The organism is Enterobacter sp. WP_7_1 (assembly GCF_003688535.1).
Lineage (GTDB): Bacteria > Pseudomonadota > Gammaproteobacteria > Enterobacterales > Enterobacteriaceae > Enterobacter > Enterobacter asburiae.
The window spans coordinates 114,357-195,578 of the sequence record NZ_REFK01000006.1 but is presented as its reverse complement, the minus strand read 5'-3'; the positions used below and the strand labels follow the sequence as shown (position 1 = coordinate 195,578).

The 81,222-nt window shown below is 54.6% G+C and carries 100 protein-coding genes; 27 read left to right on the top strand and 73 right to left on the bottom strand.

What is annotated here, in order from left to right:
• Positions 1 to 323 precede the first annotated feature (323 nt).
• Positions 324 to 878, top strand: a complete 555-nt coding sequence (locus BJ885_RS20995; protein ID WP_121932700.1) for a gamma carbonic anhydrase family protein — start codon at positions 324 to 326, stop codon at positions 876 to 878.
• On the opposite strand, the gene BJ885_RS20990 is transcribed toward BJ885_RS20995, so the two are convergent.
• From BJ885_RS20990 to dprA, 6 genes are read right to left on the bottom strand one after another with little or no spacing between them, the layout of a single operon-like run.
• On the bottom strand, positions 854 to 1,102 hold the full coding sequence (locus BJ885_RS20990) for a DUF1488 domain-containing protein (protein ID WP_029740646.1): 249 nt from the start codon (positions 1,100 to 1,102) through the stop codon (positions 854 to 856). The two genes, BJ885_RS20995 and BJ885_RS20990, sit on opposite strands and share 25 nt — an antisense overlap.
• Positions 1,099 to 1,917 carry a shikimate dehydrogenase gene (aroE, locus tag BJ885_RS20985; RefSeq protein WP_121932699.1) on the bottom strand — a complete coding sequence of 273 codons (819 nt, stop codon included), beginning with the start codon at positions 1,915 to 1,917 and terminating at the stop codon, positions 1,099 to 1,101. Before aroE ends, BJ885_RS20990 begins: the two co-directional genes overlap by 4 nt.
• Before the next feature lie 4 nt (positions 1,918 to 1,921).
• On the bottom strand, positions 1,922 to 2,494 hold the full coding sequence (gene tsaC, locus BJ885_RS20980; RefSeq protein ID WP_121932698.1) for an L-threonylcarbamoyladenylate synthase type 1 TsaC: 573 nt from the start codon (positions 2,492 to 2,494) through the stop codon (positions 1,922 to 1,924).
• On the bottom strand, positions 2,487 to 3,041 hold the full coding sequence (locus tag BJ885_RS20975; RefSeq protein WP_032662341.1) for a type I DNA topoisomerase: 555 nt from the start codon (positions 3,039 to 3,041) through the stop codon (positions 2,487 to 2,489). Before BJ885_RS20975 ends, tsaC begins: the two co-directional genes overlap by 8 nt.
• Positions 3,042 to 3,067: 26 nt before the next feature.
• Positions 3,068 to 3,541 carry a DUF494 family protein Smg gene (gene smg / locus BJ885_RS20970; RefSeq protein ID WP_008503477.1) on the bottom strand — a complete coding sequence of 158 codons (474 nt, stop codon included), beginning with the start codon at positions 3,539 to 3,541 and terminating at the stop codon, positions 3,068 to 3,070.
• Positions 3,513 to 4,637, bottom strand: a complete 1,125-nt coding sequence (dprA, locus tag BJ885_RS20965) for a DNA-protecting protein DprA (RefSeq protein ID WP_121932705.1) — start codon at positions 4,635 to 4,637, stop codon at positions 3,513 to 3,515. The genes smg and dprA overlap by 29 nt, the downstream gene beginning before the upstream one ends.
• Positions 4,638 to 4,764: 127 nt before the next feature.
• Between dprA and def the strand changes: the two genes are divergently transcribed.
• From def to mscL, 5 genes are all read left to right on the top strand, one after another.
• Positions 4,765 to 5,274: a peptide deformylase gene (def, locus tag BJ885_RS20960; protein ID WP_006812188.1), complete on the top strand. Its 510-nt coding sequence runs from the start codon at positions 4,765 to 4,767 to the stop codon at positions 5,272 to 5,274.
• Positions 5,275 to 5,299: 25 nt separating this feature from the next.
• Positions 5,300 to 6,247 (top strand): methionyl-tRNA formyltransferase, encoded by a 948-nt coding sequence (gene fmt, locus BJ885_RS20955; protein WP_029740641.1) that lies wholly within the window; start codon positions 5,300 to 5,302, stop codon positions 6,245 to 6,247.
• Between the two features lie 52 nt (positions 6,248 to 6,299).
• The gene (gene rsmB / locus BJ885_RS20950) at positions 6,300 to 7,586 is read left to right on the top strand and encodes a 16S rRNA (cytosine(967)-C(5))-methyltransferase RsmB (RefSeq protein ID WP_121932704.1); all 1,287 of its coding nucleotides are present in this window, start codon (positions 6,300 to 6,302) and stop codon (positions 7,584 to 7,586) included.
• Between the two features lie 22 nt (positions 7,587 to 7,608).
• Positions 7,609 to 8,985 (top strand): Trk system potassium transporter TrkA, encoded by a 1,377-nt coding sequence (gene trkA, locus BJ885_RS20945; RefSeq protein ID WP_008503482.1) that lies wholly within the window; start codon positions 7,609 to 7,611, stop codon positions 8,983 to 8,985.
• A gap of 146 nt (positions 8,986 to 9,131) precedes the next feature.
• Complete coding sequence (mscL, locus tag BJ885_RS20940; protein WP_023309449.1) at positions 9,132 to 9,542, top strand: large-conductance mechanosensitive channel protein MscL; 411 nt, start codon at positions 9,132 to 9,134, stop codon at positions 9,540 to 9,542.
• On the opposite strand, the gene BJ885_RS20935 is transcribed toward mscL, so the two are convergent.
• From BJ885_RS20935 to rpsJ, 31 genes are all read right to left on the bottom strand, one after another.
• Positions 9,543 to 9,758: an alternative ribosome-rescue factor A gene (locus tag BJ885_RS20935; protein WP_029740639.1), complete on the bottom strand. Its 216-nt coding sequence runs from the start codon at positions 9,756 to 9,758 to the stop codon at positions 9,543 to 9,545.
• Between the two features lie 57 nt (positions 9,759 to 9,815).
• Complete coding sequence (zntR, locus tag BJ885_RS20930) at positions 9,816 to 10,241, bottom strand: Zn(2+)-responsive transcriptional regulator (protein WP_121932697.1); 426 nt, start codon at positions 10,239 to 10,241, stop codon at positions 9,816 to 9,818.
• Between the two features lie 2 nt (positions 10,242 to 10,243).
• Positions 10,244 to 10,612 (bottom strand): DUF1992 domain-containing protein, encoded by a 369-nt coding sequence (locus BJ885_RS20925; protein WP_121932696.1) that lies wholly within the window; start codon positions 10,610 to 10,612, stop codon positions 10,244 to 10,246.
• 107 nt (positions 10,613 to 10,719) lie between these two features.
• A complete protein-coding gene (rplQ, locus tag BJ885_RS20920) occupies positions 10,720 to 11,103 on the bottom strand; it encodes a 50S ribosomal protein L17 (RefSeq protein WP_001216368.1) in 384 nt (127 codons plus the stop codon).
• Between the two features lie 40 nt (positions 11,104 to 11,143).
• Positions 11,144 to 12,133: a DNA-directed RNA polymerase subunit alpha gene (locus BJ885_RS20915; RefSeq protein WP_002919219.1), complete on the bottom strand. Its 990-nt coding sequence runs from the start codon at positions 12,131 to 12,133 to the stop codon at positions 11,144 to 11,146.
• Between the two features lie 25 nt (positions 12,134 to 12,158).
• Positions 12,159 to 12,779, bottom strand: coding sequence for a 30S ribosomal protein S4 (gene rpsD, locus BJ885_RS20910; RefSeq protein ID WP_004868345.1), 621 nt, complete (start codon positions 12,777 to 12,779; stop codon positions 12,159 to 12,161).
• Between the two features lie 33 nt (positions 12,780 to 12,812).
• Positions 12,813 to 13,202: a 30S ribosomal protein S11 gene (gene rpsK, locus BJ885_RS20905; protein ID WP_003863312.1), complete on the bottom strand. Its 390-nt coding sequence runs from the start codon at positions 13,200 to 13,202 to the stop codon at positions 12,813 to 12,815.
• Positions 13,203 to 13,218: 16 nt separating this feature from the next.
• Entirely contained in the window at positions 13,219 to 13,575 is a 357-nt protein-coding gene (gene rpsM, locus BJ885_RS20900; protein ID WP_003863308.1) for a 30S ribosomal protein S13, read from the bottom strand.
• Between the two features lie 146 nt (positions 13,576 to 13,721).
• Positions 13,722 to 13,838 (bottom strand): 50S ribosomal protein L36, encoded by a 117-nt coding sequence (rpmJ, locus tag BJ885_RS20895; protein WP_000868187.1) that lies wholly within the window; start codon positions 13,836 to 13,838, stop codon positions 13,722 to 13,724.
• A gap of 31 nt (positions 13,839 to 13,869) precedes the next feature.
• The gene (gene secY / locus BJ885_RS20890; protein ID WP_029740636.1) at positions 13,870 to 15,201 is read right to left on the bottom strand and encodes a preprotein translocase subunit SecY; all 1,332 of its coding nucleotides are present in this window, start codon (positions 15,199 to 15,201) and stop codon (positions 13,870 to 13,872) included.
• 7 nt (positions 15,202 to 15,208) lie between these two features.
• Positions 15,209 to 15,643 (bottom strand): 50S ribosomal protein L15, encoded by a 435-nt coding sequence (gene rplO / locus BJ885_RS20885; RefSeq protein WP_003863304.1) that lies wholly within the window; start codon positions 15,641 to 15,643, stop codon positions 15,209 to 15,211.
• A gap of 3 nt (positions 15,644 to 15,646) precedes the next feature.
• Positions 15,647 to 15,826: a 50S ribosomal protein L30 gene (gene rpmD, locus BJ885_RS20880; protein ID WP_003863301.1), complete on the bottom strand. Its 180-nt coding sequence runs from the start codon at positions 15,824 to 15,826 to the stop codon at positions 15,647 to 15,649.
• A 6-nt stretch (positions 15,827 to 15,832) separates the two neighbouring features.
• Positions 15,833 to 16,333, bottom strand: coding sequence for a 30S ribosomal protein S5 (rpsE, locus tag BJ885_RS20875; protein WP_003863299.1), 501 nt, complete (start codon positions 16,331 to 16,333; stop codon positions 15,833 to 15,835).
• Between the two features lie 14 nt (positions 16,334 to 16,347).
• Positions 16,348 to 16,701, bottom strand: a complete 354-nt coding sequence (gene rplR, locus BJ885_RS20870) for a 50S ribosomal protein L18 (protein WP_003863297.1) — start codon at positions 16,699 to 16,701, stop codon at positions 16,348 to 16,350.
• 9 nt (positions 16,702 to 16,710) lie between these two features.
• Complete coding sequence (gene rplF / locus BJ885_RS20865) at positions 16,711 to 17,244, bottom strand: 50S ribosomal protein L6 (RefSeq protein WP_003863296.1); 534 nt, start codon at positions 17,242 to 17,244, stop codon at positions 16,711 to 16,713.
• A 12-nt stretch (positions 17,245 to 17,256) separates the two neighbouring features.
• Positions 17,257 to 17,649 (bottom strand): 30S ribosomal protein S8, encoded by a 393-nt coding sequence (gene rpsH / locus BJ885_RS20860; RefSeq protein ID WP_006178918.1) that lies wholly within the window; start codon positions 17,647 to 17,649, stop codon positions 17,257 to 17,259.
• A gap of 30 nt (positions 17,650 to 17,679) precedes the next feature.
• The gene (gene rpsN, locus BJ885_RS20855) at positions 17,680 to 17,985 is read right to left on the bottom strand and encodes a 30S ribosomal protein S14 (RefSeq protein ID WP_003863291.1); all 306 of its coding nucleotides are present in this window, start codon (positions 17,983 to 17,985) and stop codon (positions 17,680 to 17,682) included.
• A gap of 14 nt (positions 17,986 to 17,999) precedes the next feature.
• Positions 18,000 to 18,539, bottom strand: coding sequence for a 50S ribosomal protein L5 (gene rplE, locus BJ885_RS20850; RefSeq protein WP_001096206.1), 540 nt, complete (start codon positions 18,537 to 18,539; stop codon positions 18,000 to 18,002).
• Between the two features lie 14 nt (positions 18,540 to 18,553).
• Positions 18,554 to 18,868: a 50S ribosomal protein L24 gene (gene rplX / locus BJ885_RS20845; protein WP_003863287.1), complete on the bottom strand. Its 315-nt coding sequence runs from the start codon at positions 18,866 to 18,868 to the stop codon at positions 18,554 to 18,556.
• A 10-nt stretch (positions 18,869 to 18,878) separates the two neighbouring features.
• A complete protein-coding gene (rplN, locus tag BJ885_RS20840) occupies positions 18,879 to 19,250 on the bottom strand; it encodes a 50S ribosomal protein L14 (protein ID WP_002919748.1) in 372 nt (123 codons plus the stop codon).
• Between the two features lie 166 nt (positions 19,251 to 19,416).
• Positions 19,417 to 19,671: a 30S ribosomal protein S17 gene (rpsQ, locus tag BJ885_RS20835; protein WP_008503489.1), complete on the bottom strand. Its 255-nt coding sequence runs from the start codon at positions 19,669 to 19,671 to the stop codon at positions 19,417 to 19,419.
• A complete protein-coding gene (gene rpmC, locus BJ885_RS20830; RefSeq protein ID WP_003863282.1) occupies positions 19,671 to 19,862 on the bottom strand; it encodes a 50S ribosomal protein L29 in 192 nt (63 codons plus the stop codon). The genes rpsQ and rpmC overlap by 1 nt, the downstream gene beginning before the upstream one ends.
• Positions 19,862 to 20,272, bottom strand: coding sequence for a 50S ribosomal protein L16 (gene rplP / locus BJ885_RS20825; RefSeq protein ID WP_002919759.1), 411 nt, complete (start codon positions 20,270 to 20,272; stop codon positions 19,862 to 19,864). Before rplP ends, rpmC begins: the two co-directional genes overlap by 1 nt.
• A gap of 12 nt (positions 20,273 to 20,284) precedes the next feature.
• The gene (rpsC, locus tag BJ885_RS20820; protein WP_000529945.1) at positions 20,285 to 20,986 is read right to left on the bottom strand and encodes a 30S ribosomal protein S3; all 702 of its coding nucleotides are present in this window, start codon (positions 20,984 to 20,986) and stop codon (positions 20,285 to 20,287) included.
• A gap of 17 nt (positions 20,987 to 21,003) precedes the next feature.
• A complete protein-coding gene (rplV, locus tag BJ885_RS20815) occupies positions 21,004 to 21,336 on the bottom strand; it encodes a 50S ribosomal protein L22 (protein ID WP_002919773.1) in 333 nt (110 codons plus the stop codon).
• Positions 21,337 to 21,350: 14 nt separating this feature from the next.
• Positions 21,351 to 21,629: a 30S ribosomal protein S19 gene (gene rpsS / locus BJ885_RS20810; RefSeq protein WP_001138117.1), complete on the bottom strand. Its 279-nt coding sequence runs from the start codon at positions 21,627 to 21,629 to the stop codon at positions 21,351 to 21,353.
• Between the two features lie 16 nt (positions 21,630 to 21,645).
• Positions 21,646 to 22,467, bottom strand: a complete 822-nt coding sequence (gene rplB, locus BJ885_RS20805) for a 50S ribosomal protein L2 (protein WP_000301859.1) — start codon at positions 22,465 to 22,467, stop codon at positions 21,646 to 21,648.
• Positions 22,468 to 22,484: 17 nt separating this feature from the next.
• Complete coding sequence (rplW, locus tag BJ885_RS20800) at positions 22,485 to 22,787, bottom strand: 50S ribosomal protein L23 (protein WP_000617546.1); 303 nt, start codon at positions 22,785 to 22,787, stop codon at positions 22,485 to 22,487.
• The gene (gene rplD / locus BJ885_RS20795; RefSeq protein WP_000424395.1) at positions 22,784 to 23,389 is read right to left on the bottom strand and encodes a 50S ribosomal protein L4; all 606 of its coding nucleotides are present in this window, start codon (positions 23,387 to 23,389) and stop codon (positions 22,784 to 22,786) included. Before rplD ends, rplW begins: the two co-directional genes overlap by 4 nt.
• Before the next feature lie 10 nt (positions 23,390 to 23,399).
• Positions 23,400 to 24,029 (bottom strand): 50S ribosomal protein L3, encoded by a 630-nt coding sequence (gene rplC / locus BJ885_RS20790; protein WP_006178923.1) that lies wholly within the window; start codon positions 24,027 to 24,029, stop codon positions 23,400 to 23,402.
• 32 nt (positions 24,030 to 24,061) lie between these two features.
• Positions 24,062 to 24,373 (bottom strand): 30S ribosomal protein S10, encoded by a 312-nt coding sequence (gene rpsJ / locus BJ885_RS20785; protein ID WP_001181005.1) that lies wholly within the window; start codon positions 24,371 to 24,373, stop codon positions 24,062 to 24,064.
• Positions 24,374 to 24,752: 379 nt separating this feature from the next.
• Here rpsJ and BJ885_RS20780 point away from each other — a divergent pair, with 379 nt between their 5' ends.
• Entirely contained in the window at positions 24,753 to 25,226 is a 474-nt protein-coding gene (locus BJ885_RS20780) for an A24 family peptidase (protein WP_121932703.1), read from the top strand.
• Here the strand turns inward: BJ885_RS20780 and bfr are convergent.
• The 11 genes from bfr to fkpA all read right to left on the bottom strand — a co-directional run bounded on the left by bfr (position 25,210) and on the right by fkpA (position 33,411).
• Positions 25,210 to 25,686 carry a bacterioferritin gene (gene bfr / locus BJ885_RS20775; RefSeq protein WP_029740634.1) on the bottom strand — a complete coding sequence of 159 codons (477 nt, stop codon included), beginning with the start codon at positions 25,684 to 25,686 and terminating at the stop codon, positions 25,210 to 25,212. The two genes, BJ885_RS20780 and bfr, sit on opposite strands and share 17 nt — an antisense overlap.
• A 72-nt stretch (positions 25,687 to 25,758) precedes the next feature.
• Positions 25,759 to 25,953, bottom strand: coding sequence for a bacterioferritin-associated ferredoxin (bfd, locus tag BJ885_RS20770; RefSeq protein WP_008503493.1), 195 nt, complete (start codon positions 25,951 to 25,953; stop codon positions 25,759 to 25,761).
• Positions 25,954 to 26,132: 179 nt separating this feature from the next.
• Positions 26,133 to 27,317 carry an elongation factor Tu gene (gene tuf, locus BJ885_RS20765; RefSeq protein WP_014068448.1) on the bottom strand — a complete coding sequence of 395 codons (1,185 nt, stop codon included), beginning with the start codon at positions 27,315 to 27,317 and terminating at the stop codon, positions 26,133 to 26,135.
• Positions 27,318 to 27,386: 69 nt separating this feature from the next.
• Complete coding sequence (gene fusA, locus BJ885_RS20760) at positions 27,387 to 29,501, bottom strand: elongation factor G (RefSeq protein ID WP_029741372.1); 2,115 nt, start codon at positions 29,499 to 29,501, stop codon at positions 27,387 to 27,389.
• A gap of 96 nt (positions 29,502 to 29,597) precedes the next feature.
• Positions 29,598 to 30,068, bottom strand: a complete 471-nt coding sequence (rpsG, locus tag BJ885_RS20755) for a 30S ribosomal protein S7 (RefSeq protein WP_004106370.1) — start codon at positions 30,066 to 30,068, stop codon at positions 29,598 to 29,600.
• Between the two features lie 96 nt (positions 30,069 to 30,164).
• Complete coding sequence (gene rpsL / locus BJ885_RS20750) at positions 30,165 to 30,539, bottom strand: 30S ribosomal protein S12 (RefSeq protein WP_000246815.1); 375 nt, start codon at positions 30,537 to 30,539, stop codon at positions 30,165 to 30,167.
• Positions 30,540 to 30,663: 124 nt separating this feature from the next.
• Positions 30,664 to 30,951, bottom strand: coding sequence for a sulfurtransferase complex subunit TusB (gene tusB, locus BJ885_RS20745; RefSeq protein WP_054830114.1), 288 nt, complete (start codon positions 30,949 to 30,951; stop codon positions 30,664 to 30,666).
• 7 nt (positions 30,952 to 30,958) lie between these two features.
• Positions 30,959 to 31,318 carry a sulfurtransferase complex subunit TusC gene (gene tusC / locus BJ885_RS20740; protein ID WP_121932695.1) on the bottom strand — a complete coding sequence of 120 codons (360 nt, stop codon included), beginning with the start codon at positions 31,316 to 31,318 and terminating at the stop codon, positions 30,959 to 30,961.
• Positions 31,318 to 31,704: a sulfurtransferase complex subunit TusD gene (gene tusD / locus BJ885_RS20735; RefSeq protein WP_033146792.1), complete on the bottom strand. Its 387-nt coding sequence runs from the start codon at positions 31,702 to 31,704 to the stop codon at positions 31,318 to 31,320. Before tusD ends, tusC begins: the two co-directional genes overlap by 1 nt.
• Positions 31,704 to 32,426: a transcriptional regulator gene (locus tag BJ885_RS20730; RefSeq protein ID WP_014171909.1), complete on the bottom strand. Its 723-nt coding sequence runs from the start codon at positions 32,424 to 32,426 to the stop codon at positions 31,704 to 31,706. Before BJ885_RS20730 ends, tusD begins: the two co-directional genes overlap by 1 nt.
• A gap of 166 nt (positions 32,427 to 32,592) precedes the next feature.
• Positions 32,593 to 33,411, bottom strand: a complete 819-nt coding sequence (fkpA, locus tag BJ885_RS20725) for an FKBP-type peptidyl-prolyl cis-trans isomerase (protein WP_023309460.1) — start codon at positions 33,409 to 33,411, stop codon at positions 32,593 to 32,595.
• Positions 33,412 to 33,649: 238 nt separating this feature from the next.
• On the opposite strand from fkpA, the gene BJ885_RS20720 reads away from it, so the two are divergent.
• Positions 33,650 to 33,868, top strand: a complete 219-nt coding sequence (locus BJ885_RS20720; RefSeq protein ID WP_047059786.1) for a protein SlyX — start codon at positions 33,650 to 33,652, stop codon at positions 33,866 to 33,868.
• Between the two features lie 51 nt (positions 33,869 to 33,919).
• Here BJ885_RS20720 and slyD read toward each other — a convergent pair whose 3' ends face one another.
• The 4 genes from slyD to kefG all read right to left on the bottom strand — a co-directional run bounded on the left by slyD (position 33,920) and on the right by kefG (position 37,178).
• A complete protein-coding gene (gene slyD, locus BJ885_RS20715) occupies positions 33,920 to 34,510 on the bottom strand; it encodes a peptidylprolyl isomerase (RefSeq protein WP_014833521.1) in 591 nt (196 codons plus the stop codon).
• 94 nt (positions 34,511 to 34,604) lie between these two features.
• Positions 34,605 to 34,805: a YheV family putative zinc ribbon protein gene (locus BJ885_RS20710; RefSeq protein WP_010436300.1), complete on the bottom strand. Its 201-nt coding sequence runs from the start codon at positions 34,803 to 34,805 to the stop codon at positions 34,605 to 34,607.
• Positions 34,806 to 34,818: 13 nt separating this feature from the next.
• The gene (kefB, locus tag BJ885_RS20705; protein WP_059347533.1) at positions 34,819 to 36,624 is read right to left on the bottom strand and encodes a glutathione-regulated potassium-efflux system protein KefB; all 1,806 of its coding nucleotides are present in this window, start codon (positions 36,622 to 36,624) and stop codon (positions 34,819 to 34,821) included.
• Positions 36,624 to 37,178, bottom strand: a complete 555-nt coding sequence (gene kefG / locus BJ885_RS20700) for a glutathione-regulated potassium-efflux system ancillary protein KefG (protein WP_021242220.1) — start codon at positions 37,176 to 37,178, stop codon at positions 36,624 to 36,626. The genes kefB and kefG overlap by 1 nt, the downstream gene beginning before the upstream one ends.
• Before the next feature lie 135 nt (positions 37,179 to 37,313).
• Here kefG and BJ885_RS20695 point away from each other — a divergent pair, with 135 nt between their 5' ends.
• The 4 genes from BJ885_RS20695 to BJ885_RS20680 all read left to right on the top strand — a co-directional run bounded on the left by BJ885_RS20695 (position 37,314) and on the right by BJ885_RS20680 (position 41,468).
• On the top strand, positions 37,314 to 39,218 hold the full coding sequence (locus BJ885_RS20695; protein ID WP_029741378.1) for an ABC transporter ATP-binding protein: 1,905 nt from the start codon (positions 37,314 to 37,316) through the stop codon (positions 39,216 to 39,218).
• Between the two features lie 112 nt (positions 39,219 to 39,330).
• Positions 39,331 to 40,353 (top strand): hydrolase, encoded by a 1,023-nt coding sequence (locus BJ885_RS20690; RefSeq protein WP_121932694.1) that lies wholly within the window; start codon positions 39,331 to 39,333, stop codon positions 40,351 to 40,353.
• Positions 40,350 to 40,568: a YheU family protein gene (locus BJ885_RS20685; protein WP_063144226.1), complete on the top strand. Its 219-nt coding sequence runs from the start codon at positions 40,350 to 40,352 to the stop codon at positions 40,566 to 40,568. Before BJ885_RS20690 ends, BJ885_RS20685 begins: the two co-directional genes overlap by 4 nt.
• 30 nt (positions 40,569 to 40,598) lie before the next feature.
• The gene (locus tag BJ885_RS20680) at positions 40,599 to 41,468 is read left to right on the top strand and encodes a phosphoribulokinase (RefSeq protein WP_047646845.1); all 870 of its coding nucleotides are present in this window, start codon (positions 40,599 to 40,601) and stop codon (positions 41,466 to 41,468) included.
• A 66-nt stretch (positions 41,469 to 41,534) separates the two neighbouring features.
• On the opposite strand, the gene BJ885_RS20675 is transcribed toward BJ885_RS20680, so the two are convergent.
• A complete protein-coding gene (locus tag BJ885_RS20675) occupies positions 41,535 to 41,939 on the bottom strand; it encodes an OsmC family protein (protein ID WP_008503018.1) in 405 nt (134 codons plus the stop codon).
• Positions 41,940 to 42,250: 311 nt separating this feature from the next.
• Between BJ885_RS20675 and crp the strand changes: the two genes are divergently transcribed.
• A complete protein-coding gene (crp, locus tag BJ885_RS20670) occupies positions 42,251 to 42,883 on the top strand; it encodes a cAMP-activated global transcriptional regulator CRP (protein WP_000242758.1) in 633 nt (210 codons plus the stop codon).
• A 57-nt stretch (positions 42,884 to 42,940) separates the two neighbouring features.
• Positions 42,941 to 45,028 carry a YccS/YhfK family putative transporter gene (locus tag BJ885_RS20665; RefSeq protein WP_121932693.1) on the top strand — a complete coding sequence of 696 codons (2,088 nt, stop codon included), beginning with the start codon at positions 42,941 to 42,943 and terminating at the stop codon, positions 45,026 to 45,028.
• On the opposite strand, the gene BJ885_RS20660 is transcribed toward BJ885_RS20665, so the two are convergent.
• From BJ885_RS20660 to ppiA, 4 genes are all read right to left on the bottom strand, one after another.
• Positions 45,025 to 46,245, bottom strand: coding sequence for an aspartate aminotransferase family protein (locus tag BJ885_RS20660; protein WP_183128643.1), 1,221 nt, complete (start codon positions 46,243 to 46,245; stop codon positions 45,025 to 45,027). The two genes, BJ885_RS20665 and BJ885_RS20660, sit on opposite strands and share 4 nt — an antisense overlap.
• An 86-nt stretch (positions 46,246 to 46,331) precedes the next feature.
• On the bottom strand, positions 46,332 to 46,895 hold the full coding sequence (gene pabA, locus BJ885_RS20655) for an aminodeoxychorismate synthase component 2 (protein WP_121932691.1): 564 nt from the start codon (positions 46,893 to 46,895) through the stop codon (positions 46,332 to 46,334).
• Positions 46,896 to 46,925: 30 nt separating this feature from the next.
• Positions 46,926 to 47,510 carry a putative adenosine monophosphate-protein transferase Fic gene (locus tag BJ885_RS20650; RefSeq protein WP_121932690.1) on the bottom strand — a complete coding sequence of 195 codons (585 nt, stop codon included), beginning with the start codon at positions 47,508 to 47,510 and terminating at the stop codon, positions 46,926 to 46,928.
• A gap of 106 nt (positions 47,511 to 47,616) precedes the next feature.
• On the bottom strand, positions 47,617 to 48,189 hold the full coding sequence (ppiA, locus tag BJ885_RS20645; RefSeq protein WP_023309471.1) for a peptidylprolyl isomerase A: 573 nt from the start codon (positions 48,187 to 48,189) through the stop codon (positions 47,617 to 47,619).
• Positions 48,190 to 48,467: 278 nt separating this feature from the next.
• On the opposite strand from ppiA, the gene tsgA reads away from it, so the two are divergent.
• A complete protein-coding gene (gene tsgA, locus BJ885_RS20640; protein WP_121932689.1) occupies positions 48,468 to 49,652 on the top strand; it encodes an MFS transporter TsgA in 1,185 nt (394 codons plus the stop codon).
• Between the two features lie 3 nt (positions 49,653 to 49,655).
• Here tsgA and BJ885_RS20635 read toward each other — a convergent pair whose 3' ends face one another.
• Positions 49,656 to 50,972 (bottom strand): cytosine deaminase, encoded by a 1,317-nt coding sequence (locus tag BJ885_RS20635; protein ID WP_121932688.1) that lies wholly within the window; start codon positions 50,970 to 50,972, stop codon positions 49,656 to 49,658.
• 239 nt (positions 50,973 to 51,211) lie between these two features.
• Between BJ885_RS20635 and nirB the strand changes: the two genes are divergently transcribed.
• The 4 genes from nirB to BJ885_RS20615 all read left to right on the top strand — a co-directional run bounded on the left by nirB (position 51,212) and on the right by BJ885_RS20615 (position 55,900).
• Positions 51,212 to 53,755, top strand: a complete 2,544-nt coding sequence (nirB, locus tag BJ885_RS20630; RefSeq protein WP_121932687.1) for a nitrite reductase large subunit NirB — start codon at positions 51,212 to 51,214, stop codon at positions 53,753 to 53,755.
• Complete coding sequence (nirD, locus tag BJ885_RS20625) at positions 53,752 to 54,078, top strand: nitrite reductase small subunit NirD (protein ID WP_029740471.1); 327 nt, start codon at positions 53,752 to 53,754, stop codon at positions 54,076 to 54,078. Before nirB ends, nirD begins: the two co-directional genes overlap by 4 nt.
• Before the next feature lie 134 nt (positions 54,079 to 54,212).
• The gene (gene cysG / locus BJ885_RS20620; protein WP_121932686.1) at positions 54,213 to 55,586 is read left to right on the top strand and encodes a siroheme synthase CysG; all 1,374 of its coding nucleotides are present in this window, start codon (positions 54,213 to 54,215) and stop codon (positions 55,584 to 55,586) included.
• Between the two features lie 143 nt (positions 55,587 to 55,729).
• Positions 55,730 to 55,900: a YhfL family protein gene (locus BJ885_RS20615; protein ID WP_008503029.1), complete on the top strand. Its 171-nt coding sequence runs from the start codon at positions 55,730 to 55,732 to the stop codon at positions 55,898 to 55,900.
• 144 nt (positions 55,901 to 56,044) lie between these two features.
• On the opposite strand, the gene trpS is transcribed toward BJ885_RS20615, so the two are convergent.
• The 12 genes from trpS to BJ885_RS20550 all read right to left on the bottom strand — a co-directional run bounded on the left by trpS (position 56,045) and on the right by BJ885_RS20550 (position 66,028).
• Positions 56,045 to 57,049 (bottom strand): tryptophan--tRNA ligase, encoded by a 1,005-nt coding sequence (gene trpS / locus BJ885_RS20610; protein ID WP_047646834.1) that lies wholly within the window; start codon positions 57,047 to 57,049, stop codon positions 56,045 to 56,047.
• Positions 57,042 to 57,803 (bottom strand): phosphoglycolate phosphatase, encoded by a 762-nt coding sequence (gph, locus tag BJ885_RS20605; protein WP_024907924.1) that lies wholly within the window; start codon positions 57,801 to 57,803, stop codon positions 57,042 to 57,044. The genes trpS and gph overlap by 8 nt, the downstream gene beginning before the upstream one ends.
• Complete coding sequence (gene rpe / locus BJ885_RS20600; protein ID WP_024907923.1) at positions 57,796 to 58,473, bottom strand: ribulose-phosphate 3-epimerase; 678 nt, start codon at positions 58,471 to 58,473, stop codon at positions 57,796 to 57,798. Before rpe ends, gph begins: the two co-directional genes overlap by 8 nt.
• A gap of 41 nt (positions 58,474 to 58,514) precedes the next feature.
• On the bottom strand, positions 58,515 to 59,327 hold the full coding sequence (gene dam, locus BJ885_RS20595) for an adenine-specific DNA-methyltransferase (protein WP_023309480.1): 813 nt from the start codon (positions 59,325 to 59,327) through the stop codon (positions 58,515 to 58,517).
• 67 nt (positions 59,328 to 59,394) lie between these two features.
• On the bottom strand, positions 59,395 to 60,711 hold the full coding sequence (gene damX, locus BJ885_RS20590; RefSeq protein ID WP_121932685.1) for a cell division protein DamX: 1,317 nt from the start codon (positions 60,709 to 60,711) through the stop codon (positions 59,395 to 59,397).
• 92 nt (positions 60,712 to 60,803) lie between these two features.
• Positions 60,804 to 61,892: a 3-dehydroquinate synthase gene (aroB, locus tag BJ885_RS20585; RefSeq protein ID WP_121932684.1), complete on the bottom strand. Its 1,089-nt coding sequence runs from the start codon at positions 61,890 to 61,892 to the stop codon at positions 60,804 to 60,806.
• 57 nt (positions 61,893 to 61,949) lie between these two features.
• Complete coding sequence (aroK, locus tag BJ885_RS20580; RefSeq protein ID WP_003861630.1) at positions 61,950 to 62,471, bottom strand: shikimate kinase AroK; 522 nt, start codon at positions 62,469 to 62,471, stop codon at positions 61,950 to 61,952.
• 286 nt (positions 62,472 to 62,757) lie between these two features.
• Entirely contained in the window at positions 62,758 to 63,981 is a 1,224-nt protein-coding gene (gene hofQ, locus BJ885_RS20570; RefSeq protein ID WP_259467241.1) for a DNA uptake porin HofQ, read from the bottom strand.
• Positions 63,908 to 64,312 (bottom strand): HofP DNA utilization family protein, encoded by a 405-nt coding sequence (locus BJ885_RS20565; protein ID WP_047646831.1) that lies wholly within the window; start codon positions 64,310 to 64,312, stop codon positions 63,908 to 63,910. Before BJ885_RS20565 ends, hofQ begins: the two co-directional genes overlap by 74 nt.
• Complete coding sequence (locus BJ885_RS20560) at positions 64,302 to 64,757, bottom strand: HofO (protein ID WP_121932682.1); 456 nt, start codon at positions 64,755 to 64,757, stop codon at positions 64,302 to 64,304. The genes BJ885_RS20565 and BJ885_RS20560 overlap by 11 nt, the downstream gene beginning before the upstream one ends.
• Positions 64,758 to 64,760: 3 nt before the next feature.
• Positions 64,761 to 65,255, bottom strand: coding sequence for a PilN domain-containing protein (locus tag BJ885_RS20555; RefSeq protein WP_121932681.1), 495 nt, complete (start codon positions 65,253 to 65,255; stop codon positions 64,761 to 64,763).
• The gene (locus BJ885_RS20550) at positions 65,252 to 66,028 is read right to left on the bottom strand and encodes a DNA utilization protein HofM (RefSeq protein ID WP_121932680.1); all 777 of its coding nucleotides are present in this window, start codon (positions 66,026 to 66,028) and stop codon (positions 65,252 to 65,254) included. Before BJ885_RS20550 ends, BJ885_RS20555 begins: the two co-directional genes overlap by 4 nt.
• Positions 66,029 to 66,148: 120 nt before the next feature.
• Here BJ885_RS20550 and mrcA point away from each other — a divergent pair, with 120 nt between their 5' ends.
• On the top strand, positions 66,149 to 68,701 hold the full coding sequence (gene mrcA, locus BJ885_RS20545) for a peptidoglycan glycosyltransferase/peptidoglycan DD-transpeptidase MrcA (RefSeq protein ID WP_039263080.1): 2,553 nt from the start codon (positions 66,149 to 66,151) through the stop codon (positions 68,699 to 68,701).
• Between the two features lie 88 nt (positions 68,702 to 68,789).
• Here mrcA and nudE read toward each other — a convergent pair whose 3' ends face one another.
• Positions 68,790 to 69,350 (bottom strand): ADP compounds hydrolase NudE, encoded by a 561-nt coding sequence (nudE, locus tag BJ885_RS20540; protein WP_008503041.1) that lies wholly within the window; start codon positions 69,348 to 69,350, stop codon positions 68,790 to 68,792.
• A 324-nt stretch (positions 69,351 to 69,674) separates the two neighbouring features.
• Here nudE and BJ885_RS20530 point away from each other — a divergent pair, with 324 nt between their 5' ends.
• The 5 genes from BJ885_RS20530 to pckA all read left to right on the top strand — a co-directional run bounded on the left by BJ885_RS20530 (position 69,675) and on the right by pckA (position 75,840).
• Entirely contained in the window at positions 69,675 to 71,810 is a 2,136-nt protein-coding gene (locus BJ885_RS20530) for an intracellular growth attenuator family protein (protein WP_121932679.1), read from the top strand.
• 67 nt (positions 71,811 to 71,877) lie between these two features.
• Positions 71,878 to 72,561 carry a GMP/IMP nucleotidase gene (gene yrfG / locus BJ885_RS20525; protein WP_032662264.1) on the top strand — a complete coding sequence of 228 codons (684 nt, stop codon included), beginning with the start codon at positions 71,878 to 71,880 and terminating at the stop codon, positions 72,559 to 72,561.
• Positions 72,558 to 72,959: a ribosome-associated heat shock protein Hsp15 gene (gene hslR / locus BJ885_RS20520; RefSeq protein ID WP_121932678.1), complete on the top strand. Its 402-nt coding sequence runs from the start codon at positions 72,558 to 72,560 to the stop codon at positions 72,957 to 72,959. The genes yrfG and hslR overlap by 4 nt, the downstream gene beginning before the upstream one ends.
• Before the next feature lie 17 nt (positions 72,960 to 72,976).
• Positions 72,977 to 73,861: an Hsp33 family molecular chaperone HslO gene (gene hslO, locus BJ885_RS20515; protein WP_162269339.1), complete on the top strand. Its 885-nt coding sequence runs from the start codon at positions 72,977 to 72,979 to the stop codon at positions 73,859 to 73,861.
• 359 nt (positions 73,862 to 74,220) lie between these two features.
• Entirely contained in the window at positions 74,221 to 75,840 is a 1,620-nt protein-coding gene (gene pckA / locus BJ885_RS20510; RefSeq protein ID WP_121932677.1) for a phosphoenolpyruvate carboxykinase (ATP), read from the top strand.
• Positions 75,841 to 75,966: 126 nt separating this feature from the next.
• On the opposite strand, the gene envZ is transcribed toward pckA, so the two are convergent.
• Both envZ and ompR read right to left on the bottom strand, forming a co-directional pair.
• Positions 75,967 to 77,313 carry a two-component system sensor histidine kinase EnvZ gene (envZ, locus tag BJ885_RS20505; RefSeq protein WP_010436407.1) on the bottom strand — a complete coding sequence of 449 codons (1,347 nt, stop codon included), beginning with the start codon at positions 77,311 to 77,313 and terminating at the stop codon, positions 75,967 to 75,969.
• Positions 77,310 to 78,029, bottom strand: a complete 720-nt coding sequence (gene ompR, locus BJ885_RS20500; protein WP_001157751.1) for a two-component system response regulator OmpR — start codon at positions 78,027 to 78,029, stop codon at positions 77,310 to 77,312. The genes envZ and ompR overlap by 4 nt, the downstream gene beginning before the upstream one ends.
• Positions 78,030 to 78,261: 232 nt before the next feature.
• Between ompR and greB the strand changes: the two genes are divergently transcribed.
• Together greB and BJ885_RS20490 are read left to right on the top strand one after the other, a co-directional pair.
• The gene (greB, locus tag BJ885_RS20495; RefSeq protein ID WP_014885539.1) at positions 78,262 to 78,735 is read left to right on the top strand and encodes a transcription elongation factor GreB; all 474 of its coding nucleotides are present in this window, start codon (positions 78,262 to 78,264) and stop codon (positions 78,733 to 78,735) included.
• A gap of 88 nt (positions 78,736 to 78,823) precedes the next feature.
• Positions 78,824 to 81,154, top strand: coding sequence for a Tex family protein (locus BJ885_RS20490; protein WP_029740485.1), 2,331 nt, complete (start codon positions 78,824 to 78,826; stop codon positions 81,152 to 81,154).
• Positions 81,155 to 81,222 lie beyond the last annotated feature (68 nt).

Sequence of the window (81,222 nt, the reverse complement as noted above, 5' to 3'; positions counted from 1 at the left end):
AACGCGGCTTTCGCTCACCGTTGCGAGGTGGCGTATATTACGCTTTCCTCTTTCAGAGTCAACCCGTTATTTCAGGATTTTTTCTCTTCAACCGACCGGGTTGTTTGTGAAGTGATTCACATCCGCCGTGTCGATGGAGGCGCATTATAGGGATCCCATTTTTTAGCACAAGTATTTTTTAGATCTTTTTTTCCGACTGCTGATTTTCCGCGCTTTTCGCTGAAATCCCGCCCGATCTGCTTAAATATTGACGTATTTTGCCTTGCCGCGATCCATTAATATGATCAAAGTCTTCTGTATAGCGCTCATTGTTAGAGGTAGATATGCCCGCAGTATTACGTCCTTATAAAGATCTGTTCCCCCAAAAAGGCAATCGCGTGATGATCGATGCCAGCAGCGTGGTGATTGGCGATGTCCGAATGGCCGATGATGTCAGCATCTGGCCCCTCGTCGCCATCAGGGGAGATGTTAACTATGTGTCGATTGGCGCCCGTACCAATATTCAGGACGGCAGCGTTCTGCATGTCACGCACAAATCCTCCTATAACCCGGACGGTAATCCCCTCATCATTGGAGAAGAGGTTACCGTCGGCCATAAAGTGATGCTTCACGGCTGCACTATCGGAAATCGCGTACTTGTTGGTATGGGGTCGATTTTGCTGGATGGCGTCATAGTAGAAGATGACGTAATGATTGGTGCCGGTAGCCTGGTCCCGCAGAACAAACGGCTGGAGAGTGGCTATCTCTATCTGGGAAGCCCGGTAAAACAGATCCGCCCCCTGAAGGAGGCAGAGATCGAAGGGTTAAAATACTCGGCGAACAACTACGTTAACTGGAAGAATGACTATTTGGATCAGGACAACCAAACCCAGCCCTGATCGTCTTCCTGCTGTTCGCGGATTAAATCGCTGGCTTCCTCTTCCAGATCCCAGCGATTTTCGCAAAATACCGCTATAGGGTCTGAACCGCCAAAACGACGTAACAGCGTTTCCCCAGGAATGGCACAGGTAAGTTGCATCCCCTGCACCAGCACCGGAAAACAGACCGCTTGTTTACTCTCATCCCAGTTTTCTCTGTCCGGGAAATGAATAGCCTGGTTCACGCCGAAAGCTCCTGCTTTAACTTTTCAATGACAGGTTCGACCGCAGGCAACACGCCATGCCAGAGCAGCACCGCATGCGCAGCCTGACCCACCAGCATTCCCAGTCCATCGGCTAACTGCTTCGCGCCGTGTTGTTCGCACCAGTTAAGGAAAGGCGTCTTCCCTTTCTGATAAAACATGTCATAGAAGTACATATGCGCGCTGACCAGAGAAGCGGGAATTGCCGGGATCTCACCATTGATGCCGCTGGACGTGGCGTTGATGACAAGATCGAACTCACGATCGGCAAGATCGTCAAGCGCTACCGCGCTCACGCTGCCGGTATGCGCAAACAACGCCGCCAGCGCTTCCGCGCGGGAAAAGGTTCTGTTGGTAATGGTCACCGCACAGTCCATTGAAAGCAGAGGCAACAGCACTCCCCGCGATGCGCCACCCGCACCAATCAGCAGGACCCGGAATCCGGGCTTAATAAACGACAATCGTTCCAGATCGCTAAGTAAACCAATTCCGTCGGTGTTGTCACCCAAAAGGCGTCCATCCTCAAGCCGTTTTAGGGTATTGACCGCACCAGCCAGTGAAGCGCGCTCGGTCAGCTCATCCGCACGTTCGAAGGCTTCCTCTTTAAAAGGAACCGTCACATTCGCGCCTTTACCGCCCGCGGCGAAAAAAGCCTCCAGCGTTGGGATAAATGCATCCACCGGTGCCAGTACGCGACCATAGGGATGATTTATCTGCAGCTGCTTCGCAAATTGCTGATGAATCAACGGTGACTTGCTGTGTGCAATCGGATTACCAAAAACAGCATAGGTTTCCATGAGATTACCCCTGGCGAAAACGTTCGCCGGTCAAAGCGTCGCGAATTTCAGACGGATTCAGGCGCCCTCCCGTTTCACCGACCGCAACAGGGAAGTCATTCCCGAACTGCGCCAGTACTTCTTCGGTTGACCGACAAGGTGGCAATCCGGTCAGGTTGGCGCTGGTTGAGACCAGCGGTTTACCAAATGCCAGACAAAGCTCAACCACCAGCGGATGGTCAGTTACGCGAACGGCGAGGGAATCAAAGCGTCCGGTTAACCAGCGCGGCGTTGTTGGCTGCGCCGGGAAGACGAAGGTCACAGGCCCAGGCCACGCGGAGAAGATAGTCTCGCGCTGCGCCAGCGTCAGCATGGAGTCATCGATATAGGGTTTAAGCTGCTCATAATTCGCAGCGATCAAAATCAGCCCTTTCTCGACAGGTCTTTGTTTTAAGGCAAGCAGACGGCTCACTGCCGTCTCGCTGTCAGGATCGCAACCGACCCCAAAAACAGCTTCAGTTGGATAGGCGATGACTTCTTCATTTTTCAGTACGTCCACTGCATGCGCAATGGAGCCTGATGGCAGGTTATTATTCACTATTTTGATCCGCCGTAACCGGCTTTCCACATTGTTTACTGGCACAGAAGCGTTTCATGCCTTGCGCAGTTTTCTTCTCTATAAGTAGCGGATAATTGCAATGAGGGCAGGTTCCCGCTACCGGTTTAAAATTGATAACGAACTGGCATTCAGGGTAGCGATCGCACGAATGGAACGTCTTACCATAACGGGAACGGCGCTGTACCAACTGACCGCGCTGACACTGAGGGCACGCAATTGCCGTTTCATCAGGCTTATCAATTTGTTCCGTATGTTCGCATTCCGGGTAGCGGCTACATCCAATAAACATGCCGAAACGCCCCTGACGCAGGGCTAATTCACCACCGCAGACTGGACAAAACTGACCCTCCAGAATTTTAACGATATGTCCATCCGCCTGGCTTTTCAGGGGACGGACATAATCACATTCCGGATAGTGTGAACAACCGAGAAACGGGCCGTGTTTCCCGGACCGAATAACAAGTTCAGCCCCGCACTGCGGGCAGGGCTCATTTTTATGCACCGTGAATAGTGCTGATTTGGCCATAACAACTCTTGGTGCTGCACATTGAATTAGTGCAGCATACCTTCATTCACTTCAAAGAGTAATTCTTCCATTTGCTGATAGGCGTTTTCACAGCCCGGGATATTAAACAGAACCATCAGGATCACCCACTTGAGATCTTCCAGTTCAAATTCTGCTGTATCCAGCGCCATGACGCGCTCTATCACCATTTCTCTCGTTTCGAGGTTCAGCACCTGAATCTGCTCAAGGAATAAGATGAACCCCCGGCAGCTGGCGTCCAGCCTTTCACACTCTTCTGCGGTATAAATGCGTACTGACAATGGGTCAGAAGCAAGCTGCATCGGTTCGGCGAGGCCTTCCTGATAATCAGCCAGTTTTTCCAGCCACATCAACGCATTATAGATATCTTCCCGCTCAAACCCCGCATCGGTAAGATCCTGTGTCAATTTGTCCTGATCCACTCGCATTTCTGCTTCGTTATGGATGTAAGTCTCAAACAAATACATCAGTACGTCGAACATGGCATGCCCTCCTTAATCGGACATAGCCGCCGGGTACAGCTGCGATCCACCCTGCTAACTCCAGTTCGAGTAGCTGTGCTACCGTTACTGGCACAGGTTGGCCGGCACGTTCAGCGACAACGTCAACAGGTGTTACCTCATCTCCTACGTTAGCCAGGAGCTTGGGAAATGGCAATGCCACCTTTCCCTGATCTGATGAATATTGTCGCTTTTCGGGATCTTCCTGCAGCCATTGCAACCCATATTGCAAATTTTCAAGAATATCTCCTACTTCCGTTACCGGCGTTGCCCCTTGCTTAATCAGCCAGTGGGGCCCCTCGCATCCGGGATTACCTATCGGACCAGGCAAGGCGAAGACTTCTCTCCCCTGCTCGAGCGCGCATCGCGCCGTGACCAGCGAACCGCTTCGGCGCGCCGCTTCAACCACCAGTACGCCTTTGCTAAGCCCGCTGATAATGCGATTACGACGCGGAAAGTTTGCTGGCCTCGGCTGTGCGGAAAGCGGGAACTCAGACACTATCGCGCCGTCAGATTCAATAAGCCGCATCGCCAGTGCCTGATGCCGGCGTGGATAAATGCTAAAAAGACCGTTCCCCAGCACCGCTACGCTTCGTCCCTTAACTGACAGCGCCGCGCTGTGGGCTACGCCGTCAATACCGCAGGCCAGTCCGCTGGTGATCGTGAAACCGCTTTGTGACAGTTGTTCGCACAGGATTTTCCCCCATCGCTCGCCGTACCATGACGGCGCACGACTGCCTACCACCGCCAGCTGAACCGTATTAAGCGTCTCAGGGTTACCTTTTACGAATAATGCCCCGGGATAATCAGGGATCGTGCGGAGCAAAGGGGGATAAAGGGGATGGTTGGCCGTTAATAAATGATGTCCCGGCTGCTCGAGCCACATAAGGCTACGTTCCAGCCCGCTCTCATCGAGTGCAAAGAAGCGTTCAGTCTGCTTTGCTGTCAGCCCGACGTTTCTGGCCACGGGCACGTTGAGGTGTTCCTGCTTCTGCAGTCGCGCAGCCACTTCCAGCATTACATCACCACACACAGACCCTGTGTGTATTAGCCGTAACCATATCTCGGTAGACGTCATCCTTTCCCCTGCCATAAGCGGCCTCCGCAATCATTGCGATTGGTCACTGATGCTGTCAATCGATGGGGGATTTGTCTAGAATAGAAAGAGTATTCTTATCAACTCCTGAACACGACTCTGGAAATTTATGGCAGTTTTGCAAGTGTTACATATTCCGGACGAGCGCCTTCGCATCGTCGCTGAACCGGTCAAAGAAGTGAATGCAGAAATCCAGCGTATCGTTGATGATATGTTCGATACCATGTACGCCGAAGAAGGCATTGGCCTGGCGGCCACGCAGGTGGACATTCACAAGCGAATTATCGTGATTGATGTTTCCGAAAATCGCGATGAGCGTCTGGTGCTGATCAACCCTGAGCTGCTCGAAAAGAGTGGCGAAACCGGTATTGAGGAAGGCTGTCTGTCCATTCCTGAACAGCGCGCTTTAGTGCCGCGTGCCGAAAAGGTGAAAATTCGCGCGCTGGATCGCGACGGTAATCCATTCGAACTGGAAGCAGACGACCTGCTGGCGATTTGTATTCAGCATGAGATGGACCACCTGGTCGGTAAACTGTTTATCGATTATCTCTCGCCGCTGAAGCAGCAGCGTATTCGTCAGAAAGTAGAGAAACTGGATCGTTTGCGTTCTCGCGCATAACGTCCCCCCGGATACAAGGATCATCGTGTCTAAAACACTACGTATTATCTTCGCGGGAACCCCTGATTTTGCAGCGCGTCATCTTGACGCGCTGTTATCGTCTGGTCACCAGGTTGTTGGCGTCTTTACCCAGCCGGACCGTCCGGCTGGTCGCGGCAAAAAATTGATGCCGAGCCCAGTAAAGGTGCTGGCAGAAGAGCAAGGGCTACCCGTTTTCCAGCCTGCATCGTTACGCCCGCAGGAAAATCAGCAGCTGGTTGCTGACCTGAATGCCGACGTAATGGTGGTAGTGGCTTACGGTTTAATTCTGCCAAAAGCTGTGCTTGATATGCCACGCCTGGGTTGCATCAACGTGCATGGATCTTTGCTCCCGCGCTGGCGTGGTGCTGCACCTATCCAGCGCTCGCTGTGGGCGGGTGATGCCGAAACGGGTGTTACCATCATGAAGATGGACGTAGGTTTAGACACCGGCGATATGCTGTATAAACTGGCGTGCCCCATAACGTCAGACGATACCAGCGCTACGCTGTATGACAAACTGGCAGACCTTGGTCCACAAGGGCTTATCGAGACGCTCCAGCAGCTTGCTGACAACACGGCGAAACCGGAAGTTCAGGATGACGCACTGGTGACGTATGCCGAAAAACTGAGCAAAGAAGAAGCGCGTATCGACTGGTCCCTGTCAGCCGCGCAACTTGAACGCTGCATCCGCGCTTTTAATCCGTGGCCGATGAGCTGGATGGAGATTGATGAGCAGCCGGTGAAAGTCTGGAAAGCCTCCGTCATTAGCGGTACTACCACGGCTGAACCCGGTACGATTGTTGACGCCAACAAGAACGGGATCCAGGTGGCGACTGCACAAGGGATCCTGAATCTTGAATCGCTACAACCGGCCGGCAAGAAGGCCATGAGCGCTCAGGATCTGTTAAATTCCCGCCGCGAATGGTTTATTCCGGGCAATCGTCTTGCCTGAGCAAATTTATCCTTAAGGCCCGGTGTTTCCGGGCATTTTTATTTTTACGGTTATGAAAAAACAAAATCTACGCAGTATGGCGGCTCAGGCCGTTGAGCAGGTTATCGAGCAGGGCCAGTCATTAAGTAACGTCCTGCCTCCCCTGCAACAAAAAGTCTCTGATAAAGACAAAGCCCTGCTTCAGGAGCTCTGCTTTGGCGTTCTGCGCACGCTTTCTCAGCTTGAGTGGTTGATTAACAAGCTGATGTCACGCCCAATGACAGGCAAGCAGCGCACCGTACACTATTTGATTATGGTGGGTTTTTATCAGCTTCTTCATACCCGCATCCCACCTCATGCCGCGCTGGCTGAGACGGTGGAAGGCGCCGTTGCGATTAAACGCCCTCAGTTGAAAGGGCTGATCAACGGCGTACTGCGTCAGTTTCAGAGACAGCAGGAAGAGCTTCTGGCTGAATTTGCCCAAAGCGAAGCACGTTTTCTGCACCCTGACTGGCTGTTGAAGCGCCTGAAAAAAGCTTATCCACAGCAGTGGCAGGAGATTGCCGATGCCAACAATCAGCGTCCGCCAATGTGGTTACGCGTGAATCGTAATCACCACAGCCGTGACGCATGGCTGAGCTTGCTCGAACAAGCTGGAATGAGTGGATTCCCACATGAAGCCTATCCGGATGCCGTACGCTTAGCCTCACCGACACCGGTACATGCATTACCCGGTTTTGATGAAGGCTGGGTAACCGTACAGGATGCCTCGGCTCAGGGTTGCATGACCTGGCTTGAACCCAAAAATGGTGAGCAGATCCTCGATCTGTGCGCCGCGCCTGGGGGCAAAACGACGCATATTCTTGAAGTGGCTCCGCAGGCCAGCGTGCTGGCAGTGGATGTCGATGAACAGCGTCTCTCACGCGTCTACGACAACCTCAAGCGTCTGGGCATGAAGGCTCAGGTTAAGCAGGGCGATGGACGCAAACCCGCAGAATGGTGTGGTGAAACGCAATTCGATCGCATTTTGCTGGATGCCCCCTGCTCTGCAACCGGTGTTATTCGTCGTCATCCGGACATCAAGTGGCTACGCCGCGATCGTGATATTCAGGAACTTGCCCAACTGCAATCCGACATTCTCGACGCCATTTGGCCGCATCTTAAATCTGGCGGAACGCTGGTCTATGCGACCTGCTCCGTACTGCCGGAAGAAAACAGCCAGCAAATCGCGGCCTTCCTTAAACGTACGCCGGACGCCGCGCTGCGCGATACGGGAACGCCTGAATCCCCGGGACTGCAGAACCTGCCGGGTGCTGAAGAGGGCGATGGCTTCTTTTACGCTAAGCTAATCAAAGAGTGATGTTGAGAACAGGTCACGAGATATGAAGATTATCATTCTGGGTGCAGGACAGGTGGGCGGAACGCTGGCGGAAAACCTGGTTGGCGAAAACAACGACATCACAATTGTTGATACCAACGGCGATCGTCTGCGTGTATTACAGGACAAGTTTGACCTGCGCGTGGTGCAGGGTCATGGTTCGCACCCACGTGTTCTTCGTGAGGCGGGCGCCGACGATGCCGACATGCTGGTTGCGGTAACCAGTTCTGACGAAACCAATATGGTGGCCTGTCAGGTGGCCTACTCGCTTTTCAACACGCCCAACCGAATTGCGCGTATTCGCTCTCCGGACTATGTTCGCGATGCTGAAAAACTGTTTAATTCCGAAGCGGTCCCCATTGACCACCTCATCGCACCAGAACAGCTGGTTATCGACAATATCTATCGCCTGATCGAATATCCGGGCGCCCTGCAGGTGGTGAACTTTGCCGAGGGCAAAGTGAGCCTGGCAGTGGTTAAGGCCTATTATGGCGGACCATTGATCGGCAATGCGCTTTCCACCATGCGCGAGCACATGCCGCATATCGATACGCGCGTTGCAGCGATTTTCCGTCACGACAGACCAATTCGCCCGCAAGGCTCCACGATTGTCGAAGCCGGTGATGAGGTCTTCTTTATTGCGGCCTCACAGCATATTCGTGCGGTGATGAGTGAACTTCAGCGTCTCGAAAAACCTTATAAACGCATTATGCTGGTCGGCGGCGGCAATATCGGCGCCGGTCTGGCACATCGTCTGGAAAAAGATTACAGCGTGAAGTTGATCGAGCGCGATCAACAGCGTGCTGCTGAACTGGCGGAGAAACTGCAAAATACGATCGTATTTTATGGTGATGCGTCTGATCAGGAGCTACTGGCTGAAGAGCATATTGATCAAGTTGATCTCTTTATTGCCGTCACCAACGACGACGAGGCGAATATAATGTCCGCCATGCTCGCAAAGCGCATGGGGGCTAAAAAAGTCATGGTGCTTATCCAGCGTAAGGCGTATGTCGATCTGGTTCAGGGCAGCGTTATTGATATTGCCATTTCCCCTCAGCAGGCGACAATTTCCGCGCTCCTGAGCCATGTTCGTAAAGCGGATATTGTCGGCGTGTCATCGCTGCGCCGTGGCGTAGCGGAGGCCATTGAAGCCGTTGCTCATGGAGATGAAACGACGTCACGAGTCGTCGGCCGTTCGATCGACGAAATTAAACTGCCGCCAGGCACGATTATCGGCGCCGTTGTGCGCGGGAACGACGTCATGATTGCCAATGATAATTTACGAATTGAGCAAGGCGATCACGTAATTATGTTCCTTACCGATAAAAAATTTATTACCGACGTCGAACGTTTATTCCAGCCAAGTCCATTCTTCCTTTAAAGAATTGGGTGCTCGAGTAAGAGCACCCTTACTTTATCCGTTTAATTTCTGTGCCTTTTATTTTTCATAATGTTTAATTATCCCGAATGGCAATTGGCTAATGATTTGTTAAACTTAAACTCGTCAGCTGGCACAAGGAGAGAACAATGAGTTTTATTAAAGAATTTCGCGAATTTGCGATGCGCGGGAACGTGGTGGATTTGGCAGTGGGTGTCATTATTGGTGCGGCATTCGGCAAGATTGTTTCATCATTAGTGGCCGACATTATCATGCCACCTTTAGGGTTGTTAATCGGCGGCATTGATTTCAAACAATTCGCTTTCACGCTGCGTGAAGCGCAGGGTGATGTTCCGGCAGTAGTAATGCACTATGGCGTATTTATTCAGAACGTATTTGATTTTGTGATTGTCGCGTTTGCCATATTTATGGCTATCAAGCTGATCAACAGACTCAACCGTAAAAAAGAAGAGCCGGCTGCAGCACCTGCGCCAACGAAAGAAGAAGTGCTGTTAAGTGAGATCCGCGATCTGTTAAAAGAGCAGAATAACCGCGTCTAATCAATAGATAAAAGCAGGAAGGCCAGTGGTAAATAAGCGATTCGCTTGCTTGCCACTGGCCTCCCAGTTACCCCGTTTTTCATGTTTGTCTTTACGCAGAAAACTTCCTTTCCCTTTTTTATTCTTCTCAACGCGCTGCCTGAATAACGGGTCGTGAAGTAACGCCTCAATGGCATTGTCCTTGATTTGTCCTTTCGTGTGCTGATAGCGGCTCATAATGTCTCCAGAACAAGGTTTATGACGACGGGAGTCTAGACCCGGTTGAACTAAAAATCAACAGCCCTGAGTTTCTCCACTCGCTCCCTGTTCAAGGGCTTCGAGGATTGAACAATAAAGGCTGCTGTGTGCCGTACCGCAGCAGGCATCATTCAGCCTTTGCAGAGAGCGCTGCATGGTTTGCAGTTCCTGTATACGCGCTTCAACTTCATCCAGCCGGGCCTGCACGATGCTTTTAGATTCCTGGCAGGTGTGATGTTCCGGATCGATGCGGATCGATAATAACTCGCGAATCGAATCCAGTGTGAAACCGAGCTGACGCGCATAACGAATAAACCGCAGGCGCTGCAGATCGTTATCGGTATAAAGGCGAAAGCCTCCTTCAGTACGTACTTCATGATCGATCATCTGCTGCTTTTCGTAATATCGGATGGTATCCGGCGTAACGTTCGCAAGCTTCGCAAGTTTACCGATGCGGTACATAACTACTCCTCGCTTATTTTCTGCATCAATCTTTCACCGTATTCACCGTGCAGAAAATCAGTGTTCATCCCAGCCTGGCGTAGCTTGAGTTCAAGCAGGGCGAGACGGCGGCTAAGTTCAGAATGTCGTGGATCGTCATGGCGGATCCCTTTGAGAAGATCGGCCAGTTCAACAGCCTCTCTACGCTGTTCGAGCTCCGGGGGGAGACAACCCGCATTTTTCAGCAAACGGTATCCAGCCCGTAATTCCGGTGCGATGTGCGAATCATCGTCAAGCACAAGGGGTTCGCCGCTTCCCGGAAGAGCGTCGAATTCGCCTTTTTTTTGGGCATCGCGAATATGGCGTTCTGCCCACTGGTCGAGCAACCACATTACCGGCTCCTGGGGATGAACAGAATTGATATAGACATTGTAGAGAAGTGGGGATATCGCGGATATAAAAAAACCCGCCGGAGCGGGTTTTTTTACGTTACTGCAGATTACTCTGCAGCAGCTTCTGCTTTCTCTGAACGATCAACCAGCTCGATGTAAGCCATCGGCGCGTTGTCGCCTGCACGGAAACCACACTTCAGAATGCGAGTGTAACCACCGGCACGGCTCGCGAAACGCGGGCCCAGTTCGTTAAACAGTTTTGCCACGATCTCGTTATCACGAGTACGGGCGAATGCCAGACGACGATTAGCAACGCTGTCAGTCTTGGCAAGAGTAATCAGCGGCTCAACTACGCGACGCAGCTCTTTCGCTTTAGGCAGGGTCGTCTTGATGATCTCATGACGAACCAGTGAACCTGCCATGTTGCGGAACATAGCCTGGCGATGGCTGCTGTTGCGGTTCAGTTGACGACCACTCTTACGATGGCGCATGACCTTATCCTTCTCAGTAAAACCTTAACCTGTGATCCGGTTACTCGTCAGCAATGCTTGCCGGTGGCCAGTTTTCCAGGCGCATGCCCAGAGACAGACCACGTGAAGCCAGCACGTCTTTAATCTCAGTAAGAGATTTTTTACCCAGGTTCGGCGTTTTCAGCAACTCAACCTCGGTACGCTGTACCAGATCACCGATATAGTGGATAGCTTCTGCCTTGAGGCAGTTAGCAGAGCGGACAGTCAATTCGAGATCGTCAACAGGGCGCAGCAGGATCGGATCGAATTCTGGTTTCTCTTCTTTCACTTCCGGCTGACGTACATCACGTAAGTCAACGAAAGCTTCCAGTTGTTCTGCCAGGATGGTCGCCGCACGACGAATCGCCTCTTCAGGATCGATTGTGCCATTGGTTTCCATTTCGATGACCAGCTTGTCCAGGTCGGTACGCTGTTCTACACGCGCTGCTTCAACATTGTAGGCAATACGCTCTACAGGGCTGTAGCATGCGTCGACCAGCAGACGGCCGATTGGGCGCTCATCTTCTTCCGAATGAATTCGGGCAGAAGCCGGCACATAACCACGACCGCGCTGAACTTTGATACGCATGCTAATAGCTGCGTTCTCATCGGTCAGGTGGCAGATCACGTGCTGCGGCTTGACGATTTCAACATCACCGTCGTGGGTGATGTCGGCTGCAGTCACAGGGCCAATGCCAGATTTATTCAGAGTAAGAATAACTTCATCTTTACCCTGAACTCTCACCGCCAGCCCTTTCAGGTTGAGCAGGATTTCAAGGATATCTTCCTGAACGCCTTCTTTGGTGCTGTACTCATGAAGTACACCATCAATCTCAACCTCGGTCACCGCGCAACCCGGCATCGATGAGAGCAGAATACGGCGCAGTGCGTTACCCAGAGTATGGCCAAAGCCACGCTCTAAAGGCTCAAGGGTCACCTTGGCGTGCGTCGAACTCACTTGCTCGATATCTACCAGGCGCGGTTTTAGAAACTCTGTCACAGAACCCTGCATTGTGTCCTCTCTTTGGTACTAAGCTTTACTTGGAGTAAAGCTCGACGATCAGGTGTTCGTTAATGTCCGCAGACAGATCAGAACGTTCTGGCTGACGCTTGAACGTACCTTCCATCTTGCCAGCATCAACTTCCAGCCAGGTTGGCTTTTCACGCTGCTCAGCCAGCTCCAGAGCGGCCTTCACGCGAGATTGCTTTTTCGCTTTCTCACGAATGCTAACAACGTCATTCGCTTTAACCTGATAAGAAGCGATGTTAACAACACGACCGTTTACCATGATTGCTTTGTGGCTAACCAGCTGACGTGATTCAGCACGAGTAGCGCCGAAGCCCATACGGTATACAACGTTGTCCAGACGACCTTCCAGCAGAGCCAGCAGGTTTTCACCTGTGTTGCCTTTCAGACGTGCTGCTTCTTTATAGTAGTTACGGAACTGACGCTCCAGCACACCGTACATACGGCGAACTTTTTGCTTTTCACGCAACTGCACACCATAGTCAGACAGACGCGGTTTACGCGCACCGTGCTGGCCAGGAGCTTGTTCAATTTTACACTTGGTATCGATCGCGCGAACGCCAGACTTAAGGAATAAGTCGGTGCCCTCACGACGGCTCAGCTTGAGCTTAGGACCCAAATATCTTGCCATTTTCTATCTCCAACTAACCTAAAAAACGGAGCGTTATACGCGACGTTTTTTCGGCGGACGACAACCGTTATGAGGGATCGGAGTCACATCAGTAATATTCGTGATGCGGAAACCAGCGGCGTTCAGAGCGCGAACAGTAGATTCACGACCCGGACCCGGACCTTTAACCATAACTTCCAGATTCTTGATGCCGTATTCTTTTACGGCTTCTGCGCAACGCTCTGCTGCAACCTGAGCTGCGAACGGAGTGGATTTGCGAGAACCACGGAAACCGGAACCACCGGCTGTTGCCCAACCCAATGCGTTACCCTGACGATCAGTAATAGTAACGATGGTGTTGTTGAAAGAAGCATGGATATGAGCCACGCCGTCAGAGACTTGTTTTCTTACACGTTTACGTGCACGAACTGGTGCCTTTGCCATTATTCAATCACCCCGATTATTTCTTGATCGGTTTGCGCGGACCCTTACGGGTACGTGCGTTGGTCTTAGTACGCTGACCGCGCACTGGCAGACCACGACGATGACGCAAACCGCGATAGCAACCAAGATCCATCAGGCGCTTGATGCTCATGCTGATTTCACGGCGCAGATCACCTTCAACGACAAATTTGGCAACTTCGTCACGCAGCGTGTCGATTTGTTCTTCAGACAGCTCACTGATCTTAACATCTTCAGCGATACCCGCTGCAGCCAGAATGGCTTTAGAACGGGTCTTGCCGACGCCGTAGATCGAAGTTAATGCGATCACAGCATGTTTCTGATCAGGAATGTTAATGCCTGCTATACGGGCCACTATGCACTCCTACTATTTAATATGTACGCACCATGCTGAAAAGCCCGTTTTCAGGATACTCAAATGGAAACGTACAGACATACAAAAGATTGGCTGGCTAATCTAGCCAGCTCAACCCAACTTTGCAAGAAAAATATGCGAAATAATCAGCCTTGGCGCTGTTTATGCTTCGGCTCGGCACTGCAAATCACACGGATGACACCATCACGCTTAACGATTTTGCAGTTACGGCATAATTTCTTGACGGAAGCACGAACTTTCATTTTTACTCTCCGTAACTTCTCAGGCGACCATTTAGCGGCCGTAGCCTTTCAGGTTCGCCTTCTTCAATGCAGACTCATACTGACTGGACATCATCAGAGTTTGCACTTGAGCCATAAAGTCCATAATCACGACAACAACGATAAGCAGTGAGGTCCCACCGAAGTAGAACGGTACTTTCATTGCATCACGCATGAACTCCGGGATCAGGCAGATAAAAGTAATATAAAGCGCACCAACCAAAGTCAGGCGAGTCATTACTTTATCGATATACTTCGCCGTTTGCTCTCCCGGACGAATTCCTGGTACAAATGCACCGGACTTCTTCAGGTTATCTGCTGTTTCACGCGGGTTGAAGACCAACGCCGTGTAGAAGAAACAGAAGAAGATGATCGCAGACGCATAGAGTAACACATAAAGTGGTTGCCCAGGCTGCAAATACAGCGAAATTGTTGTCAGCCAGTTCCAACCAGTACCGCCCCCGAACCATGACGCGATGGTCGCCGGGAACAGAATAATACTGGAAGCGAAGATAGCCGGGATAACCCCCGCCATGTTCACTTTCAGCGGTAAATGTGTGCTCTGTGCAGCATAGACACGACGACCTTGCTGACGTTTAGCGTAGTTCACCACAATGCGGCGTTGACCACGTTCAACGAAGACAACAAAGAACGTCACTGCAAATACTAATACTGCAACCAACAGCAACAGGAGGAAGTGCAGGTCGCCTTGACGCGCTTGCTCGATAGTATGGGCGATGGCTGGCGGGAGGCCCGCAACAATACCGGCGAAGATAATGATAGAGATACCGTTACCGATACCACGCTCAGTAATCTGTTCGCCGAGCCACATCAGGAACATAGTCCCTGTGACCAGACTTACAACAGCGGTGAAGTAGAATGCAAAGCCCGGGTTTAACACCAGGCCCTGCATACCAGGCATATTCGGCAGACCGGTAGCAATACCGATCGCCTGGAATATTGCCAGCACCAGAGTACCGTAACGGGTGTACTGACTAATCTTACGACGTCCAGACTCCCCTTCTTTCTTCAACTCTGCCAGGGCCGGATGAACGACCGTCAGCAGCTGGATAATAATAGATGCCGAAATGTACGGCATAATACCCAATGCAAAGATAGAAGCACGGCTGAGAGCACCACCAGAGAACATGTTGAACATTTCAATGATGGTGCCTCGCTGTTGCTCAAGCAGTTTGGCAAGTACAGCGGCATCGATACCAGGGATCGGAATAAAAGAGCCAATACGGAACACAATCAGCGCGCCGATAACAAACAGCAGTCTGCGTTTCAGCTCGCCAAATCCACCTTTGGCACTTTGAAAATCTAATCCCGGTTGCTTAGCCATCTGCTACTTATTCCTCAATTTTACCGCCAGCAGCTTCGATAGCAGCACGAGCACCTTTAGTAACACGCAGGCCACGAACAGTTACCGGAGTAGAAACTTCACCAGCCAGGATCACTTTCGCGAACTCGATCTGGATACCGATAATGTTTGCTGCTTTCAGCGTGTTCAGGTCTACAACGCCGCCTTCAACTTTCGCCAGGTCAGACAGACGGATTTCCGCTGTGATCGCTGCTTTGCGAGAGGTGAAGCCGAACTTCGGCAGACGACGGTACAGTGGCATCTGGCCACCCTCGAAACCGCGACGTACGCCACCGCCAGAACGAGAGTTCTGACCTTTGTGACCACGACCACCGGTTTTGCCGAGGCCAGAACCGATACCACGACCCAGGCGTTTACCCGCCTTTTTAGAGCCTTCGGCCGGAGACAGAGTATTTAAACGCATCTCTTACTCCTCAACTTTAACCATGAAGTAAACCGCGTTGACCATACCACGAACAGCAGGAGTATCCTCGCGCTCAACGGTATGACCAATACGACGCAGACCCAGGCCAAGCAGCGTTGCCTTGTGTTTCGGCAGACGACCGATTGCACTGCGGGTTTGAGTGATTTTAATAGTCTTTGCCATGGTCAATTACCCCAGAATTTCTTCAACGGATTTACCACGCTTGGCAGCGACCATTTCTGGAGAATTCATATTTTCCAGGCCATCAATAGTTGCACGAACCACGTTGATCGGGTTAGTGGAACCATATGCTTTGGCCAGAACGTTATGAACCCCAGCAACTTCCAGAACGGCGCGCATTGCACCACCGGCGATGATACCGGTACCTTCTGAAGCTGGCTGCATGAATACACGAGAACCCGTGTGAACACCTTTAACTGGGTGCTGCAGGGTGCCGTTGTTCAGCGCGACGTTAATCATATTGCGACGGGCTTTTTCCATCGCTTTCTGGATCGCTGCTGGAACTTCACGCGCTTTACCGTAACCAAAACCAACGCGACCGTTACCATCGCCTACTACAGTCAGAGCTGTGAAGGAGAAAATACGACCACCTTTAACGGTTTTAGATACGCGGTTTACCGCGATCAGCTTTTCCTGCAGTTCGCCAGCCTGTTTTTCGATGTGAGCCATCTTACACCTCTACCTTAGAACTGAAGGCCAGCTTCACGGGCAGCATCTGCCAGTGCCTGGACACGACCATGATATTGGAACCCGGAACGGTCAAAGGAAACATTGCTGATGCCTTTTTCCAGAGCGCGTTCAGCAACAGCTTTACCTACAGCTGCAGCGGCGTCTTTGTTACCGGTGTACTTCAATTGTTCTGAGATAGCTTTTTCTACAGTAGAAGCAGCTACCAGAACTTCAGAACCGTTCGGTGCAATTACCTGTGCGTAAATATGACGCGGGGTACGATGTACCACCAGGCGAGTTGCACCCAGCTCTTTGAGCTTGCGGCGTGCGCGGGTCGCACGACGGATACGAGCAGATTTCTTATCCATAGTGTTACCTTACTTCTTCTTAGCCTCTTTGGTACGCACGACTTCGTCGGCGTAACGAACACCCTTGCCTTTGTAAGGCTCAGGACGACGGTAGGCGCGCAGATCTGCTGCAACCTGACCGATCAGCTGTTTATCAGCGCCTTTCAGCACGATTTCAGTTTGAGTCGGACATTCTGCAGTGATACCGGCCGGCAGCGGATGCTCAACAGGGTGTGAGAAGCCCAGAGACAGGCCTACTGCATTCCCTTTGATAGCTGCACGATAACCTACACCAACCAGCTGAAGCTTTTTAGTGAAGCCTTCGGTAACACCAACAACCATTGAGTTCAGCAGGGCACGCGCGGTACCAGCCTGAGCCCATCCATCCACGAAACCATCACGTGGACCGAAGGTCAGAGCGTTATCTGCATGTTTAACTTCAACAGCTTTGTTGAGGGTACGAGTCAGCTCGCCGTTTTTACCTTTGATCGTAATAACCTGACCGTCGATTTTTACATCAACGCCGGCAGGAATAACGACCGGTGCTTTAGCAACACGAGACATTCTTTCCTCCGATTAGGCTACGTAGCAGATAATTTCGCCACCAAGACCAGCCTGGCGCGCTGCACGATCAGTCATAACACCTTTAGAGGTAGAAACAACTGCGATACCAAGACCAGCCATAACTTTCGGCAGCTCATCTTTTTTCTTATAGATGCGCAGACCTGGGCGGCTGACACGCTGAATGCTTTCTACAACAGCTTTACCCTGGAAATACTTGAGAGTAAGTTCCAGTTCCGGCTTGGTGTCGCCTTCAACTTTAAAATCTTCGATAAAACCTTCTTCCTTCAGCACGTTGGCAATTGCCACTTTCAGCTTGGCGGAAGGCATGGTGACCGCAACTTTGTTCGCGGCCTGACCGTTACGGATACGGGTCAGCATATCCGCGATCGGATCTTGCATGCTCATCTGTCTTTACTCCCGTGATTCAATTGGTAATTACCAGCTAGCCTTTTTCAAGCCTGGCACTTCACCGCGCATAGCGGCTTCACGCAGTTTGATACGGCTCAACCCAAACTTGCCCACATAACCATGTGGACGACCTGTTTGACGACAGCGGTTACGCTGACGAGACGGGCTGGAATCACGCGGCAGAGACTGCAGCTTGAGAACCGCATTCCAACGATCTTCGTCGGAAGCGTTCACATCAGAAATGATCGCTTTCAGTTCAGCGCGTTTAGCGAAGAATTTATCAGCTAAAGCTACGCGCTTTACTTCGCGTGCTTTCATTGATTGCTTAGCCATTCAGTAACCCTACCTTACTTGCGGAACGGGAAGTCAAAGGCAGCCAGCAGAGCACGGCCTTCTTCGTCAGATTTCGCAGTAGTGGTAATGGTAATATCCAAACCACGCACGCGGTCGACTTTATCGTAGTCGATTTCTGGGAAGATGATCTGCTCACGGACACCCATGCTGTAGTTACCACGACCGTCGAAAGACTTAGCGGACAAGCCACGGAAGTCACGGATACGTGGAACAGCAATAGTGATCAGGCGCTCAAAGAACTCCCACATGCGTTCGCCACGCAGAGTTACTTTACAGCCGATCGGATAGCCCTGACGGATTTTGAAGCCTGCAACAGATTTGCGTGCTTTGGTGATCAGCGGTTTTTGACCGGAGATTGCTGTCAGGTCAGCTGCTGCGTTATCCAGCAGTTTCTTGTCAGCGATCGCTTCACCAACACCCATGTTCAGGGTGATCTTCTCGACCCGAGGGACTTGCATGACAGAATTGTAGTTAAACTCAGTCATGAGTTTGTTAACTACTTCGTCTTTGTAGTAATCATGCAGTTTCGCCATCGTACTACTCCAAATTACTTGATAGTTTCGCTGTTAGACTTGAAGAAACGGACTTTTTTACCGTCTTCGAATCTAAAGCCTACACGGTCAGCCTTGCCGGTAGCCGCATTGAAGATTGCAACGTTAGAAACCTGAATAGCAGCTTCTTTTTCAACGATGCCACCTGGTTGGTTCAGGGCCGGAACCGGCTTCTGATGTTTCTTAACCAGGTTGATACCTTCAACGACAAGTTTGCCGGAAGACAGAACATTTTTTACTTTACCGCGTTTACCTTTATCTTTACCGGTTAACACGATAACTTCGTCATCACGACGGATTTTCGCTGCCATGATTCGCTCCTTAGAGTACTTCTGGTGCCAGAGAGATAATTTTCATGAACTTCTCAGTACGAAGTTCACGAGTTACCGGCCCAAAGATACGCGTGCCGATAGGCTGCTCGCTGTTATTGTTTAAAATAACGCATGCATTACCATCGAAGCGAATGACAGAACCGTCAGGGCGACGAACACCCTTCTTGGTGCGCACCACTACCGCCTTCAGCACATCACCTTTTTTGACCTTACCACGTGGAATTGCTTCCTTGATGGTGATCTTGATGATGTCGCCTACGCCTGCGTAGCGACGGTGCGAGCCACCCAGAACCTTGATACACATTACGCGACGTGCACCGGAGTTGTCGGCGACGTTCAGCATAGTCTGTTCTTGGATCATTTTAGTGCTCCGCTAATGTCAACTACTACCTGAGACTCTAAAATCAGAGCCGTTAAAAAGCCCCATATCGAGGGCGCGGCATTATAACACCGCTTCTGCAATATGGGTAGAAAAAATAAACGGCTCATCGCTGAGCCGTTTATTCGTATTGAGAAGGCGTACTGTATTACAGAACCGCTTTCTCTACAACGCGAACCAGCGTCCAGGACTTAGTCTTGGACAGTGGACGGCATTCACGGATTTCAACCTTGTCGCCGATACCACATTCGTTGTTCTCGTCATGTACGTGCAGTTTGGTCGTACGCTTGATGAATTTACCGTAGATCGGGTGTTTCACAATACGTTCGATAGCTACAACAATGGATTTCTCCATTTTGTCGCTAACAACACGACCTTGCAGAGTACGGATTTTATCGGTCATTACGCACCCGCCTTCTGAGTCAGTAAAGTCTTAACGCGTGCAACATTGCGACGCACTTGCTTCAGCAGGTGAGTCTGTTGCAGCTGGCCACTTGCAGCCTGCATACGCAGGTTGAACTGCTCACGCAGCAGGTTCAGCAGCTCAGCGTTCAGCTCTTCAACGCTTTTTTCACGCAGCTCTTTTGCTTTCATTACATCACCGTCTTAGTTACAAAGGTGGTTTTGATAGGCAGTTTCGCTGCTGCCAGGCCGAAGGCTTCACGGGCCAGCTCTTCCGGAACACCGTCCATTTCATAAAGGACTTTGCCCGGTTGGATCAAGGCAACCCAGTACTCCACGTTACCTTTACCTTTACCCATACGAACTTCCAGTGGCTTCTCGGTGATCGGTTTGTCCGGGAATACACGGATCCAGATCTTACCTTGACGCTTAACTGCACGGGTCATTGCACGACGTGCTGCTTCGATCTGACGTGCAGTCAGACGACCACGGCCAACAGCTTTCAGACCGAAAGTGCCGAAGCTAACATCCGTACCCTGCGCCAGACCACGGTTGCGGCCTTTGTGCACTTTACGGAATTTTGTACGCTTTGGTTGTAACATCAGCGACGCTCCTTATTTACGGCCTTTACGCTGCTGCTTTTTAGGTTGAGCAGCCGGTTTTTCCGGTTGTTCAACAGCAGCCATACCACCCAGGATCTCACCTTTGAAGATCCATACCTTAACGCCGATTACACCGTAAGTGGTGTGCGCTTCAGAGGTGTTGTAGTCGATGTCAGCACGCAGAGTGTGCAGCGGTACGCGACCTTCGCGGTACCATTCGGTACGTGCGATTTCCGCGCCGCCCAGACGGCCGCTAACTTCAACTTTGATACCTTTAGCGCCCAGACGCATTGCGTTCTGTACAGCACGCTTCATAGCACGACGGAACATAACACGACGTTCCAGCTGTGAAGTGATGCTGTCAGCAACCAATTTAGCGTCCAGTTCAGGCTTACGAACTTCAGCGATATTGATCTGTGCAGGAACGCCAGCGATATCCGCTACGACCTTGCGCAGTTTTTCTACGTCTTCGCCTTTCTTACCGATAACGATGCCAGGACGAGCAGTGTGAATAGTCACACGGATGCTCTTCGCTGGACGCTCGATAACGATACGAGATACAGACGCTTTAGCCAGTTCCTTAGTCAGGTACTGACGTACTTTAAAATCGCTGTCCAGGTTGTCAGCGAATTCTTTGGTGTTCGCAAACCAGGTAGAGTTCCATGGTTTTACAATACCCAGGCGAATACCATTAGGATGTACTTTCTGACCCATTGCTAGTCTCCAGAGTCTCAGCGATCGGACACAACCACAGTAATGTGGCTGGTGCGCTTCAGGATGCGATCTGCACGACCTTTCGCACGCGGCATAATGCGCTTCATGCTTGGGCCTTCATCTACGAAAATTTTCGCGACTTTCAGATCGTCGATGTCAGCGCCATCGTTGTGTTCAGCGTTAGCAATGGCAGATTCCAGTACTTTCTTGACCAATACCGCAGCTTTCTTGTTGGTATAGGTCAGGATGTCCAGGGCCTGCGACACTTTCTTACCGCGAATCAGGTCAGCAACAAGGCGAACCTTCTGAGCAGAAGAACGAGCATGGCGATGTTGAGCTAAAGTTTCCATCTCTTCCTCCTACCTTATTTCTTCTTCGCTTTTTTATCAGCAGCATGGCCGCGATAAGTACGAGTCGGTGCGAATTCACCCAGTTTGTGACCAACCATTTCGTCGGTAACAAAGACTGGAACGTGCTGACGACCATTATGGACAGCGATGGTCAAACCGATCATGTTAGGAAAGATCGTTGAACGACGGGACCAAGTGCGCAGGGGCTTCTTGTCTCCGCTTTCCACCGCTTTCTCTACCTTCTTCAGCAAGTGCAGGTCAATAAAAGGACCTTTCTTGAGAGAACGTGGCATGGCTTATCCTCTAAAATTATTTGCTACGGCGACGTACGATAAATTTATCAGTACGCTTGTTGCTGCGGGTCTTCTTACCTTTGGTCTGAACGCCCCACGGAGTTACCGGGTGCTTACCAAAGTTACGACCTTCACCACCACCATGTGGGTGGTCGACTGGGTTCATCGCAGTACCGCGAACGGTAGGACGAACACCACGCCAGCGTGCAGCACCTGCTTTACCCAGAACGCGCAGCATATGCTCAGCATTGCCAACTTCGCCCAGAGTAGCGCGGCAGTCTGCTTCGACTTTACGCATTTCACCAGAACGCAGACGCAGGGTGACATAAGCACCATCACGAGCAACGATCTGAACGTAAGTACCAGCGGAACGTGCCAGCTGACCGCCTTTACCTGGTTTCATTTCTACGTTATGAACGGTAGAACCAACCGGGATATTGCGCATCGGCAGGGTGTTGCCTGCTTTGATTGCAGCATCAACGCCAGACTGAATCTGGTCGCCAGCTTTCAGGCCTTTAGGGGCCAGGATGTAACGGCGTTCGCCGTCTTTGTACAGAACCAGCGCGATGTTCGCGGAACGGTTCGGATCGTACTCAAGACGTTCAACAACTGCTGGGATACCGTCTTTGTTGCGTTTGAAGTCAACAATACGATAAGCCTGCTTGTGGCCACCACCGATGTGACGAGTGGTGATACGGCCATTGTTGTTACGACCACCGGATTTGCTGTTTTTTTCCAGCAACGGAGCAAAAGGTTTGCCCTTGTGCAGCTCAGGGTTAACCACTTTAACTACGTGGCGACGACCCGGAGATGTCGGTTTACATTTAACAACTGCCATTGTATTACTCCTCCGACTTACTCAGCGCCGCCAACGAAGTCCAGATTCTGGCCTTCTTTCAGGGTGACGTAAGCTTTTTTCCAGTCGCTACGACGACCGATACGCTGTCCGTGACGTTTAACTTTCCCTTTAACTACCAGGGTGTTAACGACTTCGACTTCGACTTCAAACAGTTTCTGCACAGCAGCTTTGATCTCTGCTTTGGTCGCGTCTTTAGCAACTTTGAGAACGATGGTGTTTGTTTTTTCCATCGCAGTAGACGCTTTTTCAGAAACGTGCGGTGCGCGAAGCACCTTCAGCAGACGTTCTTCACGAATCATGCCAGCATCTCCTCAACTTGCTTAACAGCATCAGCAGTCATTACGACTTTGTCGAAGGCGATCAGGCTAACCGGGTCGATACCAGTCGCATCGCGTACGTCAACCTTGTGCAGGTTACGTGCGGCCAGGAACAGGTTCTCGTCCAGCTCACCGGTGATGATCAGCACATCTTCCAGAGCCATGTCTTTCAGTTTCTGTGCCAGCAGCTTAGTTTTAGGCGCTTCAACAGAGAACTTCTCGACAACGATCAGACGATCCTGACGTACCAGTTCGGACAGGATGCTTTTCAGCGCGCCGCGGTACATCTTTTTGTTAACTTTTTGACTGTGGTCCTGTGGACGCGCAGCGAAGGTCACGCCACCTGAACGCCAGATCGGGCTCTTGATAGAACCTGAACGCGCACGGCCGGTACCTTTCTGGCGCCATGGCTTTTTGCCAGAACCAGTTACTTCAGCACGAGTCTTCTGAGCACGAGTACCCTGACGAGCACCAGCTGCATAAGCAACAACAACCTGGTGAACCAGCGCTTCGTTGAAATCACGACCGAAGGTAGTTTCGGAAACAGTCAGCGCGCTCTGCGCGTCTTTCAATACTAATTCCATTGCTATCCCCTTACGCCTTCACAGCTGGTTTAACGATCAGGTCGCTACCGGTTGCACCCGGAACTGCACCTTTAACCAGCAGCAGGTTGCGCTCAGCGTCAACACGTACTACGTCCAGGCTCTGAACGGTTACACGTTCGTTACCCAGCTGACCTGCCATTTTCTTGCCTTTGAACACTTTGCCCGGAGTCTGGTTCTGACCGATAGAACCCGGAACGCGGTGAGACAAGGAGTTACCGTGGGTAGCGTCCTGGGTACGGAAGTTCCAGCGCTTAACGGTACCAGCAAAACCTTTACCTTTAGAGGTACCGGTTACGTCAACTTTTTTAACGTCAGCAAACAGCTCAACGCTAATGTCCTGACCTACGGTGAACTCTTCGCCTTCAGCAAGACGGAATTCCCACAGACCACGGCCAGCTTCTACGCCAGCTTTAGCGAAGTGACCCGCTTCTGGTTTGGTTACACGGTTAGCTTTTTTAGCACCAGTGGTCACCTGAACAGCGCGGTAGCCATCGTTAGCCAGATCTTTAACCTGGGTAACGCGGTTTGCTTCAACTTCGATTACGGTTACTGGGATTGAAACGCCATCTTCAGTGAAGATGCGGGTCATGCCCACTTTTTTACCGACTAAACCAATCATTGTATCAACCTCTCAATCGCTCGATGACCTGATTAACCCAGGCTGATCTGCACGTCTACACCGGCAGCCAGATCCAGACGCATCAGAGCATCAACGGTTTTCTCAGTTGGCTCAACGATGTCAACCAGACGCTTGTGAGTGCGGATTTCGTACTGATCACGCGCGTCTTTGTTGACGTGCGGAGAGATCAGAACGGTGAAGCGCTCTTTGCGGGTCGGCAGCGGGATCGGACCACGGACTTGCGCACCAGTGCGCTTAGCAGTCTCGACGATTTCCGCGGTTGATTGATCGATCAGACGATGATCAAACGCTTTAAGGCGGATACGGATTCTTTGGTTCTGCATGAGACCAGAGCTCCAATTATTTTATAAACGAAAATGATTACTCCTCAAACCCATTACGATTGATGGGAGAGTGTAACCGTTCTTACGTAGCTCCCCAATTGGGAGCATTGTTGAGTAACAAAGTGAGCTACTCTGGTTCAGATTGAACCCGCCGTCAATTACGACAAGCCCGCGCATTATACGTAAATCTGGGCAAGACGCAAGTGCCGTTTAGAAATTAAGCGCCTGAGGCGCAGTATGCGTAAGGGCGCGCAACTTTTACGCAATGTATCCCTTCTCAATGCTTTGTCTCGAGCCCCTACGCAATTGTCGTTTTTGTCGATTGCCGGCCAGGCCGATTATGACGAGTATGCGCTCAAACCCTTTTGAGGCCATTTCCATGCTAACCACCCTCCCCTTTTTGCTGGTCTATTTTTCGCTGACGGCCTTTCTTGTCCGTGCAGATATTCGCTACGGACTGCTTCCCGATAAATTTCTCTGCCCGCTGCTATGGACGGGCCTGCTCTTTCAGCTCTGTATCCAACCTGATTTTCTGCCGAGTGCGGTGGTGGGTGCGATGGCTGGATATATCGGCTTTGCCGTTATCTACTGGGGATATCGGTTTATCTGCCGGCGTGAAGGGATGGGATATGGCGATGTAAAATACCTGGCGGCGCTTGGCGCCTGGCATGGCTGGTGCGTGCTGCCTGCGCTGGCGTTACTCGCTGCGCTTATGGCGCTACTTAGCATTCTTGTGTTTTCGTTACTCACCGGCGATAAGGGAGCATTAAAAAACCCACTGCCTTTTGGGCCATTTCTGGCAGCAGCGGGTTTATGCGTAGGCTGGAAGTCGGTGGTTACTCTTCCACTTTAATCTGCGACTGAAGGTAGTTCTGCAGGCCGATTTTAGAAATCAGGTCCAGCTCCGTTTCCAGCCAGTCAATGTGGCCTTCTTCATCGGCCAGGATCTGGATCATCATATCGCGACTGACGTAGTCATGTACGCTGTCTGCGTAGGCAATAGCTTCACGGAGATCTTTGGCGCCTTCAAGCTCCAGCCTGAGGTCGGAACGCAGCATCTCTTCGACATCTTCTCCGATGCCCAGCTTTCCGAGATCCTGCAGGTTTGGAATGCCTTCAAGGAATAAAATACGCTCGATATATTTATCGGCGTGCTTCATTTCATCGATCGATTCATGGTACTCAACGTCGTTCAAACGTTTAAGCCCCCAGTTTTTGAACATTCTCGCGTGAAGAAAGTACTGGTTAATTGCGACAAGCTCATTTCCCAATAATTTATTGAGATAACTTATGATTTTAACATCACCTTTCATTATATAGTCCCTCCGCTTCCACTCATTGAAGCGTAGATCGGGCTACAGGGATGTCAAAAAAAAGATGGGCGCTTACGCGATCTCTTTGTATTCCGGGATCTGCATCAATTCGTCCTGCATGATCTCTCGCGCAGCACGTACACATTTACCGCATTGATTTCCCACCGGAACAAATTTGCGTAGCTGCTGAAATGACTGAGGCTGAAACTGGCGAACGGCCTGACGTATTTTCTTGTCGCTTACACCATTACATAAACAAACGTACATAGAGACTCCCGTTCAAATTATGCGCAAAGTGTAAGTGAGAATGGTTATGATTACAATAGCACAAACGCCACAATACGGGGCGGGAGCAGGCAAAAAATGCGTAATTCTGTGACAGTACCTGAGCGGCAGAAAACAAAAAAGGACGCCGAAGCGTCCTTTTTTTATTCAGGGATAATTAATTAGCCCAGAACTTTAGCAACAACGCCCGCGCCAACGGTACGGCCGCCTTCACGGATTGCGAAACGCAGACCGTCGTCCATCGCGATTGGGTGGATCAGAGTCACAACCATCTTGATGTTGTCGCCTGGCATTACCATCTCAACGCCTTCTGGCAGTTCGATGGTACCGGTCACGTCAGTTGTACGGAAGTAGAACTGTGGACGGTAGCCTTTGAAGAACGGAGTATGACGGCCGCCTTCGTCTTTGGACAGGATGTACACTTCAGATTCGAACTTGGTGTGTGGCTTGATTGAGCCTGGCTTCGCCAGAACCTGACCACGTTCGATTTCTTCACGTTTGATACCACGCAGCAGAACACCAACGTTCTCACCAGCACGGCCTTCGTCCAGCAGTTTGCGGAACATTTCAACGCCAGTACAGGTAGACTTAGCAGTCTCTTTGATACCAACGATTTCAACTTCTTCGCCAACTTTGATGATACCGCGCTCTACACGACCGGTAACAACGGTACCACGACCGGAGATGGAGAATACGTCTTCGATTGGCAGCAGGAATGGCTTGTCAATCGCACGCTCTGGTTCTGGGATGTAAGAATCCAGGAAGCCAGCCAGTTCGATGATTTTCGCTTCCCACTCTGCTTCGCCTTCCAGCGCTTTCAGAGCAGAACCACGAACGATTGGAGTATCGTCGCCCGGGAAATCGTACTGAGACAGCAGTTCACGAACTTCCATCTCTACCAGTTCCAGCAGCTCTTCGTCATCAACCATGTCGCATTTGTTCAGGAACACGATGATGAAAGGAACGCCTACCTGACGACCCAGCAGGATGTGCTCACGAGTCTGAGGCATTGGGCCGTCAGTCGCAGCAACAACCAGGATCGCGCCGTCCATCTGCGCAGCACCGGTGATCATGTTTTTAACATAGTCGGCGTGGCCTGGGCAGTCTACGTGTGCGTAGTGGCGAGTCGGGGTGTCGTACTCAACGTGGGAAGTGTTGATGGTGATACCACGAGCTTTTTCTTCTGGTGCGTTATCGATCTGGTCGAATGCACGAGCAGAACCACCGTAGGTTTTAGCCAGAACGGTAGTGATTGCAGCAGTCAGGGTAGTTTTACCATGGTCAACGTGGCCGATAGTACCAACGTTGACGTGCGGTTTTGTACGTTCAAATTTTTCTTTAGACACGGCTATATTCCTTACTATAGTGCTCTCCCCTGTGGAGAGAGCACGGGACTTAGGTTTTAATCCTGTGGATTACTTACCACGGGCTTCAATAACGGCCTGAGCAACGTTGTTAGGCGCATCATCATACTTCAGGAATTCCATGGTGTATGATGCACGACCTTTGGTCAGAGAACGCAGCTGAGTTGCATATCCGAACATTTCAGACAGCGGAACTTCAGCGTGGATCTTAACGCCAGTCACTTCGGATTCCTGACCACGCAGCATACCGCGACGACGGCTCAAGTCACCGATAACGTCACCGGTGTTCTCTTCAGGAGTTTCTACTTCAACCTTCATGATTGGCTCAAGCAGAACTGGTTTTGCTTTCTTAAAGCCTTCTTTAAAGGCAATAGACGCAGCCAGTTTAAACGCCAGTTCAGAGGAGTCAACGTCGTGGTAAGAACCGAAGTGCAGACGAACACCCATGTCAACAACCGGATAGCCAGCCAGAGGGCCCGCTTTCAGCTGTTCCTGAATGCCTTTATCAACGGCTGGGATGTATTCGCCAGGAATTACACCACCTTTGATGTCGTTGATGAACTCGTAACCTTTCGGGTTAGAGCCCGGCTCCAGTGGGTACATGTCGATCACAACGTGACCGTACTGACCGCGACCACCAGACTGCTTAGCGTGTTTACCTTCAACATCGGTAACTTTCGCACGAATCGCTTCGCGGTAAGCAACCTGAGGTTTACCCACGTTCGCTTCAACGTTGAATTCACGCTTCATACGGTCAACGATGATGTCCAGGTGCAGTTCACCCATACCAGCGATGATGGTCTGGTTAGATTCTTCATCAGTCCATACGCGGAATGATGGGTCTTCTTTCGCCAGACGGCCCAGAGCCAGACCCATTTTTTCCTGGTCAGCTTTGGTTTTTGGTTCAACTGCGATGGAGATTACCGGCTCAGGGAATTCCATACGCTCCAGAATGATCGGGTGATCCGGGTCACACAGGGTGTCACCAGTGGTCACGTCTTTCAGACCGATAGCTGCAGCGATGTCGCCCGCACGAACTTCTTTGATCTCTTCACGTTTGTTAGCGTGCATCTGTACGATACGGCCAAAACGTTCACGCGCCGCTTTCACGGAGTTCAGGATGGTGTCACCGGAGTTAACCACACCAGAGTAAACGCGGAAGAAGGTCAGGTTACCCACGAATGGGTCGGTAGCAATTTTGAACGCCAGTGCAGAGAATGGCTCTTCGTCACTTGCGTGACGCTCAGCCGGAGTATCTTTACCGTCGTCCAGGATGCCGTTGATCGCAGGAACGTCAACCGGGGATGGCAGGTAGTCAACTACCGCATCCAGCATCGCCTGAACACCTTTGTTCTTGAACGCAGAACCACAGGTTACCAGGATGATTTCGTTGTTCAGAACGCGCTGACGCAGAGCTTTTTTGATCTCTTCTTCAGTCAGTTCTTCACCACCCAGGTATTTCTCCATCAGCTCTTCAGAAGCTTCAGCAGCGGATTCGATCAGGTTCTGGTGCCATTCGTCAGCCAGGTCCTGCATTTCAGCCGGAATATCTTCGTATTCGAAGGTAACGCCCTGGTCTGCATCGTTCCAGTTGATGGCTTTCATTTTCACCAGGTCGATAACGCCGGTGAAGCCTTCTTCAGCACCAATTGCCAGCTGCAGCGGAACAGGGTTCGCGCCCAGACGGGATTTGATCTGACCAACAACTTTCAGGAAGTTAGCACCCATACGGTCCATTTTGTTAACGAACGCGATGCGTGGAACTTTATATTTGTTCGCCTGACGCCATACGGTCTCAGACTGTGGCTGAACACCACCAACTGCGCAATAAACCATTACCGCGCCGTCAAGAACACGCATGGAACGTTCTACTTCGATGGTGAAGTCAACGTGGCCCGGGGTGTCGATGATGTTTACGCGATGCGGTTCGTACTGCTTAGCCATACCTGACCAGAATGCAGTAGTCGCTGCGGAGGTGATAGTGATACCACGCTCCTGCTCCTGTTCCATCCAGTCCATGGTGGCTGCGCCGTCATGAACTTCACCGATTTTATGGTTTACACCGGTGTAGAACAGAATACGTTCGGTAGTAGTGGTTTTACCGGCGTCGATGTGCGCACTGATACCGATGTTACGGTAGCGTGCGATGGGTGTTGTACGAGCCATTTGATTCCTCGTTTATATCTTTAGGCGTTCAGTTAAGTTACCCAGAGCGGGCGGCTTCTCTGAAGCGCCCGCCTGGTGACTAATACTCCGAAGGGATTACCAACGGTAGTGTGCGAACGCCTTGTTGGCTTCTGCCATACGGTGAACGTCTTCACGTTTCTTAACTGCAGTACCTTTGTTGTCTGCAGCATCAGAAAGTTCGTTCGCCAGACGCAGAGCCATGGATTTATCACCGCGTTTACGAGCAGCTTCAACGATCCAACGCATTGCCAGGGCATTACGACGAACCGGACGAACTTCAACTGGAACCTGATAAGTAGAACCACCAACGCGGCGGGACTTAACTTCTACGGTTGGGCGAACGTTGTCGAGAGCGACTTCGAAAGCTTCCAGTTCATTTTTACCAGAACGCTGAGCCAGGGTCTCAAGCGCGCTGTATACGATTGCTTCTGCAGTAGATTTTTTACCATCTACCATCAGGATATTTACAAATTTTGCCAGCAGTTCTGATCCGAATTTCGGATCTGGAAGGATTTTACGCTGACCAATGACGCGACGACGTGGCATGGGAATACTCCGTTGTTAATTCAGGATTGTCCAAAACTCAAAGAGTTTAGTTTGACATTAAGATAAATCAGTTTGGCCTTACTTAACGGAGAACCATTAAGCCTTAGGACGCTTCACGCCGTACTTGGAGCGAGCCTGCTTACGGTCTTTAACACCTGAGCAGTCGAGCGCACCACGAACGGTGTGGTAACGAACACCCGGAAGGTCTTTAACACGACCGCCACGGATCAGGATCACGGAGTGCTCCTGCAGGTTGTGACCTTCACCACCGATGTAGGAAGTCACTTCGAAACCGTTAGTCAAACGCACACGGCATACTTTACGCAGTGCGGAGTTTGGTTTTTTAGGAGTGGTGGTATATACACGAGTACATACACCACGTTTCTGCGGGCAGGCTTCCAGCGCAGGCACGTTGCTCTTTGCAACTTTGCGTGCGCGTGGTTTGCGTACCAGCTGGTTAACTGTTGCCATTAAATAGCTCCTGGTTTTAGCTTTTGCTTCGTAAACACGTAATAAAACGACCTCATACAATATGAGGACGCGAAATTTTAGGGCTACGTCGAAAAGGTGTCAAGAAATATACAGCGATCTCAAATCACCAGTTCATTTGACTGGCGTGCGTCACAGTAAGATTGACGAAATCAGTATAGCCAACCACGTCAATTTTGGCTGAAATTTGACCAGAAAGACCCCGCGCATCCAGATCGTCCTTCAGCGCAGAGACTGTTATGGGGGCATTCGTGAGAATTTCAACGAAACGACTGCCTTCCAGTGCGGCAAGCACGCCATCCTGAATCAGCAGCAGATCATCACCTTCGCGCAGCATACTCAGTAACGCGTCGGTATCACATTGCCATGGTGAATGGCTCAGAGTATGGAGCATGTCAGCCTCAGAAAGTCAGAACGGTGTCGTAGTGGGAAAGGTCTTCGCGCAATGCAGCAGAAGACAGGACTGTCACATCCAGCACGAAAGGCGTTGCCTCGTTTAGGCCGCGCGCAGCCAGGGAGTCGGCACAGACATAGAAGGTTTCGATATCGTAAAGCGGTAACACTTTGAACGTCGCGATGTAATCACGCGCCAGAATGGCCTGAGGCTGTTGCCCCGCCAGAAGCTGAAATACGCCGTCGCCCAAAAAGAAGACACCGATATCTTCGGTCAATGCTGAGGTCGCGAGCAGCGCATCCAGCCCTTCTCTGCCGGACGCATTGCCGTGCGGCGCAGAGGTAAAAACAAATGCCACGCGCTTCATCAGAATTGCACCACTCTGTCGCAGGTTAATGCCGCCTGTGCCAGTGCACCCAGACCACTCAACGAAAAGCCGGGCTGCAGGTTAGAACCCGATAAACCAAGACGTGCGGCTTCGGTTGCATCGGTCACCCCGCGGCGCAGTGCCGCCGCAACGCAGATGTGCAGTTCTACGCCCTGCTTTTCGTTTAATGCCTGCCAGGCGCGCACCAGATCGAACTCATCGCTCGCCGGTGACGTAAACTGATTCGCGTTATACACCCCTTCCCGATAGAAGAAGACGCTCGCCAGCTCATGTCCGGCCGCCAGTAGCGCATGCGCAAACTGCAGCGCGCTGCTGGCCTGCTGAGTGCCGTACGCCGGGCCTGTCACCATTAACGCAAAACGCATTACTTGTCTTGTCCCTGGAAATCGCCGCTTTTGAACTGGCGAATATAGAGGTAGACCGTGTGCTTGGAGATGTTCAGACGATCGGCCACCTGGTTGATGGCGTCTTTAATATCAAAAATCCCTTTTTCATAAAGATTGAGCACGATCTGACGATTCTTGGCGTTGTTCGAGACGTTGCGATCGGCATTCACCTCTTCAATCGTAAACTCAAGCGTCTGCGTCACCAGATCTTCAACAGAGGAGGCAAAGTTAACTGAGGAGCCAACGTCCGGCGTTTCAGGTGGAATAAAGGTGCTCATGATTTGCGAGAATGGCACATCAAGGTTCATGTTGATGCACAGCAGCCCAATAACACGATGCTCGCGGTTTCGAATCGCGATGGTTTCTGATTTCATCAGCACGCCGCTTTTGGCGCGGGTGAAATAGCATTTGGAGACGCTGCTGTCCGCGCCGGTCATGTCATGCAGCATACGCAATGCAAGGTCGGTAATTGGCGAACCAATTTTACGGCCAGTATGCTCACCATTCGCAATGCGGATGGCGGAACACTTTAGATCTTGCAGGGAGTGCAATACGATTTCGCAGTGGGAGCCAATGAGCATCGCTAACCCGTCCACTACCGCTTCGTAGGATTTCAGAATATCGAAGTCGGTCTGATCGAAAGGACGTTGATCCAGCAAATCAAGTTCACTGGTTTCGTTGGTTAAAAGCGACCTGGACATGAAAAAAACACTCCTTTTCAGGAGCCTGTCGTTAGGTTTTCAGGGCAGGCTCATTATCTACACGGACAACTAAATTAATACAGCGTGCGTAGCGCTTTCCAGTGTTAATTATATCTGCCCCACAATAAAAAAACCGCCGCCTGAAAGGCGGCGGTTTTTTTCAACATTACTTCTTAGCAGCAGCGGCTTTATCGTCAGCCGGTGCGTCTGCCTTGGCATCCGCTTTCGGTGCCGGTTTAATATCCAGCAGCTCTACGTCAAAGACCAGCGTAGAGTTGGCAGGGATACCCGGAACGCCGGTTTTGCCATAGGCCAGATCCGGTGGGATAACCATCTTGATCTTGCCGCCTTTCTTGATGTTTTTCAGGCCTTCAGTCCAGCCCGGGATAACGCCGTCCAGACGGAAGGAGAGCGGCTCACCGCGGGTGTAAGAGTTGTCGAACTCTTTACCGTCGATCAGCGTACCTTTGTAGTTCACAACAACGGTGTCGCTGTCTTTAGGCGCATCGCCGGTGCCTTCTTTCTCAACTTTGTACACCAGGCCGGTAGAAGAGGTTTTCACACCCTTCTCTTTGGCAAAGGTATCGCGGTAGGCTTTGCCTTTCGCTTCGTTGTCTTTAGCGTCCGCGTCCATCTTGGTCTGCGCGGCACCCTTCACGCGCGCTTCGAACGCCTGCAGAGTCTGTTCAATTTCCTGGTCAGACAGCTTGCTCTTATCTGCAAATGCGTCCTGAACGCCCGCGATCAGCTGAGCTTTATCAAGTTTGATGCCCAGTTTCTCTTGTTCTTTCAGAGAGTTTTCCATGTAACGACCCAGAGATGCGCCCAGTGCATAGGCGGATTTCTGGTCGTCATTTTTGAACGCCGCTTTGCTGTCTGCAGTAGCAGCAGGCTTCGCAGCAGTATCAGCAGCGAATGACAGCGGCGCGTTCAGCGCAACAGCCATCGTGGTCGCCAGCAGCGTTACTTTAAACAGTGATTTCATCCATATCTCCAGGGCCTGGGGACTCTCACCCCAGCGTTAAACGTAAATGAGTTACGTACTATAAAACGTTGCGGAAGAAATCTACAGACAGACACTTCCAATTCTCGCCACTTTTCAGACTATTTTTGTTTAAATAAGTTTCCTGCCAAGGAGATGCGAACTGTACTTAAGGATAAACTCAGTTAAACTGCGCCGCCGCAGGGCCATTATGGCGAATCTGAAATAAACGAGGTGAATGATGAAGGATACAGCAATAGAAGCGAGAATGGCTGAGCTGGAAAGCCGCCTGGCTTTTCAGGACATCACCATCGAAGAGCTAAACCAGACCGTGACCGCACATGAGCTCGAAATGGCAAAGCTGCGCGATCTGATGCGCCTGCTCACTGAAAAAGTGAAGGCAACGCAGTCATCGCACATCGCCTCTCAGTCAGAAGAGACGCCACCACCTCATTATTGAGGCGTAAAAAAAGCGGGATTATCCCGCTTTTTTATTTTCCGCATGACGGAATTAGTGGCAGCCGCAGCCGCCGTTACCGCAACCACCTTTACCGTGGTCGTGACCATGGTCGTGATCGTGGCCGTGACCACCGCAGCAGCCGTCGTGGCCGTGATCGTGGTCATGGTCGTGACCGTGCGCACCGTGAACGTGGCCATGAGCCAGCTCTTCTTCGGTCGCTTCACGGATCGCAACAACTTCTACGTTGAACTTCAGGTTCTGGCCAGCCAGCATGTGGTTACCGTCAACCACGACGTGGTCATCTTCCACTTCGGTGATTTCAACAGGAACCGGGCCCTGGTCAGTTTCAGCCAGGAAGCGCATGCCAACCTGCAGTTCGTCAACGCCCATGAACACGTCTTTAGGAACGCGCTGAACCAGGTTGTCGTCATACTGACCGTAAGCGTCGTTCGCGCCTACAGCAACGTCAAATTTGTCGCCAACTTCATGACCTTCCAGCGCGTTTTCCAGGCCGGAAATCAGGGAACCGTGACCATGCAGGTAGTCAAGCGGCGCACTCACCGGAGACTCATCAACCAACACACCGTCTTCTGTACGTACCTGATAGGCCAGGCTGACCACCAGGTCTTTTGCTACTTTCATGATATCTCCTGAGCGTGGGAAAATTGCTGGCGCAGATTGTAGCGGAAATCTGCACCCGTGTACCCTTTAGCTTAAAAAAACTCAGGGCATATCGCTAGTCCGGATGAAAAATCCCGATAACTTGCTCTTCTTTGCGAACGTGATCGCGGGCCTCTTTATCGGCCTCACGCATCTGGTGACCGCACTTAACACACTCAACAACATCAATATTATTTTCCCGCCACATCGCCAGGGTATCTTGCGCCTGGCAGGTCGGGCATTTTGCACCCGCAATAAAGCGTTTACGTACAGCCATCTTTCGTTACCCTTTATTCAAATTCATCCCAGCCATCGAGCTGGCGTCGTTCCTGTTGCATCTCTCGCTGGAAGATCTCCTCCAGCTCGCGACGCGCTTCCCGCACGCGGGAGATCTGCGCCGTATCGGTATGTACCGGCATCAGCTCGCGCAACATCCGCATATCCAGCCGGCGGAAGTGCATTTGGGCGCGCTGCGCCTGATGCGGATGCATGCCGAGCGAGATCAGCGCCTTACGGCCCAGCTCCAGCGCACTGGAGAACGTCTCACGGGAGAAGTGTTTCACACCCGCCTGCAACAATTCGTGAGCTTCAACACGTCCCCGCGCACGCGCCAGAATATGCAGATGCGGGAAATGCTGCTGGCACAGATCCACCAGCTTCATCGTGTCTTCCGGATCGTTACAGGTAATCACGATGGACTCTGCCGCTTCGGCCCCCGCCGAGCGCAGCAGCTCGAGCTGGGTCGCGTCGCCGTAGTAAACCTTATAGCCATATTTGCGCATCAGGTTGACCGCGCTGATATCCCGCTCCAGTACCGTAATGCGCATTTTGTTCGCCATCAGCAATCGCCCGATAACCTGTCCGAAACGGCCAAAGCCCACCACAATCACCTGCGGCTTGTCGTCTTCCACCCACGGCGCTTCGTCTTCATCGTCAGCTGGATTCAGGCGGCGCGACAGCAGTTTATCCACCAGCTTCATCAGCAGCGGCGTGGTCATCATAGACAGCGTGACCGTCACCAGCAAAAGCGCCATCTGATCGTCTTTAAACAGCTTCTGGGAGGAGGCGGTCGAGAACAGCACAAACGCGAACTCGCCTCCCTGGCTTAACACGCTGGCAAACTGCATGCGTTCCGAACTGCGCAGCCCGTAGATACGTGACATGACGTACAGCACCAGCATCTTCACCGCCACCAGGATGGCGACGCTCACGATCACCCACAGCAGATGGGTATAGAGCACGCCAAGGTTGAGCGCCATCCCGACCGAAATAAAGAACAGACCTAGCAGCAGCCCTTTGAAGGGATCGATGGCAATTTCCAGCTCATGGCGATACTCGCTCTCCGCCAGCAGCACCCCGGCAATAAAGGTCCCGAGCGCCATCGACAGCCCCAGCGCGTCCATAAATAACGCCGATCCCAGCACCAGCAGCAGCGTCGCGGCGGTAAACACCTCGCGAACGCCAGACGCGGCTATAAAGCGGAACACGGGACGTAGCAGGAAACGACCGCCAATCAGCATGCCCGCGAAGGCCAGCACTTTCATGGCGATTTTAGCCCAGTCAAAGTGATCGTCCCCGGACCCCGCCAGCAGCGGCACCAGCGCCAGCGCCGGGATCACCGCCAAATCCTGGAACAGCAGCACCGAAAAGCCCAGCTGACCGGCTTCGTTACGGTTCATCCCTTTGTCGCGCATCAGCTGCAGCGCCATCGCCGTCGACGACATCGCAAGGCCTATCCCGCCAATCACCGCCGCCTGCCATGAAAAGTTGGTCAGCATTAACAGGCCGCCCAGGATCGCGGCGCTGAACAACACCTGCGCGGCGCCCACGCCAAATATGGAGCGTCGGAGTTGCCACAATTTCGAAGGATTCAGCTCCAGGCCGATGATGAACATCAGGAACACCACGCCCAGCTCGGAGAAATGGAGGATCTCATCTACATCGCTGATGAATCCCAGTCCCCAGGGGCCAATCGCGATCCCCGCCAGCAGATAACCCAACACCGCACCGATACCAATCCGTGCCGCAAGCGGCACCGCAACGACGGCCGCAAATAAAAACAGCACCCCGGCGAGGAGTAAATTCGATCCTTCCATTAACGACCTCCTGCCGGAATGGGTGACGCCAGCCATTCACCATAGGCTCTGGCGTGGCTTGCCAGCTCTTTCGGATCCTGACGCCGCGCCCAGTAGACAATAATCGGGCTCATCCAGTGCATACGGCACATGGCCGCCGTCAGCTCGAAAGGCCGCAGGATGTCGCTCATCGGATAACGGTTCAGCCCGTCGTGACGGTAAGCGCTTTCGGGTTCACCGGTCGTAATCACACTACGCCAGTACTTTCCCGCAAGCTGGTTGCCCCCCACCCCGCTGGAGAAGCCCCGGCTCAGCACGCGGTCCAGCCACTCTTTGAGCAGCGCCGGACAGCTATAGGTATAAAGCGGATGCTGGAACACAATCACGTCATGCTGACGCAGCAGCTCCTGCTCGTAAGGGATATCAATAAAGAAATCAGGATAGTGCGCGTAGAGATCGTGCACCGTCACGTTGCTGAGCTGTGTGGCCGGCTTAAGCAGCACCCGGTTTGCCACCGAGTCCTGAGATTCCGGATGGGCATACAGCAGCAGCACTTTTGCTGTCTGAGACATCATTCCCCTCCCGGTCTTGTTTCTGTTTTTGTGTATCGTCGCTGTTTTGGGCTACCATGGCGGCCCGGTGCGGAAAATGGCCCACACCTTACATTATCATAATGACAAATTAACATAGTCGGAACATACGGCGCTTCTATGATTGTTTTCTCCTCGTTACAAATTCGTCGCGGCGTGCGCGTCCTGCTGGATAACGCCACTGCTACCATCAACCCAGGCCAAAAAGTGGGCCTGGTCGGCAAAAACGGCTGCGGTAAATCCACCCTGCTGGCGCTGCTGAAAAACGAGATTAGCGCGGATGGCGGTAACTTTACCTTCCCGGGGAACTGGCAGCTCGCCTGGGTAAACCAGGAGACGCCGGCGCTGAGCGAACCGGCGCTCGACTATGTTATCGACGGCGACCGTGAATACCGTAAGCTCGAGGCGGAACTTCATTCTGCTAACGAGCGCAACGACGGTCACGCCATCGCCACCGTTCACGGCAAGCTGGATGCCATCGACGCGTGGACCATTCGCTCCCGCGCCTCCAGCCTGCTACACGGCCTGGGCTTCAGCAACGAACAGCTGGAACGCCCGGTCAGCGACTTCTCCGGCGGCTGGCGTATGCGTCTTAACCTGGCGCAGGCGCTGATCTGCCGCTCTGACCTGCTGTTGCTTGACGAACCTACCAACCACCTCGATCTCGATGCGGTTATTTGGCTGGAGAAGTGGCTCAAGAGCTATCAGGGCACTCTGATTCTGATCTCCCACGACCGCGACTTCCTTGACCCGGTGGTGGATAAAATCATTCATATCGAACAGCAAACGATGTTCGAGTACACCGGCAACTACAGCTCCTTCGAGCGCCAGCGCGCGACGCGTCTCGCCCAGCAGCAGTCCATGTACGAAAGCCAGCAGCAGCGCGTGGCGCACCTGCAGAGCTTCGTGGATCGCTTTAAGGCCAAGGCCTCAAAAGCCAAGCAGGCCCAGAGCCGCATCAAGATGCTGGAACGCATGGAGATGATTGCCCCGGCGCACGTGGATAACCCGTTCCACTTCAGCTTCCGCGAGCCGGAAAGCCTGCCTAACCCGCTGCTGAAGATGGAGAAGGTCAGCGCGGGCTATGCCGACCGCATTATTCTCGATTCCATCAAGCTCAACCTGGTGCCGGGTTCGCGCATTGGCCTGCTGGGGCGTAACGGCGCCGGTAAATCGACGCTGATCAAACTGCTGGCGGGCGAGCTTAACCCGGTCAGCGGTGAAATCGGCCTGGCGAAGGGCATCAAGCTGGGTTACTTCGCCCAGCATCAGCTGGAATTTTTACGCGCGGATGAATCACCGATTCAGCATCTCGCGCGTCTGGCGCCGCAGGAGATGGAGCAGAAGCTGCGCGACTATCTCGGCGGCTTCGGCTTCCAGGGCGATAAGGTGACTGAAAACACCGAGCGCTTCTCCGGCGGCGAAAAGGCCCGTCTGGTACTGGCGCTGATCGTCTGGCAGCGTCCGAACCTGCTGCTGCTTGATGAACCGACCAACCACCTGGATCTCGACATGCGCCAGGCGCTGACCGAAGCACTGATTGAGTTTGAAGGCGCGCTGGTGGTGGTTTCGCACGACCGTCACCTGATCCGCTCCACCACGGACGATCTGTATTTAGTGCACGGCGGCAAAGTTGAACCGTTCGACGGCGATCTGGAAGACTACCAGCAGTGGCTGACGGACGTGCAGAAGCAGGAAAACCAGCCGGAAGAGTCAGCAAAAGACAACGCCAACAGCGCGCAGGCGCGTAAAGACCAGAAGCGTCGTGAAGCGGAGCTTCGCACCCAGACGCAGCCCCTGCGTAAAGAGATTACCCGTCTCGAAAAAGAGATGGAAAAACTCAACGCCACGCTTGCTGTTGTTGAAGAGAAGCTTGGCGATAGCGGCCTGTATGACCAGAGCCGCAAGGCGGAGCTGACCGACTGCCTGCAAACGCAGGCGAAGACCAAATCCAGTCTAGAAGAGTGCGAGATGGCGTGGCTCGACGCCCAGGAACAGCTGGAAGCAATGCTGCAGGCTGACTGACCTATTTACCCCGTTTGAAGAACAGAATCCGTACCGGGTTCGGAAATCCAGCTTAAACGGGGTACAATTCGGAAAGTATCGTAAATTTCCGACAAGAATCAGCATCGCGCTTATGACCCAAATCATACCATCAGACTTCGACATTGCGGCCGAAGACAGCACTGAGTTCGTGCCTATGCGCGGCGTGGCGAATCCCCATTTGCAGACCATGCTGCCGCGACTGATCCGCCGCAAGATTCAGTTCACCCCGCACTGGCAACGGCTTGACCTGCCAGACGGTGACTTTCTGGATCTCGCCTGGAGCGAAGCGCCTGAACAGGCTCGCCATAAACCGCGTCTGGTGGTCTTTCACGGTCTGGAAGGCAGCCTGCACAGCCCGTATGCGCATGGGTTAATTGAAGCGGCAAAAGCGCGCGGCTGGCTCGGCGTGGTGATGCATTTTCGCGGCTGCAGCGGTGAACCGAATCGTCAGAAACGCATTTATCACTCGGGTGAAACCGAAGACGGCACGTGGTTTTTACACTGGCTGCGGGACAACTTTGGCACCGTGCCAACCGCCGCGGTGGGCTACTCGTTGGGCGGCAATATGCTGGCCTGTCTGCTGGCCAAAGAGGGTGAAAGCGTCCCGCTGGATGCCGCCGTCATTGTCTCCGCGCCGTTTATGCTCGAGCAGTGCAGCTACCACATGGATAAAGGCTTTTCCCGCGTCTATCAGCGCTACCTGCTCAACCTTCTGAAGGCCAACGCGGCGCGTAAACTGAAGGCCTACCCGGATACCCTGCCGGTAAGCCTGCGCCAGCTGAAAAAGGTGCGCCGTATCCGCGAGTTCGACGACCTGATCACCGCGAAAATCCACGGCTTCGCCGATGCGATTGACTATTATCGTCAGTGCAGCGCCATGCCGCTGCTCAGCAAGATCACGCAGCCGACGCTGATTATTCATGCCAAAGATGACCCGTTTATGGATCATCACTCGATCCCCGCTCAGGAGTTCCTGCCCGACAACGTTCACTATCAGTTGACCGAGCACGGCGGCCACGTCGGGTTTATCGGCGGCACGCTGCGCCGCCCGAAAATGTGGCTTGAGGCGCGTATTCCTGACTGGCTAACCCCTTATCTGGACGGTGCAAAATGATTATTCCCTGGCAGGATCTGGCTCCCGAAACGCTCGATAATCTGATTGAAAGCTTTGTATTACGCGAAGGCACCGATTATGGTGAACAGGAACGCTCGCTTGAGCAAAAGGTCAACGATGTTAAGCGCCAGCTGAAAAGCGGCGACGTGCTGCTGGTGTGGTCAGAACTGCATGAGACGGTCAATATCATGCCCCGCAACGCGTTTCACGGCTGATCTTCCACCCTTTTCAGTCAGGGAGTTGCTATGTCTGCCAGACATCCGGTTATTGCCGTTACGGGGTCGAGTGGTGCGGGAACCACCACCACCAGCCTCGCATTTCGCAAGATTTTCGCCCAGCTGAATCTCCGTGCGGCGGAGGTCGAAGGCGACAGCTTTCACCGCTACACGCGTCCGGAGATGGACATGGCCATCCGTAAGGCGCGCGATTCGGGTAAACACATCAGCTACTTCGGCCCGGAAGCCAATGACTTTGGCCTGCTGGAACAAACCTTTATAGAGTACGGTAAGAGCGGCAAAGGGCAGTCCCGCAAGTATCTGCACACCTATGATGAAGCCGTACCCTGGAATCAGGTGCCGGGAACCTTTACCCCGTGGCAGCCGCTACCGGAACCCACCGACGTCCTGTTTTACGAAGGATTGCACGGCGGCGTGGTCACCCCTCAGCACGACGTGGCGCGCCACGTGGATCTGCTGGTCGGCGTGGTCCCTATCGTTAACCTGGAGTGGATCCAGAAGCTGACGCGTGACATGAGCGAGCGCGGCCATTCTCGCGAAGCGGTGATGGACTCCGTGGTGCGCTCCATGGAGGATTACATTAACTTCCTGACGCCGCAGTTCTCCCGCACCCATATCAACTTCCAGCGCGTGCCGACGGTGGACACCTCCAACCCGTTCGCGGCCAAAAGCATCCCGTCGCTGGATGAAAGCTTTGTAGTGATCCATTTCCGCAATCTCGACGGCATTGATTACCCCTGGCTGCTGGCCATGCTGCAGGGCTCTTTTATTTCGCACATGAATACGTTAGTGGTGCCGGGCGGAAAAATGGGGCTGGCGATGGAGCTCATCATGACGCCGCTGGTGGAGCGACTGATGGAAGGGAAGCAGATCGCGTGAGCATGTTCCCTCTCCCAGTGGGAGAGGGTTAGGGTGAGGGCATCAACACGCACGATGCCCCATCAATCACGCCTCGATCACTTCATACGAATGCGTGATTTTTACCGCTTTCTCCAGCATCAACGCCACAGAGCAGTACTTCTCCGCAGACAGGTCCACCGCACGCGAGACCGCCGCGTCTTTCAGCTCCTTACCGGTGACCACAAAGTGCAGGTTAATATGGGTGAACAGGCGTGGCGCCTCTTCGCGACGTTCTGACGTGAGTTTAACCTCACAATCCGTCACGTCATGACGTCCTTTTTGCAGAATCGATACCACATCAATTGCGCTGCATCCGCCTGCCGCCATCAGCACCATTTCCATTGGGCTGGGTGCTTTATCGCCGGAGTTACCGTCCATCAAAATCTGGTGTCCTGACGCGGACTCGCCCAGGAACGTTAAACCTTCAACCCATTTCACGCGCGCTTGCATATTCTTAAACTCCAACGTTGCATTTTTGGTGACAGATTACGCGTGCGTTACATTTCTCGCAATGGAAGGCGACCTGCATCATGCTGAAGCGAGACACCAGGAGACACGCGGCGAAAGCTATGCTAAAACACTCAGGATGCTACAGTAATACATTGACGTTACACGTGTATGCAGAGGACATCAAACTTTACTGGCTGCGAAACGTTACGGTAGCCGACTTCCCAGGGTATGGGTAAGAATTCGATTGCAACCCCAGAGTCCGGATGCATCTGATGACTCTGGTGACAGCTTATAACAGAGGATAACAGCGCATGGTGCTTGGCAAACCGCAAACAGACCCGACTCTCGAATGGTTCTTGTCTCATTGCCACATTCATAAGTACCCATCGAAGAGCACGCTGATTCACCAGGGTGAAAAAGCGGAAACGTTGTATTACATCGTTAAAGGCTCGGTGGCAGTGCTGATCAAAGATGAAGAAGGGAAAGAGATGATCCTTTCTTATCTGAACCAGGGCGATTTCATCGGTGAACTGGGCCTGTTTGAAGAGGGCCAGGAACGTAGCGCCTGGGTTCGTGCAAAGACAGCATGTGAAGTGGCTGAAATTTCTTACAAGAAGTTCCGTCAGCTGATTCAGGTTAACCCTGACATCCTGATGCGTCTTTCTTCCCAGATGGCGCGCCGTCTGCAGGTTACGTCAGAGAAAGTGGGTAACCTCGCCTTCCTGGACGTTACCGGCCGTATCGCACAAACCCTGTTGAACCTGGCGAAACAGCCAGACGCCATGACCCACCCGGACGGCATGCAAATTAAAATTACCCGTCAGGAAATTGGTCAGATCGTCGGTTGCTCCCGTGAAACAGTGGGCCGTATTCTGAAAATGCTGGAAGATCAAAACCTAATCTCCGCCCACGGTAAAACCATCGTGGTCTACGGAACGCGTTAATTCCGCTTAAACGGCGTGCCATCGCAAGGTGTCACGCCGTTTTTGTCTCTACTCCCCATGTGGCGCAGGCTGATCTATCACCCGGAAGTTAACTACGCACTGCGACAAACGCTGGTGTTATGTCTTCCTGTGGCCATAGGCCTGATCCTCGGACATCTTCAGCAAGGCCTGCTGTTTTCCCTCGTGCCCGCTTGCTGCAACATTGCCGGTCTGGATACGCCGCATAAGCGCTTTTTCAAACGCCTGATTATCGGTGGCTGCCTGTTTGCTGGCTGTAGCCTCGCCGTACAGCTTCTGCTTGCCCGGGATATCCCGCTGCCGCTGATCCTGACCGTGCTGGCGATGACGCTCGGCGTCACGGCGGAAATCAGTTCGCTGCACGCCCGCCTGCTTCCCGCCTCGCTGATTGCGGCCATTTTCACGCTGAGCCTCGCAGGGAATATGCCGGTGTGGGAGCCACTGCTGATTTACGCCCTGGGGACATTGTGGTACGGGCTGTTTAACTGGTTTTGGTTCTGGCTGTGGCGCGAACAGCCGCTGCGTGAATCCCTGAGCCTGCTCTATGTGCAGCTTGCGGATTACTGCGAGGCCAAATACACCCTGCTCACCCAGCATACCGATCCGGAAAAATCCTTACCGCCGCTGCTGACGCGCCAGCAGAAGGTGGTGGATCTGATAAGCCAGTGCTATCAGCAGCTGCATATGCTCGCCGCCAACAAGAACCACGACTACAAGCGGCTGCTGCGCACCTTCCAGGTCGGGCTGGATCTGCAGGAGCATATCTCCGTGAGCCTTCACCACCCGCAGGAGGTGCAAAAGCTGGTCGAGCGCAGCCACGCCGAAGCGGTGATCCGCTGGAACGCGCAGACCGTGTCCGCGCGCCTGCGGGTGCTGGCCGATGATATTCTCTATCACCGCTACCCGACGCGCTTTAACATGGATAAGCAGCTGGGCGCGCTGGAGAAAATCGCCCGTCAGCATCCGGATAACCCCGTCGGCCAGTTTGCCGCCTGGCACTTCAGCCGTATCGCCCGCGTGTTGCGCACGCAGCGCCCGCTTTATCCCCGCGACCTGATGGCGGATAAGCAGAAACGGCTTCCGCTATTGCCCGCGCTCAAAAGCTATCTTTCTCTTAAATCGTCCGCCCTGCGCAACGCCGCAAGGATTAGCGTGATGCTCAGTACCGCCAGCCTGATGGGTATGGCGCTGCACCTGCCGAAACCCTACTGGATCTTAATGACCGTGCTGTTTGTCACCCAGAACGGCTACGGCGCCACGCGGGTGCGTATTCTGCATCGGGCTGGCGGAACGATGGCCGGGCTGATCATCGCGGGCGTGACGCTGCACTTCCACGTGCCGGAAGGCTATACCCTGGCAGGCATGCTGGCGGTTACGCTGGTGAGCTACCTGATTATCCGCAAAAACTACGGCTGGGCGATGGTGGGCTTTACGGTGACGGCGGTATATACCCTGCAGCTGCTCACGCTCAATGGCGAACAGTTTATTGTCGCCAGGCTGATTGATACCCTAATCGGCTGTCTGATTGCCTTTGGCGGCATGGTCTGGCTGTGGCCGCAGTGGCAAAGCGGGCTGCTGCGCCAGAACGCCCACGACGCGCTGGAAGCCGACCAGCAGGCTATTCGCCTGATCCTGAGCGACGACCCGCAGCCCTCGCCGCTGGCCTATCAGCGAATGAAGGTCAACCAGGCGCACAACGCCCTGTTTAACTCGCTCAACCAGGCGATGCAGGAGCCGGGCTTTAACTCGCACTATCTGGCAGACATGAAGCTCTGGGTGACGCACAGCCAGTTTATCGTCGAGCACATTAACGCCATGACCACGCTGGCGCGCGAGCACACGATGCTGACGCCCGATCTGGCGCAGCGCTATTTGCAGTCATGTGAAATTGCGTTGCAGAGGTGTCAGCAGCGTCTGGAGTATGACGCGCCGGGCGAGTCGGGAGATTCGAACATTCTTGAAGCGCCGGAGACGTTAACCCACGGGCCAATGAGCACCCTGGAGCAGCATTTGCAGCGCGTTCTCGGGCATCTGAACACCATGCACACCATTTCGTCGGTGGCATGGCGTCAGCGCCCGCATCACGGGATTTGGTTAACGCGCCGGTTAAAGCGAACCGAGTATTAACCTTTAACGATCTTCGCGACCGCCGCGGCAAAGCGGGTTAACCCGTCCTCAATATCCCTGTCTTCCACCACCAGCGACGGCGCAAAGCGCATCACGTCCGGTCCGGCGTTGAGTACCATAACCCCTTCGTGCGCGGCGGCGTGCAGGAAGTCGCGCGCGCGGCCCTTGTACTGCGGCTTCAGCTCGGCGCCAATCAACAGCCCCATCCCGCGGATTTCGCTGAACACGTCGTACTGCTCATCAATCTTTTGCAGGTGTTTTACGAACAGCTCGCGCTTCGCGCTCACGGCGTTCAACACCTCCGGCGTGTTGATAATGTCGAATGCGGCGCCCGCCACGGCGCTCGCCAGCGGGTTACCGCCGTAGGTAGAGCCGTGAGAGCCGACGTGGAACGCGGAGGCGATCTCCTGCGTAGTCAGTACCGCACTCACCGGGAAACCACCGCCGAGCGCTTTAGCGCTGGTCAGAATATCCGGCGTCACGCCGTAGTGCATATACGCGAACAGATCCCCGGTACGCCCCATCCCGCACTGCACTTCATCAAAGACCAGCAGCGCCTGATGTTCGTCGCACAGCGCGCGCAGCCCTTTCAGGAATTCCGGGGTTGCCGCGGTCACGCCGCCTTCACCCTGGATCGGCTCGACCACCACCGCGCAGGTATGGTCGTCCATCACCGCTTTCACGGCATGCAGATCGTTAAACGGCACGTGGACGATGTCGGCCGGCTTCGGGCCAAACCCGTCGGAATACTTCGGCTGGCCGCCAACGGAAACGGTAAAGAAGGAGCGTCCGTGGAAGGCGTTGTGGAAGGCGATGATTTTGGTTTTGTACGGGCTGTGGCGCGTTGCCGCGTAGTAGCGCGCCAGCTTAAAAGCGGTTTCGTTGGCTTCGGTGCCGGAGTTCATAAACAGCACGCGCTCGGCAAAGGTCGCATCAATGATCTTGCGGCCCAGGCGCAGCGCCGGTTCGTTGGTGAACACGTTGCTGGTGTGCCACAGGGTTTCACCCTGGGTTTTCAGCGCCTCCACCAGCGCGGGATGGCAATGACCCAGCGCCGTGACCGCAATACCGCCCGCGAAATCCACATACTCTTTCCCCTGCTGATCCCAGACGCGGCTGCCCTTTCCCTTCACCGGGATAAACTCAGCCGGTGCATAAATCGGCAGGATCACTTCATCAAATGTCGCGCGGGTAATTGCTGGTTGTTCAGTTGCCATGTCATGACCATCCATTTTATGTCACAGTGATTGTGAAAATATAATCACAAAATATGCATAAAAAATCACAGCAAGGCAACAGATATTCAGCGATTGAGGAAATTCGCCAGCAGCGCGTGCCCCTGCTCGCTGAGGATGCTTTCCGGGTGGAACTGCACGCCTTCGAGGTCCCATTCGCGGTGACGAATCCCCATGATCTCCTGCGTATCGCTCCGGGCGGTCACCTCAAAGCAGTCGGGCAGCGTCGGCGGGTCAATGACCAGGGAATGGTAGCGCGTGACGGTTAACGGATTATTGAGCCCCGTGAATACTCCGGTGCCGGCGTGTGTGACCGGAGAGGTTTTTCCGTGCATCACTTTGGCGGCGCGCACGATAGTGGCACCAAACGCCTGAGCAATCGCCTGATGGCCCAGGCAGACGCCCAGGATCGGCAGCTTTCCGGCATAGTGCTGGATAACATCCAGAGAAATACCCGATTCCGACGGCGTACACGGCCCCGGAGAAATCACGATTTTCTGCGGAGCCAGCATCCCGATATCGGCCAGTCCGATCTCGTCGTTGCGGCGGACAACCACCTCTGCACCCAGTTCACAAAAATACTGGTAAAGGTTCCAGGTGAAGGAATCGTAGTTATCAATCAGCAGAATCATGGCGGCTCCCGAAAAAAATGCCGCCCTATTCTACTCAGATTCCCGCGCTTCGCTCACTACTTTGGCAAAGATAGCGTTTAGCGCGGTTAAATCTCCCGTTGCGCCGCTTCGGTTAGCCGCCACCCACTGGTCGGGATCGATATCGCGCCAGTCCAGCGAGTAGCCCGCGTGGAGCGCCAGCTGCTCGAAGAAAACGCGTTGGGCAATACCGTTGCCGCGCATAAACGGATGCAGCATGTTGATTTCGCAGTAATAGTGGCTAACTCTGTTAACAAACGCCGCTTTCTCAAGACCCACGAGATACTTTTCGCTTTCCAGCGCCGCCATCAGCTCGTTACCCATCTTCTCGATGTATTCGAAATGGCAGAAAGGGATGTCACCCTTAAAAATATCGTCAGTGCGGAACTCACCAGCCCGCTTCATCTCGCTGCGGTACAAATGACGATGAATAAGGCACAGATGGGGCAACCCGGGCGCGGAAGGCCCAAGCTCCAGCGTCTCAATATGGGGGTCTGAGGGACCATTACCTTTTTCAAGGAGACAACTGGCCTGTAAATTGACGTTACGCTGCTGTTCCCAGAGACGGGATTTTTGCTTGTCGGTGAGCTTTTTCACTTAACGCCTCCCTGAATAGTCCGTTTGCCACAAGTATAAGCAGCAAAACGCGCTTTCGCAGGGAGGGTTACAGAACGCGGGCAGGAGAAGCCCGCGTTCAGAAGAATTACGGCAGAACTTTCGCGGAGAGGATAACCACCGGTTTTGACGGCACATTCTGATACGGACCGACGTCGTGAGTAGGCACCTGAGAAATCTTGTCAGCCACGTCCATCCCTTTCACGATTTTACCGAAAACGGCATAGCCGAAGTCGCGCTGACCGTGGTCGAGGAAGGCGTTATCCGCCACGTTCAGGAAGAACTGGCTGGTCGCGCTGTCTTTGTCCGCGGTACGCGCCATGGAGATGGTGCCGCGCTTGTTCAGCAGTCCGTTGTCCGCTTCGTTTTTGATTGGCGGGTTAGGCTGTTTCTGCTGCATCTGCTCGTTGAAGCCGCCGCCCTGCACCATAAAGCCCGGGATCACGCGGTGGAAAGTGGTGTTGTTATAGAAACCACTGTTCACGTAGTCGAGGAAGTTTTTCACGGAAACCGGAGCTTTCTGGCTATTCAGTTCCAGCTCAATGTTCCCGGCGGAGGTGGTCAGCAGAACGTGAGGGTCCCCTTTTGCTGCCAGCGCAGCAGGGGAAACGGCAGAAAGAGCAAACACAGCTGCGACAGCCGCCAGTGTTGATTTGAGCATGAGAATTCCTTAACAAAGCGCAGTATAAAAAGCGAATGGCTTGATTCTAAAGAGCAGTATGAACGGAGACCAGCCTTTTACCTAATTTTACGAAATTGAAACAGTTGTAACCGCGCAAACGGTTGGCTTTCACGCCTTTTTGTGTGATGCAGATCACACAAAACCATGCAATGAACTTCTAATTTCTCTTAAAAGATATGAATGGATCACTTTAATGTCTAAAATCTGCCCGCTCTCAGCGCCCCCTGGGCGATTTTCTTTTTCTGAACAGGCCAGACATGACTAACAGCAATCGCATCAAGCTCACATGGATCAGCTTCTTCTCCTACGCCCTGACCGGCGCGTTGGTGATCGTCACCGGGATGGTGATGGGAAATATCGCAGGCTACTTCCAGCTGCCCGTTTCCAGCATGAGTAATACCTTCACCTTCCTCAACGCGGGGATCCTGATCTCTATCTTCCTGAATGCCTGGCTGATGGAAATCGTCCCGCTGAAAACCCAGCTGCGTTTTGGCTTTGTGCTGATGGTCGCCGCCGTGGCGGGCCTGATGCTGAGCCACAGCATCGCGCTGTTCTCCGCCGCGATGTTTGTGCTGGGTCTGGTCAGCGGGATCACCATGTCGATCGGTACGTTCCTGATTACCCACATGTATGAAGGCCGCCAGCGCGGCGCGCGCCTGCTGTTTACCGACTCCTTCTTCAGCATGGCCGGTATGATTTTCCCGATGGTCGCGGCCGTTCTGCTGGCGCGCAGCATCGAGTGGTACTGGGTCTATGCCTGCATTGGTCTGGTCTACGTGGCGATCTTTATTCTGACCTTCGGCTGCGAGTTCCCGGTGCTGGGCAAGAAAGCGCAAACTACCGCCGAGCCCGTTGCGAAAGAAAAATGGGGCATCGGCGTGCTGTTCCTCTCCGTTGCCGCCCTGTGCTACATCCTGGGCCAGCTGGGCTTTATCTCCTGGGTACCGGAATACGCCAAAGGTCTGGGCATGAGCCTGAACGATGCGGGTCAACTGGTGAGCGATTTCTGGATGTCTTACATGTTCGGCATGTGGGCGTTTAGCTTCATCCTGCGCTTCTTCGACCTGCAGCGCATTCTGACCGTGCTGGCAGGTATGGCGACCGTACTGATGTACCTGTTCATCAACGGTTCACCGGAACATATGCCGTGGTTCATTCTGACCCTGGGCTTCTTCTCCAGCGCCATTTATACCTCGATCATCACCCTGGGTTCGCTGCAGACCAAAGTGGCCTCGCCGAAGCTGGTTAACTTCGTCCTGACCTGCGGCACCATCGGCACCATGCTGACCTTCGTGGTCACTGGCCCGATCGTGGCCCACAGCGGCCCGCTGGCAGCGCTGCACACCGCTAACGGTCTGTATGCCGTGGTGTTCATCATGTGCTTCATCCTGGGCTTCGTGACCCGCCACCGCCAGCACAACGCGGCAGCATCGTCTCACTAACCCTTACGCCCCTTTGCGCTCTGCAGAGGGGCTGTTTCTGGCAAAGCTTACCTCTTCTCCCCCGACATCCGTCTGGATCCACGTCTGCGCCAGCTGCGTCGTGGCAATCACGCGTCCCTGACGAATCGACCAGCGCACCGGCACCTGACAGCGCACCGCTTCAAACCCGCTCTCCGCAGGCAGAATAATCAGGTTCGCCGGGTTACCTGTCTTAATACCGTAATCGCTCAGGCCGAAGGTCCGGGCGCTGTTATGGGTGATGAGATTCAGGCCGCTGTCGATTTGCGGATAGCCCATCATCTGGCAGACGTGCAGCCCCATATGCAGCACCTGCAGCATGTTGCCGGTGCCGAGCGGGTACCACGGGTCGAAGACGTCGTCATGGCCGAAGCAGACGTTAATGCCCGCTTCCTGGAGTTCTTTCACGCGCGTGATGCCGCGGCGCTTCGGATAGTCATCAAAGCGCCCCTGCAGATGAATATTGACCAGCGGGTTAGCGACGAAGTTAATTCCCGACATCTTCAGCAGGCGGAAGAGCCGCGAGGTGTACGCGCCGTTGTAGGAGTGCATGGCGGTGGTGTGGCTGGCCGTCACGCGCGGGCCAATGCCGGCTTCATACGCCAGTGTTGCCACCGTCTCGACAAACCGCGACTGCTCGTCGTCAATTTCATCGCAGTGGATATCCAGCGGACGGTCATACTTCTTCGCCAGTTCAAAAGCGATATGCAGCGACTGCACGCCATACTCGCGGGTGAACTCGAAGTGCGGGATCGCCCCCACCACGTCAGCCCCCAGCCTTAACGCCTCTTCCAGCAGCGCCGCGCCGTTCGGGTAAGAGAGAATACCTTCCTGCGGGAACGCGACGATTTGCAGCGTCACCCACGGGGCAATCTCCTGCTTCACCTCCAGCATCGCCTTCAGGGCGGTGAGCGTCGGGTCGGAGACATCCACATGGGTGCGGACAAACTGGATGCCGTTGGCAATTTGCCACTTCAGCGTTTTCCAGGCGCGCGCTTTGACATCCTCATGGCTGAGCAACGCCTTGCGCTCCGCCCAGCGCTCAATGCCTTCGAACAGCGTGCCGGACTGGTTCCAGTTCGGCTCACCCGCGGTCTGTGTCGTATCAAGATGGATATGCGGCTCAATGAACGGCGGGATCGCAAGCCCGCCGCGCGCGTTCAATACTTCATAACTTTCGGCGTGGGTGTCGTCCATCGGGGTGATGTCACCAAATCGCCCGTTCTCAATGGCAAGCTGCCACAGCCCTTCCCGACCCGGTAAACGAACATTCTGAACAAGCCATAACGGTGTTGTAGACATACCCTTCCCCTAAAAAACGCCGCTGATATTCAGGCGTATCGATTTTGGCAAAACCGCCCCTGATTTGTACACAAATTCAACGAGCACGAAAAGCCTGCGATTTCCGCCACTTATAAAAATCCTGACAAATCAGTCGCATACCACCTAAGGAGTAGGCGAAGACGTATTTGATTTGCATCAATAAGCGCCCCTGCTGAATCGTTAAGGTAGGCAATAATAGAAAAGAAATCGAGGCAATAATGAGCAAAGTCAGACTCGCTATCATCGGTAACGGCATGGTCGGCCACCGCTTTATCGAGGATCTTCTCGATAAGGCCGATGCTGAGCAGTTCGATATTACCGTGTTCTGTGAAGAACCCCGCAAGGCGTACGACCGTGTGCACCTATCTTCCTACTTCTCCCATCATACCGCCGAAGAACTCTCTCTGGTGCGCGAAGGTTTCTACGAGAAGCATGGCGTAAAAGTGCTGGTGGGCGAACGCGCTATCACCATCAACCGTCAGGAAAAAGTGATCCACTCCAGCGCCGGGCGTACGGTTTTTTACGACAAGCTGATCATGGCGACGGGCTCCTATCCGTGGATCCCGCCGATCAAAGGCTCGGAAACTCAGGATTGCTTCGTCTACCGTACCATTGAAGACCTCAACGCCATCGAATCCTGCGCCCGTCGAAGCCGTCGCGGCGCGGTTGTCGGCGGCGGTCTGCTGGGCCTGGAAGCGGCAGGCGCGCTGAAAAACCTCGGCGTTGAAACCCACGTCATCGAATTTGCCCCGATGCTGATGGCCGAACAGCTGGACCACATGGGCGGCGACCAGCTTCGTCGTAAAATCGAAAGCATGGGCGTGAAGGTTCACACCAGCAAGAACACCAAAGAGATCGTTCAGGAAGGGACTGAAGCGCGCAAAACCATGCGCTTTGCCGACGGCAGCGAGCTTGAAGTGGACTTCATCGTCTTCTCCACCGGTATTCGTCCGCGCGACAAGCTGGCGACCCAGTGCGGTCTGGCCGTGGCGCAGCGCGGCGGGATCATGATCAACGACGCCTGCCAGACCTCCGATCCGGATATCTACGCCATCGGCGAATGCGCCAGCTGGAACAACCGCGTCTACGGCCTGGTGGCGCCGGGCTACAAAATGGCGCAGGTCGCCGTGGACCATATCCTCGGCAGCGAAAACGCGTTTACCGGTGCAGACATGAGCGCCAAGCTGAAGCTGCTGGGCGTGGACGTAGGCGGTATTGGCGATGCGCATGGCCGCACCCCGAATTCACGCAGCTATGTCTATCTCGACGAAAGCAAAGAAGTCTACAAACGCCTCATCGTCAGCCAGGACAATAAAACCCTGCTCGGTGCGGTGCTGGTGGGCGACACCAGCGACTTCGGCAACCTGCTCCAGCTGGTGCTGAACGCCATCGAACTGCCGGAAAACCCGGACGCGCTGATCCTCCCGGCGCACGCGTCCAGCGGCAAGCCGTCTATCGGCGTGGATAAACTGCCGGACAGCGCGCAGATTTGCTCCTGCTTCGACGTCACCAAAGGCATGCTGATCTCCGCCATCAACAAAGGTTGCCACACCGTGGCGGCCCTGAAAGCCGAAACCAAAGCCGGAACCGGCTGCGGCGGCTGTATTCCGCTGGTCACTCAGGTGCTGAACGCCGAGCTGGCGAAACAGGGCATCGAAGTGAACAACAACCTGTGCGAGCACTTCGCGTATTCTCGCCAGGAGCTGTACCACCTGATCCGCGTGGAGGGCATTAAGTCCTTCGACGAACTGCTGGCGAAGCACGGCCAGGGCTACGGCTGCGAAGTCTGTAAACCGACCGTCGGCTCCCTGCTGGCCTCCTGCTGGAACGAGTACGTGCTCAAGCCCGAGCATACGCCGCTGCAGGACACCAACGATAACTTCCTGGCAAACATCCAGAAAGACGGCACCTACTCCGTTATTCCACGTTCCGCCGGTGGCGAAATTACGCCGGAAGGGCTGGTGGCCGTGGGCCGTATTGCCCGTGAATTTAACCTGTACACCAAAATCACCGGCTCCCAGCGTATCGGCCTGTTTGGAGCGCAGAAGGACGACCTGCCGGAAATCTGGCGTCAGCTGATTGAAGCGGGCTTCGAAACCGGCCACGCGTACGCCAAAGCGCTGCGCATGGCGAAAACCTGCGTGGGGAGCACCTGGTGCCGCTACGGCGTCGGCGACAGCGTGGGCTTCGGCGTGGAGCTGGAGAACCGCTACAAAGGCATCCGCACCCCGCACAAAATGAAGTTTGGCGTCTCCGGCTGTACCCGCGAATGTGCGGAAGCGCAGGGTAAAGACGTGGGTATCATCGCCACCGAGAAAGGCTGGAACCTGTACGTCTGCGGCAACGGCGGGATGAAGCCACGCCATGCGGACCTGCTGGCGGCGGATCTCGATCGCGACACGCTGATTCAGTATCTCGACCGCTTCATGATGTTCTACATCCGTACCGCCGATAAGCTGACCCGTACCGCTTCCTGGCTCGATAATCTGGAAGGCGGCATCGATTACCTGAAATCGGTGATCATCGACGACAAGCTGGGCCTGAACGAACATCTGGAAGCCGAGATGACACGCCTTCGCGAGGCGGTGATCTGCGAGTGGACGGAAACCGTCAACACCCCGGCGGCGCAGACGCGCTTCAAACACTTTATCAACAGCACCCAGCGCGACCCGAACGTACAGGTTATGCCGGAGCGTGAACAGCATCGTCCGGCGACACCGTATGAGCGTATTCCGGTGACGCTGGTGGAGGAAAACGCATGAGCCAGTGGATAAATATTTGCGATATTAACGACATCATCCCCGCCACCGGCGTGTGCGCGCTGCTGGGCAAAGAACAGGTCGCGATTTTCCGCCCTCGCCACGATGAACAGGTTTTTGCCATCAGCAATATCGACCCGTTCTTCGAGGCTAGCGTACTCTCCCGCGGCTTGATTGCCGAGCATCAGGGGGAGCTGTGGGTCGCCAGTCCGCTGAAAAAGCAGCGTTTCCGCTTAAGCGACGGGTACTGCATGGAAGATGAGAGTCATTCAGTGAAGCACTATGACGTTCGCGTGAAGGACGGCAAGGTGCAGCTGAAAGGCTAATCCCCCGCCTTTTTAATACGAAAGCTTATGACCCCTTATGGGTAACGGCAGGAAAAACCGTATGTTTTGTACGATTCCTGCTGTTATCCTGACGTCAATTCTTACCCCCTCCATGAAAGCTGCGAGGTAATGTCGTGGATCACCTGCCGATTTTTTGTCAATTACGCAACCGCGACTGCCTGCTCGTGGGCGGCGGCGACGTGGCTGAACGCAAAGCTCGCCTGCTGTTAGAGGCTGGCGCCCGGCTCACCGTCAACGCCCTCACCTTCGCCCCACAGTTTGAGGTCTGGGCCCAGGAAGGGATGCTTACGCTGGAACAGGGTGAGTTTAATGAATCCCTGCTGGATACCTGCTGGCTGACCATTGCCGCAACGGATGATGATGAAGTGAACCAGCGCATCAGCGACGCCTGCGAAGCGCGCCGAATCTTCTGCAACGTGGTGGATGCGCCGAAAGAGGCCAGCTTTATCATGCCGTCGATTATCGACCGCTCGCCGCTGATAATTGCGGTGTCGTCCGGCGGACGCTCGCCGGTTCTCGCCCGCCTGCTGCGGGAAAAACTGGAGGCCCTGTTGCCCCAGCATCTTGGTCAGATTGCCCATTACGCCGGGCAGTTGCGTTCCCGCGTGAAGCAAACCTTTTCCACCGTGGGCGAGCGTCGTCGCTTCTGGGAAAAATTCTTTGTGAACGACAGGCTGGCGCAGTCGCTGGCCAATCAGGACACCAAAGCCGTTGAAGAGACAACCGAACAGCTCCTGAGCGAGCCGCTGGACCATCGCGGCGAAGTGGTGCTGGTGGGCGCAGGCCCCGGCGATGCGGGCTTGCTGACGCTGAAAGGGCTACAGCAGATCCAGCAGGCCGATACCGTGGTTTACGATCGCCTGGTCTCCGATGACATCATGAACCTGGTACGCCGCGATGCCGACCGCGTATTCGTTGGAAAACGGGCGGGCTATCACTGCGTGCCGCAGGAGGAGATTAACCAGATCCTGCTGCGCGAGGCGCAGAAAGGTAAGCGCGTGGTGCGCCTTAAGGGTGGCGATCCGTTTATCTTTGGTCGCGGCGGCGAGGAGCTGGAAACCCTGTGTGACGCGGGCATTCCGTTCTCCGTGGTGCCGGGCATTACGGCGGCATCCGGCTGCTCAGCTTACTCTGGCATTCCGCTGACCCACCGCGACTATGCCCAGAGCGTGCGTCTGGTGACGGGCCATATGAAAACCGGCAGCGAGCTGGACTGGCATAACCTGGCCGCGGAAAAGCAGACGCTGGTCTTCTACATGGGGCTGAACCAGGCCGCGACGATTCAGGCGAAGCTGCTGGAGCACGGCATGGAGGCTGATATGCCGGTTGCGCTGGTGGAAAACGGTACGTCCATCAAGCAACGCGTAGTGGATGGTGTACTGACGCAGCTCGGTGAACTGGCTCAGCAGGTCGAAAGCCCGGCGCTGATTGTGGTGGGTCGCGTGGTTGAACTGCGCGATAAGCTGAACTGGTTCTCAAATCACTAACGCATATTCTTCCTTTGCGGAGTAGTCCTTATGCGGACTACTCCCCTCTTACCGCTGTCGATAACATACCGCCCCGAAGTGGAATTTCTCCCTTTATTCCCTTGAGTTACATCCAACTTTCGTTTTTAAGACAAGGAATGCGTATGTTCAAACTGGCAAAAGCCGCCGTTCTGGTTGGCCTGTTATCGACTCTGACTGCCTGTACCGGTCATGTACAGAACACCAAAAATAACTGCAGCTACGATTACCTGCTGCACCCGGCGATCTCCATTTCGAAGATCATCGGCGGTTGCGGCCCGGCGGCGCAGCAGTAAGCGATTTTCAGGCGTAAAAAAACCGGGGCTTTCCCGGTTTTTTTGTTTAGGAAAGTGCGGTCTGATGCCCTCACCCTGACCCTCTCCCTGTGGGAGAGGGAACAAACCCTAAAAACGGTAACGTAGTTACCGTTTTGCTTTTACCTACGGTTTACCCACAAACCCAATCGCTTCGTACACCGCTTTCAGAGTTTCGGACGCGCGCGCGCTGGCTTTTTCCGCGCCCTCTTTCATCACCTTCTGCAGGAAAGCTTCGTCGTTACGGTAGCGGTGATAACGCTCCTGAAGCTCGGTCAGCATGCCGGAAACGGCGTCTGCCACTTCACCTTTCAGGTGGCCGTACATCTTACCTTCGAAGTGTTTTTCCAGTTCAGGAATGCTCTGGCCAGTCACGCCGGAGAGAATATCCAGCAGGTTGGAAACGCCCGCTTTGTTCTGCACGTCGTAGCGCACCACAGGCGGCTCGTCGGAGTCGGTGACCGCGCGCTTGAGCTTTTTGACGACGGATTTCGGATCTTCCAGCAGGCCGATAACGTTGTTGCGGTTATCGTCAGACTTGGACATCTTCTTAGTCGGCTCCAGCAGCGACATCACGCGCGCGCCGGACTTCGGAATAAACGGCTCTGGCACTTTGAACACATCGCCGTAAATCGCATTAAAGCGCTGGGCGATATCGCGGCTCAGCTCCAGGTGCTGTTTCTGGTCTTCACCCACCGGCACCTGGTTGGTTTGATACAGCAGGATGTCCGCCGCCATCAGCACCGGATAGTCGAACAGACCGGCGTTGATGTTTTCAGAGTAGCGTGCGGATTTATCCTTGAACTGCGTCATGCGGCTCAGCTCGCCGAAATAGGTGTAGCAGTTCAGCGCCCAGCCCAGCTGCGCGTGCTCCGGCACGTGAGACTGAACGAAAATGGTGCTCTTCTCAGGATCGATGCCGCAGGCCAGGTACAGCGCCAGGGTGTCCAGGGTGGCTTTACGCAGCTTCTCAGGATCCTGACGCGCGGTAATCGCATGGAGATCGACGATGCAGTAAATGCAATGGTACTCATCCTGCATGCTGACCCACTGACGTAACGCACCCATGTAGTTACCAATGGTCAATTCACCTGAAGGCTGTGCGCCACTAAAAACGATGGGCTTAGTCATTATTCAATTCCTGATGTTCACTGTGCGAAAGCCCGAGTGCGGGCAACAAATCTTTGAAGTGGTCGAAGACCACATCCGGCTCACTTAGCGTGATGGCCTCACCGTAGTTGTAGCCATAGGTTAATCCGACGGAAGGACATCCTGCCGCTCGGGCAGCCAGAATATCATTGCGCGAATCCCCGACAAAGAGCAGCTCCGCAGGGGTTAAGGATAATTTTCCTGCCACCAGCAACAGCGGTTCCGGATGCGGCTTTTTGTTCTGCACGTCGTCGCCGCCCACAATCACGGAGAAATACTTCGCGATATCGAGCGCTTCCAGCAGAGGCGCAACGAACGGCGTCGGTTTGTTGGTCACCAGCCCCAGCGGGATGCCCTTCGCGTGCAGCGCGCTCAGCGTTTCCTGAACGTCCGGGAACAGGAAGCTGCCCTCCTCGACGGTCTCTTCGTAGAAACGATCGAACAGTTTGCGCAGAATCCGCAGCTGCTCATCCTTAGGGATGTCAGCATGGTCAACGCTCGGTTTACCCTGCGCGGAACGCTGCGACGCGCGCTCCTGACGCGCCCACGTCAACGCGCGCTCCATCAGAACATCGGCGCCGTTGCCAATCCACGTTACCACGCGCTCTTCACCCGCAACGGGGAGTTCAAGTGCATACAGCGCCTGGTCTACGGCGCTCGTTAAGCCCGGCGCGCTGTCGACCAGCGTGCCGTCGAGGTCGAATGCCACACCCCGAATTGCCTGCAATTTATCCATGACTTACCTTCGCCAGCTCACGGCGCATTTCATCAATGACTTTTTTGTAATCCGGCTGGTCGAAAATTGCCGAACCTGCAACGAACATATCCGCGCCGGCTGCCGCAATTTCACCAATGTTATTCACTTTCACCCCGCCGTCCACTTCCAGACGAATATCGTAACCTGACTCATCAATACGACGGCGCACTTCACGCAGCTTATCCAGCGTGTGGGGGATAAACGACTGACCGCCGAAACCCGGGTTAACGGACATCAGCAGGATCACGTCCAGCTTGTCCATGACATAGTCAAGATAGCTCAGCGGCGTGGCCGGGTTAAACACCAGCCCCGCTTTACAGCCGTTCTCTTTGATCAGCTGCAGCGTGCGGTCTACGTGTTCAGAGGCTTCCGGATGGAAAGTGATGATGCTGGCACCCGCTGCGGCGAAGTCAGGCACGATGCGATCGACAGGCTTCACCATCAGGTGAACGTCGATCGGCGCGGTAATGCCATAGTTACGTAATGCCTTCAGCACCATTGGGCCAATGGTCAGATTCGGGACGTAGTGGTTGTCCATAACGTCGAAATGGACGACATCTGCGCCAGCCGCGAGAGCTTTGGCGGTGTCTTCACCCAGGCGGGCAAAATCGGCCGACAGAATTGAGGGAGCAATCAAAAACTGTTTCATCCGCTTCTCCTTGAAATGTGTTTACCGGCGGGCAAAACGGCTCAGGGGCGATAAAGAGCCAGAAGTTCGTCCACCTTTTTACGTGTGCCGCCGTTGCTGCTAATGCTACGCCGCACTTTGACCTGAAAATGCTTCGCGGCTTTGTACCATTCGCGCGTATCAGGCGTGTCGTGATTCGAAATTAACACCGGAATTCTTTTGCTGACCAGCTTTTCCGCCATCTCCGCCAGACGAGCCTGTTCGGCCGGGCTGAAGCTGTTAGTGTGATAAGCGGTGAAATTCGCCGTTGCAGACAGTGGTGCGTAAGGCGGGTCACAGTAAACCACCGAGTTTACGCCTGCCAGTTCCATACACTCTTCATAGGAGAGGCAATGAAACTCTGCGTTCTGCGCTTTTTCGGCAAAATGATACAGCTCGTCCTGCGGGAAATACGGGCGCTTATAGCGACCAAACGGCACGTTAAATTCCCCGCGCAGGTTATAGCGGCACAGGCCGTTGTAACCATGTCGGTTGAGATAGAGGAACAGCAGCGCTCTGCGGAACGGATCCTGGCTCTGATTAAACTCAGTGCGGAACTGGTAGTAAACGTCCGGGTGATTATTCTCCGGCGTAAACAGTTTGCGCGCCTCTGCGACATACTCTTCGGTACGCAGCTTAACAATGTTATAGAGGCTGATAAGGTCGTTGTTGATATCCGCCAGGATATAACGAGAAAAATCGGTGTTGAGGAACACCGATCCCGCACCCACGAAAGGCTCGATTAGACACTCGCCTTTTGGCAGGTGCTTTTTAATATCATCGAGCAGGGGGTATTTCCCCCCTGCCCATTTCAGAAAAGCGCGATTTTTTTTCATGCTGACTAACTGATTACACCTTCTCCGGCTGTGGAGAACGCTCCGACAGCATCCTGCGCTTTAAACATTACTTCAGATCGGCCTGAACCTGATGAATCGGCTTCGCCCACGGGTTTTTCGCCTGAACATCAGCTGGCAGTGCCGCTACGGCACGTTTCGCTTCATCTTTAGACGCATAAACGCCGCTGACCAGCACATACCACGGTTGACCGTTACGGGTCGTCTGATAAACAACATAGTTTTTCAGATTTGATTTCTTCGCCCAGCTGTTGAGGTTGTCATAGTTAGACGAACTGCTCAGCTGCAGCGTGTAGTTGCTGGATGGCGCAGACTTCAGCGAGCCAACGTTACCTGCCGTTTTGCCTGCGGCGCTGCTGGAGGCTGTTGCCGTGGCTGCTGGAGCCGTTGCTGCAGGCGCAGCTGTGGCAGCCGGTGCCGCTGTGGTCGCCGTTGCTTTCGGCGCGGTCTGCGTGACTGGCGCTTTAGCAGGCTCGCTCACCGCAGCCGTTTCGGTGTGTTTCGGCTGTGCCGGTACGGCTTTCACTTCAGGCGCTTTGACGACTGCCTGAGGTTTGGTTTCACGCTTAGGCTCAATGACCGCCTGCTTACGTTCAGGACGCGTCGCAGTTTGCGTCTGTCGCGGTTTGGTTTCCGTCGCAGCCGTTTGTGGCTGAGCGTTACCACCGCGAATCGGGGCAACGGTTGCCGGCTCGGTTGGCAGCGTAGAGTTAACCACGACGTTATCAACCTGCTGCTGGTTCTGCGGCTGCGTCAGCGCATTGTTCAGATCTCCCTGAACTTCTACGCGCTGCTGGCCTTCAGGCGTGGCAGGTGCCTGACCCTGAGCAGGGGTTGAAGAAACGGGCGGCAGAGAAACATCCTGCGGCGCTGTGGAGTTACCTGCGGTCTGCTCTGCGGAAGTCGCACCCGGTGCAGGCTGTGCGCCATTCGCCTGATTGGTCGCATCGTTCCCGGACAGGTTGATGCTCTTCTCAGCGGAAGCAGTTTGCTCGGTTGAGTTCGTTGACGGTGCTTTAAGCGCGGAGCCAATGCCGACAATCAGCAGCACAAGCACCAGAACGCCAAGGCCCATCATAATATACTGGCGGGAAGCCGGTTTCGGCGCAGCGGCTTTTTTACGTTTACGCGGGCGACGCTCTACAGGCTGTTCGTCCATTGAATCTTCTTCGGACTCATAATCCTCTTCTGCTCGCTCTTCGTGCGCGTTGCGGCTGCGCGAAGGGCGACGATCGTCTGCATCCAGATCAACATCGTCAAAGTTGATCTGCGGCTCGTTATCACGTTCTGAAGATTGACGAGAACGACCAGTACGACGATCGCTGGGATCGGGTTTCAGCTCGTCTTCTGGTTTGAATTCATCCATTTAACACCCCACTCAAAGGCTTATGCTAACGACTTTGCATTTCACCTGAAGCTAAACGACCACCTGCGACAGTGGCCTGACCTTTCTAGTTGTTACGCCTGCTGACAATCAGCGATAGCGCCAAGAACGACATCGTGCGGCACTCCGCCGCGCACTTCACTCTTCCCTATTGCAAGCGGGAGTACAAGACGCATCTCACCTGCCAATACTTTTTTATCGCGCATCATGTGGGGTAAATACGCTTGCGCCGACATCTCCTGCGGCCCGCTTACCGGCAAACCTGCACGTTCAAGCAGCGCAATGATGCGTGCCGTCTCTTCAGGTTTAAACTGCCCCAGACGTTCAGAGGTGCGGGCTGCCATGACCATACCGGCCGCGACGGCTTCACCGTGCAGCCAGTTGCCATAACCCATCTCGGCTTCAATGGCATGGCCAAACGTATGCCCAAGATTCAGTAAAGCACGTAAGCCCGTTTCACGCTCGTCTGCTGCAACAACTTCTGCTTTCAGTTCACAACAACGACGAATGCAGTATGCCAGTTTAGCCTCATCCAGGCACAGCAGCGCATCCATATTCTCTTCAAGCCAGCTAAAGAACTCGCCATCGAGAATAATGCCGTATTTGATCACTTCCGCCAGACCTGAAGCCAGTTCGCGCTTCGGCAGCGTTTTTAGACAGTCGAGATCCACCACCACCGATGCGGGCTGGTAGAACGCGCCAATCATGTTTTTGCCGAGCGGATGGTTGACTGCCGTTTTGCCACCCACAGAGGAGTCGACCTGGGACAGCAACGTGGTCGGGATTTGAATAAAACGGACGCCACGTTGATAGCTTGCGGCCGCAAAGCCGGTCAGATCGCCCACAACACCGCCGCCCAGGGCAAGCAGTGTTGTATCGCGACCGTGCGGTTTTTGCAGCAATGCGGTAAAGACGGTATCCAGTACCGTCAGGCTTTTATACTGCTCGCCATCGGGGAGAATCACACTGTCGACTTTTACGCCCGCCTGCTCAAGCAGGTGGCGTACGCGGTCGAGATAAAGCGGAGCCAGCGTCTCATTGGTGACCAGCATCGCCTGATCACCCGCTTTCAGTGGTAAAAAGGAAGCTGGGTCGTTAAACAAACCAGCCGCGATGGTGATAGGGTAACTACGTTCCCCGAGAGTAACTGTAATCCTCTCCATGACGCGACATCCACCTTTAATGCTTTTACCCGCAGGCGAGTGTATATAAAGCCAGAATCAGTTGCTTTCCAGCATATGAATAATCTGGTTTGCAACCACTTTAGCGCTCTGGTCGTCAGTACGAATGGTCACGTCGGCAATCTCTTCATACAGCGGATTGCGTTCATCGGCCAACGCTTCCAGAACTTCGCGTGGTGGCGTTTCAACCTGCAGCAGCGGGCGCTTTTTATCGCGCTGCGTACGTGCCAGCTGTTTCTCGATGGTCGTCTCAAGATAGACCACTACGCCACGGGCGGAGAGACGGTTACGGGTTTCGCGAGATTTCACAGAACCGCCGCCTGTTGCCAGAACGATGCCCTGTTTTTCCGTGAGTTCGTTGATCACTTTTTCTTCTCGGTCACGGAAACCTTCTTCGCCTTCTACATCGAAAACCCAGCCCACATCAGCTCCGGTTCGTTTCTCAATCTCTTGATCAGAATCGTAAAATTCCATATTGAGTTGTTGAGCTAACTGACGCCCAATAGTGCTTTTGCCGGCACCCATAGGCCCAACCAGAAAGATATTGCGTTTCTCTGCCATTTTATCGGTACTACTAAGACTATTCGTTAATGGTAATCCCCGCTTCGCAGACACCCAGCGTAGCAGGACATGAACTGAAACCTCATATGCAATAGAGCGAGAGTCAGACTAAAAATTATCTCAATACTCCGGCTTGTTTGGCAACTGATTAAATCACCGCGTCGGGCGCATAAGGTAATAAGACGTAAGTCCAACTCAAATCGGTACTCCTTGTATGCTAATTCATGCCCCACGTCAAACATCTGCAACAAACTGAATGCAAAATCATTGCGGGGATCGTTACCCGTCAGCGAATACCGACCAGACGTGGCGTAATAAACACCACTAGCTCGCGCCGTTCATTATCCTTACCATCATGGCGAAAAAGCTGCCCAAGCCAGGGGATTTTCCCCAGCCCCGGCACGCTGTCGCTGCCGGTTTTGTTCTTCTGCGAAAAAATTCCACCCAATGCCAGCGTTTCTCCACTTTTTACCTCCACCTGGGTTTCTATCTCCTGTTTGTCGATAGCCAGCGTTTCGCCGTCAGCCTGCTGCAGAACCTGTCCCGGCATATTTTCGCTGATGTGCAATTTCAGGCGCACGCGCCCTCCCGGTAAGACCACCGGTGTGACCTCCATCCCTAATACCGCCTCCTTAAACTCAACGGAGGTGGCGCCGCTTTCACCGCTTGAGACCTGATACGGGATTTCACTCCCCTGCTTGATGCTGGCCGGCTGCATATGCGAGGCCAGCAGCCGCGGGCTGGCGATGATATCGACCTGCTGTTTTTGCTCCAGCGCAGAGAGCTCCAGATCCAGCAGCCGACCATTGATCCGTCCGATGTTAAAACCCACGTGGCTGGTGGCGCTGGCGACGGAAAGATCGCTGCCAAGCGTGGTGAGCTGGCCAACCTTGCCCGCGTCGGCGGCGTCGGCGAGATTCCACTTCACCCCCAGCTCACGCAGGCTTTTTTCATTAATGGTCACAATATGCGCCGCCAGCTCGACCTGTTCGACGGGAATATCCATCTGAGCGGCCCAGCGCTGCAGCGTCTCCACCACCGTCTGGTTATCCCGAATCAGCAGCCGGTTGGTGCGTTTGTCGAGAGACAAACTTCCCTTGGGGCTCAGGAGCTTTTCCGCGTCTTTTTGCAGCTCTCCGGCATCGGCATAGGAAAAAGCGATGCCGTGAGACACCAGCGGCGCATCAAGCTGTCGACGCGCTCGCTCCTGTTCTGAGCGCTCCTGCTGTTCACGCTGCCAGGCCGCTGTGTGCACGTAAAAAATGCCGCCTTCCTCTCGCAAAACGAGGCCAGCGCTGGTGACAACCGTCTGTAACGCCTGCCGCCAAGGAACGCGCGTCAGGTTAAGCGAAAGCGTGCCGCCGACATCAGGCGATATCACCAGATTTCGGTTCTCCTGTGCAACCAGGCTCTGCAGCACCTGGACTACAGGCACGTCATCCACCACCAGCGTGACCGGTTTTGGCGCGGCGGCCCACAGCGGATGGCTGAACGCCAGCAGCCACAGCATTATCCGTAAATTCATTCTTATTCGTTCCTTCTCGTTGCCACGTCCATTTTCCTGGTTCACATGTGTCACCCACATCAACAACCAGTTCCGTTTCATTGATGGCTGTTATCGTCCAGCCTGCCGGGAAGCGCTCATGCGTTTTCAGGCGGTACCAGCGCTTTTGCCCATCCTGTAAAATGCCGATAGCCTGCTGCCCTCCCACCATGCCGCGATAGCGCCACTGCGCCAGCTCGCCAATGGCGCAGGGATCGTCCGGCGGACGAAACGGATCGCGCATGCCGGTCAATAGCAGCGCTGAGCAAACCAGCAAATATCGCGCGCTATTTCGCATGTTCCAGCTCCAGCCGCAGGCGCAGCGCTGTACCTTGTGGTGCAATCGCGAAAGCGGCGATCTGCACATCCCGCTGCGCCAGCCGGGAAAAAAGCGCCGGGAGAGCCTGCCACTCCACCTCCAGCATCAGTTCCCCTCCGTTCTGCAGCGGCTTCCAGTGAACCAGCGTCGCGTTATCGTCCTGAAAATCGAGCGGGGAAAACGGCGTCAGCGCCAGTGTGTCCGTTGTTTCCGGACGAAACGGCACCTTTCTGACGGCAGACCATAGCGCCGCGTTCGTCCTCGCGTCCTGAATCAGCTGTCGCTGTCGTTCAGCACACTGCCTGTCTAGCAGTGTGAGCAAGGTGCCCCATGCGGCCAGTCCTGCCAGGAGACTCCCCATACACCAAAAAAGCACCCGATACCAGGGACGGCTTTCGCACCAGCGTTCTAACAGGGTACCCATGCGTTACCCCTCGCTTTTAAGATGGAGGGTGAACATCCAGCGCCCCTGGCTGTCCTGCCGAAGCTCACCCGCCGTTCCGGGCGTAAAACCCGCTATTTGGCCCAGCGCATCGCGCAGAGCAGACAGGGCCGGCAGGGTTAGGGCATACCCGCTCAGCATCAGCGCGGGAGGCTGATAGCGCAGCTCTGTCAGCCAGACCTGTGAAGGAGTGGCGCGGGAAAGGGATTCCAGCACCGGTTGCCATGCGCGTTGTTGACGTGTCTGCGCTGGCTTCTGCGCCTGTGAGGCGAGTTTCTCCCGGGAGGCAAGCGCGTGCTGCACGGCCTGCGTTCCCGTCAGCTCCGTTTGCAGCGCGTGCAGCCTCATAACAGGGTTTATCCGCAGGCAGAAAATGATCGCGAACATCAACAGCACGGTGCCGACACACATTGCACCCCAGAAGCGCAGGCATCGCGCGCGCCGCTGCTGTCGCCAGGGCAGAAAGTTCATGATGCTCATCCGGGCACCTCGCTCATGGCCAGCGCCAGCGCAACGGTATAATCAGCGCCGCAGTCCGGTAGCGGGGCATGGCAGCGTTCCAGGATTTCCCACGGATCACGCCGGCTATCAAACAGCGCGATGTCATCCGAACCAAGCCCCAGCAGCGCTGAAAGCTCAGACACGTTTTCGGCTTCTGTGGTAAAGCGGCGTCCCCACTGGTGGCGCATCGCCCACAGCCACTGCCGCTCGTCCCGCCAGGCGATGCACGTCGCTGGTGCCACCGCGGAAAGAAGATTCGCCAGCGCGCTGGCATCCGGCGTAATGGCCACCAGCCGCAAACGCAGCGTTTTCGCCAGCGCCAGTAGGGTGTCGATCTCGTTGTTTTGCGCGGCGGTCACGTGAAAGGTATTGCTGAAGGTATCCTGCGCGTAATCGAAACAGAGCGTATCGGCAGACATCTCCAGTTCGCGCGCGAGCGCCGCACCAAGCCATGAGAGCTGCTCGCTGTCGCGCAGCGCAACGGTCGGGCGGGGGAGCGTCCGTTGCAGAGTCCGTGCTGCCGGGAAAGAGAGGAATACACGGTGGTAGTGCGGCAGCGTTTTGCACCAGTCGCGTAACGCATCAACCAGCTGTTCTGGCTGACAAATTTTGCCGTCACGAATGATGCCCTCGTCCAGAGGAATCGCCCACCAGCGGCGCAAGCACCAGCCCAACTTCTCCCGGGTCAGGGCGACTATCAGCGCCCTATCCTGTTGAATATGAACGCCCGTTTGCCATATTTTGAAAGCCATGCTTCACGATCTCCTTATCGCCCGTCGGGTTGACGGCTATATCAATGAATCAGGCTTGCCTTTATACTACCGCGCGATTGTTTAGAAACTGCCCAAGTGAAACCAAATGGGAAATCTCCGGTGAAGTTCGTAAAGTATTTATTCATCCTTGCAGTCTGTTGCATTCTGCTGGGAGCAGGCTCGATTTACGGTTTATACAAATATATTGAGCCACAGCTACCTGATGTCGCCACGCTTCGCGATGTGCGCCTCCAGATCCCGATGCAAGTCTATAGCGCCGATGGCGAGCTGATGGCGCAGTATGGCGAGAAGCGTCGTATTCCGCTGACCTTAAACCAAATTCCACCCGTGATGGTGAAAGCCTTTATCGCCACGGAGGACAGCCGTTTTTACGAGCACCACGGTGTCGATCCGGTGGGGATTTTCCGTGCCGCGAGCATTGCGTTGTTCTCTGGCCACGCCTCTCAGGGGGCGAGTACCATTACGCAGCAGCTGGCGCGTAACTTCTTCCTCAGCCCTGAAAAGACGCTGATACGTAAGATCAAAGAGGTGTTCCTCGCGATCCGTATTGAGCAGCTGCTGAGCAAAGACGAAATCCTTGAGCTGTACCTCAACAAAATCTACCTGGGTTACCGCGCCTATGGCGTGGGGGCAGCCGCACAGGTGTACTTCGGTAAGCCCGTTGAGCAGCTCACCTTAAGCGAAATGGCAACCATTGCCGGTCTGCCGAAAGCGCCTTCCACGTTTAACCCGCTCTACTCGCTCGATCGCGCCACCGCGCGCCGTAACGTCGTTCTGTCACGTATGCTGAGCGAAGGCTACATCAGCCAGAGCGAGTACGACCAGGCGCGTAACGATGTTATTGACGCTAACTACCACGCCCCTGAAATCGCCTTCGCATCTCCTTACCTGACCGAAATGGTTCGTCAGGAGATGGTGAATCGCTATGGTGACAAGGCCTATGAAGATGGCTATCGCGTGTACACCACCGTGACCCGCAAGGTCCAGCAGGCTGCTCAGGAAGCGGTGCGGAACAACGTGATGGACTACGATATGCGTCACGGCTATCGCGGCCCGTCAAACGTGCTCTGGAAAGTGGGTGAAAGCGCGTGGGACAGCAAAAAAATCACCAGTACGCTGAAGGCGCTGCCAACCTATGGTCCGCTCCTTCCTGCCGTGGTGACGCAGGCCGATCCTCAGGAAGCCGTTGCGACGCTCGCGGACGGTACGTCCGTCTCCCTGCGTATGGACGGTATCCGCTGGGCGCGTCCTTACCGCTCGGATACCCTGCAGGGCGCAACGCCGCGTAAAGTGACCGATGCCGTCCAGACCGGGCAGCAAATCTGGGTGCGCAAGGTAGGCGAATCCTGGTGGCTGGCACAGGTGCCGGACGTCAACTCGGCCCTGGTCTCTATCAATCCACAGAACGGTGCCATCCTGGCCCTGGTCGGCGGGTTTGATTTCAACCAGAGCAAATTTAACCGCGCCACCCAGGCGCTGCGTCAGGTCGGTTCCAATATCAAACCGTTCCTCTACACGGCGGCGATGGATAAGGGCTTGACCCTCGCCAGCATCCTGAACGACGTGCCAATCTCCCGCTGGGATGCCGGTGCCGGTTCCGACTGGCAGCCGAAGAACTCCCCCGCGGAGTATGCCGGCCCAATTCGTCTCCGCCAGGGCCTGGGACAGTCGAAAAACGTGGTGATGGTGCGCGCCATGCGCGCGATGGGCGTCGACTATGCCGCAGAGTATCTGCAGCGCTTCGGTTTCCCGGCGCAGAACATCGTTCGTACCGAGTCGCTGGCGTTAGGCTCCGCCTCGTTTACACCGCTTCAGGTCGCACGCGGGTACTCGGTGATGGCCAACGGCGGCTTCCTGATTGATCCGTACTTCATCAGCAAGATTGAAAACGACCAGGGCGGCGTGCTGTTCGAAGCGAAGCCGAAAATTGCCTGCCCTGACTGTGATATTCCGGTCATTTATGGCAATACGCCGAAATCCGAGGTGCTTGAAAACAAGGATATGGAAGACCCTGCCGTGTCTCAGGAGCAGCAGAACGGCGTCGTGCCGCAGCCGCAGCTCGAGCAGGCTAACCAGTCGCTGGTGGCACAGACCGGTGCGCCGGAGTATGCCCCGCATGTGATCAACACGCCGCTGTCGTTCCTGATCAAAAGCGCGCTGAACACCAACATCTTCGGTGAACCGGGCTGGCAGGGCACAGGCTGGCGCGCAGGGCGTGATTTGCAGCGCCATGATATCGGCGGTAAAACGGGGACAACCAACAGCTCGAAAGATGCGTGGTTCTCCGGCTACGGCCCGGGCGTGGTGACATCGGTCTGGATCGGTTTCGACGATCACCGCCGTGACTTAGGTCGTACAACGGCCTCCGGCGCGATTAAGGATCAGATTTCCGGCTACGAAGGCGGTGCGAAGAGCGCACAGCCAGCCTGGGACGCCTACATGAAGTCCGTTCTTGAAGGCGTGCCGGAGCAGCCGTTAACGCCACCGCCAGGCGTGGTGACGGTTAATATCGACCGCAGCACGGGCCAGCTCGCCAACGGCGGTAATAGTCGCGAAGAGTATTTCATCGAGGGCACGCAGCCAACCACGCAGGCGGTGCACGAGGTGGGGACAGAGATTATTGATAACGGCGAGACGCACGAGCTGTTCTGACAACAAAGCAAAACGGCAACCTCTGGTTGCCGTTTTTGTGTTTGCTCCCTCTCCCGTGGGAGAGGGTTGGGGCGAGGGCATCAGGCCACTACAGTCGCCCCTGCCCCTTCAACCATTCCCGTACCAGGAACAGCGCGCTCACGTTGCGAGCCTCATTAAAGTCAGGGTCTTCCAGCAGATCCATCAGGTGCGCTAGCGGCCAGCGAACCTGCGGCAGCGGCTCCGGCTCATCCCCTTCCAGCGATTCAGGATAGAGGTCTTCAGCCACCACGATATTCATTTTGCTGGAAAAATAGGACGGCGCCATGCTCAGCTTTTTCAGGAATGAAAGCTCATTCGCACCGAAGCCCACCTCTTCTTTCAGCTCGCGGTTTGCCGCTTCAAAGACGGTTTCACCCGGGTCGATAAGCCCTTTCGAGAACCCAAGCTCGTAAGATTCCGTTCCCACAGCGTATTCGCGGATCAAAATCAGATGATCGTCGACAATGGGAACAATCATCACCGCTTCGCGCGAAGAGGGGCGCATACGTTCATAAACGCGACGCACACCGTTGCTGAACTCCAGGTCCACACTTTCGACATTAAACAGGCGCGATTTGGCGACAGTTTCAACATTCAGAATGGTGGGTTTTTGTAGTGGTTTGCTCATCTTGATGGGTCTTAGCAGTGAGAACTGGCGTTATTGTGCGATATGCCGCACGGTTTCGGCAATGTCAATCGTTCTTTATTTACATTTATGCAACGTAACTGGGATCAATCCTCAATTCAAAACAAATGTCAAGAGGTTGAAATGTTTCCAGGAATTTGCTGATATCGCGCCATAACAGGCTTTGCTATCATCACCGGTCACTGGGATGCGCTTCAGAATGCTCAAGTTCGACTCCATACTTGCCGATAGCCAACCACAGACTCTCATTCAATGTAAAGGTGCTACTGACTACACCTGTAAGAAGATAAGTAAGATGGGGAAAGCATGAGCACCATTTTGATTGTTCTCGCTGCTATGCTGGCCGGCGCGTTGGTTGCAGGGTGGTTGTACAGGCGCCGCGTACAGCGCCGTTATCGTCTGCCCTTTTTAACTGCATTTGCGGGTGCGAGCACGCGTAAACTCACGCAAGACGAGCGCGATGCGGTTGAAAACTATCTCGAAATCCTGAACCGTACTCAGTTAGCGCCTGGGCCAACGGGAGCCACCGCTGCGCCCGTCGCGCTCAAGCTTAATGCGCAAAGTGATACCGTGCTCTGCGTGACGCGCTCCATCACGCGCTATGGCATCACCACTGATGACCCCAACAAATGGCGCTATTACCTTGATTCCGTCGAAGTGCATCTGCCCCCGTCCTGGGAGCAGTACATTAATGACGAAAACAGCGTTGAGCTGATTCACACCGATTCATTGCCTCTGGTTATCACGCTTAACGGCCATACGCTGAATGAATACCTTCAGGAAGCCCCGCGTTTTGCATTGGAACGCGCAAGTTCAACGCAGGCGTCCATTCGTGGCGAAGAGACAGAACAGATCGAACTGCTGAACATTCGCCAGGAGACGCATGAAGAGTACGCCCTGAGCCGCCCGGACGGCATCCGTGAAGCCATTCTGATTGTTGCTGCCTTCCTGCTCTTTTTTATCTGCCTGCTCACGCCGGATGTGTTTGTTCCCTGGCTGGCGGGAGGCGCGGTGCTGCTGCTGGCAGCCGGGCTGTGGGGGCTCTTTGCACCACCGGCCAAAACCTCGTTGCGAGAGATCCACTGCCTGCGCGGAACGCCAAAGCGCTGGGGCCTGTTCGGTGAAAACGATCAGGAACATCTCAACAATATTTCGCTCGGTATTATCGACCTTATCTACCCGCGCCACTGGCAACCGTGGATTGCGCAGGACCTAGGGCAGAAAACCGATATTGATATCTACCTTGACCGCCACGTTGTGCGCCAGGGGCGCTTCTTATCCCTGCATGATGAAGTGAAAAATTTCCCGCTTCAGCACTGGCTGCGCAGCGCGGTCATTGCCGGCGGCGCCGCGCTGGTCTTAGTCATGCTGCTGCTTTTCGTGCCGCTGGATATGCCCATTAAATTCACCCTGTCGTGGATCAAAGGGGCGCAAACCATTGAAGCGACCAGCGTCAACAAACTGGATGAAGCCGGTGTACGCGTGGGGGACACGCTGCGCCTGAAGGGGACCGGGATGTGTAATATTCACACCCCGGGGGCGTGGAACACGCGTCAGAGCTCGCCGTTCATGCCGTTCGATTGTTCGCAAATTATCTGGAACGACGCGCCGCCGCTGCCGCTGCCTGAATCCGAAGTGGTGAACAAGGCCACGGCTCTCACCCAGACGGTGAACCGCCAGCTGCACCCGAAACCGGACGATGATTCGCGCGTCAGCCCCGCGCTGCGCTCGGCCATTCAGAAATCAGGCATGGTTCTGCTGGATGATTTTGGTGACATCGTCCTGAAAACGCAGGATTTATGCTCCTCTCAGGATGAGTGCATACGCCTTAAAAACGCCCTGGTAAACCTGGGGAACAGCAAAGACTGGGACTCGCTGGTGAAACGCGCCGAAGCGGGACGACTGGATGGCGTTAATGTCCTGCTGCGTCCGGTGAGCGCTGAATCGCTGGATAACCTGGTCGCCACCTCGACGTCGCCGTTCATGATGCGCGAGACCACCCGTGCGGCTCAGGCGCTGAACAGCCCGGCGCCGGGCGGCTTTGTGATAGCAAGCGATGAAGGCAGCGACCTGGTCGATCAGCCCTATCCGCAGGTTGCGCTTTATGACTACCCGGCGCAGGAGCAGTGGAGCCAGTTCCAGCGCCTGGCGCAGATGCTGATGCAAACGCCGTTCAGCGCCGAAGGGATTGTCACGAGTATTTATACCGACGCCAACGGCACTCGCCATATCGGCCTGCACCGGATGCCGGATAGCGCAGGCTTGTGGCGTTATATCGGCACCTCACTGCTGATGACCGCGATGCTGATCGCCATTTTCTGGAACGGCTTTATGGCCCTGCGCCGCTACCAGCGCTCGCGCACCCGACTTGCCGACATCCAGCGGTATTATGAAAACTGCCTCAATCCAAAGCTGATCCCCTCGTCTGAGAGCCTGATCTGATAACGTCGTTGCGCGGCAAGATGTGCTACCCTGTCGCGCACGTTTCTTCTGGCTGGAGTTCCCCCTAATGCATCTTGATATCGCCTGGCAGGAGGTAGATACCGTTCTGCTGGATATGGACGGCACGCTGCTCGATCTCGCCTTTGATAACTATTTCTGGCAAACGCTGGTTCCAGAAACCTATGGCGAGCAGCAGGGGATCTCCCCGGCAGAAGCGCAGGCATTCATTCGTTCGCAATATAGCGCGGTGCAACATACGCTAAACTGGTACTGTCTTGACTACTGGAGCGAGCGCCTCGGTTTGGATATTTGTGCCATGACCACCGCCCAGGGCCCGCGCGCCGTTCTGCGTGAGGATACCGTGCCCTTTCTGGATGCGCTGAAAGCAAGCGGTAAGCGCCGTATTTTGCTGACCAACGCGCATCCACATAATCTGGCGGTGAAGCTGGAGCATACCGGTCTGGCGTCGCACCTTGATTTATTACTTTCCACCCACACATTTGGTTATCCGAAAGAGGATCAGCGGTTGTGGCATGCGGTGAGGGAAGAGACGGGTTTGCAGCCAGAACGTACGTTGTTCATTGATGACAGCGAGCCCATTCTGGATTCCGCGGCAAGGTTTGGCATTCGCTACTGTCTGGGCGTGACCAATCCTGACTCTGGCCTGGCTGAAAAAAGCTATCTGCGCCACCCTGGACTGAACGACTATCGCCAGATGATCCCCTCACTGACCGTGAAGGAGACGCCATGAAAGAAAAACCCTCCGACGGGGTAAGACTGGATAAATGGCTGTGGGCGGCGCGTTTTTATAAAACACGCGCCCTTGCCCGCGAGATGGTTGACGGCGGAAAAGTGCATTACAACGGCCAGCGCAGCAAACCGAGCAAGCTGGTTGAGCTGAATGCCACCTTAACGCTGCGTCAGGGCAACGATGAACGTACGGTGGTGATTAAAGCCATTACCGAACAGCGTCGATCTGCAGCGGAAGCCGTACTGCTTTATGAAGAGACGGCGGAGAGCATTGAAAAACGCGAGAAGACCGCGCTGGCGCGCAAAATGAACGCGCTGACGATGCCCCACCCGGACCGGCGACCGGATAAAAAAGAGCGCCGCGATCTGATGAAATTTAAACACGGTGAGACTGATTAACCTCACCCGCACGAGAGATGAAAATGGCCCAACACGACCAATTACACCGCTATCTGTTTGAACAATTCGCCGTGCGCGGCGAGCTGGTCACCGTATCCGAAACCTGGAAACAGATTCTGGAAAACCACAATTACCCGCTGCCGGTGAAGACCCTGTTGGGCGAACTGCTGGTTGCCACCAGCCTGCTGACGGCGACGCTGAAGTTTGCCGGTGATATCACCGTGCAGCTGCAGGGTGACGGCCCGATGACGCTGGCGGTGATCAATGGCAATAACCAGCAGCAGATGCGCGGCGTGGCGCGCGTTCAGGGCGACGTGCCTGAAAATGCAGACCTCAAAACGCTGGTGGGTAATGGCTACCTGGTGATCACCATCTCCCCTGAGGAAGGCGAGCGCTATCAGGGCGTGGTGGGTCTGGAAGGCGATACCCTGGCAGCCTGCCTGGAAGATTACTTCATGCGTTCTGAACAGCTGCCGACGCGTCTCTTCATCCGCACCGGTGAAGTGGACGGTCAACCTGCTGCGGGCGGTATGCTGTTGCAGGTTCTGCCTGCGCAGGACGCACAGACCAATGACTTTGAGCACCTGGCGACGCTGACCGAAACCATCAAAGCGGAAGAGCTGTTCAACCTGTCGGCGACAGACGTGCTGTGGCGTCTGTATCACGAAGAAGAAGTGACGGTTTACGACCCGCAGGCGGTGGAATTTAAGTGCACCTGCTCCCGCGAGCGCTGCGCTGGCGCACTGAAAACTCTGCCGGATGAAGAGATCGACAGCATTATGGCTGAAGACGGCGAAATTGATATGCACTGTGATTACTGCGGTACGCACTACGTGTTCAATTCGATGGATATCGCTGAGATCCGCAATAACGCCTCCCCGGCGGATCCACAGGTTCACTAAACTTCTTTCCCCTCACCCTAACCCTCTCCCCTTTGGGGAGAGGGCTGGGGTCAGGGGTAAAAAACTCCCCCCAAGCTGAATCGCTTTCCCTATGTAACACTTACGTAATTTTCTTACGTGTATGCGATTACATTCACATTCTTTCCGATAAAATCACCACTCTTTAACCTTTTCGGAACATTTTCCCCAACCAAAAAGCGATTCCTGCGATAATCCGCCTGCGCTGTGACTGGAGTCGCAGCGTTTTCCGTTAGTAAGGGTTTTGTCCAGATGCGTAAATCTATGAGCCCCGTCGCGGTTAACAACCTCAGAAAAACCCTACAATTTCAGGCAGTACATATTGGCTAAGGAGCAGTGATATGCGTGTTACTGGTTTAACCCCGCAAGATCTCAAGGCTTATGGTATTCACGACGTCCAGGAAATCGTCTACAACCCCGACTACGATACGCTGTATCAGGAAGAGCTCAATCCAGCACTGGAAGGATACGAGCGTGGTGTGTTGACGAATCTTGGTGCTATCGCCGTCGATACCGGTATCTTTACCGGTCGTTCGCCGAAAGATAAGTATATCGTCCGAGACGAAACCACCCGCGATACGCTGTGGTGGGCTGACAAGGGCAAAGGGAAGAACGACAATAAACCGCTCTCTCCGGAAACCTGGCAGCACCTGAAAGGGCTCGTCACTCATCAACTTTCCGGCAAGCGTCTGTTCATTGTCGACGCTTTCTGCGGCGCAAACGCCGACACCCGTCTCTCCGTGCGTTTTATCACTGAAGTGGCCTGGCAGGCGCATTTCGTGAAAAACATGTTTATTCGTCCAACCGACGAAGAGCTGCAGGATTTCACCCCGGATTTCATCGTCATGAACGGTGCGAAATGCACTAATCCACAGTGGAAAGAGCAGGGTCTGAACTCCGAAAACTTTGTGGCCTTCAACCTGACCGAGCGTATCCAGCTGATCGGCGGTACCTGGTACGGCGGCGAAATGAAGAAAGGGATGTTCTCCGTCATGAACTACCTGCTGCCGCTGCGGGGCATCGCCTCCATGCACTGCTCGGCTAACGTCGGTGAAAAAGGCGACGTGGCGGTATTCTTCGGCCTGTCCGGCACCGGTAAAACCACCCTGTCCACCGATCCAAAACGTCGCCTGATTGGCGATGACGAACACGGCTGGGATGACGACGGCGTATTCAACTTTGAAGGCGGCTGCTACGCGAAGACCATTCGCCTGTCTGAAGAGGCCGAGCCGGATATCTTCCACGCGATCCGTCGCGATGCGCTGCTGGAAAACGTCACCGTGCGTGCCGACGGCTCCATCGACTTCGACGATGCGTCGAAAACGGAAAACACCCGCGTTTCTTACCCGATCTACCACATCGACAATATCGTGAAGCCGGTGTCAAAAGCGGGTCATGCCACGAAGGTCATTTTCCTGACCGCGGATGCGTTCGGCGTGCTGCCTCCGGTGTCTCGCCTGACGGCCAGCCAGACGCAGTACCACTTCCTCTCCGGCTTTACCGCCAAGCTGGCGGGTACCGAGCGCGGCGTGACGGAGCCAACACCAACCTTCTCCGCCTGCTTCGGCGCGGCCTTCCTGTCGCTGCACCCGACGCAGTACGCTGAAGTGCTGGTGAAACGCATGCTGGCATCCGGCGCGCAGGCCTACCTGGTGAACACCGGCTGGAACGGTACCGGCAAACGTATCTCTATCAAAGATACCCGCGCGATTATCGACGCCATTCTGGATGGTTCTCTGGACGACGCCGAAACCTTCACGCTGCCGATGTTTGACCTGGCGATCCCAACGTCGCTGCCGGGCGTGGATACGCATATCCTCGACCCGCGCAACACGTACGGTTCTCCGGAGCAGTGGCGCGAGAAGGCGGAATCGCTGGCGAAGCTGTTTATCGAGAACTTCGAGAAGTATACCGATACCCCGGCGGGTGCTGCGCTGGTGAGCGCGGGACCTAAGCTGTAGCCCTTCTCCCTCTCCCTATGGGAGAGGGCTGGGGTGAGGGCATCAGACCGCAGAGGTCTTATGTTGTCGGGTGGCGGCTTCACCTTACCCGATCTACAAAAAAGGGTGGCAATTGCCACCCTTTTTTTAACCCTCTTTCACCTGCCCCCGCGTCACCGGTACCGGCAGCCAGGCACGAATGCTCAACCCACCCCGCTCGCTGGTGCCAATCTCCAGCAGCCCGTTGTGGTTATCGATAATACGCTGAACAATCGCCAGGCCTAAGCCCGTGCCGCTGGTGCTGCGCGCGCTGTCGCCGCGCACAAACGGCTGGAACAGATGCTTACGCTGCTCGGGCTTGATGCCCGGACCGTCGTCTTCCACCTGGAACCAGGCGCGGTTGAGTTCAGACCCGCTGCTGACTTTAATCCAGCCATTGCCGTAGCGCGCCGCGTTGACCACCATGTTCGCCACTGCACGTTTGATGGAGAGCGGGTGCATGCGTACCTGGATCTCCCCCGCCTGAAGGTCGGTATCAATCTCGCGCTCGTAGCCGCTTTCCGCCGCCACAACCTCGCCCAGCACCGCGTTCAGATCCGCCATCTCCATCGGCATCTCCTGTCCGGTGCGCAGGTAGTCAATAAACTGCTCGATGATGGCGTTACACTCTTCGATGTCCTTATTGATGGACTCGGCAAGGTAACCGTCCTCTTCGCCCATCATCTCCGTCGCCAGGCGAATACGCGTTAGCGGCGTGCGCAGGTCATGGCTGACGCCCGCCATCAGCAGCGTACGGTCATCCGCCAGCTGCTTCACGCCTGCCGCCATATGGTTAAACGCGCGCGTCACCGAACGGACTTCCGAGGCGCCATACTCGCGCAGCGGAGGAGGAATAATCCCTTTACCGACCTGCAGCGCAGCATGCTCCAGGTCGACCAGCGGTCGGTTCTGTATACGGATAAATAGCCACGCGCCGCCTATCGCCAGCAGCATAATCGCCAGGGTGTAGCGGAACAGCGGCGAGAAGTCGCCCTGATGGATTTCGGTCAGCGGAACGCGCACCCAGATATTGGGTGACAGCCAGGTTTTCAGCCAGACGACGGGCGAGCTTTTGTTGACCTCAACGCGCACTTCCGTTGGGCCGCCCAGCTGCTGCGCCATCTGCTGACTGAGGAATTCATAGTGCTGAGCCCAGCGCAGGCCCGCGTCTTCCGCCGCTTCGTTGGAATAGAGCGAAATGCCCAGCTCACGGTAGATTTCACGGCGAAACGCCGGGGGAACGACGAGCTGCGTGCCGTCCTCCAGCTGCAGTTTATCGGTCATCAGCATACGGACTTCGTAGGCCAGGACCTTATTAAACTGCTGGAGGCTCGGCAGGATCGCAAAGTTCAGCACCACCAGATAGGTCGTCACCAGGCTGACGAACAGCAGGGTGACGATCAGTAACAGGGTGCGGGCAAACGAGCTTCGCGGCGAGAAGCGCATTCGCCTCATGCTTTAGAGCCGTCCGGGACGAACACGTAGCCCAGACCCCATACGGTCTGAATATAACGAGGATGAGCAGGATCTTCTTCCACCATGCGGCGCAGGCGGGAGATCTGCACGTCAATGGAGCGCTCCATTGCGGAGTATTCGCGACCGCGCGCCAGGTTCATCAGCTTGTCACGGGAAAGCGGTTCACGCGGGTGGCTGACCAGCGCTTTCAGTACCGCAAACTCGCCGCTGGTGAGCGGCATTGGCTCGTCTTCACGGAACATCTCGCGCGTGCCGAGGTTCAGCTTGAACTTGCCGAAGGCGATGACGGCTTCTTCCTGAGAGGGTGCGCCAGGCAGTTCGTTCGCCTGACGGCGGAGAACAGCGCGAATACGCGCCAGCAGTTCACGCGGGTTAAACGGTTTTGGAATGTAGTCGTCCGCGCCGATTTCGAGGCCCACGATACGGTCAACTTCTTCGCCCTTCGCCGTGACCATGATGATCGGCATCGGGTTACTCTGGCTGCGCAGACGGCGGCAAATAGAAAGCCCGTCTTCGCCAGGCAGCATCAGGTCGAGAACCATCAGGTGGAAAGATTCACGGGTCAGCAGACGGTCCATCTGCTCAGCGTTCGCGACGCTACGAACCTGGAAGCCCTGCTCGGTCAGATAACGTTCCAGCAGCGCGCGCAGGCGCATGTCGTCATCCACGACCAGAATTTTGTAGTTCTCTTGCATTGTGTGTACTCCCAAAGGTTCGGATAGTCTTTGTAACAGCGTATTCTAAAAAAGTGCACGTATTCGACCAGTTAATTCTGGTATAAATTCTAGTCGAAATTGTTACAAAGCATATTTAACAGCAGCTTATCTGCTCATTTCATCACATAAATCATTATTAATCCTGTCTGTTACACTGTGTGGTACGTATTGTGCGCAAGACAGTTAACCGGCAGGCAGCAAAGGCTTTACCATGAAAACGCCCCTGATCACCCGCGAAGGGTACGAAAAGCTCAAAAAAGAGATGGATTACCTCTGGCGCGAAGAGCGTCCTGAAGTAACCAAAAAGGTGACCTGGGCGGCAAGCCTGGGCGATCGCAGCGAAAACGCTGACTACCAGTACAACAAAAAGCGGCTGCGCGAAATTGACCGCCGGGTTCGCTATCTGACGAAGTGCCTCGAGAATCTCAAAATTGTCGATTACTCCCCGCAGCAGGAGGGCAAAGTGTTCTTCGGCGCGTGGGTGGAGATTGAAAACGACGACGGTGACACCCTGCGTTTTCGCATTGTCGGCTACGATGAAATTTTTGGTCGTAAGGATTACATCTCCATCGACTCCCCGATGGCCCGCGCGCTGCTGAAAAAGGAAGTGGGCGATCTGGCCGTCGTTCAGACCCCTGCCGGTGAAGCCAGCTGGTACGTCAATGAGATCGTCTACGTAAAATAGTCCGAGAGCGCCCTCCCCGGCTGGCATTTTGCCGTGTCAGCCCGTATAACTATCCCCTGATTTTTTCGACTCAACAGATGATAAAGCCATGATGAAAGATTCGCTCTGCCGCATTATTGCGGGTGATATTCAGGCCAGAGCCGAACAGGTAGAAGCTGCCGTTCGCCTGCTTGATGAAGGGAACACCGTGCCGTTTATTGCACGCTATCGTAAGGAAGTCACCGGCGGTCTGGATGACACGCAGCTGCGTAACCTGGAGACCCGTCTGGGCTATCTGCGCGAGCTGGAAGAACGTCGTCAGGCGATCCTCAAATCCATCGGCGAACAGGGCAAGCTGACCAGCGAGCTGGAAAGCGCCATCAACGGCACCCTGAGCAAAACCGAACTCGAAGATCTCTATCTGCCGTACAAACCGAAGCGCCGCACGCGCGGGCAGATTGCGATTGAAGCGGGTCTTGAGCCGCTGGCCGACCTGCTGTGGAACGAACCGTCCCACGACCCGGAAACCGAAGCCGCCAAATTTATCGACGCCGACAAAGGCGTAGCGGACACCAAGGCCGCCCTTGACGGCGCGCGCTACATTCTGATGGAGCGCTTCGCCGAAGACGCCGCCCTGCTTGCTAAAGTGCGCGATTACCTGTGGAAGAATGCCCACATCGTCTCTACCGTCGTCGCGGGTAAAGAGGAAGAAGGCGCGAAATTCCGCGACTACTTCGATCACCACGAACCGATTTCTACCGCCCCTTCACACCGCGCGCTGGCGATGTTCCGCGGCCGCAACGAAGGCGTGCTCCAGCTCTCCCTGAACGCCGACCCGCAGTTTGACGAGCCGCCGAAAGAGAGCCACTGCGAGCAGATCATTATCGACCATCTCGGCCTGCGCCTGAACAACGCCCCGGCGGACAGCTGGCGCAAAGGCGTGGTGAGCTGGACCTGGCGCATCAAGGTGCTGATGCACCTCGAAACCGAGCTGATGGGCACCGTGCGCGAGCGCGCCGAAGATGAAGCGATTAACGTCTTCGCCCGTAACCTGCACGACCTGCTGATGGCCGCCCCTGCCGGCCTGCGCGCGACCATGGGTCTCGATCCGGGTCTGCGTACCGGCGTGAAGGTCGCTGTGGTTGACGGCACCGGCAAGCTGGTGGCGACCGATACCATTTATCCGCACACCGGCCAGGCAGCCAAAGCGGCCGTCGTGGTGGCCGCGCTGTGTGAAAAATACAACGTCGAGCTGGTTGCTATCGGCAACGGTACGGCGTCACGCGAAACCGAGCGTTTCTACCTCGACGTGCAGAAGCAGTTCCCGAAAGTGACGGCACAGAAAGTGATCGTCAGCGAAGCCGGGGCATCCGTCTATTCCGCGTCCGAGCTGGCGGCCCAGGAGTTCCCGGACCTGGACGTTTCCCTGCGCGGTGCGGTTTCTATCGCACGCCGCCTGCAGGATCCGCTGGCGGAGCTGGTGAAGATCGATCCGAAATCTATCGGCGTGGGCCAGTATCAGCACGACGTGAGCCAGACTCAGCTGGCGCGCAAGCTGGATGCGGTGGTGGAAGACTGCGTAAACGCCGTCGGCGTTGACCTGAATACCGCCTCCGTTCCCCTGCTGACCCGCGTGGCAGGCTTAACCCGCATGATGGCCCAGAACATCGTCGCCTGGCGTGATGAGAACGGTCAGTTCCAGAACCGTCAGCAGCTGCTGAAGGTGAGCCGTCTGGGGCCAAAAGCCTTTGAGCAGTGCGCGGGCTTCCTGCGCATCAACCACGGCGATAACCCGCTGGATGCCTCCACCGTTCACCCGGAAGCGTACCCGGTTGTGGAACGTATTCTGGCCGCCACCCAGCAGGCGCTGAAAGACCTGATGGGCGACAACAGCGCCCTGCGCAACCTGAAAGCCGTTGATTTCACCGATGACAAATTTGGTGTTCCAACCGTCACCGACATCATCAAAGAGCTGGAAAAGCCGGGCCGCGATCCGCGCCCTGAGTTCAAAACGGCGACCTTTGCTGACGGCGTGGAAACCATGAACGACCTGCTGCCCGGCATGGTGCTGGAAGGCGCAGTGACCAACGTCACCAACTTTGGCGCGTTTGTGGATATCGGCGTGCATCAGGACGGTCTGGTCCATATTTCATCCCTCGCCGACAAGTTCGTTGAAGACCCGCACACCGTGGTTAAAGCGGGCGACATCGTGAAGGTCAAAGTGCTGGAAGTGGATCTGCAGCGCAAGCGTATCGCGCTAACCATGCGTCTGGACGAGCAGCCTGGCGACACCAACGCGCGCCGTGGCGGAAACGGCGGTGGCCGCGAGCAGCAGCGTCCGGCCGCGAAAGCGGCAAAACCGCGCGGACGTGACGCTCAGCCTGCAGGCAACAGCGCGATGATGGATGCGCTGGCGGCAGCGATGGGTAAGAAACGCTAAGGTTGTCAATGCCCCTAACCCTCTCCCCGGAAGGGAGAGGAGAGCGCACGGTGCGGTCTTTTCCCCTC

Bases quoted from the DNA above. Each gene is read 5' to 3' on its own strand.
- BJ885_RS20995 (WP_121932700.1), top strand. From the start codon at position 324: ATGCCCGCAGTATTACGTCCTTATAAAGATCTGTTCCCCCAAAAAGGC.
- aroE (WP_121932699.1), bottom strand. From the start codon at position 1,917: ATGGAAACCTATGCTGTTTTTGGTAATCCGATTGCACACAGCAAGTCA.
- BJ885_RS20975 (WP_032662341.1), bottom strand. From the start codon at position 3,041: ATGGCCAAATCAGCACTATTCACGGTGCATAAAAATGAGCCCTGCCCG.
- smg (WP_008503477.1), bottom strand. From the start codon at position 3,541: ATGTTCGACGTACTGATGTATTTGTTTGAGACTTACATCCATAACGAA.
- dprA (WP_121932705.1), bottom strand. From the start codon at position 4,637: ATGACGTCTACCGAGATATGGTTACGGCTAATACACACAGGGTCTGTG.
- def (WP_006812188.1), top strand. From the start codon at position 4,765: ATGGCAGTTTTGCAAGTGTTACATATTCCGGACGAGCGCCTTCGCATC.
- rsmB (WP_121932704.1), top strand. From the start codon at position 6,300: ATGAAAAAACAAAATCTACGCAGTATGGCGGCTCAGGCCGTTGAGCAG.
- trkA (WP_008503482.1), top strand. From the start codon at position 7,609: ATGAAGATTATCATTCTGGGTGCAGGACAGGTGGGCGGAACGCTGGCG.
- mscL (WP_023309449.1), top strand. From the start codon at position 9,132: ATGAGTTTTATTAAAGAATTTCGCGAATTTGCGATGCGCGGGAACGTG.
- BJ885_RS20935 (WP_029740639.1), bottom strand. From the start codon at position 9,758: ATGAGCCGCTATCAGCACACGAAAGGACAAATCAAGGACAATGCCATT.
- zntR (WP_121932697.1), bottom strand. From the start codon at position 10,241: ATGTACCGCATCGGTAAACTTGCGAAGCTTGCGAACGTTACGCCGGAT.
- BJ885_RS20925 (WP_121932696.1), bottom strand. From the start codon at position 10,612: ATGTGGTTGCTCGACCAGTGGGCAGAACGCCATATTCGCGATGCCCAA.
- rplQ (WP_001216368.1), bottom strand. From the start codon at position 11,103: ATGCGCCATCGTAAGAGTGGTCGTCAACTGAACCGCAACAGCAGCCAT.
- BJ885_RS20915 (WP_002919219.1), bottom strand. From the start codon at position 12,133: ATGCAGGGTTCTGTGACAGAGTTTCTAAAACCGCGCCTGGTAGATATC.
- rpsD (WP_004868345.1), bottom strand. From the start codon at position 12,779: ATGGCAAGATATTTGGGTCCTAAGCTCAAGCTGAGCCGTCGTGAGGGC.
- rpsK (WP_003863312.1), bottom strand. From the start codon at position 13,202: ATGGCAAAGGCACCAGTTCGTGCACGTAAACGTGTAAGAAAACAAGTC.
- rpmJ (WP_000868187.1), bottom strand. From the start codon at position 13,838: ATGAAAGTTCGTGCTTCCGTCAAGAAATTATGCCGTAACTGCAAAATC.
- secY (WP_029740636.1), bottom strand. From the start codon at position 15,201: ATGGCTAAGCAACCGGGATTAGATTTTCAAAGTGCCAAAGGTGGATTT.
- rplO (WP_003863304.1), bottom strand. From the start codon at position 15,643: ATGCGTTTAAATACTCTGTCTCCGGCCGAAGGCTCTAAAAAGGCGGGT.
- rpmD (WP_003863301.1), bottom strand. From the start codon at position 15,826: ATGGCAAAGACTATTAAAATCACTCAAACCCGCAGTGCAATCGGTCGT.
- rpsE (WP_003863299.1), bottom strand. From the start codon at position 16,333: ATGGCTCACATCGAAAAACAGGCTGGCGAACTGCAGGAAAAGCTGATC.
- rplR (WP_003863297.1), bottom strand. From the start codon at position 16,701: ATGGATAAGAAATCTGCTCGTATCCGTCGTGCGACCCGCGCACGCCGC.
- rplF (WP_003863296.1), bottom strand. From the start codon at position 17,244: ATGTCTCGTGTTGCTAAAGCACCGGTCGTTATTCCTGCCGGCGTTGAT.
- rpsH (WP_006178918.1), bottom strand. From the start codon at position 17,649: ATGAGCATGCAAGATCCGATCGCGGATATGCTGACCCGTATCCGTAAC.
- rpsN (WP_003863291.1), bottom strand. From the start codon at position 17,985: ATGGCTAAGCAATCAATGAAAGCACGCGAAGTAAAGCGCGTAGCTTTA.
- rplE (WP_001096206.1), bottom strand. From the start codon at position 18,539: ATGGCGAAACTGCATGATTACTACAAAGACGAAGTAGTTAACAAACTC.
- rplX (WP_003863287.1), bottom strand. From the start codon at position 18,868: ATGGCAGCGAAAATCCGTCGTGATGACGAAGTTATCGTGTTAACCGGT.
- rplN (WP_002919748.1), bottom strand. From the start codon at position 19,250: ATGATCCAAGAACAGACTATGCTGAACGTCGCCGACAACTCCGGTGCA.
- rpsQ (WP_008503489.1), bottom strand. From the start codon at position 19,671: ATGACCGATAAAATCCGTACTCTGCAAGGTCGTGTTGTTAGCGACAAA.
- rpmC (WP_003863282.1), bottom strand. From the start codon at position 19,862: ATGAAAGCAAAAGAGCTGCGTGAAAAAAGCGTTGAAGAGCTGAACGCT.
- rplP (WP_002919759.1), bottom strand. From the start codon at position 20,272: ATGTTACAACCAAAGCGTACAAAATTCCGTAAAGTGCACAAAGGCCGC.
- rpsC (WP_000529945.1), bottom strand. From the start codon at position 20,986: ATGGGTCAGAAAGTACATCCTAATGGTATTCGCCTGGGTATTGTAAAA.
- rplV (WP_002919773.1), bottom strand. From the start codon at position 21,336: ATGGAAACTTTAGCTCAACATCGCCATGCTCGTTCTTCTGCTCAGAAG.
- rpsS (WP_001138117.1), bottom strand. From the start codon at position 21,629: ATGCCACGTTCTCTCAAGAAAGGTCCTTTTATTGACCTGCACTTGCTG.
- rplB (WP_000301859.1), bottom strand. From the start codon at position 22,467: ATGGCAGTTGTTAAATGTAAACCGACATCTCCGGGTCGTCGCCACGTA.
- rplW (WP_000617546.1), bottom strand. From the start codon at position 22,787: ATGATTCGTGAAGAACGTCTGCTGAAGGTGCTTCGCGCACCGCACGTT.
- rplD (WP_000424395.1), bottom strand. From the start codon at position 23,389: ATGGAATTAGTATTGAAAGACGCGCAGAGCGCGCTGACTGTTTCCGAA.
- rplC (WP_006178923.1), bottom strand. From the start codon at position 24,029: ATGATTGGTTTAGTCGGTAAAAAAGTGGGCATGACCCGCATCTTCACT.
- rpsJ (WP_001181005.1), bottom strand. From the start codon at position 24,373: ATGCAGAACCAAAGAATCCGTATCCGCCTTAAAGCGTTTGATCATCGT.
- BJ885_RS20780 (WP_121932703.1), top strand. From the start codon at position 24,753: ATGCTAACCACCCTCCCCTTTTTGCTGGTCTATTTTTCGCTGACGGCC.
- bfr (WP_029740634.1), bottom strand. From the start codon at position 25,686: ATGAAAGGTGATGTTAAAATCATAAGTTATCTCAATAAATTATTGGGA.
- bfd (WP_008503493.1), bottom strand. From the start codon at position 25,953: ATGTACGTTTGTTTATGTAATGGTGTAAGCGACAAGAAAATACGTCAG.
- fusA (WP_029741372.1), bottom strand. From the start codon at position 29,501: ATGGCTCGTACAACACCCATCGCACGCTACCGTAACATCGGTATCAGT.
- rpsG (WP_004106370.1), bottom strand. From the start codon at position 30,068: ATGCCACGTCGTCGCGTCATTGGTCAGCGTAAAATCCTTCCAGATCCG.
- rpsL (WP_000246815.1), bottom strand. From the start codon at position 30,539: ATGGCAACAGTTAACCAGCTGGTACGCAAACCACGCGCACGCAAAGTT.
- tusB (WP_054830114.1), bottom strand. From the start codon at position 30,951: ATGCTCCATACTCTGAGCCATTCACCATGGCAATGTGATACCGACGCG.
- tusC (WP_121932695.1), bottom strand. From the start codon at position 31,318: ATGAAGCGCGTGGCATTTGTTTTTACCTCTGCGCCGCACGGCAATGCG.
- tusD (WP_033146792.1), bottom strand. From the start codon at position 31,704: ATGCGTTTTGCGTTAATGGTGACAGGCCCGGCGTACGGCACTCAGCAG.
- BJ885_RS20730 (WP_014171909.1), bottom strand. From the start codon at position 32,426: ATGTCCAGGTCGCTTTTAACCAACGAAACCAGTGAACTTGATTTGCTG.
- fkpA (WP_023309460.1), bottom strand. From the start codon at position 33,411: ATGAAATCACTGTTTAAAGTAACGCTGCTGGCGACCACGATGGCTGTT.
- BJ885_RS20720 (WP_047059786.1), top strand. From the start codon at position 33,650: ATGAAGGATACAGCAATAGAAGCGAGAATGGCTGAGCTGGAAAGCCGC.
- slyD (WP_014833521.1), bottom strand. From the start codon at position 34,510: ATGAAAGTAGCAAAAGACCTGGTGGTCAGCCTGGCCTATCAGGTACGT.
- BJ885_RS20710 (WP_010436300.1), bottom strand. From the start codon at position 34,805: ATGGCTGTACGTAAACGCTTTATTGCGGGTGCAAAATGCCCGACCTGC.
- kefB (WP_059347533.1), bottom strand. From the start codon at position 36,624: ATGGAAGGATCGAATTTACTCCTCGCCGGGGTGCTGTTTTTATTTGCG.
- kefG (WP_021242220.1), bottom strand. From the start codon at position 37,178: ATGATGTCTCAGACAGCAAAAGTGCTGCTGCTGTATGCCCATCCGGAA.
- BJ885_RS20695 (WP_029741378.1), top strand. From the start codon at position 37,314: ATGATTGTTTTCTCCTCGTTACAAATTCGTCGCGGCGTGCGCGTCCTG.
- BJ885_RS20690 (WP_121932694.1), top strand. From the start codon at position 39,331: ATGACCCAAATCATACCATCAGACTTCGACATTGCGGCCGAAGACAGC.
- BJ885_RS20685 (WP_063144226.1), top strand. From the start codon at position 40,350: ATGATTATTCCCTGGCAGGATCTGGCTCCCGAAACGCTCGATAATCTG.
- BJ885_RS20680 (WP_047646845.1), top strand. From the start codon at position 40,599: ATGTCTGCCAGACATCCGGTTATTGCCGTTACGGGGTCGAGTGGTGCG.
- BJ885_RS20675 (WP_008503018.1), bottom strand. From the start codon at position 41,939: ATGCAAGCGCGCGTGAAATGGGTTGAAGGTTTAACGTTCCTGGGCGAG.
- crp (WP_000242758.1), top strand. From the start codon at position 42,251: ATGGTGCTTGGCAAACCGCAAACAGACCCGACTCTCGAATGGTTCTTG.
- BJ885_RS20665 (WP_121932693.1), top strand. From the start codon at position 42,941: ATGTGGCGCAGGCTGATCTATCACCCGGAAGTTAACTACGCACTGCGA.
- BJ885_RS20660 (WP_183128643.1), bottom strand. From the start codon at position 46,245: ATGGCAACTGAACAACCAGCAATTACCCGCGCGACATTTGATGAAGTG.
- pabA (WP_121932691.1), bottom strand. From the start codon at position 46,895: ATGATTCTGCTGATTGATAACTACGATTCCTTCACCTGGAACCTTTAC.
- ppiA (WP_023309471.1), bottom strand. From the start codon at position 48,189: ATGCTCAAATCAACACTGGCGGCTGTCGCAGCTGTGTTTGCTCTTTCT.
- tsgA (WP_121932689.1), top strand. From the start codon at position 48,468: ATGACTAACAGCAATCGCATCAAGCTCACATGGATCAGCTTCTTCTCC.
- BJ885_RS20635 (WP_121932688.1), bottom strand. From the start codon at position 50,972: ATGTCTACAACACCGTTATGGCTTGTTCAGAATGTTCGTTTACCGGGT.
- nirB (WP_121932687.1), top strand. From the start codon at position 51,212: ATGAGCAAAGTCAGACTCGCTATCATCGGTAACGGCATGGTCGGCCAC.
- nirD (WP_029740471.1), top strand. From the start codon at position 53,752: ATGAGCCAGTGGATAAATATTTGCGATATTAACGACATCATCCCCGCC.
- BJ885_RS20615 (WP_008503029.1), top strand. From the start codon at position 55,730: ATGTTCAAACTGGCAAAAGCCGCCGTTCTGGTTGGCCTGTTATCGACT.
- trpS (WP_047646834.1), bottom strand. From the start codon at position 57,049: ATGACTAAGCCCATCGTTTTTAGTGGCGCACAGCCTTCAGGTGAATTG.
- gph (WP_024907924.1), bottom strand. From the start codon at position 57,803: ATGGATAAATTGCAGGCAATTCGGGGTGTGGCATTCGACCTCGACGGC.
- rpe (WP_024907923.1), bottom strand. From the start codon at position 58,473: ATGAAACAGTTTTTGATTGCTCCCTCAATTCTGTCGGCCGATTTTGCC.
- dam (WP_023309480.1), bottom strand. From the start codon at position 59,327: ATGAAAAAAAATCGCGCTTTTCTGAAATGGGCAGGGGGGAAATACCCC.
- damX (WP_121932685.1), bottom strand. From the start codon at position 60,711: ATGGATGAATTCAAACCAGAAGACGAGCTGAAACCCGATCCCAGCGAT.
- aroB (WP_121932684.1), bottom strand. From the start codon at position 61,892: ATGGAGAGGATTACAGTTACTCTCGGGGAACGTAGTTACCCTATCACC.
- aroK (WP_003861630.1), bottom strand. From the start codon at position 62,471: ATGGCAGAGAAACGCAATATCTTTCTGGTTGGGCCTATGGGTGCCGGC.
- hofQ (WP_259467241.1), bottom strand. From the start codon at position 63,981: ATGCTGTGGCTGCTGGCGTTCAGCCATCCGCTGTGGGCCGCCGCGCCA.
- BJ885_RS20565 (WP_047646831.1), bottom strand. From the start codon at position 64,312: ATGCGAAATAGCGCGCGATATTTGCTGGTTTGCTCAGCGCTGCTATTG.
- BJ885_RS20560 (WP_121932682.1), bottom strand. From the start codon at position 64,757: ATGGGTACCCTGTTAGAACGCTGGTGCGAAAGCCGTCCCTGGTATCGG.
- BJ885_RS20555 (WP_121932681.1), bottom strand. From the start codon at position 65,255: ATGAGCATCATGAACTTTCTGCCCTGGCGACAGCAGCGGCGCGCGCGA.
- BJ885_RS20550 (WP_121932680.1), bottom strand. From the start codon at position 66,028: ATGGCTTTCAAAATATGGCAAACGGGCGTTCATATTCAACAGGATAGG.
- nudE (WP_008503041.1), bottom strand. From the start codon at position 69,350: ATGAGCAAACCACTACAAAAACCCACCATTCTGAATGTTGAAACTGTC.
- BJ885_RS20530 (WP_121932679.1), top strand. From the start codon at position 69,675: ATGAGCACCATTTTGATTGTTCTCGCTGCTATGCTGGCCGGCGCGTTG.
- yrfG (WP_032662264.1), top strand. From the start codon at position 71,878: ATGCATCTTGATATCGCCTGGCAGGAGGTAGATACCGTTCTGCTGGAT.
- hslR (WP_121932678.1), top strand. From the start codon at position 72,558: ATGAAAGAAAAACCCTCCGACGGGGTAAGACTGGATAAATGGCTGTGG.
- hslO (WP_162269339.1), top strand. From the start codon at position 72,977: ATGAAAATGGCCCAACACGACCAATTACACCGCTATCTGTTTGAACAA.
- pckA (WP_121932677.1), top strand. From the start codon at position 74,221: ATGCGTGTTACTGGTTTAACCCCGCAAGATCTCAAGGCTTATGGTATT.
- envZ (WP_010436407.1), bottom strand. From the start codon at position 77,313: ATGAGGCGAATGCGCTTCTCGCCGCGAAGCTCGTTTGCCCGCACCCTG.
- ompR (WP_001157751.1), bottom strand. From the start codon at position 78,029: ATGCAAGAGAACTACAAAATTCTGGTCGTGGATGACGACATGCGCCTG.
- greB (WP_014885539.1), top strand. From the start codon at position 78,262: ATGAAAACGCCCCTGATCACCCGCGAAGGGTACGAAAAGCTCAAAAAA.
- BJ885_RS20490 (WP_029740485.1), top strand. From the start codon at position 78,824: ATGATGAAAGATTCGCTCTGCCGCATTATTGCGGGTGATATTCAGGCC.